Source organism: Allorhodopirellula heiligendammensis, assembly GCF_007860105.1.
Taxonomy (GTDB): Bacteria; Planctomycetota; Planctomycetia; order Pirellulales; family Pirellulaceae; genus Rhodopirellula; species Rhodopirellula heiligendammensis.
The window spans coordinates 1,436,326-1,551,668 of record NZ_SJPU01000002.1 but is presented as its reverse complement, the minus strand read 5'-3'; the positions used below and the strand labels follow the sequence as shown (position 1 = coordinate 1,551,668).

Below are 115,343 nucleotides of genomic sequence, written 5' to 3'. Positions count from 1 at the left end.
AACCATAGAAGAGGTCGAAGCCGTTGGTATTCGGATCACCCGAGGTGCCGAAATGGCCGAGTCCCCACTTGCCGAAGGCACCCGTTGCGTAGCCGCGCTGCTGGAGCAGTTCCGCCAAGGTGATTTCGTCGGCTGGAATGGGGATTTGACCGGGGAATTCGAAGCCCATCTGTTTGGCAAACTCCGGATCGTGCTTCGGATTCGCGTTCCCACGAACGAAGGCGTGGCCAGGATGCTTGCCTGTCATCAGACAACAGCGGCTGGGGGCACAGACCGCATTGCCGCTATAAAAATTCGTGAATCGAATTCCCTGGCTCGCCATCTCATCAATTCGTGGGGTACGAATGATTTTCTGGCCATAGCATCCCAGTTCGGCATAGCCCAGATCATCGGCCACAAAGAGCACGATGTTCGGCGGTGCATCCTGAGGCCGCTCGGCGAGCGCGTCGGACTGCGAAAACCACGTCAGCGAGACGAGTAAAAAGAGAGTGATATGCCGCATGAGTTAGCTCAATCCGTTCATGGTGCCGGTGCTGCTAGCGAATTGGTCAATTTCCAATCCGAACTTCTGCAGCACGGAGACGTAAAAGTTGGCGAGTGGGTAATTGTTCTTCTGGCTGAATGCCAAGTGCCCGGCATGGCTGAAAGGTCCGCCGCCGATCATCACGGGCATGTTCTGGTTGCTGTGGTTAGAGGCGTTGCCGAGGTTACTCGTCAACATCGAGGTGGTGTCGTCGAGCAGACTGCCATGAGCATCATCGACTTGGGCGAGAGATCGCATGAAGTCGCCCCACTGACTGACGATGGCCTCCTCAACAATCGCCAGCTGCGAAAGCTTCGTTTCGTCGAGCCCATGGTGACTCAGCGAGTGATATGCCTGGTCGACGCCGTCAATAGGAACCACGCCACCGGTGCCAGGCAGGTGTAGCGTGATGAAGCGTGAGGAATCCGTCTGCAGCGCCAACTTCACAACATCGCACATCGTTTTGAATCGTCCGATCAAGTCGTTCGGATTCCGGACATCGATGGGCTGGTCCGCATCCACTTCAGGCTTCGGACGCCGCGCCCATGCTTCGGATTGCTGCATCCGTTGCTCGAGCCCACGGACGCTGGTGAAATAAGCGTCCAGTCGATCGCGATCCCCTCGGCCGAGCGTGCGCTGTAGCGAGCGGGCGTCTTCGGCAACCACATCCATGATACTGCGGCCCTGGCGCACGCGGGCTGCCTGCTTCGTACGCTCCTGTTGCGAATCATCAATAAACAAGTCCGCAAACAATGTCGCCGCGGAAGTCGTCGGTGTGATCGTCGCTCCACTCTCGGTATAGCAAGGGCTATTACTTCCCCCGGTAGCAAGCACGAGCGAGGGAAACCGCGTGGCGTTACCTAAATGCTTCGCGAGCAACTGGTCGATCGAGATGGTATTGACCGCCCGCCCCGCCGAGCCCATCGGTGTGCCTGTCAAAATGCTTGCCTCCGCCCGGTGGCCGCCCGTAACGTCAGGGTGCGACACACCGGAGGCCACGGTCAGACGATCACGCAAATCCGACAGCGAGCGTAAGTAGCGAGAGGGAGTGAACTGCTTGCCTTCATCCTGGGGCATCCAGTTTTCACTAACCAATCCAAGTCCCACCGTCACGGACATGAACCGTAGTGGCTGCTGGCGAGGGCGGTCGTCGCCATCGCTCTCACGAGCAAAAGCCGATCGCATCGCCGATAGCCAGGGCAAGCCCATCGCCACGCCGCTGCCGCGTAGAACTGCCCGACGATGCAGCTGCTGCTGGAAATTAAACTGAGTCGTTTGCGATTTCATCGTGAAAGCCTATTTATTGAGAAACGTGTCCGATGCCACGACCGCATGCAAGATAGAACGAAACCCGTAGTCCGTTTCGCTCGCCTGTTCGACGATCCGATCGAGAACGGGCCGGTCTGAAAATTGAATCTTGGCCCCGGTTGCGAAAACCAGCAGCTGAGCCGCCAGATTCGCGGCGAGTCGCTCGTCGTTTGCGGCGACCAGCCGGCGGAATTCTGTGAATGTCTGAAAGGATTGGCCGTCAACCATCGTATGACTCGGATCGACACGCGGGCCGGGCTTGTACTTACCACCTTGGATCTGGAGATAACGCTCACGCCACTGGCCACCGGCGTCAAAAACCTCCAGCGCAAATCCGGGCGGATCAAAGCTCTTATGGCATGCGGCGCACGACGCATTGGATTCGTGCTTGGCGAGCAGCTCCCGAATCGTCGTCGCCCCCCGTATGTCTGGCTCGACCGCGGGCACATTGCTAGGGGGAGGCGGAATCTCTTCCCCGAACAGTCGCTCGCACACCCAGATGCCACGGAGGATAGGCGACGTGTCGTTGCCGTTGGCGGTAACCTTCAGAATCGAACCGTGACTGAGCAAACCACCTCGATGCGAACTCCGGTCAAGCGAAACGTAGCGCATTTCACCGTCGAGACTCGCATCACTGGCGATTTGATCGAATTCGAGATCGTAATAGCGGGCCAGTCGTTCGTTCAGAAAAGTTGCATCGGCATCGATCAGGCGGGCCATCGGCAGATCTTCATCCAGCAGCTTTTGTAGAAACAGATGCGTCTCGGCGAGCATTGCGTTCTGCACGACCAAGTCGAAATCGCGAAACAAACGCCGATCCGGTTCAGTGAAATCGATATCAACTAAATCGAGCCACTGATCGGCGAAATTTGCAATGAACCGTTGCCCCCGGCGACTCGCCAGCAGCCGGTTGGTGTGCTCCTGTAACTGTGCGGGGGCGTGAAGTTCGCCTGCCGAAGCTGCATCGAACAGTTCATCATCGGGCATCGAACCGCACAGGAAATAACTCAATCGCGACGCCACCGCCCAATCATCGAGTTGTCCATCTGGGTCGGTGTATTCACAGAGATACAGAAATCGTGGCGAACATAGAATCGCTCGATAGCCGGCACGCACTGCTTGCACGTAAGCGCTCGCGATATCGTCGCCGCCGGATCGGGCCTGCCTCCACGTCGACGTGGTGAAGTCAATGAATGGCGACAACTCCTCACGCTCGGTAGGACGACGAAACGCTCGCTGGGAAAACTGTTCGACCTGCTCAGCGAGTCGCTGCTCAATTTCGCCATCGCTGAGGGCAGAGACATCCGGCAGGCTGCGTTTGGCTGCTTTGTCCCAGCGGAGCGTATCTGACCCAAACAGTCTGCGACGAACTGTTTTGACATCACCACCCGGATGGATCTGCTCGACGGTGAGATGGTGGAGAGCCACACCGGGAATGTCCTGATCTTCACCTTCACCGAATCCAACCTGACCGCCTGCGAAGCGTCCGCGCGGCAATGTGACGTCGGCGGGGCGGATTTCCAGCATATGGCCCTCCGGAATCCACGCATCCCATGTCATCGTCTGGGGCTGCTCGGTCGCCCGGAAAGAGCCGATCCAGTCCAATAACGGAGCGCTGGAAACACACTCACCACTGCGAACACTGCACCACACCCCTGGCTCGGCTGCCAACGAAGTCTCTTTCGCCGATTGACCGACGGTCGGCCGAACGGCGGATGCCGTCGCGGTAATTCGATACCACCCTGAATGCGGAACCGTCGTTGAGTTAATACGGCCGTAGAAGATCAAACCGCTCGACCAAGTCACAGCGAGATCGTCGCGGAGCTCGGGTTCGCGATTGCGGCGACCAGGTTTCTTATTCGCGATTTTCGGCGGCCCGTAGTCGAGCGACAAATCACGGGGAGGCACCATCGCCCGATCCATCGCCGCATCAAGGGCCGCGTCGACCACCCGCAAATGAGTCTGCAACTGAAAATGAGACATTGTTTGTGCATCCGCCAAATGGACGAAGCCACTGGTACGGGTTTCCGGGGGCATCAACCTCGCCAAGGGTGCATCGATCCCAAGTAGATCCTGCAATGTGCTCTGCAGCTGCATATTAGTCAGCCGGCGACCTTGAACCCGCCCGTCGCGCAGACGATACCTTCGCGCAGCGTCGTTGAGGGCATCCCCGGTGGCAGGCAGAAACGACTTCAGCTCCCGGCGGCTTAACCCGCCATCCTCTGGCGGGGGCATCTCCCCCTTTTCAATCCGGTCGTAGATGCGCACCCAGGAGTCATAATCCTGCGGGTCATCGAGATTGCTCACCAATGCGCTGACATCAAGCCCCCCTTCACCATCAGGTCCGTCGTGGCAATCCATGCAGTGATCGTGCACAAACTCCACGGACGTTTGCGGTATTTCACCGACACTGGGCGATTCTTCAACAATGGGCGAATCCGCAGCAACGGGCGAATCCGCAGCAACGGGCGAATCCGCAGCAACGGGCGAATCCGCGGCAACAACGTCAACCCCGAGGGCGACGAAGCCGACGACGATCCATGCAATGGCGACCGGCAGGCTAGCAAACGTGCGCATGTTCGAGTGGACAGAGATGGGAAGGTGGGCGGGTGACTGCGCGTGCGAGGTGGGCAAGGAGAGCGTGGCAGTCGGAAGGAATGACTCACATTCTAACGTATCAACAGCCCGCTTGGAATCGAATTCTTTCGGTTCGGTCATCGATGGGCCGACACTGATGGGCCGACCAGGCACCCCAAGCGTGCTGGAGGCCCGACTCCGCGAACCCAATTCGACTGGCAGCGGTTAGCCTGGCTACCGAGCTGAAGACGACGATTTGCGGACTGTTGACCAAAACAGGTTCGGCAGCCGGCCGACGTCGGAGGAGATCGGCAAGATCGACTCGTCCACCACGCGTTGGACTCCCGCCGCCCAGCCCACATCGTGCATGACCACTGTCGCCTGATCACGAAGGTGGGGCAACCAGCTATCCCAATCCAACTTCACGCCCGCGTACTCGTGATCGCCGTCGATGAAGAGCAGGTCGATGCTGCCCTCAAAATCCCGTGCGGCTGTGTCGCTCCGCTGACGCAGCGGCCGAATGAGCGACTGGTACGACTCGGTATGGCGGGAAAACTCAGCGAATGTATCTCGTTGCCCTTCGGGCATGGCGTCATTTTGCCATGTATCGACACAGTACAGCCGGCAGCCCGGCGAGGATTTCTGCGCCGCTCGAGCCATGAACGAACTGGAGGCACCAAGATACGATCCGATTTCGACGATGACCTGGGGCTTGGTCTCGCAAACGAGTCGGTAAAGTGCAATTTTCTCCGGTCCTGTCATGTCGGTTGCGATCTTGTCGGCGCGGCGCAATCCATGACTCCAGATAAAGGCGTCGTATTTCAAGGCGTGCCAAACGCCGATCAAGCTATTCTTCAGCAAACTCAGTCTCCCTCTGAAAATGAAAGTCTTGACGACATTTGCAACGACAGGGAGTATACTTCGCTTCGCATTCGCTCACAGCCGCACGATTTGTCCGCCCGCTTTATGTCCATCGCCATTCGTCTGGAAAGCCTTGGAAAACGCTATCGACTGGGCAACATCGGCACGGGGACACTATCGAGTGATTTAAATCGCACTTGGGCGCGACTGCGTGGCAAGCCGGATCCCTTTTCGAAGATCGACGAGTCTCCAGAGAAAACAGAGCAAGATCGCCAAGCGGTGTGGGCGTTACGAGATTTCTCGCTCGACGTCACCCAGGGCACGATTCTGGGGATCGTTGGCCGCAACGGAGCAGGCAAGTCCACCCTGCTGAAGATGCTCTCGCGGATTACCGCCCCGACGACAGGTCAGATTTGCGTGCGGGGTCGAATTGCGAGCCTATTGGAAGTCGGCACCGGGTTTCATCCTGAGTTAACCGGCCTTGAGAATATCTACCTCAATGGTGCGATTCTCGGCATGTCGCGACAAGAAATCACGTCACGACTCGACGAAATCATTGAGTTTTCAGGATGTGAGAAATTCATCCAGACTCCGGTGAAACGCTACAGCAGTGGCATGACCGTCCGATTGGGGTTTGCCGTGGCCGCGTATCTTGAGTGTGAGATCCTCGTTGTCGACGAAGTCCTGGCAGTTGGCGATATGGAATTTCAACGCAAGTGCATCGGCCGCATGCGCGACGTCGCACAGTCTGGGCGGACCGTTCTGTTTGTTAGCCACAACATGGGATCAATCGAGACCCTGTGCAGTGACGCTATCCGGATCGATCACGGGCGTCTGACGGATCAGGGATCGCCCACCGAAGTCGTCCATCGATACTTGGACGCGGAAGCCGATGACACTCAGAAAAAACTATCGTCGCAAACTTCACGACATATCAAATCGGTGCGGCTCCTCAACGCACACGGTGAGAGCAGAGATCGCTTCCTCGTTGATGACACAATTGTCTTTGAAGCCGAGTTAGCATCGGATCTACCGCTAGACGACCCACGATTTGGCTTTGTCATTTCGAAACGGGGTGTCGGGCGAATCGCGACACTGCACACCGATGTGCAGTACAACGCACGCTGGTCTTTATCTGGGACCACGCGTGCGAGTGCGACGTGGCACGACGTCCCGCTCAACGTGGGACAATATACCGTCGATGCATCACTTTGGAGACACGATCACGAGCTCGAAACCCTCCTGGGCTGCGGCCAATTCGAGATCGAAATGCGTGACGTTTACGGAACGGGCTCGCTGCCCGATGCCCAGTACCAAGGCCACCTGGTTCCCGACGCTTCATGGACAATCGAAAACAGGGAATCCACCTGATGAGCACACCAACCTCCACCACTCAACTGGACTTCAGTTCCATTGACTGGTCCCCGCATTCATTCGAAGACCCGGGTGGACGCTTGTTTTGGAAAGACGGGCGTGTCTTTCGCGCCCTGCGGGGCGACTCGGCGGCGGCGTTTTGCCGGTTAGAAGATGCCGGTCTCCTCGAAGAAATGCCGAAGTGGAATATCGTGAAAACGTGGCGTTCGGACGCCCAGATCGAGGGTTATGATCTCGTCGTCGAGCATGAAGCGTTACCGCCCAGCCCTCTGGTCAGTGAGTGGTCGCCCCGAATGCTGCGGGACGCAGCACTGCTGTTCCTGGAGATTAGCACCAAGCTCGCCGCCCACGGACTCCAGCTTCAAGACAGCCATGGATGGAACATGATGTTCGCTGGAGCGCAGGTGCGCTACATCGATTTTTCATCGATCATTCCGCTCTCCGCTGGCGAGAATTGGAAGCCGCTCAATGAGTTCCTCAATTGCTTCCTGCACCCGCTGCAATTGATCCACAGGCAGGCTGCGGATTACGCCTTCTTTTTACTAGGCCGAGACAACTGGGTCCCTGTGGAGGCGACGATTCCGCTACTGAACTCACTGCAATTCGAGTGGATGCGGAAGCGCAGACAGCGAGAATATGCCAAGCTAATGGCGATCAACGAGCAGGGCGGCCCACCAGCTGCCATTCGGCTTGCCGAGATGCTTCGCAATCAGATCCAGAAGTGCCCTATCCCGCGACCGCAAACACGATGGTCCCATTACGCGGGCTCGTTTCCCGAGCCAGGCACTCAGCCACAGCCTGATTGGAATGAAAAACAACAGAGTGTCGCCAAGATCCTGAAATCTCTCGATGGGGGCACGCTGCTAGATGTTGGCTGCAACACTGGCTGGTACAGCGTCCTGGCGGCGCAATTGGACCTGAGCGTCGTTAGCATGGATACCGACCGGACCTGCATTGACGACCTCTATCGTCACGCCAAACAGCACGACCTCGCCATCACCCCGGTGGTTGGTTCATTCTTCAGCCCCGCAATTGCTCACGGACCCCGGTTCTATGATCCGCTGGAAAAACGTTTCCAAGCAGACCACACCCTGATGCTGGCGCTGGCCCATCATCTGTTTTTCAAGCAGGGCTATGAAGTCTCGTCCATCGTCGAGATCGCTGCGGCGGTGACGCGCAAGACCCTTGTGCTGGAGTACGTGCCGGGCAACGACTACTGGATCGAGCAGTGGAATGTGCCCCATCGCCAGTCAGACTATGCTATGGATGTGTGGAAGCGGGAATTGAACCGGTTTTTCCCAAACATCGAAAGCTATCCGAGCGAGCGTTCGCATGAATCCTCTGACGTGCAGCGAACCATCTTGGTCGCCACGCGATAGCACTTGGGCAGCAGGATCTTACGCCGAACCAAAAAAATTTGTGATTCACACTGGACTACGCTAGCCTATTGCTTGAAAATGGTGCCATTCGCGCGCGTTCTTCTCGTCTTTTCATCACGCCGTCCCTATTTTGCCGGCCCTGAGTCCATGTTTGCCTTCAGACCACGCATGCTCCGCCATGCTCTGTCGTTATCGCTGCTTATCGCGACACTTCTGACCTCGATCGTTCCTGCGTCGAAAGCGAATGCGTACTCCGTCGATGACCCTGTCGTCGTCAATATGGTCGAGGGGGGGATGGCGGGAATGCTGGCCAACGTCAAGGCAGCACCGTTCTACAAACTAGACCTCACCTATTCCGGGGGACACGGAGAGCTTTGTTTAGCCGGCTACGCCGTCATGAAGGTTCACCATGATAAAAACAATCCCGTGGTGCGTCGGGGAGTCGAGGCGGCCCTGTCCTTCCTGAATATGCTCAACAACGCCCAACAGCGAAACTTCCCCGGCGGTGAAAACAAAACCCTCTACACTGTCTCCACGGCGGTGTTAGTGCTGGCCGAAGTGGACCGCAAGAAGTATCGCCCCCAACTCAAATTGTACGAGAAATTCCTGCGTCAAGACCGAGAATCCCATGGCGGCTATTCGTATCCTGGCGACCGCAAGGGCGACGTCTCGCAGACTCAGTACGCGGTACTGGCCCTCTGGACGTTGGATCGGGCGGGGATCGCGGTGGACTACAAGGGCGTGCAAGCCACGATCGGTTGGTTGCTGCGCGTCCAAGACCCCAGTGGCGGGTGGCCCTATCTGGCCGAAGATCCCGGCAGCATGACACGCATCAAACAGGGCGGACTGACCCCTTCCATGGCCGTTGCCGGCGGCAGTGCATTGATGATCGCAGCGGACATCCTGGAGGTTTGGGGCGAAGCGATGGCCGAAGGGAAAACCGGCATCGTCGGACTACCCAAGTCCGTTAAATTGTTCCAAGAGGATTTGGTCGAGGACGAAACCTCATCGGACAAACCAGGATACGATCCCGCGCCCATTCGCCAAGCTATCGATGATTGCCAGCGATACCTCAGCATCAGCGCGAATTCGCCCGATCCCGCCAAGGTTCAATCGGCATGGCCCTATTACCAACTGTACACGCTCGAACGGTACGAGAGCTTCCGCGAAGTCATCATGGGTGATGACTACCGAGAAATGGCGGGCTGGTACGACATTGGTGTCAACTACCTGAAGGGAAAAGAGCAAAAAGGACGAGGGTGGCCCGGACAGTCCTACACGACCAGTTCTGTGTCGAGCTCGTTTGCGATGCTGTTCCTGATCCGGGGAACAAAGAAGGCAATCGAGCAGGAAGCGGAAGGTGCATTGAGGGGGGGGCGCGAGCTGCCAGGAGACACGACAAAAATTCGTGTCGACGGTGGTCAGATCAAAGGCGAACCGGTGGCCGAAGCGGTCACTGATCTACTCGACATGCTCGAAGGCGACGACCCCAGCGCACTCGAAGGCAAGTCACTGCCCGAGGACATGAAACTCTCTGACGACCCTAAAACCCGCAAAGCGCAGATTGGCCGTCTCGAGCGTCTCGTGAGAGGGTCGTCGTCCTACCAGGCTCGTCGGGTCGCCGCCCGAGTGCTCGGCCAGAGCGATGAGATTCGAGTCGTGCCTTCGCTCATTTTCGCCCTCGATGATCCTGATACCCGGGTGCGAACATATGCTCGCGACGGCCTGCGCTTCATCAGCCGGAAATTCGAAGGGTTTGATATGAAGATCGAACCCGGGAAAAGGCAGGACTACGGTGAACTACGCCGGGCTCAGCGAGAGTGGCGGAATTGGTACTTAACCATGGACCCTGGCTATATCTTCCTCACACAGTAACCACTCCAACCCATTTGCCAGCCGCTACGTGTGCCCCGGGGCATTGGTGTTCCGGTTGCTCAAGGCTGACCCCGCGTCTGGTGCCCCAGCAGTTGGTGACCCAGCCGCTGAAAAGGCCCCCCCCGCTTTCAATGAGAGCTTTATCGCCCAACTCCGCAAGTCCCGTTGCGGGGTGATCGTTGGCAATCATGGGACTGGAAAATCAACGTTGTTACGAGAGCTCGCCGGGCAATTGGAACTGGACATGCCCGGTGGCGCGTGGGTGCAGCTCACTCAGAGCAATCACCTCAGCGAGATTTTGAGCAATGTCCGCACGTTAACGCAGTGCCTGCGGACAGCGGCGTCCGGCGGGGTGATTGTGATCGATGGTGCCGAGCAGATCCCCGCCCTCGTCCGGCGGTGGATCGCCTGGCGGTGCCGGCGTCACCAGCAGTTCGTCCTCGCGACCAGCCACCACGACATCACTGGCTACGAAACGCTTTATCGCACCGGACTCACACCAGGCCTCATCGCTGAGCTGGTCGATGATTTACTGCCAGACAGCACCGACGAGACCTCCCCGACATTGCGTTCACACGTGCAAGATCACCTACGAACGTTGAATCTCGACGAGATCAAAAACCTACGTGATCTGTGGGACGATCTCTATGAAGTCGCCGAGTCCTTTCAGGGCGGGCAACGCCAAAGAGTATGATGCAGAGCGAACCTCTCAGACCGGGTGAGTATGCGTGACCGGCGGGCGGACGAACCACGCGGCGATCGCCAGCGGGGTCAACAGCAGCAAGAACATTAAAAGGGCAGTGTCGTAACTAGCCGTCGCATCCTTGACGGCCCCCATGACCAGCGGACCGAGGCCGCTGCCGGCGACGGTCGCGCACCACACACTCCCACGAATGCTGCCGAGATGCTTGCGTCCGTAGTAGCGAACCCACACTACGCCCGTGACGGCCATCAACAGCCCCTGGCCGCCGCCAAAACAGATCGCGAACCCATGCATGAGCAAGGACGTCTGTGCGAACCAAATCAGGGCCAAGCCCACGCAGAGCAAAACGGCGCCGAGACCCAGCAATCGATCCAGTCGCAAGTAATCCGTCGCCACGCTACCGACGAACTGCATTGCCAGCATACTCAGACCGAACGTCTTAAAAAGCGCCGTCGCCGTCGAGCTTTGCAAGCCACGATCCTCGCATAGGGTGAACAGATAGAACACAATTCCCGTCCCGATCATTGCCCAAACGGCGCTGATTGCCGCCAGAATGTAAAACGTAGCCGTCCGGCCCGCATCGGCGAGCGTCATTGCCGGATCATCGCTGGTGGCCGTGGGTGCAAGGTGCGAGGCATGTCGTTCTTTGGTAGTCATGCCATCGAGCATCTGCCCGATCTCTTCTGGCTTGTTGCGGTACAGCAACGCGATCAGAGGTAATAGTATTACTGCTACCAGCACCGCCATGACCTGATAAGTGGATCGCCACCCATGGTCCTGGATCGCTTCGCTGAGCATCTGTGGGACCCAGGCAAAAGCCGCTGCGGTACCGATACTGAGGATCGCCGACACGCGACCGATCCGAGAACGAAACCACATCGCTGTCGTGTTTTGGTTCAAGAGAGTCAGTGAACCTTGCCCTAAAAACCGCAGCAAGAAAAAGGCCAGTAATAGGGTTGCGAAGCCAGTCACAGTCGACGCGAAATAGCATGCTCCCGAGAGCAGTGCGACCACAATTAACGACGTCAGCCGCAGCCCAAATCGATCCGAGAAGGGCCCCACCATGGATAGTGGCGCGGCCGCCAAGAAAGTCCCAAGCATATAGGCGAGGGCCAAGCGACTCTCCGATAGCTCGAGCGATGCCAGCAACGCGGGCGTGAATGCGCTCACGGCGAAGGTTTGTCCTGGACTGGTGCCGATCTGCATCAGCATCGCGATGGGCAACATCACGTACCCGTAGAAAAACGGCAGGCGACGGGACAGGCCATTGGAAAGGTAATTCATGCCGCCACCATCGTCGATGCACCTGCCAGCAGGTAGATCCCGGCCGCAGATCTGGGAACTGGCGGAAGACGCCCAGCCCGTGTCGCTGGTTAACGGGGACGCTGCGGAGTTTTCAACAATCCCGTGCGATCCCGATCCACGATAGCCGGAGCGATTGCCGTGTTGCTCAGCGGCAACCACCAAGGTGGTGTGCAGACGCTCCGTTTTGATGGTTCAGTTCGGTTTGTGACAGATTCAGTGGATGCAGGAAACGCGAATTTGCCACAGGTCAAAGTCGGCAAGAGCCCGTATGGCATCTGGGGAGCAATGGGATCACCCCAAGGAAGCGAAACAGTCACGCTCGATTGATGCACTTGCATGATCACATGGCCCTGCTCAACCCAAGCAGTACGCGCTAGCGACTGCTCGTTTTGGCAGGGCCTCGCGCAACTCGACTCTCCCGTATTTCAATTCATATCTCAACGTCTCCACAGTTCAAAAAAAATGAAGTTTCGTAAAACCAGCGGCGCCGTACTGACCTGCCTGTGCTTAACAATATCCGGTTGCGGTGGCGAAGATCTACCGGACGGACTGCCCGATCTGCAACCAGTCATCGTCAAAGTCATTCAGGGCGGAGCCCCGTTGGAAGGTGCGAGTGTGCAGCTCATTCCTCAGGATTCCTCCAATACGTGGGCCAGTGGTGGATCGACCGATGCAACAGGCGTCGCCAAAATCATGACTCATGGCAAATATGAGGGCGCCCCTGCTGGGACCTACAAGGTAACTGTCGACAAGTTTACGACCGATGGGCCAGCGGTTGCTGCCGATGACCCTGACGGCGCTCCCGCAGCAACCTCGTATCGGCACGTCGACCCTCTATTCAGCTCGGCGGAGTCAACAACTGCGGAACTAACCGTAGCAGAGGGCTCACCAACTGAGGAAACCATTGACGTGGGGGCCACGGTCAAGAAAGCACTGCCGAAACTTTAGGTTCGGATACGCACTGCGGCACGCTACCACCTACCTGGCGACAAGTTTTCAGTTCCTTCGAAGACACAGGGCCGGCATATTGGCGTCAGAAAACATCTTTCGCCAAAAGGTCGATTTTTCCTAAAGTCCGAGAGCATCGCATCCCCAGCGTCCTCTCTCGACGGTATCCGCTACGTGTTTCTCACTTCCGCCTGCCGCATCTGCCTCGCTGGCGTCGCCTTGCTGGTGCTCGCGACTGGCGTGACGGTGAGCCCACTGCGAGCGGACGAGGTGGCCTCTGGCTCAGCCTACATGGCGATGCGTGCGGGCACGCCCGCACCGATTCGAGTCGGTGCAGGTGATCGGATCGGCGGGATCCCCATCGACGGGGCGGATATCGACGCGATTATTGATCCGGTGACCAGTCAAGCGTCAGTGGAGCGAGAAAACGCTCTGCCAGAAGCCTCTCCGGCAAGTGCTCAACCACTCGAGTTTCTCAACGGTGGTCCCGAGAATTGGACCAGCCCCGAAGGATTATCGGGCAGCCTGCAATCGATGCTGCTCCTCACAGTGTTGTCGCTCGCACCTGCCGTGCTGTTGATGACGACGTGCTACGTACGCATCATCATCGTGCTCGGATTACTCAAACAAGCCATCGGGCTGCAGTCACTGCCACCGAGCCAAGTGATGACGAGCGTCGCACTGTTCATGACGCTCTTTGTGATGACGCCCGTGTGGACTCGGGTCTATGACGATGCGATCGCGCCGTATACCGATCCGGAGATCGAGATGACGCTGATCGAAGCCTATGACGCTGGCTCGATCCCAGTCCGCGAGTTCATGTCTCGACAAATCGATACGGCGGGTAACCACGACGACGTGCACCTGTTCTATAGCTACATGGATGCAGATGCGCCGCTGCCGAGTACGTTTTCGGATGTCCCCATTCGAGTGCTGCTGCCCGCTTTCATCTTGAGTGAACTCAAGACCGCCTTTCTGATGGGCTTCCAAATCTACTTGCCGTTCCTAATCGTCGACCTGGTCGTTGCCAGCGTCACAATCTCGATGGGCATGCTGATGTTGCCTCCGGCGGTAATCTCGCTCCCATTCAAGCTGCTGCTCTTCGTCCTCGTCGATGGATGGCGTTTGGTTGTTGAAATGTTAATGAACAGCTTCGGCACTTTTTAACTTCGAGCCTTTTGCTTCTGACCACTGACTACCCCCATGCTTGAACCCTCTTCTGCAGTTGACTTGATACGTGAAACGCTGCTGATGGCTGTCGTCCTGGCAGCCCCCTTGTTACTCGTGGGGATGGCTGCGGGCCTAGCCATTGGGCTCGTACAAGCCCTGACGCAGATTCAAGATCAGACAGTTTCTTTCGTCCCCAAGCTGCTAGCGATGGCCGCGGTCCTGGTGGCCTGCATGCCCTGGTTGATGACCCGCATGATCGAGTTCACGCGGAGCGTCTTTGAAACTGCGGGCGGACTCTAACGATGACGCCGCTGGTCCAATGGCTGATCGAGCACATGGTTGTTGGAGTGCTCGTATTGACTCGATTGAGCATGATGTTGGCGGCGATGCCTGCGATTGGTGCTGGCGTGCCAAGACGCGTCAAGGCGATATCGACGCTGACAATGACAGCCTTGTTGCTGCCCACCATTGCCGATCGCCCGGGCATGCAAGACCTGCCGGATTTCGATCACCTGGCAGATCTCACCATCGCGATCGCGCGTGAAGGAATGATTGGCCTGCTGATCGGAACCACGGTTCAGATTGTGATTACGGGCATTCAGCTTGCCGGCGAAGCGATCACAAGCACCGGCGGGATGCAGCTAGGTGAATCGATGGACGAGGCGACCCGGAGTAGCATGCCCGCACTTGCCCGGATGGTTGGCATGCTCGTTACGGCCGTGATGCTACTTAGCGGAGGCCACCGCATCATGCTGAGTCTTCTCGTAGAGAGCTTCGATTCCATGCCGCCCGGCCGAGTGGTGTTTCATGCATCGATGATGCAGGCGATCACGGATTGCATGAGCGGCTCGCTCGCGTCGGGCGTACGTGTTTCGGCGCCCGTTGTCGCCGCGCTGCTGCTGAGTAATTTAGTTACAGGTTTGATCAGCCGCACCATGCCGCAGATCAACGTGCTCGCCGTGGGATTGAGCGTCAATGCGCTCGCATTACTCGTCGTCACCTCGCTCACAATCGGCTCGGTCGCCTGGATCTTTCAAGACGACTTGGCCGCCAATGTTGAGCGGCTATCGCTGATCTGGTCAAAGGGCAGCTAGCTCATGTCTGACGGCGAAAAAAAACATTTTGCAACCGACCGCAAACGCAAGCAGGCACGGGAACAGGGGCGGGTTGCCAAGAGCCAAGACCTGACTTCGGCATCGTTGCTCTTGGCAGCAATTGGAGCAATGCATTACTTCGGTCACACAACCTCGTCAATCTTAGCCAATGGAATCGAGGCGGGCCTCTCCAACGCCACCATGCGCGCCTACTCTCCTCAGGACGCAACGCACGATTTAATGCGATTGTGTGGACAGGTAGCGTTTGCGATCGCCCCCTTGCTGCTGTTGATGTTTGTCGGCGCGGTCGCTGTCAACGTCACGCAGGTTGGACTGATCCTATCGCCCGAAAAACTAACGCCCAAACTCAGCAACATCAGTCCGCTCTCTGGTGCACAGCGAATCCTGTCAATCCGCGGCATCATGCGTTTACTATTCGGCATCATTAAAGTCGGCGTGATTGTGGCGGTGGCGTACTATGCCCTGCGAGCCCATCAGCATCGGGTGATCGGGATGGCAACAATGTCCGTGCCTCAAATTGCATCGGCCATGTTCGATACGCTGATGGGGGTTTGCTTATGGATTGGCGTCGCCCTGTTCATTCTGGCGTTGCTTGAATGGGTATTCCAGAAATGGCAGTTCGAACAGGACCTGATGATGACCGACCAGGAACTGCGCGACGAAATGAAAGAACTCGAGGGCGACCCCCGAGTAACAGATCGTCGCCGCGAGGTTTCACGGCAGCTCGCGGTTGATCATGTCACCCAAGAAGTGCAGACCGCGCACGTTGTGATTATCGATCCGAACGACCTCGTGATCGCTGTCCGGTACGACCCCGCCACCATGGCGACACCGACTGTCGTGGCCAAGGGCGACCGAATGCTCGGCAAAAAGATCCATCGCTTGGCCCTCCAGAGCGGCATCTTTATTGCCGAAAGAAAGTCTCTTGCCCGGTTTCTCTACAACAGCACCGATATCGGTCAGCCCATCCCCACCGCCCAATACCGGGCCGTGGCTGAGCTATTGCGCGATGCGAATGCGCCCACCGAACGATCGATGAGCTAGGAAAAGCGAATGCTACCCGGCGCGTGAAAGACCGTTGGTTCGGTTTTGCTGAGCAGGAAAGCAATCGCGTTCGATCGCCATCTGCCCGGTGGAGTGGATCGGGAGCACAGCGAATGCCGCAACGATCCCGCTTCCCGACGTTGGAGCACCAACGTTTGCACCTGAGTCTGCAGCTCCGGTCAACGAGCGATTCCTACACTCAGCAAGCTGGACCAACAGCCCAGCCAAGCAAACCTCTGTTAAGGGCGGGAGCCAAGAGAGGTTGCAGATAAATGATAAATCCCAGCGGGAAAATCCGTGACATCGGCACTCAACGGGACTGCAACGGGGTGACGTTCCGCTCGGTATGGCCGGTGTAGACTTGACGGGGGCGATTGATGCGGAACCCAGGGCTAGCATGCATTTCACGCCAGTGAGCGATCCAGCCTGGTAGACGTCCAATTGCGAACAGGACTGTGAACATCTGGACTGGGATACCCAGGGCGCGATAGATCACGCCCGAGTAGAAGTCGACATTGGGATACAATTTACGCTCGATGAAATACTCGTCTTTGAGCGCGACGTCTTGGAGCTGCTGGGCGACCTCGAACAAGGGATCGTCTAGGTTCAGCTTGTCGAGCAGTTTATCGCAGCACGCACGGATAATCGTCGCCCGCGGATCAAAGTTTTTGTAGACGCGGTGGCCGAAGCCCATCAGGCGGAACTGACTGTTTTTGTCTTTCGCCATGTCGACATATTTCTTGACATTGCCACCGTCGCGAGCGATTTGCTCGAGCATATTCACGCAGGCCTCATTGGCACCACCGTGCAGCGGCCCCCAGAGGGCACTGATGCCCGCTGAAATGGATGCGAACAGGTTTGCATTGCTGCTGCCGACCATCCGAACGGTCGAGGTGCTACAGTTCTGTTCGTGATCGGCGTGAACAATCAACAGCAGATTCAACGCTTCGGCAAAGTCGGGATCGAGCTGGTACTCCTCCGTCGGGGTCGCGAACATCATGTGCAAGAAGTTCTCGGTATAGTTCAGACTGTTCTTGGGATACATGAACGGCTGACCGATGGACTTCTTGTAGCTGTACGCCGCGATCGTGGGCAGTTTCGCGAGCAGCCGGTAGATTGAAATCTCCACCTGACGCTCATCATTGAGATCGAGCGAATCTTGATAGAACGTCGAGAGTGCCCCCACAACGCTAGCGAGAATGGCCATCGGGTGAGCGTCGCGTGGGAAACCGTTGTAGAACGATTTCATGTCTTGGTGGAGCATCGTATGCTCCCGAATGCCGGCACGAAACGTCTCGAGTTCTTTCGCGTTAGGCAGTTCGCCATAAATCAACAAGAACGCTGTCTCGATGAAGTCGCAACTCGCGGCAAGTTTTTCGATGGGATAACCACGATACCGCAGCACACCTTTTTCGCCATCGAGGAACGTGATGGCACTGCGCGTGCTGCCCGTATTGACGAACCCCTCGTCGAGAGTGATCACTCCCGTTTCGGCTCGCAACCGACTGATATCGAGGGCGCGCTCACCTTCGGATCCTTCGATCAAGGGAAGCTCACAGCTCTGATCGCCCATGTGGACCTTAACCGTGTCAATTTCTTCTATCTCAAAACCGTTTGAAGACTTCATAATGGCTGCGATTCGGGTAGAGTCTGGGTGAGCAATCAGGGTGCCGGCAAGTAGGAACGAGAGCCCTCGCCCGCCGGCGAGTCAGTAGTGTAGCCCTGTGTTACGCGCACGACAATCAGCGACAGTTTTTTCGGTGACTCAGAGCAGCGATCATCTCACGGTCATGATGACATTTACCTGATTCGATTCGCTCGCCAACATGCTATGATCCGCTGCCACCCGCTCGCTGGCTGTCGATCGAGGTCGGTGCCCCACACTTCATTAGCAGAGGAAACAACGGTTGCGCGCACACATCATGGTCGTCGAGGACGAGCAACATCTCGGCATCGGCATCAAATACAATCTCGAGGCGGAGGGGTACCGCGTTACGCTGGTCGAAGATGGCCCCTCGGCGCTCAAGTTGATTGATATGGGCCCGCATAGCATTGATTTGGTCGTCCTCGATCTGATGCTCCCAGGGATGAGTGGGTACACCGTGTGCCAAAAAATTCGCGACGCGGGATTGGGTTTGCCGGTCCTGATGCTGTCGGCCCGGACGCTGCCCGAAGATCGTACGCGCGGGTTCGACGTGGGCGCAAACCAGTACATGAGCAAACCGTTCGAGCTCGACGAGTTGCTGAGCCGAGTTAAAAACTTATTGCAAATTTCACGGCATGCAGCCCCCGCCTCGACAACGGGGCCTCGGATTGGCGAGGGCAAACCGGCGAACACTGCCAAGAGCGTGGAGGCGATCGAGTTTGGGCAGGTCGCGGTCGACTTCCGCACTCATCAGGTCCGTGTCGCCGGCAAGTCCGTTCGGATGACGCCGAAAGAACTCCGCTTACTGCGTTACTTCGTTGAGAACCCCGAGCGAGTCATCAGCCGATCAGAACTGCTGATTCACGTCTGGGAGGTTTCAGGAAATGTCCAAACCAGAGCGGTCGATCAGTTCATCGCGCGACTGCGGAAGGTGATCGAGCCCGCGCCGGCGGAACCGGTGCACCTCCTGACGCTCCGCGACGCGGGGTATCGGTTCGTATTGCATCCCGAGGACAAAGGTTAACCTTCTCAGTGAGTTGACGGTTCATTGGAGTGCCGATCAACCACACCGGGACTTTCTCGTTTGCCCTATTCGTCACGGGACTGCGGCAGTTAGTTCTGCGACAATACGACACGCCCGAAGGTACGATCCCTCCTGTTTCGGGAACCACGAACCCTTTATGCTTAGACTCGCTGAGCTGATCTTGCGCAAAACTTCTCCCTCGCACCCATCCGACATCCGTGGCTGAACTCACTCGCTCTCAATCGTTCTTCATCCGTCACGAATTTGGGATTCGGAGACTGCACTCGCTCCTAGGCGTCGTGCCGCTGGGTCTGTACATGTGCGTCCACCTGGTCACCAACGCCAGTTTGCTCGGCGGGACGGCCCCGTTTCAGCGAGCGGTGTACATGATCCATTCGCTGGGTCCGGCGCTACCGATCGTGGAATGGGGCGGGATCTTTTTGCCGCTGCTCTTTCACGCGATCATCGGCGTGTGGATTATCCGGACTGGAAAATCCAACACAAGCCGATACCCATACACGGCCAACAAACGCTACACCTGGCAGCGATGGACCGGCCTAATCGCATTTGTCTTTCTGATGTTTCACATCCTGCATCTGCAGGGTTGGTTTCACTTCAGCCCATGGCTGGCAGTCATGAGACCACTGGGATTTGCCCAATTCTACCCCTACAACGCCGCTTCCTCTCTCGCCTCGGCGATGGACGAGTGGGTATGGGGATTCTGGCCTGCATTTTACCTGATCGGCGTCATGGCGACCGTATATCACCTCGCCAATGGATTATGGACAGCGGGAATCACCTGGGGACTGTGGACTTCACCGGCAGCGATGCAGCGTGCTACCAAAGTCTGCACGGTGTTCGGCGTACTGCTAGCAATGGTCGCGTTGGCGGCATGGTGGGCGGCGGTTTCTCCTGGACCAGCAGACATTGCCAACGCACGAGAAAAAGAGCAAGAGATGTACGACGCAGCCGTAGCAACAGGCTTGGCCTACGACGACCCCCACAAACGTGCCGGTGATGATCACGCAGTGCCACCTAGCGAAGATGGTATCGAGGCAATCATTGTCGAAGAAACGATCATTGTTGCCCCCGATTCGCAGTAACCCCGCCCCCTCTCTCTCCATTCACTCGTCCTACTGATTCCGTTCGGACACGAAGGTTTTTCAACATGGCAGCGTCCAATCAACCCGCCCGCGTGGTCGTCATCGGTGGCGGACTCGCCGGACTCGCATCGACGATGAAGCTCTGCGAACTCGGCGCGACGGTCGATCTGATCAGCCTGACACCCGTCAAGCGTTCGCACAGCGTGTGCGCACAAGGCGGCATCAACAGTTGCAACGACCAGACCCGCCAACTCGGTGATGCGGAATGGAACCACCTCGATGACACGGTCTATGGCGGTGACTTCCTCAATCACCAGCCGCCCGTCAAAGAGATGGCGATGTGGGCGCCGAAGGTTATCGAATTGATGGACCGCCTCGGCGTGCCATTCAACCGTACCGAAGAGGGTTTCATTGATCGTCGCCGCTTCGGCGGAACCCTGTTCAAACGAACCGCATTTGCCGGTGCCACGACAGGCCAGCAATTGCTCTATGCACTCGACGAACAAGTTCGCCGCCGCGAAGCTGAAGGTTCCGTTCGCAAGTTTGAATTCTGGGACTTCCTTGGCCCTATTCAGGATGAGACGGGACGCTGTCGCGGTGCGGTGGCGCAAAACATGACAACGATGGAGATTCGAGCTTTTCCCGCCGACGCGGTTGTCGTCGCTACCGGCGGCTGCGGACTGATTTACGGCCGCAGCACCATGAGCGTGTTCTGCACCGGTAGCGCCGCCAGTCGCTGCTTTCAAGCGGGCGCGAAATACGGCAATGCTGAATTCATTCAGGTGCACCCCACCGCCATTCCCGGGGCGGACAAACTGCGATTGATGAGTGAATCCGCCCGAGGAGAAGGTGGACGGGTATGGGTACCGCGAAAAGCCCAGGACCCTCGCGAACCCAAACAGATTCCGGCTGCCGATCGCTACTACTTCCTCGAGGAACGCTACCCCGAATACGGCAACCTGGTGCCGCGGGATATCGCCACCCGCGAGATTTTCGATATCTGCGTCAATGAAGGACTCAGTGTCGAATCCGACCGCATGTGCGTCTATCTCGACCTGACACACATCCCTCGCGCCGAACTTGATCGCAAGCTCGGCGGAATTCTGGAAATCTACGAGAAATTCCAGGGCGTGGACCCGCGAGACGAGCCGATGAAAATCTTCCCTGCGGTGCACTACAGCATGGGCGGGTTGTGGGCCGATTACGTCAAGAGCGCTGACGGGGGACTCGAAGCCGGCGCGCCGCGAAACCACATGACGAGCATTGAGGGTTTGTACGCGATGGGCGAGTGCGACTACCACTACCACGGCGCCAATCGGCTCGGCGCCAACTCGCTGCTTTCGTGTATTTTCACTGGTTTGTTTACCGGCTCGTCCATCATCAATTACGCGGCCGCGCAAACCTCCGGAGCTGACGATGTGCCCGAGGCACTGCTCGCCAGCGCCGTCAAAGCCCAGCAGGATCGCCATGATCACTTGCTGCATGGCAACAAGGACAGCGATGAAAACCCGTATCTGATCCACCAGGAGCTCGGCGAACTGATGACCCGCGTCGCGACCGTGGTGCGCAAAAATGATCAGTTGTCCGAAGCGATCGAGAAAGTGAATGAACTTCACGAGCGGGTAATGAAAGTCAACCTCGCCGACACAGGCGCGTGGACGAACCAAAATGTCGTATTCGCCAAAGCGCTGCAGGACATGTTCCCCATTGCCAAGGCGTTACTCAAAGGTGCACTGCAGCGAGATGAATGCCGGGGCGCTCACTTTAAACCTGACTTCATCAAACCACCACTCACATCGGAAGACCCGGTCGAGCGACGCCGCCAAGCCGAAGCATGGTGCGATGCATTCCAAGCGAACAACGAAAAGTACCTCAAGAGCACGATCGCGACGTGGAATGCCACAACCAATCAACCTGAATTGACGTATGAAGATGTCGACACTTCGCTGATCCCGCCGCGTCCGCGACTTTACGGTCTCGTTGGCGCCGAGGCGATCGAAGAGGTCTGGAACGAGCGAGCCGCTGCTTTGGCCGCCAACAATCCGTCCAGCCATCTCGCCAGCTCGCACTGATCGAACACCTCACCGCACCTACCATTTCACCATTTGCCGCTTAACGAGTCTTGTCAACGATGACCGCGCCGCAACCTTCGAGTAAGAATCGTCCCCAATCCATCAACGTCCGTGTCCTTCGCCAGCACGAACCGGGTGGAAAATCATATTGGGAACTACACAAGGTCAAGTACGAGCGCGAGATGAATGTCATCAGCGTGCTGCAGCGAATCGCCGCGCAGTCCACCACAGTCGACGGCCAAAAGGTGACACCGGTTGCTTGGGATTGCGGATGCCTTGAAGAGGTATGTGGCGCCTGCACGATGGTGATCAACGGTCGCGTGCGACAGAGCTGCAGTGCACTGGTCGATCGCTTGCTCGTAGAAAATCCCGATGAGATCGTGCTCGAACCGATGAGTAAATTCCCGGTCGTCCGCGACTTGGTCGTTGACCGAGCGAGGCTCTTCCGCGGGCTCAAGCGAATCAAGGGCTGGGTCCCCGTCGACAGCTATTACAATCTGGGCCCAGGCGAACGGATTCCGCAGCAGGAACAGGAACGCAACTATCCGCTCAGCCAGTGCATGAGTTGCGGCTGCTGCCTGGAAGCGTGCCCACAGTACCAAAAAATCGAACTGACGCAGGCCGAGGGCGAGAGCGACGAAGCGTTCGAGCAGCGCCGAAACGAAGAATTCGACAAGGCCTTCATCGGCGCTGCGGGAATTTCACAGGCGATGCTGTTCAACAACCATCCAACGGGCAAAACGCTCGCCGCCGACCGGCTTGAGGCCCTGTCAGGCCCCGGAGGCATTTCCACCTGCGGGAACGCCCAGAACTGCGTGGCAGTATGCCCGAAGGAAATCCCACTGACCACCTCGATCGCTCGTACTGGGCGAGCGACCACGCTGCACGCGATCAAAAAGTGGTTCGAGCGATAACACGCTGACCACGACGCACGCGCGATCGAGGCTGAATGCCACTCCCCCCCGCTGGCAGCGGCGTGGGGCGGGCGTCGGGGGCTACTGTACTTGCACACCCTCGATGCGAAAGACCGCGAAATGGCTGGCTCCGTTGGGACCAACTCCCGGCGGATATTTGTATTTCTTAGGATCGAAGACGAATTTGCCCTTCACGGTGACGGGGCGGGTCACGAAGTCAGTGGATTTGCCTGGGACCATCTCCACCATCACGGCGTCAAATAGTGCCGCGCCAGGGCCGAAACAGCATTCCTGATTATCGCGAACCAGCACAAATTCATTGATATCGGTTTCCTTAAACAGTGTGCTGGGCAGAATGTAGCCGCTCAGTTTCACCGTCCGGCCGTTCAGAAACCGCAACGTGTCGGTCAGCTTTTTCGGGTCGAAAGCCTCGTCTTTCTCAATATCGAACTTGAGATCATCGAAGGAGATATCTCCTTTCTCTAAGTCCGCCTGACTGCTTTTGCGTTCCTCGACCTTGGTACGACCCGCCGCGTCACCCCGCATGATCGCCCGGCGCTGCTCGATAATCGAGAGCGGTTTGCCGGCGGGCTCATCAGCCCAACTGGTCGACGTAAGCGCCGCAGCCAAGACGACCGCAGCGAGTGAGAACGCGACCTGCGCGATCTGGGGAACGGAAGCGGCGTGGCGTTGCGTGGGCATCATGCGATCCAATTGGGTGGGTGGGCCTACGTGAGCAGGGGCAGAGCCCTGCCTGGCGGTATCGTCATTTAAACTGGTCTACCTGCATCTTATAGAAAATGGCATGATCGAAATCGGCCTTCTTCTGAGCGATACGATTGACATGGAACTGACCCGCCAGCTTTCGCTTGAGCAGGTTCGCACGGACGGTCTGGCCGGGCGGCAGTTTGACTTCGATCATATCGCTGCTCCGGGGCTGACCTCCGAAGCAGCACGTCCCCAAATCAGGCACCAGGATGAACTGACGTAGCATCCCACTGCCGCTACTAGGATGAATATATCCTTTCAGAAAGACCGGTTTTCCGTCAATCGCGATCGCCGTCTCAGTCGGCTGATCCTGCTCCTTGGCATCTGCTTGCAATTCATAGAACTGCACCCTCTCGTAGCCATCGGGGACTTCCGTCAGATAGATGTAGACGTTCTGACCGACTCCTCCAAAGAACAGCAATGAGCAGGCAACGAGCCCGAACATCGCCAACCCATAGCCGCTGTACTCATCGGGATACCGGGCAATCGACCGCAGCCCAACGGCGGCAAAGATAATTCCAGGGATCGCTAAAACCAGCAGGGGAGCAAACGTCGGCACCAACCCAATCAACGCGAACACGAAAAACACGATCGACCAGATTGCTCCGCGACTGATGGCCCGATACGGAAAATCGACGGTCTCCGGAGCGGAAAACGGCTGAACTTCAGTGGACATTGGCTGTAGAGAACAAAAAAAGGAAACAGAGAAACCCGGGGTACTGACTACGCGAGCAGTGCGTGGGCGGTTCGGCGGTCGGCCAGCCCGGGGCGATGCGCGACACTCTACCGCGCCCGACAGGTTTCATGCATGCGTACAGCAGCGGCTTCGATGCTGTGATTTTGCTTCAAACGGTGCTGGGCGACGCTTTGAAACTCCGTTAACCGCTCGGCACTGCGACTGAGGGCGACAATGCGTGCAGCCAGCTCGCCGGGATCGTGAGGTGGATAGCACTCGCCACCACCCGTCGCTTCAACCAGTTCGACAAATGCTCCGTGGGCAGGCTGCAACACCGGCACGCCAGCGGCCATGGCTTCGAGCAGGAACAGCCCCTTGGGATCCTCATATGGGGCAGGAACACTCAACAAGTCGAAGCTTCGCATCAGCGATACTTTCTCGTCCAGTGACGGACTGCCGTGGTAGATGAAACGCTCGGCCAAATTTGCCGCTTTCAGTTTGCCTTGCAGTTCGTCCAAATAGGGACGATGGTGATCGCCCAGCCACCCTGCCGCGTGCAGCGTGATATGGGCGTTGTTTGGATCACCGGCCAAGCGTTCAAACGCCTGCACCAGCAGATGCAAACCCTTCTCAGGAGCAATCCGAGCGAAATAGCCGACGCGGAACTCGCCCGCAACTTTCGTGTGCGGCGTGGGCAACCCATCGGCCACCGAGGCCGCGGCGACCAAGTCCACCTCCCCAAACGGCTTCAGATCGATCGACAGCGGATGGATCTCGAACTTCTCCGCTGGGATGCTCAACAGCCCGCACATTTTGTCTCGGTAAAAACGACTGTAGGTCACGAACGTGTCGACGCTCTCGGCTAGCTCTTGGCATAACAAGATCGCTTTGCGACGAACGTTGTCGGGCAGTTGATCTAGAAAGATATCATCACCCTGCAAGACGACAATGATTTTGGTGTCGGGCAAACGCTCGGCGATGGAGGGAATCACACCGCCAATCAATAGGTTACTTAGAATAATCGCATCGGGCCGATGCTCAGTTTCAAGCCAGCGGACGAGCCGCTCGACCTCACTGGCCTGGCGTCCGTGCTCACCCCGCAACATCGATAGCGTCAAGTCGCCGAGCTTGGCTGGATCGGTGCCGACGGCGTTCCGGGTTGCCGCGCCGATGATCCCAGGTCGATCAAGCCACGACCGCAGGCCGCGGGGAACCCAACGCAGCAACGGAATCTGCTGCAGCAAGTACACTTGAATCCCGCCGAGGAAGATTTGGTCCGACGCGATACCGGGCTCGTCGGTGCGGATGGGTGTGTAGACAGGCTGCAACAAGACGTCGTCACCGATCGCCCGCATCGCTTTGGCGAGCGAGTTGTCGTGCATGCAGCTGCCGCAATACATGCCAGCGGCTCCGGCGGTTAGAAAGACGATTTTCAAATCAGATCACTGTACAAAGATGAGTCAACGTCGATACTAGTGAGACATGCTCGCAGCCTGTCCAATCGGAGGCGACAGGCGGCAAGCCCGCTCCAAGTTTTGCCAGTCATTATCACCACCATTTTCCACGACACCATCATGCACCCTTGGATTGCCGACCGCACGAAAACATTCGACAGCAGCGGGATTCGACGGGTGTTTGATCTCGCTGCAAAACTCAAAGACCCGATCAATCTTTCGATCGGGCAGCCCGATTTCGATGTACCCGATGAGATCAAGGAGGCGGCGATCGACGCGATCCGCGATGGCCGCAACGCTTACTCGCCGACACAGGGCATCGCCCCACTGCGGGAAGCCATCCTAGCAGAAGTTCGCGACAAGTACCCTGGTCAAGACCGCGACGTGTTTATCAGCAGCGGCACCAGTGGCGGATTGGTCCTATCGATGCTGTCCATGATCAATCCGGGCGACGAAGTGATCTTTCTCGATCCGTACTTCGTCATGTACCCCGCCTTGGTACGGCTCGCTGGCGGAGTGCCTGTCGCGGTGGATTCCTATCCTGATTTCCGGCTTGATCCCGACAAGATAGCGGCCGCAATCACCCCCAAAACTAAAATGATTTTGGTAAATAGCCCCGCCAACCCCACCGGCGTGACGGCTAGCGAAGCGGACCTCCGCGCAGTCGCCGAGATTGCCGCTCAACATCACATTGCGCTGCTGTCCGATGAAATCTACAGCCGGTTCTTCTACGATGGCGAGTTTTACTCCCCTGCAGAAGCTAACCCGGATACCATCGTCATCGATGGTTTTAGTAAATCACACGCGATGACAGGGTGGCGCGTTGGCTATATCCATGGCCCACCCGAAGTGATCGCGACCATGCTCAAAATCCAACAGTTTTCGTTTGTCTGTGCCCCGCAACCCGCCCAATGGGGAGCACTTCGCGCCGCCGAGATCTCCATGCAGACGAACGTGGACGACTACCGCAGAAAACGCGATTTCCTTGTCGATGAACTGTCCCCACACTATGAACTGACATCCCCCGGCGGTGCGTTCTACCTGTTCCCCAAAGCACCGGGAGCGGCGGGCGGGGCGGCGTTTGTCGAACACGCCATTTCGCAGGGCTTGCTGATCATCCCCGGGAATATCTTCAGTGCGCGGGACACGCATTTCCGCATCAGCTTCGCCGCTAGTGACGAAACGCTCCGTCGCGGCGCCGAGATGCTGATCAAGCTGGCCGGGGCGGCGACCTAGGATGGCGCTGGCAAGGCGACTTTGACGGGATGCTGGGGTTGCCCGTCACGGGGGCGCGAAACTTGACATGCGGGGTGGGGTTGAACGACTGACTGGCTACCGGTCTGGACCGACGGCCCCCATCACACTCCCAACCTTGGAGCACAACTTCTTGCGATACCTCATTTCGATCATCCTGTGCGGATTCGTGCTCGGTACATGCACTCGGGCTGTCGTGGCCGCCGATGCGACGACGGCTCCCATGAGCGACGGTTGGCCTCAGTGGCGCGGGCCGGGAGCGTCGGGCACTGCCGAGGATGCTCATCCACCAACAACGTGGAGTGAAACTCAAAACATTCGTTGGAAGATCGAGGTACCCGGCATTGGGAGCAGCACCCCCATCATTTTGGGCAATCGCGTTTATGTGAGCTCAGCAGTGAAGACCGATCGAGTGGCCGAGAACGCACAGTCCGCCACCGGTCAACCCGCCGAAGACCAACCAACTGTTCAGCGCGGCGATCGCCGTGGTTTCGGCGGCCCAGCGGGCCGAGCCTCTGGCGACCGAGGCCCTGGCGAAAGGGGTCCTGGCGAAAGGGGTCCTGGAGGTCGCGGCCGGGGTGGGGCGGGCGGTGGCGCTGCGCTTACCAACTACTACGATTTCATGGTGCTTGCTTACGATCGGGCTACCGGCGATGAGATCTGGCGTACCACCCTAGCGCAGCAGGTGCCGCATGAAGCCGGTCACTCCACCAATACCTTTGCCTCCTCATCCCCAGTGACTGATGGCGAGCGACTTTATATGTCGTTCGGTTCCCGCGGCGTGTTCTGTCTGGATTTCGACGGCAATCCAATCTGGGAGGTGGACCTGGGCCAAATGCAAACCCGTGCGCAGTTTGGCGAAGGTAGCTCCCCAGCGGTCTACGATGACACTTTGGTGGTGCCCTGGGACCACGAGGGCGAGTCGTTCATTGTCGCCCTGGACACCAAGACGGGTGCTGAGAAATGGCGTGTCAGCCGTGATGAGCCGACGACTTGGGCGACGCCTCTGATCACACCTTACGAAGGACGGGTTCAAGTCATCACCAATGGCTCCAATCGCGTGCGCAGCTATGACTTGGCTACCGGCGAACTGATCTGGCAGTGCGGTGGCCAAGCCAGCAATCCGATTCCCTCACCCGTTCGCTTTGAAGACAACGTGATTGTCATGACCGGCTTCCGTGGCTATGCGATTTACTCAATCCCACTGAGCTCCACCGGCGACATCACCGATTCCGCAGCGATCACTTGGTATGAAGAAGACGCGGCACCCTACGTGCCTTCGCCGCTGCTCTACCAAGGCCAGCTGTACTTTGTGAAAGCCAACAACGGCGTACTCTTATCTCGCGATGCCAAGACGGGAGCGATGGTCATTGACGCCACCCGATTACCCCACATCTCGACGGTATACGCCTCCCCTGTCGCTGCCGCCGACCACATCTACCTGACCGGTCGCGACGGCACTACGGTCGTGTTGGAGCACGGGGACGCCTTTCAAGTCGTCGCTGAAAATCAACTCGACGATGAGATCGACGCGTCCGCAGCCATCTCGGGTAACGAGATCTATCTTCGTGGCAAAACGCATTTGTATTGCATCGCGAAGTAAGCGAGCGATCGCGGCACTGATGTTGCACACTTCGCTGGCGTCGCTTCCCGGCCAGCGATCAGAGGTGCAACCAAACCAAGGTAGCTCCCATCTGGTACAACAACGTGATCATGACTCCATTCAATGCCCACGCTGCTGATCCTGAAACGTTCCTAGCCAGCGTTGATCTGCCGGTCTCCATCGAAAAGGCTTTTGCGTATCACGATCGACCGGGATGCCTCACCCGATTGATTCCACCCTGGGAGTCGATAGAAGTCGAGCATTCCGACGGCAGTCTCGCGGTCGGCAGCCGTGTCGTCGTCAAAATGAGTCTAGCAGGCGTCCCGCTGCGCTGGCACGCCAGGCATACACGCTACGAGCCGCCCGAGCTGTTTACTGACGAACAGGAATCGGGGCCGTTTACTTCCTGGCGTCATCGACATCGTTTCACCTCGACGGGGCCGAATACATCTCGTTTGACCGACGAGATTGCCTATCAAGTACCGCTGGGAAAGCTCGGCACTCTGTTCGGTGGATCCCATGTGCGATCAAAACTCGATGCCATGTTTGCCTATCGACACCGGATCACGTGCGATGACCTGACACTCACGGCCCGCTATCATCTCGCCCCCCTGACGATCGCCGTTTCCGGGGCGACGGGCTTGGTCGGCAGCGCGCTCTGCAATCTGCTAGGCCTACTGGGACACCGTGTCTTGCAGATCACGCGTGATCAACACGGCAGCGACAACGAAATCGCGGCCTGGTCGACGGCTCAGGAGTTTGAACGCTTCAACTCTGTCGACGTGGTCGTGCATTTGGCTGGCAAACCGATCGCGGGGCCGCGATGGACCGAGGCGACCAAGCAGCAGATCCGCGATAGCCGAGTCGAGAAGACCCGCAGCCTGTGTGAACGGCTGGCGCAATTGTCGAGCCCGCCGCAGACGCTCATCTGCGCATCGGCGACCGGTTTTTACGGAGATCGCGGCGATGAGATGCTCGACGAATCATCTGCACCGGGCGACGACTTCTTGGCGGCAATCTGTCAACAGTGGGAAGCAGCTTGCCGACCGGCGGCGGACGCCGGTATCCGGGTCCTCAACGCACGTTTTGGGATGGTGCTCTCCCCACGCGGCGGGGCGCTGCAGAAGATGCTGGGCCCGGCGAAAATGTGCGGTGGGGCGTTGGGCAACGGACGGCAATACTGGAGTTGGATCGCTCTGGACGATGTCCTCGGTGGAATCGTCCATGCCATCGCGACACCGCAGCTCACCGGCCCCGTCAATTTCGTCTCACCGACGCCAATGAGCAATCGCGAATTCGCCAAAACGCTCGGCGAGACCCTGGGCCGGCCGGCATTGTTTCCCGCTCCTGCGACCGCCCTGCGGTTGGCCGTGGGCGAAATGGCGGACGCATTGCTACTCGCCAGCACCCGCGTGATCCCCAATCAACTCGCCTCCACCGGCTACGAATTTCGCTTTCCTTCGTTGCGAGACGCCCTGCGTTACTCCCTGGGCAAAGCAGGGATCGAACACAGTAGCCAGCCGGCTCCGTCCCGCTGAGTTGATTCGCGCCGAGTTGTCCGCCCCACACGCCGTCGGTCGACAATGCAGCGGATAGCCATCCCAGCACGAATTCATTAGGATTCGGGGGCCGAAACCATGGCCTCGATCGCGCTCTTTCCCCCCCACCCCAACGTATGAAACTTACCCGTAACTTTTGCATTATTGCCCACATCGACCATGGCAAATCGACCTTGGCCGATCGGTTGATCCAAGCTTGCGGTGGCATCACACAGCGTGAATTCCACGATCAAATGCTCGATTCGATGGATATCGAGCGGGAGCGAGGAATCACGATCAAGAGCAACACGGTCACGCTCAGCTATGCTGCGAAGGACGGCCAGACCTACCAGCTCAATCTGATCGATACACCCGGTCACGTTGACTTTTCACACGAAGTCCGCCGCTCGCTGATGGCGGCCGAAGGCGCGTTGATGGTCGTCGACGCCTCTCAGGGGGTCGAAGCACAAACGGTCGCGAACCTCTATCTGGCACTGGAGTACGATCTCGAATTGCTGCCAGTGATCAACAAAATCGACTTGCCTGCCGCAGACGTGGAACGGGTGCGTGAGGAAATCGATGCGGATTTGGGGCTGGATCCTTTCATTGCGATCCCCGTCTCCGCGAAAACGGGCCAAGGTATTGAGGACGTGCTTGAAGGTATTGTCTCTCATTTACCTCCCCCGCAGGGCGATCCAGACGCACCGCTGAAGGCTTTGATTTTTGACGCGTTTTTCGACAAGTATCGCGGCGTGATTCTGCAGTGCCGCATCGTCGACGGGACGCTCAAGCCCAAAGACACGATCCACTTCATGCACGCAGATCGTGATTTCGGCGTTGATGAGCTCGGCTACAATCAGTTCAAACTGGTCCCCAAGAAACAGCTCACCGCAGGTGAGGTCGGCTACATCGTCGCAGGTGTCAAAAGTGTTCAGGACATCGAGATCGGCGACACGATCACGCTGGCCGATCGCCCCACCGCCACCCCCATCCCCGGGTACCAACCGGCGCGGCAAGTCGTGTTCTCATCCGTCTATCCGATGAGCACTGATGAATACCAAGACCTTACCAAGGCACTCGAAAAACTTGCGATCAACGACGCCGCTCTGACGTACGAGAAAGACAGCTCCGCAGCACTCGGTTTCGGATTTCGCTGCGGTTTTCTGGGACTCCTGCATCTCGACGTGATCCAGGAGCGTCTGCAACGTGAATTTGACATCGGATTGGTGATCTCGGCTCCGTCGGTCAAGTACAAACTGCAGCTGAAAGATGGCTCAACGATCGATATCGACAACCCCAGCAATTGGCCTGATCCCTCGACAATCGATGCGGCGAGTGAGCCGTACATTCGGGCGCAGATTCTGACGCCCGAGGAGTATGTCGGCCCAGTGATGGAACTTTGCCGTGATCATCGCAGCGAGAGCCAAACGATGAATTATCTGTCGGCCGGGCGAGTTGAAGTGGTCAGCGAAATGCCTTTGGGTGAGGTGCTGTTCGATTTCTATGGCAAACTCAAAATGATCACTCGCGGCTACGGATCGTTTGACTACGTGCCGATCGAATACCGCAAAACAGATATCGTCAAGGTCGACATTCTCGTCAATCGGGAACCCGTCGACGCACTTGCCTATCTCGTGCACCGCGAAAAATCACGGGCGCGGGCACTACACTACTGCGAACAACTCGCCGAGGAGATCCCTCGTCACCAATTCAAAATTCCGATCCAAGGTGCCATTGGTGGCACCGTGATCGCTCGCTCGACAATCCAAGCGGTCCGCAAAGATGTGACCGCCAAATGCTACGGCGGCGACATCTCTCGCAAGAAAAAGTTGCTGGAGAAGCAAAAGAAGGGCAAAGCCAAGATGAAGCAATTCGGTAGTGTCACCATCCCACAGAAAGCGTTCATCTCGGTGTTGCGAGCGGAGAAGAAGTAGTCACCGTGATTGCGTGCCGACGGACGCCACCGCTTCGCTACTTCCATTCTCTGTGACTTTCCTGGCGTGCTCTGCGGCGCGGCGGCCGAGGTTGCCGTAGCGGTGATAGTCGTGGCTGATGGATTGCTCATTGAGATATCGCAGCGATTCAATGCGTGCATCGTGCAGCACCGGCTCATCAACAATCGTCACGAAGCGTTCTGCGCAGACCTTACGAATCGGACCGACCGGTAGCGGGCGCACGCATCGCAGACGGCTAACAAGTCCATGATTGATGCGGTCGACGAGCTGCTCGTCGCTTTCTTCCAGTGGCGAGATCAAACCGGGCAGCCAGTCAGCAAGCGACTCGAGCAACTCACGCTCTGGCTCAGGACTCTGAGGATCAATCGACAGTGTGAACTGGACCGAGACAGCCGTCGCAGACGTCACCGCGATCAATGCATCATCGCAGATGGGATGATTGGACTGAGGATCGTTCTGACCTACCCGAATCGTCAGCTCTGGCGCGGGGCGATAGCGGCGGATGTTATCTTGGCCGACGAGATGAAAAGTATCATGTTCCTTGCCGAAATCACTGTGCATGGCCCTGCGACCGCTGGCAGCGGTAGCCCGGACTTGTGATTTCTGAGCGTCGCTGAGACTCTTCGCGTGCGGGCTGTTTTCCAGCCAGTCCAACAAACGATCTAGGTGTGGATGCTCCTCCACCTGGGCGTCCTTAGCCCCGGATGACTTCGGCGCTGCGAGTGGTTGCCCATTGCTAATCCGGGAAAGGGCAAGCACGTAGTGCGGACCACCTGCTTTGAGCCCCGGTCCGTAGGCACTCAGCCCCACGCCTCCGAAGGGTTGTCGAAGCACGATCGCGCCAGTCGTGGGACGATTGATATACAAGTTGCCCGCGGGGATGGATTCTCGCCACATTTCGATTTCACGATCATCGAGTGACTCCAATCCGCTAGTCAATCCGTAACCGGTGGAACGTACGATTTCGATCGCTTCTTCGAGTCTGCCAAATCGCATCACGCTCAGCACGGGACCAAACAGTTCGGTGGTGTGCGAGAAACTGCCTGGTTTGACGTTCCATTTCACCCCTGGTCGATACAGTGTCGGATTGCCGTCAACGTGCTCGGGCATGACCAACCAATACTCGTCATCGTCGACCTCTCGCATCCCACGAGTCAGCTCGTCGTTGGGTGGCGAGACCAGTGGCGTGACAGCGGTGTGGAGATCCCATGCCGATCCCGCATGCAAGCTGCGCACCGCGTCGGCAAGAATCTTCTGAAACGTTTCGTCGTCAAAGAGTTCATTCTCTAACAGTAACAGCGAGGTGGCGCTGCACTTTTGCCCACTGTGGCCGAAGGCAGATTGGAGCGCATGTTTGATTGCCAGATCGCGGTCCGCCAAGGCCGTCACGATCGTTGCGTTCTTGCCTCCTGTTTCTGCTAGAAGATGCAAGTCTGGCCGGACCGTGAGCATGCGTTTGGCCGTTGCGGTCCCACCGGTGAGGATCACGGTATCGATATCCGGATTGACTACCAAGGCCTGCTCAGCGACTTCGTCGGCACAGGGAGCAAACTGCAACGCTTCGACAGGCACGCCAGCGTCCCAAAACGCTTGACAGACCAGCCATGCGGGCAACATGGTTTCGTTACACGGTTTGAGCACGACGCAGTTACCTGCCGCCAGTGCCGCAGCGACGCCGCCACACGCGATCGCCATAGGGAAATTCCACGGTGTAATCACCGCCACCACGCCGCGCTCCTGCACTTCGATTTCGGGTCGATTGGCCCAATCACGCATCGTGAGAGGATAAAACTCGCAAAAATCAATTGCTTCGCTCACCTCGGGGTCAGCCTGAGCGACCGTTTTGCCGGCATCGGCAACCATCGATCCAATCAGATCACCGCGCCGCTCTCTGAGCTTTTGCGCCACGCCACGGAGGATCTCGTGCCGCTGCTCCAGCGGTGTGTCCGCCCAGCCACGCCAGTCGACGACGTGCTTGATTGATTTCATGAGCGGCTCAAGCGCGGTCGGCTGGATTCGGCAAACCACTTTTTCCGGCCGAGACACATCGTAGGATTTCATGATCGGCAGCGTCTCGTCATTGCCGGATGTCGTCTCACCTGCGAGCACCGGCTGAATTTCAACGGCTCGCTTATTGCATCGTTTTTTCCAATCCTTGAGCAACTCGGCAATCCACCGCGAATTGACCGGGCTCGACCAATCGGTGTCGGGTTCGTTGACGAACTGCGTCCAGTGCGCGGCCGCCGGTGGTTGCTCGGGAGCTTGAGTGCGATCTTGCGGATTTCGTGGCACTGTCGAGACGCTATCGATGATCTCCAACGACTTGGTAAATCCAGCAGCAAGCCGCTGGAATGTCTCTGAACCGGGTTGCAGCGCGTAAGAGTGTCGCAAGAAGTTTTCCGGTCCCGTGTTCTCGTCCAATCGACGAATCAGATAGCAAATAGCATTCAGAAACTCAGTGCGCCGACAGGCCGGCGCGTAGAGCAACATCGGAACGTCGCGGGCCGTGATGGCACGACGCTGATGGTTGGCCATACCCTCAAGCATTTCGAATTGAACGTGCGATCCACAGCCCAGCGCGTCGGTCCAATTCATCGCCAGAGCGACGTCAAATAAATTATGCGACGCCACGCCCACGCGTGCATGGCCTGCGGCAGCCGCGTTCAAGAGGGCCCGCAGCATCTTTTTAAAGTTGGCGTCGGTATCGACCTTGGTTTCGTACGGCGCCATCGGCCATCCCGACGTGCTCGCGTGGACGCGTTCCATTTCCCAGTTCGCCCCTTTGACGAGCCGGATCGTCAAGGCGTTCCCCCCATTCTCGACGCGCTGTTTCGACCATGCGATCAAATCTTCCATCACCCCAAACGAGTCCGGAACATAGGCCTGCAGGGCGATGCCTGCAGCGGTCTGCTCGAGACCTCGGCGGTCGAGCGTCCGCTTAAGCACATCTGCGGTGAGATAGAGATCCTTGTACTCCTCCATATCCAGGTAAACGAACTTGGGTGGGGAGTGATGATTGGCATTGCGGTACAGCGAGTCGAGCCGATCAGCAACGACATCAATCGTGTGCTCGTAAGCGAGTGCTGAAACTTGACTGCACAGCGTCGTTAGTTTGACGCTTAGGCAATGCACATCGGGCAATCGCAGCAGCTGCACGTAGTTTTGCAAGCGTGCCCGAGCGTCGTCCTCGCCCAACAAGGCTTCACCTAGCAGGTTGACATTCATCGACACGCCAGTCTGCTGACGCTTCTGTAAGTGCTTCACCAGCAACTCAGGTTCAGCGGGCAGGATCACGTTGGCCGTTTCCTGCCGCATCTTTTCCTTGACCAGCGGCACCGCGACCCCGGGCAGATATTCGCCAAAGGACTGGAATCCTCGCAGCATCGCCTGCTCAACCGGATTGAAAAACCGCGGGATCCCTTGAATATCAAGCAAGAAGGTCAGCTGGTCGGCGACACGCGCAGGTGCATTGGTCCGAAAGGCTTGATCCGTCATCTCCACCAAAGTTGCCTTATCAGCGTCGTGACCGATCATCCGAGTCAATTCGGCCTGCTGGCGACGTTCCTGGGGCGTCTGCAATCCCTGGGCATCAGTGATTAATTGTTCAGCAAGTTTAATTGCGGCATCAGCGTCACCGGGGAGCTGGAATTCGTTAGAAGCGATTGTGTCACCGTAGGGCGAGAGTAGAGGCGGCTAAGTAATCGTGACGGCAATTACCGTTTTCGGCACAAACTTTGCTACAATTGTCGTGCCAAATGAGTGGAGCGGGACTTGCATCCCATTTTTTTCCTCGCAGGAGATTCTCAGATGAGTATACCGGCTATCGCGGCATCGGATTCAGGAGCACTATTAGGGTCGCTAGCAGCATCGGATGCTGCCAACGCAATTGACAAGGTGATTAACAAAGCTTCCGAACTCGTGCGGTCGGCGCAAGGTGCGATGTCAGAGACGGTGGAGGAGGAAACCGCTCACATGCGGCGCCGACTTTTTCGCACCCTCGATCATCCCGATCGCTGTATCATTGCCATCGACTGCGAAACGGTCGATGTTGACCGGATTCACGAGACGAGCGATCTTTTTTTGAATGACCCTGTCTTCCGGGAACATCACAATTTGGTTCTCGCCGTCCCCGAGCACCAATCTTTTGCTGACTCGCCGTCGTTCGATTGCGTCCAAACCATCAAACAGCGCGCGTTTGAATCCGGCGTGGATGGCAAGGTGAGCTGGTTACTCATCCAACAACGTGAGCCCGAATTGACCGCCTTGAAGAACCTGGTCGAACAGCAAGGTGGGAAGTGGTACACCGGCTGAGGCAACAATTTCCTCACGCTGAATCCGCTCGACAGCGATATCGTAAATTGATAGCGATATCGTAAATTGACAGCGGTATCGTAAATTGCACCGAGATATCGTAAAACGCATCGAGTCGCCGATAGCCACCGTCCTGCGACGGTGGCAGCGTTATGCTGCGAACCGAGTGTCTTGGTCCAATTACCCGCCGTCGTCAACATCGCCCGCCTCGACGTGAAACAACAAACAATCACTCTACGAGTTCGATACGACGAATGTGACCCCGGTGGGTTTGTTCATCATTCGAATTACCTGACCTATTTCGAAATCGGTCGTACGGAATTCTTCCGCTCCTCTGGCGGCCGGTATCGCGACATCGAAGCGGCGGGATGGTATGTGGTGGTCGCACGCGTGGACTGCCGCTACAAGCTACCGGCACGATACGACGACGAGATTCAGTTGACCACTCGAATCGTGGACGTGACGGCTGCCAAAATCGTTCACGAGTACGAAATCCATCGCGACAACACGCTGCTGGTCCAAGCCACCGTCACGCTCGCCGTGATTGACCGCGACGGTCGTTTGCAACGCGTCCCCGATGCATTGATTCAATAGCCATGTCGGTGGGTGCATGTTGGAGACGCGTTGCTACAATGACGTGCTCTGGATCGCAATTCATATTTCACACCTAGGTTTTAACGATGCATGCTCCGTCAGACTTCACGAATTCCCGCCGCGGTTTCTTAGCGTTTGCGTCGATGGCGGCCGGTGCATGTCTGAGCGGCCCTCGCGCTGAGGCAGACGAAAGCTCCAATACGAGTAGCTCGACTCCCTGGCTGAAGAAGACGCTCAAAGCCGGGATGATCGGCGTCAAAGGATCCTGGGAAGAGCGGTTCCAGGCCGCTCTGGATGCTGGGTTTGTGGGCGTCGAACCCAATACGGGCAATCTGGATGTGGCTGCACTTCGCGCCGCCGCTGAAAAGACAGGCTTGATCATTGACGGCACAGTGGGCGGCTACCACTGGTCGGTAACCCATACGAACCCCGATCCCCAAACACGTGAGAAAGCACAAGAACTGCTGCATCAGTCCTTAGAACAAACCGCTGCACTGGGGGCGAAAACGATGCTGCTGGTTCCCGGTCATGGGAAGGATGGAACCGCTGAAGAGGTTCGTTCACGTGCGTTTGACGCCATCTCCAAGGCCATCCCGCTGGCAGATAAACTCGGCGTTCATATCGTCATCGAGAACGTCTGGAATCACTTTCTTTACGACCATGGTGGCGACGAGAACCAGTCCGCTCAGCCGCTGGCCGATTTCATCGCCTCCTTCGGCACCGACACAGTTGGTGTTCAATTCGATTTAGGCAATCACTGGAAGTATGGCGATGTTGCCGAGTGGGTCGAGACACTTGGTAGCCATATTCAAAAACTGGATATCAAGGGTTTTTCACGTGCCACAGGCAGCTTTACCGACATCACCGAGGGAGACATTGACTGGGATTCAGTCCGTCAGGCACTCGTGAAAATCGGATTCCAAGGTTGGCTCGCTGCGGAAGTGGGCGGGGGTGACGAGCAAAAACTCGCCAAAATCGCCGGCCAAATGGAAACGGCTCTCCACTGCAGCAAAACATTCGCAGAAGTCTCCGCCGAGGTAAAGCAACCCGCGTGAGCGATCCTACCGAGCACGTCTCCGTCATGCCGGACGAAATCGTACACTGGATTGGCGAGACCCATCCACGCACGATCGTCGACGGCACTTATGGTGGCGGTGGCCACACCCATCTGCTTCTCGATGTGTTGCCGAAAGCAGAATGCTCCTCGCAGCAAGAGCATGGAGGTGTCTCCGGTCTGTCACCGCTGATTATCGGTATGGACCGCGACCCTGCGGTCATTGCTCGCGACGATGTTGCCGGCGGCCCAGGCAGCGATCCGCGGATTGAACTGTTTCTGGGCAGCTACGAAAAATCGCCTGCAGCGCTCGAGCATTGCGGGCGTTCCCACGCTGACGGTTTTGTGCTGGACCTCGGTTTATCGAGCGACCAACTCGCCGACCGTGCTCGAGGGTTCAGCTTCACGTTGGAAGAAGCGGAACTCGACCTGCGATTTGATCCCGAGTCCGATATACCAGCCTACGAGTGGCTGGCCTATCACAGCGAGCGACAGATCGCCGACGCGATCTATCAATTTGGCGAAGAGCGATACAGTCGTCGAATTGCGAAAATGATTATTTTGCGTGCCAAAGATCGGTCTCCCGTTCGCACCGTCGGAGACCTTGTCGAGATTTGCCGCCGGTGCGTGCCACGTGGCAAGAACCACGACATCCATCCGGCGACCCGGACGTTTCAGGCGCTGCGAATCGCTGTCAATGATGAACTCGGCATTCTGCAGCGGACACTCATGTCGGCCGCAGACTGGATCGCTCCGGGCGGCCGCGTGGCCGCGATCAGCTTTCACTCACTCGAGGACCGGATCGTCAAGAATGCGTTCCGCGATGACGAACGTTGGACCATTCTGACCAAAAAGCCGCTGCGGCCAACTGAGCAAGAGACTCGAGACAATCCCCGCAGCCGCAGTGCCAAATTACGCGTTGCTGAGCGAAAACCTGACTCGATAGTGAACGCTGCCCCATGATAGAACTCCGACCGCCCTGCGCATCCGCCCTGCACGCCCACGATCCTGAGGCCGGTCGGGATACCCATGGCTGACCGAACTGCTACCGCTGGCCGAGGACGCTCCGCATGGAATCCTCGTCGCTCAAATGTGTCACTCGCCAACCGCCGGGTGGATCGGGTAGATCAAACGATTTGACGTAGTCGCGTTGTTGTAGTTCCAACCACACGAGCGTCTCTTCGGCCAGGTTGCGGTGCACCGGCAGAAGGATGGAAAGCTGGATCGCGCGAGTGACCCTCTGCTTGGCCTGTTCAAAATCCTGACGGGCAGCCGCGGCAACCGCCGAGTTAATCCAGGCCGCGGTTTGAAAGGGATATCGTTCAAGGGTGGCTACCCAGATTTCTTCGGCGGCAGGCCAGTTGCCGAGTTTCGCTAGGGCGATGCCGCGACGCACATCGGCACTCCCTAGCGAGATGTACGAACATGCCAGGTCGACGTTCTGACGAACGACCGATTCACGCACCAAACCCAGGGTGTGCCGCGCCATCGCCTGATGCAACCGCTCAGTTGGATCGGGCACTGCCATCAGATCCGGATAACGCTGCTCGATCGTCGACTGGTCGATGGAAACTGGCGTCGCCCCCGTACCAGTATGGGAGTCGAGGCCGACCAGTCGCCACACGACACTCAAGCGTTCGTCGGAGTAGGGCTTGCCGGTAGCATGCATAATTTCCCCGCGAAGCAAATATCGCACGCCCGATCGTCGGGCGACTGCCGCAACCGCCAGATCGCTCGGTGCACGCTCCACATTCGAAACTAGCTCAATATTCGAAGGCGGCTGTAACTGATCGGGCAACAGTAGCGTGATCGGCGCACCTGCCAACGTTGAGCGGCTAGGCACATCTGCGCTCGTCTGTGCCACGAGTGCATCGCGGATCCCCTCTGCGGTGTCCACGGGGCCAGCAATCTCCATCAAGACGAGTTTTTCGCCGCCTACAGAACCGAGCTGAGGCGACTGCCACAGATGAACGGGGGCTACAGACCGGCATCCCAACAAGGGGGAGAGCAGTGCTAAAAAGATTGCTGCAGCGACTAGTCTCCCCATAACCTCACTCTGTTTTTCTCGACAGCCAAGTCGGAATTGAGAGGAGGAAAACATAGCGAGAACACACAAAAACGCTGGCAAGAGCTCAAATTCGGCAAATCAAGAAAAGTCCGACGGTAGTCAAACATTGGGCTTGCTGACAAGCTATCTTGTGTGCCTATCCGAAAAGAGTCTGCCACTTTTCGCTCATACCTGCCCAGATTCGCTAAACTCCCCAGGAACCACTCCGTCATGGCCTCGCTGTTCGTTATTCGAGGGCGCGACCAGGGTAAGCACTTCCCGCTCGCGGCACCGGTCCAACGGTTGGGTCGCGATTCGACCAACGATATCCAACTGCTTGACAACGAGGCATCTCGGGGCCATGCCGAGGTCCGCTGTGATTTTGCCACCGGCCGCTACGAGTTGATCGATCTGGGCAGCAGTAATGGCACACACGTCAACGGTGACAGGATCTCGCGGCAGGACCTCGTCAGCGGCGACCGGATTGAGATTGGGGGCACGCTATTAATTTTCACCGGCACCGGTAACGCTGCGGCGATGGGCGCCGCCCACGGTGTGGACATCGTCCGGCAGGTCCAAGGCGGCGATGCCAGTCGCATTGTATCGTCGTTCTCGCGTGACCGCTTCTCCCGCACCCCGGGAGCTTCCGGATCGACGTCCAGCGAATTAGCTGAGCGACACCCCAGTCGCCCCGAGTCCCCGCAGCAGGAGCCCGTCGCCACAGCGCCAGGACATTTCCTCGACACTGACCAGTCGCTCGAGGTGATGTACCTGACCGCCTTGGCCGTCGGCCGGACCGACGACCTCAATGAAGTTCTCGATCGCGTGCTGAAGCTAATCTTTGACTGGGTGGAAGCCGATCGCGGCTGTGTGATGCTGCGTGATCCCGAGACTAAACGCATGACCCCTGCTGCCCGTTGCGACCGCGATCACAGCGGGTCTGCGCCAACGAATCTGCAAACCCGGTCCAAGCCACCCGGCCGCATCACGATCAGTCACACGATTCTCGACTATGTCATGCAGCACAAAGAAGGGGTGCGGACGAGCGATGCGGTCGACGACGAACGATTTGAAAGTGCTGCGTCCATCGTGCAGGGCGGCGTTCGCGAAGCTCTGTGCGTGCCGCTCCAAGGACGCTATGACGTCGTCGGCGCGCTTTACGTCGATACTTACACGCCGCCAGGTGAATGGATCAAAAAGAAAGGGGCCACGCGCTTTCACGATGAGCACCTCAAGTTGATCACAGCGATCGGGCATCAAGCGGCATTGGCAATCGAGGACACCTTTTACTACTCAGCGCTCCTGCAGGGTGAACGCCTTGCCGCAATGGGCCAAACGATTGCGACGCTCTCCCATCACATCAAAAATATCCTGCAAGGCGTGCGAGGGGGCAGCTATCTAATCGAATCGGGATTAGCGAAAAACGAGACCGAGACCATCCGCCGGGGTTGGGCCATCGTTGACCGTAATCAAGAACGGATCAGCAACCTCGTACTCGATATGCTCACGTTCTCAAAAGAGCGAGAACCACAGCGAGTCGAAGCAGACCTGAATGACACCATTCGCGACGTGCTGGATTTGATGCAGGGTCGCGCTAACGATGCGGCGACCGAGTTACGTTTCCAATTGGACGAACACCTCCCGATGGCGAGTTTCGATCCCGACGCCATTCATCGAGCACTCTTGAACCTGATCACCAATGCGATTGACGCTGCTGCGTCAATCGTTCGCGTCGCCAGCCGCTTCGACCCCGCGATCGGCTGGATCATCGACGTCGAAGACGATGGCGATGGGGTCCCCGAAGATGAACGCGAGCAGATTTTTTCGCTCTTTGAATCGAAGAAAGGTGCTCGCGGTACCGGACTCGGGCTGCCCGTCACCGCCAAGATCATGCAGGAGCACGGAGGTAGCGTGGAAGTTTCCAACACCCCGCAAGGGGGAGCGTGCTTCCGGATGGTCCTGCCGAACGTTACCACCGATGTTAACGAGCAGAGCATCCACGACACGCAAACGTAGGATAGAACCTTTTCCCCGCCTGAGACCGATCCGTTTCCTGGGGTCTCGGTCATCAACTCAGCGGTTGGTGGGCTGCGTGCATTTTACAAGGAAAGGCGCCGACCGGCGTCCTCTGGCCGGCGCAAGGTTCGCACCGGCAAATCCGGTATCGCGATGCACCGCAAACGGTAGAATGGATGGCCCACCTCCAATCTCCCCACCGCCTGCCTCCCATCTCCCGCCTGAAATGCCCGCCCCATCTCTCCGCATATTGTCGCGTTTGTCTATCGTCGCAGCTGCCACCCTCGTCGCTGCGGCGGCGGCTCCTGGTCAGAGCACCGCACCACCGGCGTTATTCGGCCGCGATGCCTTAGGCCGGGCAATGCCGAGCCCGGCCGACGTGCGGCCGTTTCAAAGCGATAGATATGTTGGCATCTTCTATTTTGCCTGGATGCAAAATATCGCAGCCTATGACAACTCGCTGATCCTCCAGAACCACCCGGACGCAATGACGACCAATGCCTCACCACCATGGGGCAAGAAGAACGCCTTTCACTTTTGGGGCGAACCGCTGTTCGGCTACTACCGCAGCGACGATCCATGGATTCTTCGCCGGCACGCTGACCTGCTGTCCGATGCAGGCGTTGACTTTTTAGTGATCGACGCGACCAACGGACTGTTTTATGAAAATGTGATCACCGAGATGCTGCGGATCCTGGCAGATAAGCATGCTGCAGGTGAGCACACTCCGCAGCTAACGTTTATGGTCAACTCGCACGCTGAGCGGACGGCTCAGCGGATCTACGAAGCCTTTTACGAATCCGGAGAACACGCTGACTTTTTCTTCGCATGGAAGGGCAAGCCGTTGCTGATCTGTGATCCTGCGAAGGCGTCACAGGAGGTGGCTGAATTCTTCACGCTGCGAAAAGCCCACTGGCCATTCGAGCTCGTCAACACACATAACGCGTGGCATTGGGAAGCGATCTATCCCCAGGTGCACTCGTACGACCAAGACCCTACCCGTCCGGAGCAGGTCAGCGTATCGGTCGGCCAGAATCTCGATCAGAAAACGGGTCGGGTAGAGATGATGAGCACAGGTCGGGCGCGTGGCCGGAGCTTTCACCGGGGCTCCGTTGACCCGCGTCCCAATGCGTTTCAGTACGGACTGAATTTTGAGGAACAATGGCAGGGAGCACTCGAGCTCGATCCCGAGGTCACCTTCGTGACCGGCTGGAACGAATGGATTGCCATGCAGCTCAACACGGGAGCGTCCGGACCACCCGTCTTCTGCGACCAATTTGATCTCGAGGCCAGTCGAGATGTCGAGATGATGAAAGGCGGCTACGGCGATAATTACTACATGCAGCTTACTGCGAACATTCGTCGTTTCAAGGGCATGACACCCGAACGTGAAACCGGGCCCAGCGCGAATCGGCAAGGAAAAACAATCGAGATCGAGGGGCCGATGAGCCAGTGGGACGACGTTGAATCCGTCTACGTTGATCATCTCTGCGATACACTGCCTCGCGATTTTCCTGGCTGCGGCCAGCATCACTATCGCGTGACTTCCGGACGCAACGATTTTCATATCGCCAAGGTCACTGAGGACGCGGAAAACCTCTACTTTTACATGCGAACCCGCGAGCCAATCACAGATTCCCATGACCCCAATTGGATGTGGTTACTGCTCGACGTGGCTACACCGCGTGTTGAATCCAAAGCCACAGCCTCGCACTGGGAAGGATTCGAATTACTGATTCGCGGCGATACTGTGACATCATCGACTGGCGATTGGAATTGGCAGCCGGCTGGCAGCGCCCGCTTTCGTGTGGACGGCCACCATATGCACGTCGCGATTTCCAAGAGTGTTTTGAACCCTTATTTCGAGCACACCGAATCCGGTGCATCGATTGGCTTCAAATGGATCGACAACTCGCAATCGCCCGGCGACATCATGGACACGTACACCAACGGCGACGCGGCTCCGGGCGGCCGATTTCAGTACCGATATCAGTTGCGGTAGGCCGGGTTCAGTGCGAGGGATTATCGCCCGGCGACGATCCTTCGCCCGGCGACGATCCCCCGCCCGGCGACGACCCCTTGCGCGGCGATACGTGAGGGAACAGGGTCCCCAGCTGCGACCTTCTTACGCTTTCGCTTTTTTCTTCGGCTTGTAGATCTCGGTTGCCGTGCCGAAGTAAATTTCGCCTGCATTCATCAGTGTTTCGCCGAGCGTGGGGTGCGCGTGGACCGTCTCCGCGATATCTGAGACCTCGCACCCCATCTCAATTGCCAATACAGCCTCAGCAATCAATTCGCCCGCGCCGCTACCGACGATGCCGCATCCGAGCACTCGGTTGGTTTCGGGATCAATCAGCCACTTAGTCAAGCCATCAGTAATATTGAGGGCCTGGGCACGCCCGCTAGCGACCCATGGATATACAGCCACGCTGACCTCACGACCGTCGCGTTTGGCTTCCTCTTCGGTTAGCCCTGCCCAAGCAATTTCCGGATCGGTGAACACAACTGCGGGAATCGCTCTCTTATCGAATTCAGCTGCTTTACCGGCGATTACTTCGGCAGCGACACGCCCTTCGTGGGTGGCTTTGTGGGCGAGCATGGGATCGCCAGCGACGTCGCCAATGGCGAAGATCTTGGGATCGGCAGTGCGTTGTTGCGAGTTGCACACCACGAAGCCGCGTTCATTGACGACGACCTGGGTGTTTTCCAATCCCAGACCGCGGGTGACCGGACGACGCCCCACGCTGACCAGCACGCGATCAAAACGCTCATGACCGAACTTGTTCGGCCCTTCGAAAGTCACTTCGACCTGGTTATCGACTTCGCTGATCGAACCGACCTTGGTGTTGAGATAAACTCGGCCTTCACACATGGCATCCACGCGTTTTGCGAGCGGTTTCACCAGGTCGCGGTCCGCTCCCGGCAGCAACCCTTCGGCCAACTCAACAACCGTCACCTTTGAGCCGAGACTCGCGTAGACCGTCCCCATCTCCAGCCCGATGTAACCGCCACCGATTACGAGCAATGATTCAGGGATGTCCTGAAGAGCCAACGCGCCGGTACTGTCCATGACCCGGTCGCTGCCAATGTCAAAACTGGGGGGCATGGCAGGCACGCTGCCAGTGGCCAAAATGCAGTGATCGAACGTGATCGAACCGCCTTCGGGAATCGATTCATGGTCACCTTCGAGCTTGAGCTCGCCCGAACTGACGAATGAGCCCCGCGCCTGAATGACAGTCACATTCCGTCGCTTGGCGATCTGAGCCAACCCACCGGTGAGGTTCGAGATCACCTTTTCCTTGCGGCCACGCACGGCATCGACGTTGATCGATGGTTCGCCCGCATACTCCACACCCCAATCCGCTTTCAACTCTTCGACTTCATGAATCACCTTGGCCAGGTGCAACAGAGCCTTGCTGGGAATACAGCCACGCAGCAGACACGTGCCACCCAAGCGGGATTCAGCTTCGACAATGGTGACATCGAGACCTTCGTCAGCTGCAAGAAAAGCGGCCGCATAACCACCGGGACCACCACCGAGAACAACAACGGGACTGTGCATGATGTGAAAACAGGTTGCGAGAAAGAGAAGTGAAGGAACGTAGGCTTCTCAGCCCAGAGGGCGGCAGATGAATTGCATGAAGCGATCGTATTCCGTCGCACCTTGGTTTTCGAGATGGCGAGCTACCGTAGGGCCGGCTCCCACCGGCCATCGACCTGGTTCGAGCGGCCGGCGGGAACCGGCCAATCAGAAAAATGGGTTACGGCGAAATACGAGCCCCGCAGGCCACGCCCGGTTGAGCGTGGCGACTTGAATCCGAAGCGTCGTCGCTACTTTAGCGAGACAAGAATTCGACGACGCTATTAGCATCGACGGGCAAACTGATGTCGACCGCACTCGGCAAGCTCAACACGGTCGCTCGCAGGCCTTCGCTGTCAAAGGACACCCAATCCAGACCGTCTGGCGGGGAGTTGGCGATCACGCCGCGATACAGGTTTTTGAGGTTTTCACGACCGCGGACTTCGATGATGTCACCGGATCGCAGCAGGTAACCGGGCTTGGTGACCTTGATACCGTTGACGCAGAAGTGACCGTGAACGATGCCCTGGCGGGCTTGCGGGCGAGTCTTGGTGAAGCCGACACGGCGGACGACGTTGTCCAAGCGGCTCTCGCACATCAGCAGCAACAACTCACCGGTGTTGCCAGATTTGCGGCCTACGTTATCGAAGTAACGGCGTAGCTGACGTTCGCCCAACCCATAATAGTGCTTGATCTTTTGCTTTTCCATCAACGCCAAGCCGTAGACGCTCGGTCGGCGGCCGCGGACGTGCATCCCGGGAGGCGTATTTCGCCGATCGAGGGCGCGGGCGGCACCGGATGTTTCGTAGAGCATCGTGCCCAAACGACGGTTAATGCGGGCTTTCGGACCTGTGTAATGACCCATCTATTTCGTTCTCGATTCGGGGGTGGGACGGCGAGATCGGCGTGGTGGGGATCGACAATCAGCCCCAGACGGTCTCGCCTGAATTCAGGAAAAACGAACTTTTGTGAAAATTCGAGCGGGGATTGTGAATGGCCGGCGCAGAATTATCAAGGGGAAAGGGCGGACTTTCGCAATCGCAAAACAACAAAGACATGGAATTCCACTTGCCCATCCCCGCCCGAGCGTCGACTTCACGCTCCGGCGAAATCAAACGAGCTCATCCAGCCATTCGCTGGCAGCTACACCTTTCGCCCCTGTGGGTAGCTACCCAGTACGGCGAGGTGCTGGGTTTGCTGCCGCAGTGTCGCGATCACGCCGGCGACTGCTCGTTCGGCTTGGTGGCCGGGAAATTCGACGATGAAAAAATATTCATTCGGTCGTCCCGGCTGCGGAAATGACTCAATCCATGTCAAATTCAATCCATGGTCGCGAACGATTCCCATCACATCGGCTAGGGCCCCTGGGCGGTGCTGCACCTCAAACAACAGTGTCGTTTTGTCGTCCCCCGTCGGTTCGGGCGCCCCCGACCCAAGCACGGCAAAGCGGGTGACATTGTGACGATTGTCCTCGATGGAGGCTTGAACCACCCCGAGTCCATACCGAGTTGCCGCCGCCAAACTTGCTACCGCCGCAATGCCGGGTGTGGCCGCGGCCGCCTCGGCAGCCGCAGCCGTCGACGCGGTTTCCACCAGTTCCACACCGGGCAAATGGTCAGCCAACCAGCCCCGGCACTGCGACAAAGCTTGCGGCTTGCTGTGGACCTGCCTGATCTCCTCACGCGGACTGAGAGAAAGCAGATTGTGGTGAATCGCGAGCAGCAGTTCACCGGTAATGTTGACGTGTCCCTGCGCCAGACGACCGAGCGTGTCAACGATTCGGCCATCAGTGCTGTTCTCGATCGGCACAATTCCATGCCCACAATCGCCCCGGCTGACGGCATCGAACACAGCACCGATCGACGAAACAGGCGACAAATCGGTCCCGCCACCAAAGTACTCCAGCGCGGCCAAGTGGCTGTAACTATCAACAGGACCGAGAAACGCGACCAATTCCGGCTTGGATGCTTGGTAACAAGCCGAAACGATGTGGCGTAAAATCGACCGCCGCGCATTCACGGAGACCCCAGTTTGGGCAGTTAAACTGATCTTTTCGGCCACCTTTTCCGCATCCGCCAGCGCCGCTGGCAGCCCTCCGGACCGATCTTCCCCACCCAACTGCGTCGCTACCAACTGTTGGCGACGATCGATCAGTGCGAGGATTTCTTGGTCGATCTGGGGTAGAGAAGTGGAGTCAGACATAGCGAATTAAACGGAGACGAGCGGGCGGATCCCCTGCCTATCGATGCGAGCAGCAACAGGTTCCCAGAGAATTGACAGTGAGTTGTTCAAGCTAGCATACCGGTGGGATTCGCTGCGTTCGACCACCGGCTACTCTCTAATAATCCCGCTCGCGATAAAACGTGCACAATCAATCATCCCCCGGTGTGGATCTCCTGGAAGAAAACTGCCAATGACTCGACTGTTACTAGGAATCTGTGTTCACCTGCTGGTCTGCGTAATTCCTGCCTTCGCGCAATCGAACCAGAGTGAGCCCCCAATCCTGGTCATCGGTACTCAGCACGCCCCTCCGTTTGCAATGAAACTGGCCGACGGATCCTGGGATGGGGTCAGCGTGGAATTGTGGCGTGAGATTGCCAGCGACAACAACTGGGATTTTGAGTTCCTAGAGATGGAACCGGGCGATCTCATCGCCGCAACACAACGTGGCGACGTCGATGCTGCGGTAGCGGCGACCGCCGTGACATCGGAACGGGAGCGGGTACTCGATTTTTCGCATCCGTTCTACTCGTCTGGACTGGGTATCGCGGTCCGCAAAGCGTATCGCCAGGATTGGGGAGTGGATCTCATCCAATTGCTAGCGAGGCAGTTTCTGTCGCTACTTGCATTTTTCATCACCGTCACAGTTTGCATCGGTGGTTTCATGTGGTTGGCGGAACGGCAACACAACCCCGATCACTTCGGCGGCGTTCTCGACGGACTGGGCCACGGCATCTGGTGGGCAGTGGTGACCATGACCACGGTGGGCTACGGCGACAAAACGCCCCGCACCCTCGCCGGACGCGTGCTGGCCGTTTTCTGGATGCTGATCGGTGTGGTCAGCTTGACCATTGTCACCGGTTCGATCGCGGCCCAGATGACTGTGCTGCAACTCGATTCGCCCATCCACTCACCCGCGGACCTCTCGAGGGTACGGACAGGCACCGTACTGCACTCTGAGGGCGAATCTTATTTGCGAATGCATGGATACGGATTCCAAGTATTCCCGACCGCACAGGCAGCACTCCATGCACTCATCCATCATGACATCGATGCCGTGGTCTACGATTATCCTACCATGCGATATGAGATCCATGACCGTTTTTCGGGTCTCGCGGAAGTATTGCCCGTGCTGTTTCAAGAGGAGTCGCATGCCATCGCAATGCCACCAGGAAGCGAACTACGCAAACCGATCAATATTTCGTTGTTGCGAATCATTTCCGCACCCCAGTGGAAAAACACCGAGCATCGCCACATGGGCCGTTAACAACAAGCAGAAGTCACTCGAAACGCAAATCGTTCTGAACCATGGAGGACGACCAGCGTCTACACCCAGGACGTGAGTCTCCCACAGAAGTCCATCGGAAAACTCGGAATCGGAAGTCGATTGGGAAGACAAGGGCTTCTGCTTTGCCGCGGTTCCTAAGTCCCCTCGGCTTGCTGCTTCCCCACTGTGCCTGAGGCTACGTTACAATTTCGGGAGCGCCGTGCTCGACTCCCGGTCACGCGCTAATCATCCATTTTCTTGTCATGGATTTCGCATCCAGTTTCCACATCAGAGCCCGCTTTAGGTTACCACCGGAGAGAATATTCCATGGATATCACCGACATATTGGGCAGCTTGCTAGGCGGCCGGGCGCCGCGGGGAGGAACTCCGAGCGATGCGCCGAGCGATACCGCACCGCGCCGCTCGAATCCAGGCCGATCCAATGGCCCGACCTCGATGAGTCACACCGACATCGAACGGCAAGCCAAGGAACTGGAGGATCTCTTGAATGTGTCCAAGAACCGTCACTCCGGATCCACGCCGCCTGCGGAGGCATCCCCCCAGCGGACGCCTGTACCCAACTCCGAGCAACCCGGGGTCGATCAAGAGCAGGGCACGCTGCTGGTCCGCGCGATGATCAATGCGGCCAAAGCCGATGGACAGATTGATCCAAGTGAACAGCAAAACATCATGCGACGATTGCACAACCCATCACGCGAGACGCTGCAATTCTTGCAAGACGAATTTGATCGCCCCCAGGACCTGCGCGGTTTTGCCATGTCGGTGCCGGTCGGAATGGAGCAGCAGGTCTACACGTTGTCGCTGATGACGATCAACTTAGACTCCGGAAGTGAAGCGAAGTACTTGAAGGAACTCGGTGACACGCTGCGACTCTCGCAAGAAGTCCGCGAACAGATTCACCAGCGTGTAGGCGCGCCGAGCGTGTACTGAACGATAGTGAATGCATCCGCCCTGCAGTAGCAGCGCTCGTCCGAACGCGAACTCCTCCCCTTCTCTCTTCGATGCCCAAAAGTCCAAAACCATGACATTTCCACTGCATCCGCGTCTGCCATTCATGTTGATAGCTGCCCTGGCACTGCCATGGGGGCCCACGTTGATGCAGGTCCCTACGCTGGCCCAAGACATTCCCAATGTGCAGTCAACAGCGTTGATCGTTGACGGCAGAGTCGAAAACGTGTTTGAGTCCACCCATGGAAACCTCATCCAAATTCTCGTCCGGCGGTCGGAAGTACCCCGCTTGGACGCACTCGTTGAGACCTCGTATCCTGCGCCGGGACAATATGTGTACGCGCACGTCAGCGATCCACGCACGGGTATCAGCCAGCGAGGTCGTGAGCTCGCGATGCCAAAACCCAACTCAACCATCCGCGCGTATTTAGCCGTGGGCCAGTCCGGGCGATGGCAAGCCAGCGGAGACGATTGGTTTGAGGAAAACCCCCGGGACGAAAGCGTCGGTGGCAACTCGTCCCAACCTAACACGCCCGAGATTGGCATTACCGCACAACGTGTCAGCGTCAGTGAACAAAGCGCCTTGAAAGTCATCCGAGTGACGCCGAACAGCCCCGCAGCCAACTCGGGAATTGAACCGGGTGATATCCTGGTCGAAGCCAATCGCGTTGCACTGGAGAGTGAGGATCAATTAGCTACCGCTTATCGCGATAGCCGTGGAGAGTTTTCGCTGACCGTTCGTGATGTCCGAACCGGGCGTGATGTATTGGTCCAGGTCGCTACGAGATCCCCCAGCGTTCGATCTGGCTTGACGCCTCGAGCAACAACTCGTACGGATGGAATGCAAGCCCTGGGTGTAACGACCGAACTGGCATTTCTCAATGGCGAGGCGGTGGTGAAGGTGACCGAGGTCCAACCCAACAGTCCGGCGTCCCGCAGCGGATTGCAAGCTGGATTGCTGATCCTTAAGGCCAATGGGGAGTCAATCGAGAGCCCTGCGGATCTCAGCGCTGCGGAGCAGTCATCGCGCGGCCGCTTGGAATTAATCGTCGTTGACCCCAAGGACAATGGCAAGACGCCACGCACAGTCCGTGTAACGCTTTAAGTTTGGGACGGCTCTCTCGTCTTTGCCCTCGACTCGCTTAGGCTAGGCCGCACGCCGGACTTCGGCCTGAGTTTGCGGCTGGGCGACTGGCGCGATCATCGGTAAGGTGCTCGGTCGTTCTGAGTCGACGTCCTCGATCGGATCGGGTTTTTTGAATCTTTCGATTTGCTCAGCCATTTCGGCGGCACCCCAGCTGGCGATGCATGCTCCATCGGGCGAGTGAATCTTGAGCTGATCTTCTTCGGCGAACCAGATCGCCGTGAGTTGGTCACAGCGGAATCGCCGCCCGCGGTAGAATTCTTCGCTGATAAAAACCGAATCGCGTAGTTCGATGGTCTCGTTGGGAAAATGATCCTGGCAGTAGGCATGGACACAGTTGCGGGCGCGGGTGAGCTTTTGCGACGGAGTCATGCGGCTGGTCGACCTTGATAAAATGCGGCAAAATGCTGTCGCCGATTGGCGCTGGCTATCAGGATGTATCGGCCAGCGCGGCCCCTGCGGATCGGCCACACCGTTTTCAACGACAACCTCGACCCAAAACCTCTCGAGCTTGTAACTTGCCTATTTTGAGCCATGCCCCGTGCGTACGCTAATCACTGAGACGCAGCTTTCCGCTGGCGTTTCCCAGCTCGCTCATGAAATCGACACGCACTACCAGGGTCGCCCGATTACCGTGGTAGCGGTGTTGACCGGATCAGTCGTGCTGTTTGCCGATTTGATCCGGAGGTTGTCCATGCCCCAGCGGGTTGGCGTGATTCAAGCATCGAGCTATCGCGGCGGTACCCAGGCCGGTGAATTGGTGATTGACGCAAAAATGCTAATCGATGTCAAAAACCGTGATGTGCTGCTGGTGGACGATATCTTCGACACGGGTGCAACGATTGCCAAATTGCGGAAAGAACTACTGTCGATGGATGCCGCCAGTGTTGCCACGGCTGTCCTGTTGCGAAAATCTCGAGCAGATCAGCACAGTCGACGCCCCGACTTCATCGCCTTTGAGATTCCGGATGAATTTGTCGTTGGCTATGGGCTGGATTACCTGGACATGTACCGTAATCTGCCGTATATCGCCGTGCTTGAGCCCGATGAGATCGCGGCGACTGCGGCCGAGTTCGGATGAGTTTCCCGATCCTGCAACCCCAGCCACAGTTGTCGGCCTCGGGGAGAGTTCGCGTCCTGTGGGTGACCAGGCGATACTGGCCTCAATCAGCCGGTCAACACCCCCAGGCAGCCACTGCGGTAGCGCTGACCCAAGCGTTGGCAGCGATGGGTATGCATGTTGAAGTGGTGACCCCTCGATACGGCGCGCATTGGTCGCATGAGTTCCGACTGGGGCACATCCGGGTGCACCGGATCCTCGCCGCTCCCAAAGGCGACTGGTCCACGCAACGCTACGTACGATTTCTCGGAAACTGGCTGGCGGAGCAAACCTCTCGTTTTGACTGGATCGTCTGCGACGGAATCGATGATGACGTACGTAGCGTGGCCACCGCGATCGAACACTCTCGCAACGACCCCACTCGCGGCCCTCGCTCGGCCACACGTGGCATCGTACTATGCGACGGTTGGGGCAGCGACGGGGACGACATGACCTGCCGGCAATCGCGCGGCGGCAAACGCTGCTTGCAAGCGATTGCGGATCTCGACCAAGTCATCACCCGGCACTCCGCACTCGATCGTTTTCTAGTTGCTAGTGGCGTTGCACCGGATCGAATTCGGCGGCTAACGCCCGGATTCGCTCGCCCCACGCGTATCACATTGCAGGATCGGCTGGCCGCGCGTCGGGCATTGGCGGGCATCAACCGCGATCTCAAGACCAGCCAAGACGACCATGTATTGCTGTGGTGCGGAAGCATGACGGGGCGTTCGAACTACGACGGTGGCGCAGGTATCGTCGTCGGCAATGCTAGATTAATGTGTGCCCGCTACCCGCATCTCAAAATTTGGATGCTCGGTGACGGTCCGCTCCACGATTGGGTCCATCGAGAACTCAAAGCGGAAGGAGTCCGCGCGGAGGTCGCGATCCCAGGCACCTTTGCAGACATGACCGACGTCTGGAATGCCGTCCAAAGCGTCGTCGTGACGGATGTGGATCAACTCCGCTACACTCTCCCCAGAGCGATTGCCCACGCACTGCCCACGGTGGTCGCCGACCATGCCCCGATCCGTGCGTGGATGACCGACAAATTCAGTCCGGAGATTGTCGACTCCACCACCTGGTACGACCCCCAGAAGCCTTCGTCACTTCGTAAATCATTTCGCAATTTGTGGGATCGCCTGCCCGCTGCAAATGATCTCGCTTGGGAAGTTGCGTTGGACGCGGCTCGCCGCTTCAGCGCCAGCGAGGAACTCAATCAGTGGGCGTCGATACTGTCGTCGACAGCTGCCAACAAACCGACTTAAAATCGTCGCTCAGCTCTCCGAGCCAAGAGTAAACCCCTGATAGCATCGCCTCGGTCAGCCGAGTGACATTTTCTCCGATCGTTCCGCCGCTCGAAACAATTCATTGCCTGTCTCCGATACATCCATCGCTGCCGCTCGTCCGCTGAAGATTGCATTGGTTATCCCGACGATGGACCGGGGCGGGGCGGAAAAACAAGTCGTTCTGCTCGCGATCGGATTGGCGCAAGCGGGGCACGATGTCCGCGTCGTACTACTGACCCGCGATGGGCCTCGCAGTGAATCACTGCGTCAGGCGGGCATTGATGTGGTGCTGATTGGCAAAAAATTCAAGGTCGACCCGACCGCACTGATCCGGCTCACAAAATGGTTCGGTAGGTGGCAGCCAGACGTGGTGCATACATGGTTGTTCGCCGCCAACAGTTTCGGTCGAGTTGCCGCCAAACGTGCCGGTGTGCCAGTTATCATCGCAAGCGAGCGCTGCGTCGATCCCTGGAAACAAGGCTGGCACTTGGCCATCGATCGCGGCCTACAGAAATGGACCGACGCCATCACTACTAACAGCGAAGGCGTCCGTGATTTTTACGTCGATCACGGCTTTTCGCCTGATAAATTCGTCGTCATTCCCAACGGGATCGAACCTGCGGCCGCGAGCGAGCTCGCGACAGGGATTGATCGCGGCACGGCGTTTGCGCGGTTGGGGGTCGCCGAAGATCGAAAATTGATTCTTGCCGTCGGGCGATTGTGGCCACAAAAGCGAATTCGCGATTTGATCTGGGCGGCCGAACTGCTGGGGACACTTCGCGCGGACACCACGCTGGTCATCATTGGCGACGGGCCGCAACGCGACGAGATGCTGCGACATCGCGATGCGATTTCACAGGTGGACCATGTTCGATTCGCGGGCAATCGGGATGACGTTGCCGCGATTCTCCCGCATGCCAATGCGTTTTGGATCGCGAGCGAGTACGAGGGGCAGAGCAACGCGGTCATCGAAGCGATGCAGGCAGGTGTGCCCGTCGTGGCGTCAAATATCGCCGGCAACCGCGACTTGGTGATCGATGGGGAAACGGGCTGTTTGTTTGAACTCGGCGACACAGGCAAACTTGCTGAATACACCCATGAGTTCTTTAACAATCCTCAGTGGGCTGCACAACTCGCCACCGCGGCCCACACACGCATTGCGAACGAATTCACGGTCGAGGCGATGGTGGGCGCTCACCTGGCCTTGTATCAACGACTTGCTGCTTCCTGAGTCAGGTCATCGCGAGATCGTAGATTCTCTGCTTTCTGGCATTTTTCGTGCAAGGTTCTCGCCCCTGGTAAGATTTAACTTCTAACCACGGGAGGCTGATACTTTGTTGACCATCAATCCGGAAACACGAGCGAGCCTGATTTTGCGATTGGGCGATCCGGCTGACGATTTGGCTTGGTCGGAATTCCTGCAAATCTACGAACCGCTGCTGATTCGACTGGCCACTCGGTGGGGATTGCAGCAAGCCGACGCGTTGGAGGTCGTCCAAGAAACGCTGCTGGCGGTCGCCAAAGCAATTCCAACTTTCGACCGTGACCAGCACACTGGCGCGTTTCGTGGTTGGCTAGCGGCGATCACACGGAATAAACTGGCTGATCATCTCGGCCGCGCTCGCCGCCAAGAAACCGCATCGGGCGATTCCAGCGTCCAGGATTGGCTCGATCAAGTCGCGAGCCCCGCCTCCGATGCCAGCATTTGGGACTGGAACCAAAAACAACAGATCTTCCGATGGGCGGCGGCGAAAGTCCAGCAGCAAGTTCATCGCTCGACATGGCAAGCGTTTCATCGCACCAGTGTGCTGGGGGAACCTGTTGCCGACGTCGCCAGCGATCTGCACTTGCGCGAAGGCATGGTATACGTGGCTCGCAGCCGCGTGATGGCTCGACTGCGAACACTCGTCGACCAGTGGCAGGCCTCCCCGGACACCGACATGGAGGCGGCGGGGGACCTATGAACTGCAATCCAGAAATCCTTGCCACGCTCGTCCGGCAAAGCCGCGAACCGGGTGAGGAAATTAACTCGGTCGCTGAGCACTTGGAACAGTGCGACAGCTGCCGACGTGAGCTAGCGAGACTCGGTGGAGAGGCTGCGATGTGGATCGAGGCACAAACGTGCCTCTCCCACTCCGATCCGGAAACGGATGACCGAGAGGATTCGCTATGGCCGCAATCAACCATTGACCTGAGTTTCCTCGAGCCCGCTACACACCCCGAGATGCTAGGGCGTATCGGTCGGTATGAGGTCGAAAGCTTGCTGGGACACGGTGGCATGGGCGTCGTCTTCCGCGCCTACGACAGTGACCTGCAGCGAGCCGTGGCGGTGAAGGTTCTGGCACCCCACTGGGCGATGTCCCCGACGGCTCGCCAGCGATTTGCTCGTGAAGCTGAGGCGGCCGCCAGTGTCGCACATGAAAACGTCATCCCGATTTACAACGTCGATGCCAACGCCAAGCTGCCGTATCTGGTGATGCGGTACGTGCCCGGGATGACACTCCAGCGCTGGGTACGAACGCATGGGCCGCTCAGCGTCGGCACGATTTTGCGTGTCGCTGGTCAGTTGGCTGAGGGGCTAGCCGCAGCCCATCGCCGCGGGCTCGTGCACCGGGATATCAAACCAGGTAACGTGCTCGTCGGCGAGAATATTGAGCGCATCTGGATCACAGACTTTGGACTGGCGCGGGCTGCTGATTCAGTCACCCTCACCCAAACAGGCGTGATCGCGGGAACCCCGCACTACATGAGCCCCGAGCAGGCACGCGGCCAGCCGATCGATCATCGCAGCGATCTATTTAGTCTCGGCTGTGTGCTGTACTTCCTGTGTGCGGGCCGCCCCCCCTTTGACGCCGACAATACACTCGCGGTCCTGCACAAGATTGTGACTGAAGATCCGCTGTCACTCGCACAATTGCGAGACGATCTACCACCCCATTTCGTTCGCTTGGTGCATTCACTTTTACAGCGATCTATCGATCACCGTCCCCAGGATTGCCCAGCCGTGATTCACGAAATAGCGAACTCGCAAACCGAACAACAACGCGGCCCACGACACTCGTGGACTCGCTCCCGCTGGCAAGACGCCACGGCTCGGCAGCGCCGACTCGTGGTGGGCGCGCTCACTGCCCTGTTGGTGGTTTCGACCTGGGGCGTGAGCCAACTGGCCATTCGCTACTTGAACTACGATACCCAGCCTCGCTACCCATCCAGCGTCGGCTCCCGAGCGCCCGCAGCAGCGTCTCTCGTGAACCCAGCGCAGTACGACCCCGGTCGAAAATTCACACGTGCAGCCGACCGAATCGCGTCATCGCTTGACGACCCAAGACTTGATCGAAGATACCGAGACTTGGAGCAGCGGATCGCGAAGGCGGCTCAACCAGTCGCATTGACAGGAGCCAACGCACTGCTCCGAGACCCATTCACAACGGAGAAAAACTGGGATCGTGATGTCTCGGCAACGGACAAAGAGATTGAGCGGCTCATGAAATCCGGACCGTATTCGCTTGTTCGAAACCCCTCTAACTCCAGGTAGTTCTCAGATGAAGATTTCAATACTCGCCACCTCCGCATGCCTCTTGCTCGTGCCGCACGCGATCGCCCAGGATGAGCCCCGACTATCGAAGGATGCTGCGGGCGCACCAGCGTCTGCTCCCGCAACGAATGTCGCCAATCCTTTTGAGCTGAACGTTCCATCGGGAGGTGGGATGGGCAGCATGATGGGGATGGACGGTAGCATGATGGGTGACGGTTATGGGGACATGGGAATGGGTTCGATGGGTTATGGTGACATGAGTGGTGGCAGCGAGCCGGCATTCTCCAACGAACAGTTGTTTCGCTATCGATTACGCACCGCCATCTCGCAAATCAGCGACGCCGAGAATGCCGACGAGAAAGCCGCTTTGCTCAAATACACCCAGGCAGCATTGCAAGAGCAGTATGATGCAATGATCGCCCGCCGTACCAAAGACCTCAATCGACTGCAGGAGAAACTCACCCGGCTTGAGGAGGATTTGCGAAAACGTGCTGCCGCTAAGGACCGCGTCGTCAAATTGCAGATGCAATCGGTAATCCTGGCGGCCGAAGGGTTGCTGGATCTCAATAGCCTCCAATCTTCGGGCAACAATGGCTACGGTGGTGAAATGGACATGGGAATGGGAATGATGGGCAACTGATCCATGCTAAGCCGTGAAGCGGTGGTTGGAAGCGGCCATTACTCGTTTCCAGGCTCTGCCTCGCAACGCACTGCCCGGCAGTCTCCGCCCGCGAGTGCGAAAACCGAGAGGCGGAGCCTGGAAACAAGATCTAATCGCAAAACATTGCATCTTGCCAGGCAAGCTGGCAGGGGAGCGAAAGTCCGGACGGGCACGACAGCCGACCCGCGTGGCGGCCCTACCGAAACTGTCCCCGATTGATTAGAGTCGATCGCTGCTGCGGATGACCCGCACGGTCTTGCGATGGGGGAATAGTCCCGTTGGGGATCGATTCGCTCGCTCGGGACAATGGTCCCAAGCTACGTACAGGCTGACTTAGTCATTATGAACGAACTCACACTACCCTCTCGCCTGAATGCCGCTTGGATGCTGGCGCGGCGTGAATGGACTCGATTCTTTCGGCAGCGTAATCGCGTGACTGCCGCCGTGCTGCAGCCATTGCTCTTCTGGCTGCTCTTTGGCACGGGACTGAGCGGATCGTTTGCTTCTGCGGGCGGCGAAAACTTCCTGCAGTTCTTCCTGCCTGGTACGGTGGCCCTGATCGTGCTGTTTACAGCGATCTTTGCCACGATCTCGGTCATTGAGGATCGTCGCGAAGGATTCATGCAGTCCGTGCTGGTGTCGCCGGTGGGGCGTTTTCCTGTGCTGATCGGCAAAGTCCTTGGTGGCGGTGCGATCGCGTGGGTCCAAGCCCTCCTGTTCCTCACATTGGTGTACATCGTCTCAGGGGTGACTCATTCGTCCTCACTCCCGACGGTCACGGCCTCGCTGCCGCTGGTGATGCTGTTGCTGGCGATCATCGCCATTGCCATGTGCGCTCTCGGCATGATTGTCGCCTGGCCGATGGAGAGCACGCAGGGATTTCACGCGATCATGATGCTCGGCTTGATGCCCATGTGGCTGTTGGCTGGCACGTTCTTCCCAATCCCAGCGTGGAGCGTCCACGGGCCGACTGGTGAGGCGGGCTGGGGCGGCTGGGCGCTGGCGGGGATCATGCAAGCCAATCCGCTGAGCTATGCGATGCTCGAGTTGCGGCGGCTGATCAACCCTACTCTTGATCTTTCGAACGCCGGTTTTGCGCCCAGTTCACTGACCTGTTGGACCGTTACGCTCGTAGCAACAGCAATCACCGTCGCCATTGCTTGGATGTTGATGCGAGGCAGTCGCCGCGCCGACACAATGGTCTGAATCCCGCTTCCAATGCTACCGATATCCACCTGCACAACATCATGAAAACCACCATCAACGTCGCCCTGATCCTGGCCGCCGGTTTTGCCCTGGGGATCATTGTTCGTGAAATGCGAACCCCGCGTCACACTGGCCCGCTTCCCGGCGAGGTCGTCTATACCAACGAGCACGCCGCCGCGGACAATTTGTCGCTGACGGCCGCCGATATCGAGAATGACACGCCGACCAAGCCGCCCGAAGACGAGGAATGGCTCAGCCGATTCGAACTGATTGAACGCAGCGGGGAAAAGGTTTCGAGCGAGGACCTCAAAGGCGCCCCCTACGTCGTCAGCTTCTTCTTCAGCACCTGTCCGAGCATCTGCGTCCAACAGAACCAGAAGATTCAAGAACTGCAACAGGAATTCAAGGATCGTAACGTCAAGTTTGTCGCGATCTCGGTCGATCCCGAGACAGACACGCCGGAAGTCTTGCAGGAGTACTCCTCTCGGTTCGGTGCCGACCCGGATCAATGGCTCTTTCTAACTGGCGACCTAAATTACATTCGCCGCATCGGGGGCGAAATTTTCCACCAAGCCGTCAACAAACAGTTCCACACTGAACGGTTTGTACTCGTCGACGCTGACGGCAAGATCGAGGGCTTTTATAACTGGCCCGAGAAGAAACAGCTCAACAAGCTGAAAGAACGCATCGACGAGTTGATCACTCAGTCGTAGAAGGATGCGATTGTCTCGCCCGTGCTCAATCTCCTGCCCTGAGAAAACGGACCACGCTAGGTTCCACGGCCTTGGCACAAAACGTGCACTGCCATTTGCTCGTCTTTTTCATTTACTCACGGCCGAGCACAGAACCATGCAAACCACTCCCGAAATTGAAGCGACCTTGAGCAGATTGACCGATCTGTGCTGCGATGCGCTGCAGGACGATGGGGAATTCAACGATGAACAAGCGGAAAGCCTGGCGAAGAATTTGGCAACAAATGGCTGGAAGCAACATTCCAAAAACGGGCCCCCGCTATCGACAGTCCTCAAGAATCGCGTCCGCACGCATTGCCCTGAACCGGCGATTCACCGGGGCGCAGCCATCGATGGTGTCGTCGCCAAGGTCCAGCGGCTCTACGACCAAGTCTCACGCTTTGACGACAGCGTCCCCCGTGAAGACTCCGGTGAAGCGCTGCCGCCTCGCACGCTCGGGTGATTCTCGGGAAACAGCGTTGTCCCGCCCGCAACCCGCCCTCACATCACCAAGAAAAGTAAATAGACTTGCATAAAAAGTCGTAGACAATTTCGGCATTGTCTACTATGGTGGGTCGGTTTTCCGCAAATCACCAATTTCCGCAAATCACCAAGGCGTCCGGCGATGGGCGATTCAAAATGGTCAAAAAAATTCGTCTCCTGACTATGCCGCTCTCGCTCTCCCTGATGGGGCTGGCGATTACCGGATGTGGCGAGGGTGGCAATCAAGTCAATTCGAGTACGAGCGAGATCGAATCGTTTATCAACGAGAACCCAGACCAGCTGGCAAGCCCCGAGGATTCACCGAGCAGTGATGCCGACGAATTTGCTGCTGGAAACGGTTAAGGATTCGGCGGGCGATCTTTATCCACGTAGGTATTGGAATTTGCACAAATGCCATTGCCTCAAGGATGCTGACGAAACCCACTAGGCGATTTCATGGCCATTCGGTACCCGCTCAGCGTCTGAGTGCTCAGCGTCTGAGTTTCGTTCGCGGAGCCTCCCTCGCAGAAGTCCTTACTCCTCCGTCCCCCAAGATGTCACTGGATAACCTCATCAGTGGATGCGGCGAGTTATCGATAAGCCGAGTTGGTGAACGTTGAAATGGAGGAGAGAGTGAAACTCGTCAGGAGTTTCAGATCGTTCGGAAAACACAACGAAAGTCTTCGCGGGCTGTTGAGTTTATCGACTTGGGTGTCGCCAAGGTCAGCTGAGAGCCGTCAAGTAGCATCACAGCCCCGCCGCTGACGCGTGTCGGTTCACTCCATAAACCGTCCGCTAACTTCTGCCGCTACTTCCCCGTCTTTTTCGCTGGGAGATGCCGCTAACCATGACTCGTCAGATGATTCCCAGTAGCGGGCGGTTGAAACGATGGCCGCCGCACGTCGGCTGCCTTGCCGTTGGCACAGCAACACAACACACACCATAGCAGGTGATTATTTTCCCTTTTTAGAGAGTTACAGAAGCAATGAGATTCCAGAAACCCAAACACGCATTCACGCTGGTGGAATTGCTGGTAGTGATTGCCATTATTGGCGTATTGGTGGGACTACTGCTCCCCGCCGTCCAAGCCGCGCGCGAAGCGGCGCGACGAATGAGCTGCAGCAACAACTTCAAGCAAATCGGGCTTGGCATGCATAATTATCATGCCTCGTTCGACAAGCTCCCGACCAGTCGAGGAGGCACCTCGCGGGTCTACGGCACCATCGCCCAAGCGATCCAGACAGCAGGTTCCCCGGGCGGCCCGTACGGCGGAAACAATCGAAACAATTTGAGCGCCCTGGTGCCGCTGTTACCATTCATCGAACAACAAGCTCTGTGGCAGCAAATCAGCAATCCCTTTCAGGTGCTCGACCCTGCGACGCCCGTGCAGTTTTACAGTTCCATGGGACCGAACCCAGAAATGGGTTTGAGCGCCCATCAAACCGCGCGCTACGATCCCTGGATGACGACGGTTGCCAGTTATCGCTGCCCGAGCGACCCAGGCACCGGCCTGCCAGCCCAAGGCCGGACGAATTATGGCGTCTGCATTGGCGATGCGTTGGGCCAACAAAACACCGGTGGTGTTAACGAAACCGGTCAAGCGAACCCAACCGAATATCCACGAGCGGTCAAGGCAAACCGTGGCATGTTCCGCTCGCGCGTGGCGATGGGATTTCGTGACGTACTCGACGGATTAGCCAATACGATCGCCGCAGGCGAGTTCAATACGGATCTCGGTGACCGCAGCGTCACCACGCAAGCGATCGATGATGCTTCGTTTTCCGCGACGATCATCAACAACCCTTCCCTGTGCACCACGGCGGCGGATATCGACCCCACTCGTCCCAGTTTCTGGAAAGGCAATTCAAGCAACTTCGCGGGTGCGGCCGAAATCCAACGCGGCATGAAATGGGCCTGCGGGTTCCCCGTCTTCACCACGATCACCACAATCACACCCCCGAACTCGCCGATTTGCAGTACCGGTGGCAGCACGTGGCAACCTGGTAGCTACAGCCCCAGCAGCCGCCATCAAGGCGGGGCTCATATCCTCATGGGTGATGGAGCCGTGAGGTTCATTACCGATTCGATCGAGTCGGGGAACCAACAAGCCGGCAACATTTGGTACAATGGCACAGGTGATCGAGCACCGGGATCACCCAGTCCCTACGGGTTATGGGGCGCGTTGGGCACCCGGGCGAGCCGGGAAACGGTGAGCGAGTTCTAGTCCCCACCACTCAGAACCAAGTAAGGCCGGTTCTCACCGGCCACCTGCGGCGAATGCTCTCTGCGGTTAATCATGAATCGAGTGGACTGATATTGCCGGGTTTTGCGTTGCATCTCGATGATTTTCGCGAGGAACGGGGCCTACTAAAACGGCTCAGCAGTGCCGGCAGGAGCACCACATCGGCGAACAGAGCCGTCGTGAGCGTTAGGCAGCCCATGATTCCGAATAGCCGCGCGTCGCGAGCATCCGCCACTACCGCCGTCAGCATCCCGGCCACCAACACGATCGTGGTCATCAAAAGTGCTGACCCCACCCCAGTAAAGGCACGCCGGATCACGTCCTCATGATCGCCACCGAGTTGCTGTTCCTCTTGGTAGCGAGTCAAAAAGTGAATTGTGTCGTCGACCGCGATCCCAATGCAAATCGTGAACACGCACACCGTCACCAATTCCAAATGCTGTCCGCTGAGCACCAGCAGTGTGCCGGTTGCCGCCAACGGAAAGAGGTTTGGAACGATCGAGATCAATCCGATTCGAATCGAACGATACACTACCGTCAGCACCAGCCAAATGACGATGGACGCCGTTCCCAAACTGGTCGCTAAATCAGTCACGATTCGATAAACATTTCGCCACCGCCACGGCGCGTCGCCTTCGAGCGCGAGCGAGTAGCCAGGATATTCGCCCATGACCTCGTTCAAACGCGACTCGATGCGAGGAAACACCTCTCCATACGCTGCAATCCCTAGGTCTTGAACTCGAAACTGCACCCACGCAGATCGACCTTCCGGTTGATAAAATGCTCGCTTGAGTGACTGCGGTAGCAACTCCAAGAGCGTCATCCGCTCCGCTGCATCCCCATCGCCGGGCAACGCCGCCAGCAATTGGTGCAGCCCCAGTGGATGACCAATCAACGACTCCTGGCGCAACGCATCATCGACCTCCTGCAACACCACCAGCAGATCGCCCTCATCTGCCTGTTCACTCCAGTTCACGGAAACGAATCCGAACTCAAGACCGCCCAAGGACTGATCGAGATGTCGAAGAGCCTGGGCCGCCTCAGCGGATTCACTCAGCCCGCTATACCTCTTCTCGTCGGGCTGTAAGTTCAGCGAAATCAGTGCCAAAACCGCTGTCGCGACGATGGCTGCCCCAGCCACGACGCGGTCATGCCGCAGCACCCAGCCCACCAGCGGGTCGATTCGTTTTAACTGCCCGTCGATCATGCTTTTTCCCAGGCCAACGTGCAACCGACGGCCCAGAGGCGAGCGACATCCTAGGGGAATCACCGTGAGCACACTGACAAGCGTCATTGCCACGCCCAACACGCAGCACCAGCCGAAGTCCTGGACGATCTCATGATGGGCGAAGGTGAGCGAGATAAAACCGATCGCCGTAGTCAGACTCGTCAGCACACAGGCTAGCCCGACGCGAGCAATTCCTTGCCGTGTCGCATCTCGAACACTTCGTCCGGCAGCCCGTTGGCTGCGGATCTCAACCATCAAATGCACTGCATCGGTCAGGCCCACCAAGCTGATCAGAATGGGGACGATGATGTCGTTGAAGGGGTTGTCTTGCAAATCAAAGAAATGCAGCATTCCCATTGTCCAGAACACCCCCATCGCGGGGGCCACCGCCACGAGCAAGACAGCAGCGAGCCCGCGAAACAGGAACAGCGCCGACAGCAACATGATGGCATAGCCATACAACTGATACTGGCGTGAATTGGCGACGTGGTTTTCCACTGTCATTAAATGCAACGGCACGGGACCGGTCAGTTGAAAATCAATATCAACCCCACCTACCTGTTGCACCGCTCGCTCGGCTTGCTCGCGGATCTCAATGGTTGCCGCATCATCGTTGGTGACGAAGAACCAATCGAGCTCCAGGTGCAGCAGGAGCGTTTTTCCGTCCGGAGAAATCAACTGGCCTACCGCCAGCGGATTTCTCAACACTTGTTCGCGGGTCGCTTCCAATTGCCGCGCCGAAGCATGCGAACTCGGCAGCAATGTGCCCGAGAGGCCGAATACATTGAAGTCCGGAATATCGTCCAGCCACAGGACGCTGCGAACCTGTGGCAGGGCAGACAATTCGCTCGCGACGCTGCGCATCGCCGTGAGTCCAGCGGCGGTAAAGAAATCGTCGCTGCGTGCGACCAAGACACATTCCCCACCGGCGACCTGAAACGGCTCAACCTTTGCTGCGGCTCCCTTCAGGCCGGTCGGCCCTGGCAGCCCCCGCCGATGCTTTGTTTGTGGCGACGGATCCTCCACCGCTGAATCGGCCGACGCGACCCAGTCCAAGATCAGCGATGGTTGGAGGTATCCAATCATTGCGATCGTCGACATGGACACCAGCACGAACGCTTGCGCGAGAGGCCGGTCCGCCCACCAATAAAACATCCGCGTGACCAATCCAACCGGCTTGGAAATGCTGTCCGTGTTTGGCTCGGCCATTACCGCTCCGCTGCCGCAGCAGCGACTTCATCGTGATCCAAAACACCGTCGCGATTACGGTCCATTTGCTTAAAGCCGAACCTTTGAAAGGTCAACGGGGTCTCCTCCCGCTGCACTTGACCATCGCCATTTTGGTCCATCTGATTCAAAAATGTCTGTGTGCGACGATCGATCGCACGCTGAGCAACCAACCGTTGCTCCGAACTCTCGACTGACTCAGTATTGCTTCTCTCGGCCTGGGAGCTCGACGAGGCCTGCCTATCGACGGCGGGCTGGCTCCCTTTGAGCGGGCGGGCGACATCGAAGAACGCGATGGCCATCTCTTCCCACGTTTGATCGCCCCACGTAACGTAGTCGTCCGGTGCTGGATTGGCGGGGTTGGCCGTCGAGTTGTCGAACGTCACGATCATGTCCAAAGACTCAATCGCATCGAGCTTCAGCGGCTCAGCGAACTGATAGTAGTGCTGCCAATTGAAATCGTAATGAGGTACATGCAGCAGATCTTCCTGGGTGCCGTTGGCAAGACGTGCCCTCAATTGGAACGACTTTCCACGCAGGTGCATGTGTGGGGTCGCGCCGAGTAGTCGACTCTCAGGACCGAACCCATCGAGGGAGATGCCGACCTCGTAGTCTTCCACTCGCGGCGGAATCTCAAAGTCGTGATCGATCGCAACCCGCGTGAAGACCTCGTGGGTCACTTCATCTGGATCCGCAAACCATACACCGACCCGAGAAATATCCTCGGTCTGGCGGCCGTTGGGTGTGTAGTGCATCTGGAAAACCAATTTCGACCCAGCAGGGATGCGGCGGGCGTGGCCAGGCGGCAACATCGCCGTTCGCTGACCAGGAACGTAGGCACCGAGCCATCCAATGCCACGCGAATCGCTGCCATCGGGTGACCGCACAAACACGATCGCGTGATGAACGACACTGGCGTCACCCGGAACAACCTGAGCTGCTCGAATCCACCGATCCTCCTTCCAGCCAGGATCGACGACGTAATATTGGTAATCGACAACATCATCGGACGGGACTCGAAAAGGTCGGTCTCGCATTGCAATCTCCATATCGGGATCGCTCGCAAGGTGCCAACCGCCGTGCCATTTTGGCGTCGGCGGCAGGTCGCCCGGATCGCCTTCCACCATGCCCTGAGCGATCCAAGCTGCGATCGTGTCACGGGCATCCGCGGGCATCCGCCGCTCCCCGACGAAATGGCCGATGCGGGGATCGGCGTGCCAGGGCGGCATACGTTTCTGATCGATGACCTCCAGCATCATTTGGCCCCAACCCACCACCTCGTCATAATCGGTCAACGCGAATGGAGCGATCTCACTATCACGGTGGCATTCAACGCAGTGCTGGTTCAGGATCGGTGCCACGTCGGCAGTGAACGTTACGGTCGCCTGCTCGGCATGCGCCGGACGCTGCTGCGGGATCCGAGTGATCAGACAGCCGACGCCCGGTGTCTCCGCTTGGGCGACCGGATTGCCAGCGAGCAGCGCCTCGATTGCGTCCCGTAAGTCATGCTGAGTCGGTTCCGCTCGCGCCAATCCGGGTTTGTATTGATCATCAATGCGACCCTGATAGAGGACCCGGCCAGCGGCGTCGATGATGAACACTTCTGGAGTCCGCTCAGCGTCCAATTCGACCAGCACCGATTGATCGGCGTCCTTCGCAATCGGAAACGTAATCCCCAGCTCACGGGCGTAAGCCGTGATTTCAGCCGGAGAGTCTTGCGCATTACTATCGACTCCTAAGAACGTCACACCTTTGTCGCCGAACGCGTCGGCCAATCGTTGCAGTCGCGGACCATACAGACGTGCTAACGGACACTCGGTACCAAGAAAGCAAACCACGGTATAGTCGCTCGGTGGCAGTATGATTGACTGCCCCTCGCCATCGCGGAGCATCCATTGCAACAGCGAAATCGGCTTCGCCGCCTGCACTGCTGATACGCTAAACAAGCACAGCAACACGAGAACGCCAGCATAATAAGAGAGGCGTGAGTGGATATTCATAGCGCGGTCGGCAGTCCATTTACGTGAGCAGAATCGAGCAGCAGATGGTCGACATTCTCCCGGCTTTGTGGCCGAGGGTCAATCGCTGCGGTCCGGTTCTGCTCCCTGCAACCCAGTGGTCTCGTCCGGGCGCGCTCGCGTACCTATTCACATTCACACTAACTTTGCTAGCGAACTCGCAGGACCGGACACGACTGTCCTCCGTTTCGATAGTGCTTTCGAACGGCGATCGCGTTCCAAACAACGAATGCGTGAATAGCGCGTCATGCCATTTTCTCGCCTGCACATGCGTGGACAATGCACTACACTCCAAGCAAAAACTTTCATCCGTATCAAGTAGAATGCATCGGGCATTGAACGGCGAACCTGACCCACCACAACTCGCTAACCCAGAATCTGCCAATGTCAGCCCGGTCGCTAGGAAACACGATGGGCCGACAGTCGTTGGGATTGGCGTCTCGGCAGGTGGACCTGCTGATCACGGTCACCAACTTCTTTCGTGACGCGATGGTATTCGAGCGGCTCGAGAGGCAGATCCTCCCCGAACTGCTCAAGCGAAAAGCGGCGGGGGACAACATCCGTGCATGGAGCGTGGGTTGCGCCACCGGTGAAGAGGCCTATTCGCTGGCAATGCTATTGATCGAAGCCACTTCAGCGATGGACTCGCCGCAAAATTTGCAAGTATTTGCCTCGGACCTGCACGAGCAATCACTTGCCAAGGCGCGAGAGGGATTCTATCCAGGCGATATCGAATCGGATGTTAACCCGGAGCGATTAAAGCGATTCTTTGAGCGCGAAAGCGGCGGTTACCGAATTCGCAAAGAGGTCCGCGAATTGGTCGTTTTCGCACCACACAATTTGTTGGGAGATCCACCATTCTCGAAACTTGATTTGATCGTTTGTCGAAATGTGATGATCTATTTACAACGTGATGTGCAGCGGGATGTGATCGATCTGTTTCACTACTCGCTGCTTCCTGATGGCGTCCTGGTGCTAGGCACTTCAGAGACGATCGACTCTGGCGATTTGTTTCACGTCGATGAAAAGAAACTTTCGATCTATCGCCGTCGGAACGTCCCCGCACCCGAGCCACGGTTGCCGGTGTTTCCGCTCAGCCGCTCGCGGCGGACTCGAGGACAGGACGTTCCCATTGTCGCGTCACTGCCGGAATACCGCACGCTGCACCAAGCGATCATCGAACGCTGCGGTCCACCGAGTGTGCTAGTCAGTCCCGATGACAAGTTAGTGCACCTGACGGAGTTGGCGGGCCGGTTCCTCAGCGTGCCTGGTGGGGAAATCACGCAAAATATATTCAAGTTGATCCGCGAGGAACTGCGGATGGAGCTGCGTGCGGTCATTCATGACGCTCGCAAACGGTCGGCGGTGCAACACAGTCGCGCGATTTCGATAACCTGCGACACTCGAAGCATGAGCCGTTGGTTAAGAAAGCCAGGTGAGGACGGTTCGCGATCTTTCAGCTTGTAGACTGGTCACATTTCAAAAGCGGATGAGGTCCTAAAACGAAAAGGGCCTGACGAAGATTTCATCCGCCAGGCCCTCTCGACTGTTGTCGTATTCACCTCCGCTTCACTCTCGTCAACAGAGGTTAAAACAACGCTGTCATTCTATTTTGCAGCTTGATCGAACAGCCGAGTCGGTTCTTCGCCGGTCACTTCTTTCTTCAATGATTTGCTGGTCAACATTGCGGAGAAACGCACATCGCCATCACCGGTGCATTTCGCAGTGACTTTGTAGTCGGCACGAGCACCAGGTTTCATTGTCTTCATCGGTTTGAACGTGATCGTTGAACCATCAACACTGTTTTCGCTCGGGCCCTCGGCACTGACGAATTCAAGTCCTTCGGGCAGTTCGGCCTTCACAGCAACGTCACTGTCTGCCGCGTCGCCCTCGTTCCACACGCGAATTGTGTAGACGACGTTCGAGTTCTTGGCAACGGGATCTTGGTCGTCGAGCACCACCAATTGCAGGGCAGGTAGACGTACAATTTCCACTCGCGTCATCGCGGTGGCAACCGCTTCACTTTTGGCGTTCGCCTCGCCTTCTGCAGCATCGACGCTGCAGACATAACGCGCAACCACCTTGGTCGGCAGGGTCTTGACATCGTTGGTTCGAATGGCGTATTCAAAGACCGCGGTTTGACCAGCGTCTAAGCGCCCAATCGACAGGGTCCTGTCGCTCATGGCGATATCCGATTTGTCGCTTTCCTTGGCAGACGCCTTGCTACTGGCACTGCCATCTTTCTTGGCCATTGTCGGCTCACCTTGCTTCTGCTCGTTGCCGTTACTTGACGATTGTTCGGACGCCTGCATGCTTGGTTTACTGAAATCAACCATATCGCACGCTTCGGGCCAGTAAACGTTGACGCTAACATCATTGGCGGCCGTATTGCCGGTGTTGGTTACATGCGCGGTGAACTTGGCAAGCTTCTCACCATATAACCGATTCGGACCTTGTACCTTTACGTTCAAGTCTGCGGCGATGACATCAGTTGTCGTTTCTTTGCTACGCGACTTCAGCTCGCTGTCCTTCACATTTGCAACCGCTCGGCTGCTGAACGAACCCGGCTTGCTGGCGTAGACTCGAGCGACAAACTTGCGCGAGTCGCCCGCGGCGAGGCCATCGACATCGAACTTCAAGGTATCGTCGCCTTCGATTGTGGCCAATCCCTTACCGAGCGTATCGGTAACGACAAACGCACCGACGTCACCGCTGCCGCCATTCTTGACCGTGTATTCAAGCTTGATCAGCTCACATCGATCGGCTTGCTTGGGTGCAGTCTTGGTCAGCGTGAGTTCGGGTTTGATGACTCGACTAGTCAAACAAATTGCTGGCGTGTAGTTGACGATTGCGAGACAGCTTCGTAGCTCGCCCTCTTCGTCAGCAGACGCCTTGACGATGATTGTCTTGCTCTCACCTGGCTTCAGGGCGGCGATCGACATTCTACCCTTGCTGTTGCTCTTGCCGTTATTCTTGCTCTTGCTGTCGTCTTTGCTTTTGCTGTCGCTGTTTGACTCAGACTGCTTGGATGCAATCGACGTTGAGTCAACGGTGAAGCCTTTCGCGTTCAACTGCTTTAACTTGATGTTGTGCAGGGTCACGTTGTCGGAGGTATTGGAAACCTTCACGCTGTACGTGAACTCCTCACCTGCGCGAACTTCTTCCGGCATGTCCGCGGTAAGCGATAGCAACCCATCACCCGTGCGGATCGTTTCCTCGGCGTGTCCGTTGCCCGCCAGGCAGGATGCAGCCGCTATTGCAAGAACCGCTGATGCGGACCGCCATGTGTTTGTCTTAGTCATTGTATTTCCGTAGTTGGAGGTACCGGTTCGGAGATGAGTGTCCTATCGAACCAAAAAGTGAAAGTCGAGGATGACTACACGCTGTACGTGGGGGGCCGCAAACGACGTTCCGTCATCGGAGCGGTATCAGGTTTGCGTCGGCTTCACAGCTGCGGTCACCCCAACCGCGCGACCAACAATCCGTCGTTGAATCAACCACACCTGCTTTTAAGAAGGCACTACTTATGACTACCGAATCCAACGAAACTACTTTTGCGGCGCTCAAGCCTGGCGATTTGAAAGAACTGGCTTCCGTATCCGCCGCCCCCTGTGTCTCCATCATGATGGGTACACACCGCAGCGGTCGCGAGACTCAACAAGGCCCGATTCGTCTGAAGAACTTGTTAAAGGAGGCGAGTGAGAAACTCAGAACGGCTGGTCATGATGAGAGCATCCTGGACGGTCTCGCGTCAAAAACCAGCGAGAGCAATTTTTGGCAGCATCAAGGGGAAGGCCTAGCAATCTACTTAACGACGGACGATTGCCGCATGTTTCGACTCAATCGCCGCGTCGATGAGCACGTTTGCGTTGGCAAAACTTTCTTCGTTCAGCCGCTGATTCGCGAATCCAATGCAGGTGGCGAATACTTCGTTCTTTCGCTCTCGTGGGATGAGGCCAGCCTGTATCGAGCTACCGGCGATTCTCTTACTCCCGTTGAAACCGCTGCATTACCAGCCAAGTTCGAGGAACTGGTCTTGCCGCGTGATCCGGAGGAGAGCCTGCAAAACACGAGTCATCGCAGCGTCGGCAACACTCCGGGTACATCGACGGCGATGTTCCATGGCCAAGGGGAGGGTGAGAGCAAAATCGAAGCTGACCGCAATCAATACCTGTCTCTCATCGGCGATGAAGTGGCCGCGGCAGTCTACAATACCGGCCTGCCGTTGCTGGTGGTTGCCACCAGTGAAGTGACAGGGCATTTCGAGGCAACGACCAAGGTTCACGTCGACGCCAAGGTCGATGGCAGCCCTTCAGAATGGAGTGGTGACGAACTGCGAGAGCAGGCTCACAAGGCCATCGCACCTCAATTGAAAGCCGATCATGACGAGTTCGGTGAACGATTTGGTACTGCCCTGGCCAACTCCCAAGGATCCGACAATTTGGACGACGTGTTGCAGGCGGCGAAGAATGGACGTGTCGATTCTTTAATGGTCTGCACCCGTGGTGAGTATTGCGATCAAACCAATCAAGCCGTGGTTGAAACGCTTCGAAATGGCGGTGATGTGCTGCAATGCCGTCACGAAGCGATGCCGGGAAACGACACAGTGGCCTGCGCCATTTTCCGTTTCTGACAACTTGACCAGACGATTCGCGAGTCGGTTTCGCAAATTTTCTCAGCAGTCACCTCGGATCATCGAAGCGATGAAGTTCGTTGGTTAAGAACCGTTCAAGTTAACTGCCGACGCGAACGGTAACCGTACAAGCTCACATCGCGACGACGCCACGCGGTCAATCAAAAAAGCGAAATAGCGGGTACGACCGTTTTTTGTCCGAGAATACTCCGCAATGCGCTCAACATATCACCACCCGATGGTGGATTGATAATCCTGAGCGACTGACTGCCCCTCAGGATACGCACGTACTAAGGGGGTTCTCTTGCGGACCGTATTCGATCAGGGCAGCGGGGCCTTGCGACTGAGATCGTCGCATCGCGATGGACGCCAATCGCTTTTCCTAAACAAAAAAATGGAAATACTTGCCCACGCAACTCACCACTGGATCGCAGAGAGTAGCCGGTGCGTGGAACGAACTGATCGCCCTTTCTTCCGCGACGTCGGGCTTCGATGCCTTATGGGTCACCGATCGCGTTGTCCAAAAGTATCCGATCGACAGGCTACTGGAGTTCCTTCACCTGCTCGATAAAGCTCTTGAGTTTGGGCAGCAGCGACGTGAGCAGACGGTTGGCTTCCTCTTGGTCATGTTCTCGAGCAGCGTCGATCAGGAGCTGAATACCCTCGATCGGCTGCCCCGTTTCGAAGGCGCTGAGCAGGCCTTTGAGGGCGTGGCCGGAACTGGCAGCCGTCTCAAGATCGCCGGCCTGAACCTCATCGGCGAGTTTGGAGAGCAATGGAGGCGCATCCTCGGCAGCCATCGCAGCCAGGATGACGAGCATCTGTTCGTCATCGCCAACACGCTCGAGCGCAGCGGCGAAGCGTTGTTTCTGCTGGTCGGTCAAAGTCGACATATTTGCTTCCGATTTCATCATGCGCCAGCCTCCACTTCGACATCATTTTTTAGAACGATTCGAAACGACGTAATGCGGTCTCGCAGTTTGCCGCGAGTGATTCCCAAAATCTCTGCCGCTTGACTTTGGTTGCCATTGGTTTCACGCAGAACTTCTGCGATCACGTAGCGTTCCATGTACTGAGTCGCCTCGGCATAGAGGTTGGTTGATCCTTTATCTAACAATTCTCGTACCAAAACTGGTAAACCGGCACCGGCAACCGCGGCCTGGGTCGCCGTCGTCGCGCGATTGCGGGCGGTCACCCCCGTGACCTCACGGGGTAAACCATCGGGAGTGATCACCGGCATCACCGTGTCCAAGACACAGCGACGAATGACGGCTCGAAGTTGCCGGACGTTGCCCGGCCAGTCGTAGGCAGTTAGCAGATCAACGGCATCGGGCGACAGCCCTTCCAAGTCAGGTTTACTGAACTCGCGTTTTGCACGACTGAGGAAAAACTGGATCAACGACGGCACATCACTGAGCCGATCACGGAGTGGAGGAAGCTCGATCGTCACTCCGTTGAGTCGATACAAAAGGTCCTCGCGATAGTCACCATCTTCGACCATTCGCTCGAGCGGGCGATTGGTGGCGGCGATAATTCGCACGTCGGTCTTCAGCTCTTTGTTACCCCCGACTCGCTCGAACCGTTGGTCCTGCAACACCCGCAGCACTTTCGCCTGCACCGATGGAGCCATGTCACCGATTTCGTCTAAGAAGAGAGTGCCGCCGTTGCATTGCTCAAACTTGCCGATTCGCCGTGACTCGGCACCGGTGAACGCCCCCTTCTCATGGCCGAACAGCTCGCTTTCGAGCAGGTTGTCCGGCAGTGCGGCACAGTTGACGGCGAGAAAAATCTCGTCGCTCCGGCGACTGTACTGATAGAGCGCCCGCGCGACCAGTTCCTTGCCGGTCCCGCTTTCGCCACGAACCAAAATTGGTACATCCTGTTTAGCGACCTTCCCAATCGCTTTGAAGACGTCAAGCATGGCCGGTGAGCGACCGATGAACAGCTCAGCACTCGTGTCGGAGTTTTCATCGTCAGCGGAAATTGCTACCGGAACGCTGCTAATTTGACGCTGTTCGATGGCCTTTTCGACCAAATCTCGTAGCGGATCGACCGCGAGTGGCTTCGCAATGTAGTCGAACGCGCCGAGCTGCATGGCCTCAATGGCCGTGTTGCTGGCTGCTTCGATCGTCATGAAAATGACAGGGATCCGCCGGTCGTGCTCGCGGATCTCACAGTAGACTGCTAAACCATTTTGGTCCGGCAATTGAATATCCAACAGCACCGCATCGAAATCCCCGGCTCGTAACTTTTCCAGCCCTTCGGCAGCGGTCGCCGCAGTTTCCACATCGGCAATCGACCCCAGTGATTTGCGGGTGAGGGCGCATACCAAACGATCGTCATCAATGACTAATAAACTCGGCATCGTCTTGTACTCGGAGGACTGTGGCTGGGGCCGGAGTCGTGTCGCCGACTTATTTCTTTCCTGGGGTGGATTGACGACTCCGGCAGACATAAGAAAGGACCCCTCAAGAGTGTATGCGACACCTGCAATCGCTGTCGATTGGGCAGCGTGAGGGTTCGCGTATCATGATTCGAGACTATGGTTTGAGTTTCCAGCCAACGACAACGCCCAGCGCGAATGCCCAGCAGGCGGCGACATCGGGTTTATCGCGGGCATACTGCTTGGCCAAGCTGAATAGATCCGCGGCGGGCTCACGCACAAAATGACGGGCTGCATCGTGCGCAACGTCACCGGCACCAGCAGCAGCACGACTCGCCGTTTCGCGGGCATGGTCAGACATGGTTTTGTCACCGGGAGCAGAAACAGGGGGGACGTCAGACATCTTGAATTACCTTCGATAAAGAGGACGGGAGGCGGGATCGTCGTTGTCGACGGTATCGCTATAGGACACCGAGGTACGATCATAAAAGGATTCGCGGCGGAATTGGTTACGGGCGGAGGTTTGCGGAGAGATCAACGTCGCTTTCAGCCAACGAAGGTTTTCACCAAACTCCGATTTCGTCTCGCTCATCGCAGCGGACGCAGCGAGGATCGCTCGCAAGGCAACCCATCCGAGCAAGGCAACGATGGCAAAGAACACCAAGCTGACGATCAACATGGCAGCACCGGTGGTCAACTGCGTCGATTCGCCGAGCAGAACTCCAGCCCCCACCATCGCGACAGTCAGCGCCGAGCCCGCCAAAGCGAGCGCAATCGAACCACAAACGGCCGCTTGAACGAGCTTTCGTTTAGCCGCCTGGCTATCGACCGAGATCAATTCCATCTGCAGCTCGAATAGATCGAGCACGTCGCGAATCACTCGCTGAAAACTCGATAGCGACGGCTCTGTGTTAGCGGAAGACGACATCAGTGAGTCCACTTCTTTCGTTTCACGAGCCAACCAATCCCGAGCCCCACCACGACACCGGCAGCAATGACGACGGCAGGCTGTTTCTCGATGAGCCGAGAAAGCCGCTGAGCGGGCTGCCGCTCTTCGCGTCGAATTTCAGCAGCATGCTGGCGGGGGGACGAATCGACGACGGGTTCCATCATAGGCGCAATCATGACCGGGCCTCGTATTCGGAGTGGGTAGAAGGAAAGCTTTGGCGGGCGGAGATAGCACCGACGACCTGATTCGTCGCAACCCTGACAGCTTGACGGACCAGGAGAGTCGCAATGGTGCCAGCGATACCAGCGAACATGCCCTTTTCAGCAGGTGTGTCGACCGCCCCGGCGCGGTCCTGCTGGACCACGACAGTGGAGGTGGACGAGCGACGAGATGGCACGAGCAGGTAACCCACGACCGCAGCGGCCGCAGCAATGGCAATGGGCCGCCGCGACACGTGATACTTCCAATCAGATAACTGCTTCACGCGCGCTCGCGCATCGTCGACATCGTAGGGCAGCTCGCTGCGAATTTCGCGCATCCGATTGCGGATCGCCACGGACTGCTGGCGGGTGGCGGTCGTCACAGCCATGACTACCGTTTCCGCCCGAGGAAGAAGAACGCACCTGCGGCAATGCCGAGACCGAAGGCGATCGCTAACGATTCTGCCGGGCGATTTCGCACCGTTGTGGCAAGCTGCGCCGAATAGTCACTCGACTGAGCTGCGAGTCGGCGGGCCTGCTCGCGAGCGTACTGAGTCGCGTCGTCAGCAAAACCCTGCGCTGCATCGGCGTAGTGGTGCAGCTTCTCCGCAGCTTGATCACCCATCGAGCCCTGGAAAACTCCATTGATGAATTTCTCGACCTCGCCCCGAGCTGCGCCCGTCTTACGCTGGACCATGCCAACAAGTTGGTCGGCATTGCCTTCGCACTGGCGAAGATCATCCTCGGTCAGTTGCCCCCAATGCTCTTTGAGGCGCCCCTTTACTTCGTTCCATTGGCCTTGTAGCTGATCGCGATTTGGCATGATGAGATCCTGTGAATTTGTATGGTGGAGGCTCACGTTGCCGAACATAAGAGTTGGGCAAGAGCGTTCAGGAAAACTCTACTACGCATTCGCTGTGCCAAACTTAGAATGAAAGAATTTGAGGTCAAAATTTTCGGACCGGGTGGTACAAAAGCGACCAGGATGGAGAACGATTGACCACGCTCGGACAATTCTTCGCCGACATCCGTGCGGCTGGCCGCGAAAATCAACCTGTACCTGTCGGTCCAGCGCAAGTAGCATTGCACAGCTGCCGGGACGATCTTCCATTGCTAGCAAATCCGCGTAGACCTGTAAGTCGCCCGTTCGGCGGCGAGCCAACACTCATCCGTTCAGTACTCCTGCCGCAGTGACCATCCACGTGCCCTTACTATCCGTGCCCATTGATGGCAGTGTAAAGCATCTTCCCTACGCCGATCGCGCCGAAGATCTCATTGACACCGCAAATGAAGCCGTCGAGGCATTCATGCTGGCCGACCTCGATGTGATTGAAAACTTCGTCACCTGCGATTTTCACTTGCTCGACCAAACGTTGAGCTGGATTCACAGCAACCACCTGCTGACTGGAAACCGATTTTGCGAATGGGGCGCAGGCTTCGGCGTCGCCACCATGCTGGCAGCTCTCAGAGGAATGCAGGCGGTCGGAATCGAGATCGAATCACGCCTGGTCCACCAAGCTGAGCAAGTCGCGGCGACGATCGGCAGCTCGGCTCAATTCTACCACGGTAGCTTCGTGCCCCGCGGAGTTTCCGGGCTCGCTGAGATCTCCGGCGAATTCAAGAATGTCGACACCGAAGAGGGTGACGTCTATGCAGAAATCGGCTTGGAACTGGACGATTTCGATCTCATCTTCGTGTTCCCGTGGCCGGGGGAAGAAGAGTTTTTTGAGCATATTTTCGCCGCCTGTGCTGCTGACGGCGCCCTGCTGTTGAGCTATCACGGCCGCGAAGGCATGCGACTACTACGGCAGTCGCTCTAAGTCGCGTTCGTGGGGCCGCCCCTCCACCGGACCGCGCGCCCGCAGTCGGCCCCCACTGTGGAGCCCCCCCCAAAGCGGATTCCCAGATGGCGAGGCGATCAACCGCTCACCAGCCCAGCACATGGGCGAACATCAGCGGAGCACAAATCGACGCATCGCTCTGGATCATGAATTTCGGCGATTCTGGATCGAGCTTGTACCAGGTGATTTTCTCATTCGGGACCGCCCCGCTGTAGCCACCATAGCTGGTGACCGCATCACTGATCTGACAGAAGTAGCCCCACAGCCGAACATCTTTCTCGAGGTCCTGCTTCAACAATGGAACGACACAGATTGGGAAATCTCCAGCGATGCCGCCTCCGATCTGGAAGATCCCAATGGGCGCGTCGGCACTGTGAGCCTCATACCATTCGATCAGGCGCTGCATCTGCTCGGTGCCCGGCGCAAACGCGGTGTGATTGGGAACTGTGCCATCATGGACGCGAGCGGCATAGATGTTGCCCAGAGTGGAGTCTTCAATACCGGGCGTGTAAACGGGAATCCCCGCATCCTTGGCTGCGGCCATCCAGCTGTTCTCACGGGGCACCTGAAAATGTTCCGCGAAAGTAGGATCGTCGAGTAGCGCAAACATGAAGTCGCAAGGCATCCAAGTCTCGTCGCTGGCCGCCTGCTCGATCCACAGTTTGGTCAGGCGGTGCTCGAGGTGCCGCATCACCGTCTCGGGGATACAGGTATCCGTGACACGGTTGTACCCGGCGTCGCGCAGCTCCACTTCGTCTTGCACCGAGAGGGCGCGCCAATTGGCGATCGTGCGATACTCATCGTGGGCGACGAGATTAAAGAGATCCTCTTCCAGGTTCGCTGCGGTGCAAGTGATCGCATGGACTTTGCCCTGACGGATCATCTCAGCCAGCGACAAACCGAGCTCGCCTGTGCTCATCGCGCCGGCGAGGGTAACCATCATCTTGCCGCCCGCCGTGACGAACTCGCCGTAGGAACGGGCAGCGTCCCGCAGTTCACGAGCATTGAAGTGGCGGAAGTGCGTTTCCAGGAAATCGGTAACTTTCATCAAAATCTCAGGGCGGCAAGGACAGGTGAGTTCGTGACACCTGTTTGTAGCGAGATTTCGTCGAAATACAATCTCTCTGGCAACTTCCCCAGCGAGTGTGACACCCGCCCGTGAGCCCCCTAGCCCCTCAGCTTCCAACCGACCAGCACGCCCGCGCCGAAGAGCCACACGGCGGCGACATCGGGACGGTCTTTGGCATAATCGCGGAGCAGACTGAAGACGTCCTTCGCCGGCTCTGCGACGTAGTGACTGCCGTAGGCTTGAAGATTTTCAGCCGTCGTATGAGTGGCACCGTCGAGACGACTGCGCATCTCACTGACGGTCGAGCGGGACTGGGGTGACTGTGTTGATGGGGCCATGATCAATTTCCTGACTAACAAAGGAGTGACTTCGATTTAACTATTCTTGCGGTCGCCGTGGCGTTTAACGGCCGTTCCAGCGTTCACGCCAAGTTGGCTCGCGATACCGATCCGCAGCTAACGAGTAGCCAATCGCCACACCGACCAGCAGGCCGATCCCCAACGCAGCCACAACCGATTCCGCTGGATGGTTTGCGACCGCTCTGGTCGATTCGTTGTACCCTCGCTGCAGCTTCTGGCCAGTCCAGGCGAAGCTCGCACCGGCGTCTTCGTAAATCTTGCTCAGGAAATCCTCGACTTCGGATCTCGCGGCGCCGACCTTCTGCTGGATCAAGCCAATGAGTTGCTCCTGATCACCTTCCACTTGGCTCAGTTCATCATCAGTGATCTGACCATATTTCTCTTTCACCGACCCGCGGATCGAATTCCACTGGCCTTTCATCTGTTGCTGAGTAGACATTGCTTTTCCTTTCTTGAAATACCGCTGTCGCCCGAGCATTCCAAGATCCTGAAATGGATCTGGACGAGCGATCAACTCACCAAGAGTGAAGCAAAGCGTGTACCAACTTTCCGCTGCGTCAATTGTTTGCTGTAATCGCGAACTGTAGCATTGAAGCGATCGAAACCCATACAAAGTAAGGAACTTGGGCGATCGCAATCCAACGCTGGTGCGGCCAAATCGAAACCATGGCCCACAGGAGACTCAGCCACACAATCGTGATATCAACCGCCGCCAGCTGCAGATTTTGCAATCCAAACAGAATGGGAGTGAATGCCAGGTTGGCAACCAGGTTGATCGCAAAGGGGATGCCCACCCTCCACGGCAACTGTTTACGGGCGATCTTGTAAAAAACGTAGAGGAAGGTCACCACGATAATCGGATAGAGTATCGTCCAGATCAGACTGATCGTGGATGGCTCAGGTGTCCAAGCCGGTTTGCCCAGCGCGTCGTACCAGGCTCGCCAATCCGTTTGCAGATTCATATTAAGTTTCCAACGTGAAGTGATTCATTGTAGACCAGGTGAGACACAGCTGGCACGTTAAACACGGGCCCTTTCACGACCGTGACCAAGCCAACACCGAGCCAATCCAATGCCGGGGCGAATAGGATGTCGGGTGGTCTTTGACACGAAGGCGAGTCTCGGAGAAACTCGACTACCCACCTCAAACCAATGCGCCCAACGATGCCGAAACCATCGCCCCGCCTTCCGCGTGACACGTTCTGGATCTTTGACATGACAGTATGCCGCTGGGGACTGTTGGCCGCCCTACTGCTCGGCTGGGGCCTGCCAAAGACGAGTGCTGATCGGCCAATCCGAATGGGATGGATCGATCGCTTTGCAAGCGGAGCCTTCTCAGAAGATCAAATCGCAGCGTTCGCCCCGCACCTAGTCGGCTACGATCCGTTGAGCTGCCCAGAACAATCCATCGTGCTTCAACCGGTGCCCGCCACGGACATCACTGTCAATCGAGGAACACTTGCCGGCGTTTGCGGAGCAGAGGTGCAGATCCCCGAGTCGTTTAAAGTGTCTCCGCACAGCTCGCTCTACCGCGGCCTGATCTGCGATGCTCGCCGACCAGGCCGTGAATCTCGCCAACGGTGGATTCACCAAACACGGCAATGGAATGAGCAGGATCATTCTCCCCTCGTCGCGATGCCGGTCCTGGGCCCCGACATGGTGCCGAGCGATGTCTTGGTTTGCATTGATCGCAACGATGATTGGCAAATCGGTTGCGACTGGAACGCGGACCTGCATTTTGAGCCCACCGAGTGTTTCAGCCTGTCAGCATCACAACACGATTTGCCGGTGATGGCCTCGTCGGGAGACACAACCGTCGTGATCCGCAGAGCCTCCGTGGCACCTGATCAGTCCCCGCAGCTGCAGATGTTGTGCATCGCCGCGGCGCAATCGGGTTGGCGATCAGTCGACCCTGGCCAAGCCGTGATCGCTGACTTCGCTGCCAAATTGTCCCGACAGGACGGCCAACAGCAAGTCCAATGGGTGCTATTGCCAACGGGTCGCGGCGCCGCTGACTTGGCCGCCGCGATGGCCGCGGCCGAGCAGGCGAACTGCGATGCGGTTCTGGTCAACTTGGACCAACTCCTCCATTGGCCAACCGATGCGACGCGGCTGCTGGCGGAGCTCTCTTGTCAAACCCAGATCCCCGTCGTGGTGACGCGACAGACTCCCATTTCGCCAAAATTTCATGTCGAGCCCGCTCGCCTGTCAATTCCTGATATCGCCGAGATCCATTTCTCACCGTCGAAATCGGACAGCGCTGCGTTCTCACATGCCGTTGACGAGCTGATCACAGACCTGGCGAAATTTCGCGTTGCCACCCAGGCGACGAGGCTCGTTGGAACACCAACCCAAGCCAACTCCTACATCGAACCAATCGCAGGCGATCTTCCACACGACCGCTTCATGGCAACCCTCGACGACGATCGATGCGTGGTCCGGGTGCCGGGCAACGCGATCGATGGCCGTGTCGTCATCTCGGATCGACAAGCAAAGTTCGATGATATCGACGCGACACTGTACGACAAACGCGGAATGCGGGTGACCGGTATCGAACACACCAACGGCATTCGGTTTGATTCCATGCCACCAGCGCAGGCGTTTCGTGCACGCGGTGGTTACCTTGTGGCAAAGCAACGTTTGTTCTATCGCGGCCGAACCGTGGCCACCCTTAGCGACGACGTCCGCCTGCAATGGACTCGGCCCAGCGACGGTGCGACGACCGATACAGACGGTTCCTCCACCTCCATTAAACCGAGCTACGAGATCGATCGCCTGCAAAGAGTCGGGACGCATGACGTGCCTCCCTACGTCCGGCAGATCGCCTCCGGATTGACTGAGCGTGGCCCCTCGGTCGCCTCATGGTGGTATCGCGAGCCACCTCGCCACGGCTCGATCGCATACCACCATGTGTTCCAAGATCCATTCAGCACGCTTCACTGGGCGCACGATCGGCTGCAGTTCTGGGTGGTGTACGAAGACGGTCGGCTGCTACCGGGCTATCGTACGATCGGTGACCTGGGCGGATCGAACCCTCGTGACGCTTGGATCCTCGTCCAGGGGGCGATCACCAATGACATCACCACAGCGAATCCGCCTGAACTAATACAGACAGCGGCAGTCTCTAACCAAGTGCCAGCCGACATGGATTGGCATCCGTTCCACCCGGCGATGATGCACTCCAACGATACATCCCGAAATACGTCATCGCTCGATTCCAAGCGGATCGTGTTGCCGCGTGATGATCACTTCTTGTTTGCCGAAGTGCGTCCTCGGAACGGGGGGGCTCCTGGATACGGCTGGCTGTGGGCCGTCGCACCGCCGCACAGGAGCGAACCGTTGCCATGGCTCAAACTCTACGATCACGATGCCGTGCAAGCGGCGATCAACGAGCAAAAATCCACCGGGGTGACCGCGACAAGAATTGTCACCAATACTCCGCGTCCCGCCGAGAATTCCAAAGACATTGTGGCTTGGCGTGCCTACCTCCTGGCGATCGATCAAGCCGAGGTTCGCAAGCTGCAAATCGATGAGACCGTACATGCGGCCCGCCGGGTATTGGCACTATGCCGCGAGCGTTTGGGCGGACTTCCGTCCCCCGAAACGCCGTCCCATGACGACGATTTAGATTCCAGAGGTCAGCCAATACCCCCGGACCCCAGTGCCTCTGATGCGATTCCTGTTTTCCGTGTGCGATACGATCGACAGTGGCAACAAACGTACGCATGGGCGGTCGATGCAGCTTATCGCTTGACCCGGGCGATTGGATACCGCGAGCTACCCGAAGTGATCGCAGAGCATCCGATCGCGAACCAAACTGCCCAGGACGCAGACTATGAAGCTGCATTTTTTCAGCTTTGCGGATTGGTTGAGATCCGAACTCCGCGATTTGCCCTGACACTCGTGCGATATCATCATCGTCGAAATGAACCTGTCAAAGCATACGAGATTCTCACGCGGTACGCCTACGAAGGGCCTTCGACGCCCTGGTATTTCAAAAAGGAACGCGACCTCTGGGAGCAGAGCGGGGTCGCCTCGCTGTCACGTCTCGGTCATGCGCGCTGGTTTCTCCATGAAGCCGGTCAACCGATCAGGCAGGTCGCACCTTAATACGCCTCGGCCGGCATGTCACTCAGAACCAACATCGCGATCGCCCGCACCGGCCAGAGGAACCCCGCACCGGCCAGAGGAACAACGAGATCACCGAAGCGACATCCAACTTGGATTCGAGACCAGTGCCCGTCATCTCGCGCCGGCGAGGGACGGGTTTGACGGTGAGTGCCATCGCGACGTTTTCGTCGAGAGGCTGCTATCGTCGTCGGGGGTGTAGATGAAACCGCGGCGACGCAACGCCTCGTCAGTGCCGGGCGTTAAGAGGTTGCTACCATCGCTGCAGCTTGGCGGAGACCAGCATCAGGATCGCCCTGAGGCCAGTATTCCAGACCGACGTAGCCGTCATAGTTCGCCGCTGCGATCGCGGCCAAGATCTCCGGATAGTTCAACTCGCCACGAGTGAGTTCATGCCGCCCTGGGTTCCCTGCGGCGTGGAAATGCTTGATCGCGTCGACGCGGCGGGTCAGTCGCTCAATCACATGCCCTTCGCTGATCTGTTGATGATAAATATCGAAGACCACTTTAACATTCTCACTGCCCACTGCATCGACAACTTCAAAGGCCTCGTCGCTGCGTACGAGGTAGTAACCAACATGATCGACGAGTTCATTGAGCGGTTCGATAACCAGTGTGATCCCCGCTTGTTCGAGCAATGGCGCCGCTTCGCTCAGGCCATCAATGAGCGACTGCTGCTGTTGCTCGCGCGGTATCCCCGGACGAAAATCGCCGACTTGCGAAATTAATGTCGAGCACCCCAATTGCCTCGCCGCGGCAATAGATTCTTGGAGCCCTTGTAGATAGTGACTTCGCAACGCCGGGTCGGCAAGCGAAACGAACCGAGTGCAACAAGCAGCGACCGTCATGCCGTGCTTGTCGCGCGCAGCGATGATCTGATCAAGATCCTTCTCCCACCAGCACCAAAACTCAAACGCATCAATGCCAGCGTCCGCGACGCGAGCGATTGCCTCGGGCTCCGGGACCCCTTCAAAAACAGCGTCGATACAAACCGATAACTTGGGGCGGGCAGTCAAGAGCGATCCTTCTGGGGTGCTAAACAAAGACCCCAGATTGGGGCGGTCAAGTCGTTGAGCTGCGTCTCCATTGGGGCCGCAGCTCCGGTGAGCGCGAGGCGATGCCCCGCGCTGTGTGACGGGTTGAGCGTACTGGCTACTGGCGTTCGCCAGGTCACGGCGGCTGGCCGCCGCCGGTACGCTCAATGTCGATGCTCATGCTCAGCCGAAGGGGCTGTATTTGCCTGGCACGGCGATCGGGTATTTGCCATCCTCGCCCTTGACAACCGGGGGGGTGGACTGGAGGGTGAATTCATCGATGCCAGGGGCCAAATCACGGCCTTTCTCGAGCAATTCGTCCCACTTGACCACCTTGCCCGAATAGCAGGCTTCGCGGCCGAGAATGGCGGTGAAGGTCGAATGGGCGCCGTATTCGCCTTCATTGTAGATCTCGCCACGCATGAGCGCTTCGATGAGGTCGTGTTGTTCCTGTTGGTGACCGTTAACGCGTTTTCCTTTGTGTTTCCACGCGTTTTCGCCGAAGATCTCACCGCTCGGATTGGCAGTCCCCTTGGTTCCCTGTGCGAACTCTCCGACGTGACTCCAACCACCGGCGAGGTGCCGCCCCTGCGAGAACATCTTCGTGCCGTCTGCGAAGGTGTATTCACAGAACGTGTGGTCGAAGATCTGGGATTTCGAGCCATCACCATTTTCACGCTGCTGGTGTCCACCCATGCCGTTACAGCTAACGGGATAAGCGTCTTTCACCCAACAGCCGACGTCCAAGTTATGGATGTGCTGTTCACAGATTTGATCGCCGCACACCCAGTTGAAGTGGTACCAGTTATTGGTTTGGAACTCCATTTCATTCTGGTCATCTTGCTTATTGCGATACCAGATTCCGTTGCCGTTCCAGTACACTTGCTGTGAGATGACGTCTCCGATCGCACCGTCGTGGATGCGACCGATCGTTTCGATGTACGAGGGTTCGTGGCGGCGCTGCAGGCCGATAGCGACCATCAAGTTCTTCTTCTTTGATTCTTCGACGCTCTTGAGCACGCGGCGGACGCCAGGAGCATCGGTCGCGACTGGTTTTTCCATGAAGATATGCCGTCCCTTGTTGACGGCATACTCGAATTGCTGAGGCTTGAAGCCTGGCGGTGTGGCGATGACGACCAGGTCGCAATCGACGTCAATGGCTTTCTTGTAACCGTCGAGGTCACTGAAAAAGTGGTCCTCAGGGACATCGACTTTGTCGCCGTGCCGGGCCGAGAGTCGCTTGACCGCATCACGTGCCTTGCCCTCAAACGCATCGTGGACGGCGACAAGTTTGACGTTGCCCTTCGTGTTCATGATCTGGTCAGCAGCTCCGCTGCCACGACCACCGCACCCAATCAAGACAAAACGAATGACGTCATCGCCAGCAGCATGGGCGGCAGGGAGAGCCATCGCACCGAGGCCTGCACCCGCACCGAGGGCAGTTCCGGCCAACAGCGTCGAGTTCTGTAAAAATCCGCGACGAGTTGCCGCCGAATCGACTTGCGATGCAGGAAGAATGATAGGTGAGGCTTTCGCGAGCTGCTTTGAATTTTCCATGGTGCTTTCATACGGTGAAGGTGGGCAGGAAACCGCCGAACGGTCGGAAGTTTCCGGGGGCCCCTAATTATAGACACAAGTGAGACGTCGAAACACCATGATTGGTGCTGGATTTCACCGAATTACGCCCGCAAAGCGACAATCGATCACAAAAAGTGACTGATTCCGCGTAGAACACGGCGGCGGTGGTGAACGTCCTATGACTGTTCGAACTTGCGGATTGCATCGATTATCCTGCTCTTGTGAAGCACACGACCCAACCTAGGAACAACAAATCGACAGAATTGGCTTTGCCGGTCAACTAATTTACGTAGACTGGGTGAAACTCGCCGATTCTGTGTCGGCTGCCCTGTTTCCAGGGGCTCGTCTCCATGGGACATGTGTCCGGCGGAGCACGGGCGCACTTAGCGTTTTCATCAGATGGTTCGCGTCCACCTTGTCTGTACCTCAATCATGGCCACCTATCTGAGGGTGGCCATGCCGTGAATTGCTCTCACTGGTTTCGCAGTGATTTTCTTGTCTTTCAAATTGTTTCTTGTTTCACAGCGACTGGTGCGATACACGCCCCCGGTCGATCGCTGCGTAGCCTCGTCGCAACGGCTTGCCGCGTCTATGTCAAAGCGTGCGGTCGGCCTGCTGGTGACGATGCTGTTGCTGAGCTCCGCAGTAGGATACGGACAAGCACCGGGGACATTGCCACCGCCAGGTTTTTTACAAGACACGACGCCGTGGCCTGAACAACTGGAGGGTATTCGGCCCGACGCGTTCCTGTTTCAGGACGAATCAAACACCCCCGTGGTGATGCCGAGGATGTCGTTTGAAGAGATCGACCGGCTGCGACGGCTCGACCGCGGAGGTCGCTCGGGCGATCAAATCGCGACCCTCGAACGATTGTTTCTCGCGGGGACGATGGGCCCGGCACGGGCGCAGTGGAATGCGGAACTCGCGGTACGGTTGGACGGTGCAGCGGTCCGGGAAACCGTAGGCAGGTCGGTCATTGTCGACATCGGGTTTGCCGGCGCGCATCTCCTACAGGCTGCCGATGTCCGTTTTGTCCCGGCCGCAAACGCTCAGCGCGACGCATCGCTGATGGATCAGGCTATCCAAAATTTGGCCACCCCGGACGCAGGAGCCAATGGCGAGCCGGTGACTGGGGCATATGTGCGGTTGGCCCCCCGGCAGACCCTGGAGCAAACCGCTGCGGGCCTCTACAGCAGCGCCCCAGTCCCATCCAGTAACACTGGTGTCGTCAGCGGCGCACCAACCGACCTATCATCACGACCAACAACCTTTCCCACGGTGCTTCATCAAGCGATGGGCGTCGAGGGTGATGGATTCTCCCGCCGCGACGGGGGATATCAATTGGTATTGCCGATTGACTCGTTGCTCGAGAAGTTTTTGTCACCGCGAACTTCGTTGGTAGTGAAGGTACATCTCCAGCTTTCCGCTCGCGTCTGGATGACTCCCCCCGGCCAGTCCTGGTTGCCACTCAGTCTGCCTGCGGTATCCACATTGATTCAGTTGGAGTTAGACGACGCCAACAATGACGGCGACATCGCGCTGTTGGATGTGGTCGGCTCAGGGCGTGAGGTCACCCGGCGACTCGAAGGCTCAGATCGCTACACGGTTGAGTGCGATGGTGGCGTGATCGCGCTGCGAGTCAGCGGTGCGGCAGAAGGCGAGGGCGATACCGGAGACCTGTTGGAAGTCGAGTCCGAAACTCAGTTGCAATGGGAATCACCTACTGAACCACCTACGATGGACGTTCGCCTGGTGACCAAAAACTTGCGAGGGCCTCTGCGGGGCTGCGAAATTCGTTTACCGGCCTCCGCGGTGCTCGTATCGCCACCCGAAATCGTCTCGGCATCGAGCGAGTCGCGAGACACCTCCGGTGCTGCCAACGGCACCTCCGATTCGGCATGGTGGGAAGTGGTTATCTCTCGAGCGGACGGCGGCGAGCTATCCTCATGGGACCAAAACCCGGGAACCAACGCCGCGGCCTCGAGCGATGAGGAAGATGCCACGCGAATCGTGGTGAGATGGATTGGGACGGAGCAAATGCAAGCTCCCTCGTCGGTCCGCCTCCGATTGCAAATGCGTCAGTTCCCCTCCGACGCCACGGCAACCGATCCCTGGGTATTGCGAATTCCCCAAGTCACCGATGCCATCGGGCATCGAGGACAAGTGACGATTCGCACCGCAGCAGATCATCGCTTGCGTTGGCGTCCACGAATGGGCATCGATGCTGTCGTTGCGGCCCAGACGAATTCCAGCAATGGCGACTTGGTTTACCCATTTCGCTTCACCCAGACACGTTTTGAGCTACCGATCTGGTTGTCGCGTAAACAGCAGCAGATTCGGTTATCGGCGGACGCGGAACTGTCCGTCACGCGACGTGCGGCGCGAGTCCGACTTGACGTGCGAGCCGGTGGTGTGGGGATCGATCCGAAGGGGCTCAGGCTGGAACTGGGACCCTGGCAACTAATCGGTATCCAAACCGACATCGCCAGCACCGAATTGGAAGTCACCTCGAATGACGGTAGCGTCGAATGGCAGGTTGATACTTCCGATGGGAACTGGCCAACGAGTTACCAGATCAGCGCGGAGTTGCTGGCCACGGCCAACGCACCGCCATTGGATTCATTAACCTTGCCACGTTTAGTGTCCACCGATTCGGCCACCGTACTGCGTGACGTACGATTGGCGCTTGCTGATGATCATCGAGAAGCTTGGCTAGTTGACTTGGCAGGCAGTCCCGCCCTGCAGCGAATTCCCGGCCAGAACGAATCCAAATTTCGCTTTTTGATCCCTGAATCCCCGTGGTCACTCCATGGTAGCTTTGCCACGCGACCGTTGGAATTGAAGTGGAGCGGGGCGGTAACCACCGCGCAGTCGGCGGACCGGTGGGTTATCCGCTCTCAGTGGAAGATCACCAGCCAATTGGACTTGGAAGGCCGTCTCAAGTTCGCCGTCCCCGCCTTAGGCAATCTCGCTTCGCCAGAGACGAGCATACCGCCCACGTCAGCGTCAGCGGCCTCACCTTCAGGCGCCGAACCGACGCATCCATCAAGCAGCGACGAGATATCCGCAGATGCCGGTGTAGAAGCGGCAGCGTCGACGTTGCCCCGCCACGGGGAGGCTCCCCTGCGTTGGACGGCAATGGTTGACGGCAGTCCTGCAAGCGTGCGGGGGCCCTTGGCTGAGCCCACCTCGGCATCCGAATTTGCAGATCATCACATCTACGAAATCATCTCTCCTGAGCTGGCCACAGGCACTCAGCAAGTTGAGCTGGTGCTGGAACAACGCATACTCCCTGTCACACCAACGGACGACTCACCTTCGGATGATTCCGTCAGCGTTGATCAAGGGGAGATCCACGGACTGCTGGCGGTACCGATTCCGGTCGCCGATCGAATTGACTTGCCGGCGCCCCTAAAAATCACGATGCCGCTCGGAGTAGTCGACTCCGCCGGGGTGTTCTGGCGCGTCCTTGCTGACATGGATGGATCGTTGGGAGATTTTGCCGAAACAGGTGGCTTCCAACTTTCGCCTACCAATGCGCAGCATCTTGATTCGACGCCCAACTCAACCGACGCGAGCAACTGGACGTTCAAAATCATCCCTGATTTCCCTATTCCGATCGTGTTGCGCAGCCGCTTAGGCGAAGAGAAACTGACCGAGATCCCGCGTGCGTACTTACGGAGCTTGGTGGGGAAACATTTCCGCCACGAGCACTTGATGGCAACGGTGCGGGGCGGACGGCGTGTCCGGCTGGGCCTGCCCGCCAGTTTGCAAACCATTCGAGTAGAGGTCCAGCTCGATGGGGCCCCAGCCGCGAGCACACGCGACGCCACAGGAATACGAATCGACTTACCCGAAACCTCTCAGTCGGCTCATCTACTTGATGTCCGCATTTGGGTGGAGGAACAGAACAATCCGTGGACATCGCATACCAAACCGTTGATTCGATTGCCTGTTGGCTCGGGATTGCAGTACTGGCAATTGGTGGTTCCCACAGACTCCCACTTGTTTTGGGCATCGAATCAATCCGGTCGGGCGATGCGGTGGAAACGTGATGGATTGAATTTATCCCGGGTGCCGACCGTCAGCGATACCGACCTCACGCGTTGGGCCTTGGACCTGGATTGGCAGTTCGGAGATAATACCACCACTGACACCACAAAGAGTGCCGCAGGCGGTTCGCCGGGTGCTGCTGTCGCGAGCGCGTCAGACGGAAAAACCCTTGACAGCGATGTGGACTCCAGCGCATCCGATGGAGTATCCGACGCGATTCTGCAGGTCGCGATGCGAGAATCTCTGTCCAATGCGACATTCGCCGTCCCAGGAAATCGATACCTGTTTTTCGCAGGCAACGTGCTGTCGTTTGCGGCCATCACCGTGTCTCGAACAGTGCTCTGGCTCGCCATTGGAGGATTAGTATTATTGCTCGCCGCAGCGGCGCAGTGGTTCCCAGGACTTCACCAATCACTGATGGCTTTTGTCCTCGCGATCGCATTGGCAGGGCTGCTCATAATCGCCCCCGACGGAATCGTGTTGACGGCCCAACTCGTCATTATTTCGCTCACGCTCGTGGCTGTGTTTTATGCAATTTCCGCAATTGCGGTGCCGCGAGATGGCCAGCGAGCCCTGCCGCCTCGGTCAAGCAGTCGCGATAGCGTCGTCGTTCCTGGTGGCAGTTCTAAACGCGAACGTGTCGTTTCCACGCAGGCCGCTGCTCCTCCGAAATCAGCAGATCAAGCGTCCCCTGATGCCACCGACGATCAGCAAGAGACTCAAACATATGACGCCGGCACCTCCCCGGAGCACATGGAAGATATCTCGCTGATGCCGAGTACCAACCCCGCTGCCCAAGCCAGGTCGGGTTCCGACTCAGACGGTTCGAGCGAAAAGCAATCTGCTGCGCCCCCGGACGCATTGCACACCACTGATTCCCGCTCGGATTCAGACTCCTCGGAGGCAGTACGGTGATTCGGCGTCTTCCACGCGCATGCCGATACCTGGCGTTGGCTGGCATCCTATCCATATTCAGTTCATCTTGGGGGCTTGCCCAGGACACCACGCCGGCCTCCCAGCCAACCGGCACAAATCCACCAGCAGATGCACCGGAGGAGCCGTTAGACATATCCTCTGAAATCGCCAGCGATGCTGGCGAGGGCGTCTCGTTGGACGACACCGACGCTCCAGAGGAGAAATCTCCGCGTCCACCGAATCCTCTCTCCCAACCGCAGTGGCGAGGGTATGCGCCCCGCTGGATCGGTCTCTATGGCTCGCAGCTAGCAGACCTCGTTCCCGAGAGTTTTCGTCCCATCTCGATTGATGATTTGGGGATTGCATTACGGGACGATCCTCGACAATTGCAACCACCTAGCGACGTACCGGTTTCTCGACTGACGATCGTCGCCCGCATCCAGTCGGATCATGTTTATAGCATTGCCAGCCAATTGACATTGCCTGAGCTCGCTACAGAAAACCAGGCAGCCGATGAGGGGCCTACGCATTCTTCGTGGCATCGATACCGACTCGGCGAGCTGAATTTCAATCTCATCCAACCACCGCGGGCTCAGACAGGCGATGGGGAGCCGAGCGCTGGTTCTGAAGCGAGAATTGTCAGTGATGCAGCAGGAGACTGTTTTGCGTGGGGGACACCGGGAGGCAACATCAACTTTGATTGGTCAGCTCGCTGTCAACACATCCCAGAGGGACGTCAATGGACCCTCCAACTCCCCCAAGCAACCATCACACAATTCTTTTTGAGTGTCGCCAAGGGCACGGAACTCGAAGTCGACGGAGGCTCGCTCATCGAGCTTTCACACATGCCAATTTGGGGTGAGTTGGATCTCGATGCGACCACCCTGGACCAGATCAACTCCCATTCGTCGGACAACGTTCCTCCCGTGGCATGGTACGCAATTGAAAGTAACCCTGGGCAACCTGTGGTACTGCGTCAACGGCCCGCGGACGGCACTGAGAGGGGCTCGCTTTCCACGAACGTCGTGCGAGGATGTCACTTGCAAGCTCGATGGGTAGGCGATCAACTGCGTTGGACCTGCCGGATGACACTCGACGCGAGCAGATCCCATGACTTCACCGAACTGGCATGGGCTGATGGCGAGGTGACTGAGGTGCGTCGCGACAACGTACCCATCCCGTTTGTGTGGACCGGAAGCTCAGCCCGCTGGGCCAACGATCACAGCACCACCGGCCCCGGCGACGCTGCCGGCCCCGGCGAGATCAACATGACCTCGACGAGCTGGGTGATGGAGGGTGTATCGTATCGGCGAGGCAATCACATACCTCTTCCGCGTCCGTTGCTACCGGCCGCTCAATTTGTATTGCCCCCTCAAACGTGGCATGTGCAACTGGAGGTTCCGAACTGGAGCGTGCTCAGCGACGCACGATTGCCACCGGAATGGACATTGCGGCGTCTGCCCTTTGAAGATGCGAAACCGGCTGACTCACCCGGCGAGTTGTCAAACGACGACGAACAAGGACACAGCGATTTTTCGGCGACGTGGATGGCATCGGGTCCTGCACCGACCGCGGACACCCCCTGGTCGGTCTCCATTTCTTCCAATGACGCGCTGGTGTTTGCAGACCATCAGATGCGGTTCGAGATGGACGAGAGTTCTATTCAGGCACGAGGTAAAATCACGGTCGAAATGCCGCCCGGGTCCCTGGGCCCCGTTACCTTTGAACTCCAAGATGGCTTTCAATTTGAGCTCATTGGCGTGGGCGAAGGACGGCGCAGCGTGCCCACCGGTACCGCCACCGGACAGCGACGACATATTACGATTTGGCCTGGCGGCGACGAAGTCATTAATAATCGAATGATTGTCTACGTCAGCGGGCGAGCCCGCAGGACCAACGTTGCTGACCGAGCGAACCCCGAGGCAGCACTCACGTCCCGCCCCACCGCGTCAGAGGAAGTGTCTCCGCCGGCGACCACGACAACCGATGTGACCGAGAACGCCTCGCCAGAACAGCGAAACACACAGAATCCTGCGGAGAAGAGCACGCCGCCAGATGACCGCGAGCGCACGGTTGACGACGAATCGAATCAACGCACGGAAGCTCTATGGTTGATGCGCGCCGATGATTGCCCGGGTCAGTTACTGGCTACCATCGTGCCCCCGGCAGGTCTCAGCTGGTCGGCAAAAGCGGCTATTGAACCCTCTCGAGTCTCGTTCCCCGAGCTTTCAGCGGCCCAGCGGCGTTTCTTCGCACCGCTGCCTGGAGACGCGATCGTCTTCGGAGGTGCCATCGAAGCGACGCCCGAGGTGACACTCGAAAAACCAGACGTCAATTTGTCAGTATCCCTGCGGACACTGCTCCGCGCTGCCCCGCCGGGCAGCGAACCCCCGGTCGCCCTCCCACACTCCCATGCAACGAGCGTTCGGCCAACGTCCGACGACGCTCATTCATTATGGCAAACACTGGAATTGAAAACCGAAGGAACTGCGGGTGAAATCCGCGCCGTTAGGCTGCGATTTGCCGCACTTCCCTTGGCGGATGAGGACGGTCCATCGATCGGCTCAAACGGTCCCGACACCGCCGAAAAAACGGATGACCATGGGCCCGTGCCCTCGCCAGCGGATATGGCGCAGCCGACCTGGGAACCGATGCAGTGGTTCGTCCAGCTACAACCGGGAACTGCCGAATCCCCCGTGGCACAGCATACCGTCACACGCCAATACATTGAAAATGCGAACGCCTGGGAAGTGCAAATTGCGTTGCCGCCGCAGTTCACCAATCAGTCGCTGTTGATCGGCCGTCGTCGCCTGAAGACGTCAACTACCGATTCCGCGATTGCCATTGGATTGCCGAATGTACCTGATGCGGCTTCTCAATCCGCAGAGATTTGGATTGATTCATCACTGCAACTCAAAGACCATCCCGAACCACTTAAAGGGGTTCCACTGGTTGATTCCCATCAAAATGGTCGTAGCGAGCGGGAGCGGCCCCCGTACGAAATTGACACGCCCAGCTCCCGGCTCACCGCGACGACATCGCGTTATCGCTACGCCCCTAACGATCAACCATGGATCGAGGTTATGCCCCGTACACACCGGTCACCAACCGGATTGGTGGTCAGCCAGCGATTGATTGCAGAGGCCTCGGTATCCGGCACCGATACCCTGCGTATGACATGCTTGGTGCGTTCGGACTCCGAGATTTTGCTCGCGTTCCCACCCTCACTACAGTTGGTCGATCTGCGGTGTGACGATTCCTTGGTCACACCACGCGTTGTGCCGGGTCGTGGTGTTGTGATCCCTGCGCCTTTAATGCTCAAGCCATCGGTTTCAGCCGACAAGACGTCCGTCTCTCGCGACTCAGCGGCCGCCAACTCTTCATCGAGCGCCACCGAGTCGGGAGAGACTACATCACGGTTTCCCAGCGACGCGGCGCACTGGAGGCGAATCGAAGCAAACTGGATTTCGCAAGCACCGCTGAGCAGTTGGTACCGCTGGTATCAATTTCCCGAGATTGAAGTGGATCAGTTGGTCGTCGATACGCGGCATGACCTCCTTGCCGCCACCGGCACCCGTATTTTCCAGCTTCCTGATTTTGCCCGGCCGTGGTATCCAACGGCAACGCCTTTGCTCTTGTCGATGGGGTTCATGTCTGGGATCGGCTGGATCGCAGCGCTGATGCTGCTCGGTCTGGCATGCATGGCTGGCCGTCACGGTCTGGGGGTACTCGGAGCGGGTGTGGTCTTGACGGCGATCGCTGTTGTTCTTTGGCCTGCAGCCACGCTCCCCCTGGTTACTTTCGTGGCACTGCCGTTGACATTGGCAGCGATGCAAACCACGACGGTGCTCTGGAGACGCGGCAGCCATGCGAACAAGGACGCGGTCCAGTCGGGCGATCCGCCCTCTCGCCAGGATGCATCCAATTCCAGATCCTTAGGCTCGGCTCGCCTCGGGATGTGGATTGCTTTCGCGTTTACTGGTGCAAGCTCGTGTTTTAGCACCCAGTGCCTCTACGGACAGGACACGACGCTCCCGGTGACGGGCCCGCGGACCACGTCCGCAACCCAGCACGCCGAATCAAAAGAAGACAACGCGGTGCCGACCCTCGACGTGTTGGTCCCCCTTCAAAGCGATGGAAAACTTCTCGGAAACAAAATCTATATCCCCGAAAAGTTCTACAACGATCTCTATTTCAGTAGCGATCGCTCGTCATGGCAGAACCCAATGATCGATCGGGTTTCGTATAGTTTGAAAATAAGGTCGCCACTCGAGAGCGGAAAATCGATAGTGGATACCGACGACTTTCTTCGACGAAATGCCTCGGAGAACCAATCGTTGAACCCGGGTCAATCGAGCAAGGCAACTGCTGATAACTCGACGATAACCAATGAGATGCTCTCTCAGAGTGGAACAGCCGTTCTCCAGGCGAAACTGGAATTGATGCTACCACCGAGTGTCCGCAGGATTCGACTTCCTTACCAGTTCGAACAAGTCAATAGTGTCCTGCAGGCTGGCTCGAGTGATGACCCCATGACGGTCCGCTGGGGTGGCGAGACGAATGGCCGGGCGTGGGTCGAGATCCCTACACTCGGACGCGATACCCAACACATGACACTCTTGATCTCGTTGCGTTGCCAACTCAGCTGGCAATCACCCTGGGTGCTGGTCTCCTGCGACCTGCCACCGCTCCCCGCTGCTAATCTCGTCGTCACAACGAACGATGCAGTTGAAAACGTGATGTTGCTCACACCTACCACGAGCTGGTTTGTCGATTTCAAACCAGACACCATCCTGGATCATGCCACCTCAGCGGACACACCGGCATCACCGGTCGTTGTGAGTGATCCCGACGAACGAACATCCGACGTAATCTCGCTCGGCTCACAGCCTCGACTCGATCTACGTTTTCAACTCCGTGGCTCTGGCATCAATGGCGTTGGTCGCCCACCATCCCCGCCGACAGCGGCACGCGATGAAACCGCCCGACAGCCCTCGGCAATCAATGAGTCGGCGTTGCCATGGTACGACCAATCGGCGTGGCATCACCGATTCTGGGTGCACTCCGAACGCGGAAAAACCGTGATTGAATGTGAACTGGAGTCTCTTCAACCGCTACCTCCCGAGGTCACTCTCTCGCTGGCGACAAGTCTCCCCACGTCCGTATCGGTCGCTCGCGAAGACGCTGCCGAGGACTCGCCAAGGAATCCGTCGCCATCGACCTTTCAAGAATCCCAGCCATGCGTTTTGCTTGGCACCGATTGGACGTGCCTCTCTCGCCACAGCGATGAATCAGCGAACATGCAAACCATGCGTTTGATGTCGTTGGGATCACCGACTCGTCCGATTCGATTGGCATGGACCCTGGCAACCCCACGCGATGATTCGTGGCGGATCGTCATGCCTCGCATCATGCTACATCCGGTGATGGATCGCGACACCTTGCCAGCGCAGCCAACCGGTGATGGTACCGCCACGACATCTCGTTCACCGGCAAACGTCGCTGCGACAACGCTGCTGGATACAACCGACACCAGTGCCAGCGCGGAAGTTGCCAGCGATGTCAGTGGGCCGCCGACCTCATCGCCTTGGGTTGCCTGGACTTTTGCTGATGATGTGCAACCGGATTGGTCGACCCTTAGTGAGATCGAACCGCTGTCCACTGACCAGTTTTACGCCAAATGGACCGGGTACCTGAGCACGATTGACGGCGCGGCCATGGGGAACGTCCGTGAGCTGACCCTCAACCAGGTCGATAGGCCTCGCGAGAAGGTAGCGACGCGGCATGAGATATCAATTCAACCGAACCATCAGCGTGTACGGTTCTTGGTACATGTCACCGCCCCGGACGAGGAACCGCGGCGGCGCACGCCCGCAGCAGATCCGATTTCGTCGACGTTTACTCCCTCGGTTGGCGCAGTCCGCTACATGGTAAAGCTGCCCCAGCGGGCACGGCTGCTCGACTGGCAGTTTGAGGCCGATGGTAGCCCCGCCAGCTCGCCGCACCAACCATCATCAAAATCCTCCTCCACGTCGCCGGTTACCGATTTCGGTGCCAGTGACTCCGAGACGAGCATCGCGGAGGGCGAGCCGACGAGCCTCCCGCCAGCGACCGTCGCTCCCCCACCCTGGACAGTAACGCGGTGCGACGGTGCGACGACGCTGTATCTAACCACCGAACGTCGCTCTTTTAATATCGTCGTCGATGCCATGGTGCCGCATGCCAATGGCGAAATGCCCAACAGGCTGGGCTTGATGAGCATCAGCAAACTTGCTGCAGTGCCGTCGCTTGAAAACCTTCAGCACGACAACGCTGCAGAAGTGACCGATCAGAATCAGACCAGCAATCTCCAGCAGAGTCATGAACTGCAGATCACGCGAAATGTCGACACCATTGTGAGCTGGATAAAGAGAGCCTCGGGAGATCGACTCGAGGCCGGTGGAGGCGTGGACGCGGCCTCCCTGCTGGCGGAAGGTGAAATTCTCGTCGGTCGTTTCCAATCCGATGGTGCCACTCTCAACACGTTGTCGTCCGCACGATTTCGCACCCGCAAGAACGATCAACCGTTCGATATTGATTCCCGCGTCACCCTCCGCTGGGAGGAGGGACGCTGGACGGCTCAAACCGATTGCCAGATCACCAGTGCGTACTGCCCGGACTATCTGGACATTGCACTGCCCACACGCTGGTGCGAATCTCTTCGCATTGACCCACTCTGCGTGTCGTCGCGGCAACCGACCTTGGACCCCGCAGTGCAAGTCCTGCGTCTGCAACTCCGACGTGACAACTCGGAAGCTGGCTTCCAGGCAATCCCAAGGCAGACAAACAACTCCGACTCCTCGAAAGACGCATCCAACGCGTCCCTCACGGAGTCCCAACCCGCCTATATTCGCACGTTTCGCCTGATCAGCCGATTAGCCGTCAGCGAAATTACTCGGGTGAGTGTTCCCGAATTGCGGATCATGGACGCCCGGCGACATCGTATTGATGTGGTCGTGCCGACACGACTGACCAATGAACACGTTCGCTGGCGCAGCAACTTTGCTGGTCCCATTGAGAAACCACGCTGGCGATTGCGTGCCCTGGAACCGTCGTCATCGACCACAACTCCTGCAGCTCCGTCCGCATCTGAGCCCGACGCGGAACTGTCCGTCTATGCGGTCACTAGCCCTCGTTGGTCCATCGACTTGGAGACGCTCCCGCGGACGGATCGCATCGCGAGACTGCTACATACCGATCACTGTGTGCTAGCTCGCCCGGCACATGAAAATCTATTGATGGTCAGCCGTTTTGACGTTCTTCCTGGAGACCAGCCTTCACTACGATTGCAGATTGACTCTGGAGTGGAACTCCGAGGAGTGTGGGCGGCAACTCAGCAAGCTGATCTACGACAAGTAACGTTCTCTCCGTCAGTGCAAAGTCCTCGCGAGAGCGACACAGTGACGTGGGAGATCTCACTACCGCTGAGTCGTCTCAGTCAAACTGTCGAAGTAGTGACTTCGCTTCGCCGTGATATACCGGATGTGCTGTTGCCGTCCCTTATGGACCTAAGTTCGGATGTTCCACGAGCCAGTGTGAATTGGTGTCAGCTACCAACCTCCGATGCATTGACTGCGCGATCGATTGACGAAATGATCGGCCGACAGCGTGATCACTCGCCAAGTGCGACGCCGTTCTTCAATGACGCACGGGCAGAATCGCTCATTGCGACACCGCTCACACCCCATATTCGCGTTGCATGGCTAGCTTCCAATGTCGTCAAAGCCATGCGTGCTTCATCAGACTCTTTGGCCGATCGACGTGACGATGAGGTCGCGGTGTGGTTGAAGCCTTGGATTACCCGTTATCGAATGCTGTGCCACGCGGCTGGTCGGGAGCTGGGTGACGATGCCCCTGTCAATGCGGAGACTTCCACCGAGCCGCAATGGGGGCAGACCGATGGCATCCCCCCTGGAGACCTGCTCAGTTGGCAGGAGATGGATGCATACATCGTCGCGCAGGAAACACGCTATTTTCCTGGCAATACGTTTGCAGACGAGGGTGCATTGATTACTTGGTCGGACTACCTCGCCATCACCAAACCACCAGGGTATGCCGATCGCTGGACATTTGCCTGGAGCGGTCGCCGGCTCCCCATCGAAATCCTTGCTGCCGAGCGTTTACATGTTAGCGAGGAGACTCGACAACTCGTCATGCGAAGCGGACTCTTCTTTATACTGGCGTGTCTGCTGACCATTGCTGCGTTGCTCTCGCATGGGAAACCATCGACAGCGAAGGCCGGTGAGGCGGCGGCAGTCAAACCGTGGGCGGCAGCGGGACTCCACCCATCGCTCTGGCTGTTGGTGTTGAGTATCATCGGCATGGTGTTGATACCGCTGCCGATCGCACTCGGCCTGCTCATGGTCGCATTGATTTTGGGTGCCAGCCATGCGAAACGCTGCTTCGCACCCCAGTAAAAAGCCTCCGTGCGAAAGGGTTCCCTGACTTGACGCGTATCTATCTTGATCATGCCTCGACAAGTTGGCCCAAAGCGCCGGGCGTCATCGAGGCCATGGCCGATTACATGCGTGACTGGGGCGCTAATGCTTCCCGCGGTAACTATACGGCCGCCCGGCATGCCGTCTCCATCCGCGAACGCGTACGTCGTCGACTCGCCGATCGCATGGGTGCGTCGGCTTCCGAGTGCGTGAGCTTCCATAGCGGCTGCACGGCGGCGCTCAACGCTGCGATCCATGGACTGATCCCAGGCATTGTCGGCCGAGATCATCATGTGATCACTACTGCAGCAGAGCATAACTCGGTCCTGCGACCACTCATCCGTGCCACCGCTCATGCTGGCGCTCAGCTAGAAATTGTGGCATGCAACGACGACGGCGACCTCGATGTCGACGCCCTCTCAGACGCCATGCAAGATCGCACACGAATGGTGGCGTTGACCGATGCGTCCAATGTGACCGGCATCCGATATCGCGTCGCGGAAATCGGCCACAGAATCGCTCAGATCAATGCTTCGCGATCACCTGCGGATCGGATCATTTTGCTGTGTGATGCGGCGCAAACATTTGGCTATCTTCCGCTCAACGTTGCCACCATGGGCGTGCACGTCTTGGCGGCGCCAGCCCACAAGGGCAGTGGCGGACCGCTCGGTATCGCAATGTTGTACCTGCATCCGGACTTACACGATCGCATCGAGCCTACCATGCAGGGCGGTAGCGGGCACGATGGACTCGCCGATGAAATGCCCCACGCCATGCCAGGGCGCCTCGAACCGGGCAGCATGAACATTGCCGCGTTGGCAGGTTGGGACGCGGCGCTCGATCGCCCCCCGACCGCGCCCGACCATTGGAAGATCCTCGCCGACAACCTACACGATCGCCTCCTATCAATCCATGGTTGCCGCGTCGTGGGCGCGCGGGGTGAGTTGCCGATCGCCAGCATTGAGTTTGGCGAATTGCTGTCCTGTGCGGAGGCTGCTGCAATCCTTGATGCCGAATTCGCAATCGAAGTTCGCTCCGGCTATCACTGTGCCGCACGCCTGCATGACTGTCTGGGCACACGAGACACCGGAACGCTCCGCATCAGCTGTGGACATGGCACCACGCTCGAGGAACTGGATCGGCTCGCTGAAGCCCTCTCGGAAATTGTGGATTCCTGAGTCCAGCACCGCGACGAATACCCAGAGGTGGCTTGCGCTGCAACGATTTATCGGTACGCTAAGTACCTGCACGCAAGTCGGCAGGTTTTACCCGCGGGGGAACCGATCCGTGTTCTCTTACTCACAGCGGCCCGCCTGACTCCGCGGCGCCTTGCCAGTTTACTTGCACGCACACGACGACCATCATCACCACCCTCCCCCCACCCGCTCTGGCACTGCAGAATTGCTCATGTGGAACGCTCTCGCTCTTTATTTGCCGCATCTCAATGCGGCTCTCAACATTGTCGCTACTGTGCTGTTGGCGATGGGATTATGGAATATCAAACACGGCAGAGCAAAGAAACATAAGAAACTGATGCTCAACGCGTTCTTTGTCAGCATCGCGTTTCTGGGGTTTTACCTGTTCCACAAACTAGCCCTCTTTGAAGCGACCGGCCAGTGGAATCGGCCGTTTCCCAAAGACGCTCCCCAGGCCGCGAGAATCACCTATTTCTCGATTCTCATCCCGCACATTCTCTTGGCGATCTCGGTACCGTTCCTGGCGATTCGCGCGATTTACTTAGCCAAGAATGGGCGCATCGTGGCTCACAAAAAATGGGTGCGATACGCATTTCCGATTTGGATGTATGTCTCGGTCACCGGCGTGCTCGTGTACCTAATGCTCTATCAGCTCTACGCGTGAGCAAATCACGACTCGGCTTAACTGTTCTCAATCTTCTCTCTCAGCTTTTCACAGCCTTCCGAGGGCGAACTGCAGAGCGAACAGCGTGACACGCCGTCTTCATCCGTTCGTGCGTTCAGTCCACCGCACGAGCCGCTGATACTTTGCCGCCCGAACATGACACCAATTGCCATGGCGACCAAAACCGCCGCAAACCCAATGGCCGTTAACAGCAGCACCGGGCCCATCTGGTCGAGAAATCCCGCCCCTTCTTCAGCTTTCGCCTGACCGAGCACGCTACCACGCTGCATCTGGTCGGCAATCGTCGCCAAAGATCCCGTTCCAATGAAATTCATATGATCTTCCTCTGCCTCGTTGGTACCAGCGTCCGCTTCAGCCGGATCACCGCCGCGTGTGATCAACAGCGTATCTAAGTCATTCTCATCGGCCAACGCGACCGCCCGCTCGGGCCCCACGACGTCGAGTGCGGTTGCCCACGCATCGGCAGCCATGCACGTTGGTGCGATCACGGTCACCGACGCCATGTTGTGACGCACTGGACGATGGGTGACTGGATCAATCGTATGCGAGAATCGAGTACCGTCTACCTCGAAATAATTTCGATAGTCGCCCGACGTTGCCATGGCGACATCATCCATCGCATAGGCGACGACAATCTCGTTGTTCATCGCATCGGGCTTCTGTATCCCCACCCTCCATGATTGGCTGCCATCGGAGGTCAGTTTATCCCCCGTCACCCGTACTTCACCACCGATTTCAACGAACACGTTCTCTGCACCAAGTCGATTCAAGACGTCGACCACGCGATCGACGCCATGCCCTTTCGCAATCGCCGACAAATCCACTCTCAGGTTCGGGATGTCTTTTCTCAGCGCGGGCGGATCGAGCCGAGCGGACAGATGTGCCTGGCCAATTCGCTTCGCGATCGAATCGAGTTCCTCGTCGCTCGGGACATCCTGATTGCGTTTGCCAGGCCCGAAACTCCAGCGATCAACCAAGGGCCCCACCGTGACATCAAACGCGCCCTCGGATTTCTTTCCCACATGCAACGCAAATTGCACCACCTCGGCCGTCTCGCGACTGACTTCGAACCAATCCGTCGACGCCGAATCGTTAAATCGCGTCAGCTCACTTGATTTCAAGTACGTTGACATCTGGTCGTTGACGCGGCGGAGCTCCTCGTCGACTGCGAGCGATGCCTTCGATTTCCAATCCACGTCGTCAGGCGGCCGCGACACCTTCACGCTGTACGTCGTCCCCATCGTCTCACCACCGAAGTACAACAGACTGCCGGGGGGAGCCTGCGCCATGGCGAGACCTGGAGCAACAGCAGCGAACAGACTCGTCAGGACAAGCGTCAAAGTGACATTAAAAAACGCGACGGGGCGAAAACCTCGTCGCGTCATGCGATCGGACTGGATCATCGTTATCAGTTTACTGTGAAGTCGCTCGGCCCTCGAAGCCGAATGCATTCGGGTATCCGCTTACGGCTCCGCGAGCCGCGCGACATGCTGGCTAACCGCCAAAATCGTCGTAGGCGATGTTCTCGGGCTCGACGCCGAGATCATCGAGCATTTTGAACACGGCTGCGTTCATCATCGGAGGACCGCAGATGTAATACTCAATATCTTCAGGAGCCGGGTGGTTCTTGAGGTAGTTCTCGAGCAACACCTGGTGGATGAACCCGGTGTACCCGTTCCAGTTGTCCTCCGGTGCGGGCTCAGACAACGCGATATTGAACTTAAAGTTCGGGAACTCCTTCTCGATCTCACGGAAGTGATCGACATAGAACAACTCCCGCATGCTCCGACCGCCGTACCAGTAACTGACCTTGCGATCGGTTTTCTCGCGTTTGAATAGTTCGAAGATATGACTTCGCAGCGGAGCCATGCCGGCACCGCCGCCGATGTAGACCATTTCCGCCTTACTATCTTTGATGAAGAACTCACCATAGGGACCGCTGATCGTCGCCTTGTCGCCAGGTTTGAGCGAGAAGATGTAACTGCTCATCTGGCCCGGCGGGGTGCCTTCAGGGGCGCGTGGTGGTGGCGAGGCCACACGAACGTTGAGCATGATGATGCCCTTTTCGCCCGGATAATTAGCCATTGAATAGGCGCGAACCACAGGCTCTTCGACCTTCGACGTATAACGCCAGATCTTGTATTGATCCCAATCGGGGTGGAATCGCTCTTCGATATCGAAGTCTTTGTAATGGACCGTATGCGGAGGAGCTTCAATCTGAATATATCCGCCGGCCTTGAAATTGACCTCTTCACCCGCAGGCAGTTCAAGCACGAACTCTTTGATGAAGGTAGCAACGTTGTTATTGCTGCGAACCGTGCATTCCCATTTCTTGGTTTCAAATGCTTCGGCGGGCACTTCAACCTTCATGTCCTGCTTGACGGCGACCTGGCAGCTCAAACGCTCCCCTTCAGCGGCTTCCTTCTTGTTAATGTGACCGGTTTCAGTGGGCAACAAATCGCCGCCTCCCTCCCGCACCTTTACTTTGCACTGCGCACATGTCCCACCACCGCCACAGGCACTCGAAACAAAAATGCCAGCGTCGGCGAGAGCACCGAGCAGTTTCCCGCCCGCTGGAACCGAGATTTCTTTTTGGTCGTTGATCATGATCTTGATCTTGCCGGAAGAAACCAGTTGCTTCTTTGCCGCCAAAATCAGCATCACCAATGCGAGCACAATGATGGTGAACATCGCGACGCCGATGGCAACGATAGCTGCCGGCGGGACAGCATCCGATGGGGCGGCGCCCAAGAGAAGAGTTGTGAACATCACAAGGGACTCGTGTACGGTGAAGTGCGTAGGGAATGAAATCAATGAGGGAGGTGACAGGCGACTCTAAAGCTTAATGCCGCCGAACGACATGAACGCCAGAGCCATCAGTCCAGTCGTGATGAACGTGATACCAAGCCCGCGGAGCGGTGGCGGCACGTCGCTGTACTTGAGCTTTTCGCGAATCGCTGCGAGTGCCATGATTGCCAATGCCCAGCCAACCCCACAACCAAAGCCGTAGGTAATGGATTCAGGGAACGTGTAGTTGCGTTCCTGCATGAACAGCGACGCACCGAGAATGGCGCAGTTCACCGTGATCAACGGCAAAAAGATGCCCAGCTCGTTGTAGAGCGCCGGCATGAACTTATCCAAGAACATTTCGAGCACCTGGACGAGAGCCGCGATCACACCGATAAAGCTAATGAACGACAGGAAGCTGAGATCAATCGTTGAAAAATCGACCGTTGACGTGGCGATAAATTTGTTCGCCCACGTCAATGCACCTTTCTTCAAAAGCAAAGAATAGATCGCTTGGTTTGCCGGCACGGTGATCGTTTCAATCGCGATCACGGCCATGCCTAAACCGATCGCAGTCTTCACGCTCTTGCTAACAGCTAGAAACGTGCACATGCCAAGAAAAAAGGCTAGTGCCAAGTTCTCGACGAAGACCGCCTTCAAGAAAATACTTAAGTGGATTTCGAATAGATTCATGATGACCTCAGGACTCTTCGATTTGTGCGGGTTTGTTCAGACGGATCACCCAGATCATGATCCCGATGATAAAAAAGGCGCTCGGCGGCAAGAGCATCAAGCCATTGGGGTTATACCAACCGCCGTTGCGGTCAAGCTCCAGTAGGGTGAAACCAAACAACGAACCGCTGCCGAACAACTCACGGAAAAATGCGACAACCAAGAGCACGAATCCGTACCCCAGACCGTTACCGATCCCGTCGAGAAAACTGATGCCAGGGGTGTTCTTCATCGCAAACCCCTCGGCCCGCCCCATCACAATGCAATTAGTGATAATCAGACCGACGAAGACGGACAGCTGCTTGCTGATATCGAACAGAAACGCCTTCAGGAATTGATCAACCACAATCACCAGCGACGCAATCACGCACATCTGCACAATGATCCGGATGCTGCTGGGGATGTATGAGCGGATCGCGCTGACAGCGAGGTTGCTGCACGCGGTCACGGCGATCACCGCGAGCGCCATCACCACCGACGTTTCCATCTTGGTCGTCACTGCCAGTGCAGAGCAAATCCCCAACACCTGCAGCGTGATTGGATTGTTATCAACCACGGGGTCGATAAGCACGTCAAGACGTTTATTAGCCATTGGTTATGCTCCTGCCTTCGGCGTTGAATTGTCAGCAGAGGAGGACGTCTCCGCACCGGTGGCGGCTTCATTCTCAATCTGCTTCTTGAGCTTCTTTAAATACGGTCCATAGCCTTGATCACTAACCCAGTACTGGACCAACGCGGTCACGCCATTACTCGTGATGGTTGCACCCGAGAGACCGTCGACAGCCGACGGATCATCTTCTGATGCGGGCCCCTTGGCGACATGGACTGCTGGCTCGCCTTTGTCGTTGTAAAGCTGAAGCCCGTCCCACTGCGCTTTCCAAGCGGGATTATCGACTTCACCGCCCAGCCCCGGCGTTTCCTTGTGCTGGTAGAACGTGATGCCCTGAACCGTCGTCAAATCACTCTGGAGAGCCAGGTACCCCCACAGAGTTCCCCACAGACCTTTGCCATAGATCGGCAACACGACCTGCTGGATCGGACCTTCGCCTTCATGTCGAACCAAGAAGACTTTCATTGATTTCGGCCGGCGATCTTCGCCATTGTCATAGGGCTCACCCACAATCGGCTCGCTCGTCGAAACGTTGCTGGCCTGCTCTTCGAGATTGAAGGTGCTCTTGTCGAACTCGGTGTCGTAGTCACCGGTATCGAGGTCGACCATCTCTTCTTCAACCCACTTGTAGAGATTGTCGATCTCTGCGCTGGAGAGTTCCGATGCGGGCTTGCCAAACTCGTCGGTCGGGATCCCCGCCGCGTCAAGAATATTCTTCTTTTGATCGAGTCGGACGTTCTCAACCTGGTATGGCTTCAACGCCACCGCCGCAGCGCTCACCGCGAGCGAACACACGACGCACAGGATCGTCGCTATCAGGATGGTTCCTGGAGTTGAATCTTTAGCTAGCATAGCGAGCAACCCTCCGGCGGACGTTGGCTTGGACGACGAAATAATCAATCAGGGGAGCAAACACGTTGCCGAACAAAATCGCCAACATGATGCCCTCCGGGAAGGCGGGATTAATGACGCGGATCAATACGGTCATGAATCCGATCAAAATGCCATAAAACCATTTACCGGTGTTGGTCATCGAAGCGCTGACCGGGTCGGTCGCCATGAAGACAAGTCCAAATGCCAGACCGCCGATCACAAGGTGCCAGTGGAACGGAATTTCAAACATCGGATTGTTCTTACTACCGATCATATTGAGCAGCAGACTGGTACCGATCACTCCGAGAATCACACTCAACATGATCCGCCACGAGCCAATTCCCGCGGCAATTAAGATCAACGCACCGACAATACACAACAGCGTGCTGGTCTCACCAAAGCAACCTTGAATCGTGCCCAGGAATGAGTCCATCCACGTGATCGAGCCAGTCTCGCCCCACACATACTTGACGTGTTCGAGCGATTCGATGGCACCGCCCTCTGCGACAGCCATTTGACCCAACGCCGTCGCGCCACTGAAACCGTCAACCGCTGTCCACACCTTGTCACCACTGATACTCGCAGCGTACGAGAAATACAGGAACGCTCGCGACGCCAACGCCACATTCAGGAAGTTACGCCCGGTACCGCCGAACACCTCTTTCGCGACAATCACTCCAAAGGAGATCCCCAGAGCTACCTGCCACAAAGGAATATTGGGCGGCAGAGTCAGTGGGAACAATAGCCCGGTTACCAAGAAGCCTTCGTTGATCTCATGCCCCCGCAGCACCGAGAATACCATCTCGATATGACCGCCAACAAACATGGTGACAACGTAAATCGGGATAAAGAAGATCGCCCCGTAAACAAAATTGTCAACGAAGCTACTCGGATCATGCCCCAGCCCTAAGGCTGTATGCACCGTGTGATGCCAATCATATTCGATCGGTACATCCGCTTCGGTCATTTGCACGATAGCCGAGTTGGCTTGATAGCCCGCATTCCACATCCCAAACAAAGTCACCGGAATCAAAGCCATGACGACCGTGATCATCATGCGTTTCAAATCGATGCCATCGCGAACGTGCGTTCGACCCCGGGTGGTTTCACCAGGCGTGAACAAAAACGTATCAATCGATTCGTAGACAGGGTAGGCTTTTTCTAAGATCCCCCCCTTCGCAAAGTAGGGGTGAACGCGATCAAAAGCGTCACGCAGTGGTTTCATGTTTAGCCTTCACGTTCAATCGTGGTCAAGTTCTGTCGCAACAGCGATCCGTATTCGTATTTACCTGGGCACACGAACGTGCACAGGGCCACATCTTCTTCTTCAAGTTCGAGTGCTCCGAGCGACTGGGCCGCATCGGTATCGCGGACGATCAGCGACCGCAGGAGCTGGGTGGGCAGCATGTCCATCGGCATGACTTTTTCATAGGTTCCCAACGGCACCATCGCTCGCTCACTGCCGCCGGTGGACGTCGTGAATGCGAACTTCTGGGATGGATTGAGCGCCGAAGCGAACACCCGCGTTACGGAATACTTGTCAAAGCCGGGCTTTTGCCAGCCCAAGAATTCACGATGGTCACCCTCTTCAATCACCGATACCTGCTGGTGATAACGGCCGAGGTAATTGTGTGGTGCCGCGGCATTGTGACCGCACAAGACGGAACCCGAGATCAGTCGCACCTTGCAATCGCCGACAACCGCATCGGCAACAAGATCGTCAATACAAGCCCCGAGTCGTGTCTCGATCAAACGCGGCTGTTTGACTTTAGGGCCGGCCAATGAAATGACGCGGCGGACATCGAGCTGGCCCGTCTGAAACAAGGCGCCGATGGCAATGACATCCTGGTAGCCGATGTACCAAACTGTTTTAGTCGGACCTACTGGATCGAGATAATGAATATGAGTCCCCGCCAACCCGGCCGGGTGCGGCCCGGCGAACTCGGCCATGGTGACACCCTTGACCTCTTCACCGGCGACCGAGGCTCCCTCGGCCTTACAGACATACACGGCACCCTCGCCGAGCTGGGTCAATGCCTGCAGACCAAGCACAAACTGATTCTTTCGCTCACTCAACACCACCGCTGGATCGCCCGCCAGCGGATTGGTATCGATCGCCGTCACAAAAATCGAGCTGGGCTTGGATCCAATCTCGGGAACCTTGCCGAAGGGGCGTGTTCGTAATGCGGGCCATAGTCCGCTCGCAACCAATACGGACTGCACGCCCTCGCCACCGAGGGACACAGGATCTTTCTCGCGAGCGTCTTCGAACGTCACAGCGTCGTCGCCATCGAGCTGGATCGTGACCGCCTCGAACTTTCGCTTGGCACCCCGAATCACGTCGCCGACGGTACCCGCTCCAGGGGACGTGTAGATGACGCCCGGCGTCTTCTTATCTTCGAAAAGCGGCTGCCCTAGGGCGACCCGGTCGCCCGGAGCAACGAGCATCGTTGGCTTCATACCCACGTAATCGTTACCCAACAGCGCTACGCTGCGGACCAACGGACCGACCTCAACACGTTGCTCGGGACAACCGAGAATAGGCAGATCGAGACCCTGTTTGATGACCGTGCGGCGTGGGGATGCAGGCATGAAGACAGATACTTTGTGAAAAAAGTAACAAAGTGGGGTTGAGAGAAAAGCTCACGTCATGTGAACTTTTACGAAACACTATGGCACGAGCACCGCAGTTTGACAACTGTAGAAGTCAGTCTGCCGACTGCAAATTTCGCTCGGTCTCTAACGCGGGCGACTGGAGCATCCGTAATCCAGGATGAGGGTGGCAATCCTGCTTTTGGTTCAGCCCTTTTGGTTCACCGACGTCATCGGCAGCGGATCAGATCCGCGTCTGCGATTTCGCGTTCCCTCAGCACGGCCCCGACCATCTCGATGAATCGATCAGCATCGACTGGGTATCCAGCGGTCGGCCGAAACCCCGCCGCTCCGATCGCTACGCAGAAGTATTCATTCAATGCGGCCATGGCGACTTCACGCAGATACTTGGCGTGCAGCGAGCTGAGTGCTACCGGCGCAAAACGATCTCCTTTGACCGTAAAATGCAAACGGACTGGCATCCCCCGCCGAACGGTCTCATAGACACTCTGCGCCGGACTCTCACTCACGATTTGCACGCTCTCACCACCAAAGAACTGCTGAATGAGCCCCGCGTAATAGCGGCGGCCTCCATGTCGGTCAAAGAATATCTGCACATGCTCGCGGGACGATGGGCCTGTCACCGAGTCGAGTAGATCAGCGGCAAGCGTGATGCTCGTCTCGCCCAGCAGGTCGCTCTTGTTACCCTGCGGGGCAACCCCCGGTAATGGATGTGAGGATAATGGATGTGAGCCAGCGGGGTCCCCCGTGCAGTACCGATTGAAAGTTGCCGCATCAATCATCCGCGCCTGGCAATCGCGGAGTCTCCACGGCGACCGCGCCCACTGCTGGACCGCTTCACGAGTCTGCTCGACGGATGAAAACGGGAGCGGCCCTGCTGAATCGACACCGATCGTTTTCAGCCAGCGGACCCGTGAGATCGTTTCAAAATCTCGGGGCAGTAGTGTCGGCAGCCTTTCAATCAGCGTCTCATCCGCTCGTCCGCAGGCGTGCAATGCAACCGAAACGATCCGCTGCAACATCGTTAGTGACCCGCCCTTGAAAATCTGCTTGGAGTCATCCACTCGGATCATCCCGTCCGCGACGCGCACTGGAGTCGAAATGGGGATAAACGGATTGGGCTGAATCAGATCGACCGAGGCCTCCCTCTCTGCCTCCACATCGATACTCTGCCAGGCCGTTGCCGCGACCACGAGCGGCCCTAACTTCGGCCCATACCCAGCCTCGTCAACGGCGATCAACCACATGCGTTTGTTCCTTTTGAGTTGCTGTCGCTTGACCAACTGCGGCGGATATTGCGGTGCAGCGCCTGAGATCGGGATCGAATTGGACCAGGATTGACGGTCACGGCGGCCCCACAGCGAAATACCGTGTTCCCATTCCACATCCAGCTCGCGGTTTAAGACCCCATCAGTAAAACGATTCCAATTGGGCGAGCATATGATCGAAGTGCTCGCCACCATTGGCAAGCCCCGCTGACGACACCCCGTCGCTAGGGAAGTCGGCGGTGCTGCCCAACCATCCCCAGCAGGTTGAGCTCAGCGTCTACGAACGTATCCTGACACCGATGGAGCCGATATACAGCCCCGGCGAGCCCCGCGACTGTAATGCTCTGGTGAATCGCGTTGCCCGGCAACGCTACCGAGGCGGTGCGAGAAAAAAAGCAGATTGTTGGTCATGATTTGGTGTGGCTGGTTAAGTAACAGTGAGAGGCACTTTTTTCGATGGGGATGCATGTGGACGAAACAACTCGGCAGGCGACGCGGCAGTGGGCACTCGCTCAACCGGCGGTTTCAGCGTTCATTACATCGGTCGTTCGCGATTTTCGAGATCGCGACGATGTGCTCCAAGATGTTGCTGTGGCCGTGATCGAGTCTTTCAATTCCTACGATCCCGACTATCCCTTTGTCGCCTGGGCAATCGGCGTTGCCCGCAACCAAGTTAGACTTTACTTGCGCGGTCGACGGCGAGATCGGCTGGTGTTCGATGATGAAACCGTGGCTGCTCTCGCGATGGCCGTTACTGAAGTGATGCCCGAGGCCACGCCACAAATGGATTATTTGCACGACTGCATCGATTTAGTGGAAGGGCGGGCAAGCTTGCTGCTTGAACTTCGCTATCGAAATGACCTGAAGCCAGCCGCGATTGCGGATCAAGTCGGCATGACCGCGAACTCCGTCGCCAAAGCGTTGCAGCGAGTGCGGGAGCATTTGAAGAACTGTATTGATCAAAAGCACGCGGAGGCTGGTATTCCATGAGCGCCGCCATCCAAGATCTCATCAGTGGCTATATCGATGACTCGCTATCGCGCGAGCAGCTTCAAGAACTGAGCGAGTGGATTAATTTCGAGCCTTCGAACGCACGGCAATTTGCCTCAGCCTTGCTACTGCACGACCGGCTGCGAAATCATTTCATTGCCCACGAAGAACAGGCATACCAACAAATCGATGCGTCATCTTTGGTTGCACCCGCGAAAGCGAGTGCTCGCCAGTGGCGTGCTCATCGACAGCTCGCATGGGCGACGACAGCATGCCTGGTCTTGGTAGCGACGTTGTTTTTTTGGCAAACCCTGGGAGCTCGCTCTGCGTCCGCCGCGATGCGGGAACTGAACCGCATCATGATTGCCAACGACCGGTCGATCGATCGTACCTTCGAGATCGCTGTCGAGACGACAAGCGCCCCACAAGGAGACCGAGAGCGGACATCGCCCGAGCACGAACGCCCGCCTAAACCTTCCCTCGATCAAGCCATCCTGGATGTGCGTGGGGCAAGACAGTTCGTGCTGACCCGAAAGACTGAGCAGGGAGATTCCTTTATTACGGGAAGCAATGGGGTGACGAGCTGGGCTGTTCGGCCCGATGGACCGGTTCGCTTCAGCAATGACCTGACGCGTTTTAATCGAGACCTGCCTGGCCATGAATGCTCGCTGCCAATCAACAACCTCCACGATGGACTCGATGCGCTGCGGACAGCCTACGACCTGACGCTGCTCCCCGCCCTGACCACCGACTCTGTCGACGATCCGTCTCGGCGGATGGTGGCGGTGAAGAAGCCTGGCTATCGAGGACCCGCGGAAGTTGAAATCACATATGACTCGGCGAACGGCCAGATTCGCAAAATGCGTTTTGTCGCGATGCCCTACGGAGTTGACAACGTCACCCTGACCATGACCCTGGTCGCCGAACGGGAGCTCCCGGCAAACCACTTCGACCACCAAACCCATCATGCCCCCCTGCGCCGTGTGGAATTTGAATAAATGAAAAACAAACGAATAGCAGCCTTGACCCTCTGTCTCTCCGTTCTCACCGGGGCGGCATTATTCACTCAGCATGCCTGGCTCGAACCTGCCTACAGCCAGCATGCCCAGCAACCCGGCATGGGCAAGCCTCGCATGAGTGACACCATCACAGCGAATATCTACGCAGACAATTGGTTCGTTATGTATATCAATGGTGAACTGGTGGCGGTTGACTCCATCAAATTCATGCCACACAACGTCATTTCGGTCGACATTCTGCCTGCTTACCCAATGACCATTGCGGTCATGGCGAAAGACAATGCCGATGCGACGACAGGCATGGAGTACGCCAACACCAGCATCGGGGACGCGGGTTTCATTTTGAAGTTTGGAGACGGCACGGTCACCAACGCCAACTGGAAGGCGAAGGCATACTCTCACGGCCCCATCGACCGCGATACCGTCAATCCGCGAGTCGAAGATGCTCCGATCCCCCAGGATTGGTACACCATCGAGTTCAACGACAGCTCATGGGGCAATGCTAGGGAGTACACCCAACAGCAAGTCAGCCCGAAGGCCCCATTTTTCGAGCATGATTTCCAGGGCGCCGCTTTCATCTGGACCGACGACATCGAGCTCGACAACACGGTCGTTTTTCGCCACGTCGTGAGCGCTCCACCAGATGGAAAATCTCGGCCTGATTTTTCGAACCTCAACAACATCAACCCGAATGCCCCCCACAGGAAACCAAGGTCGTGAGAATTCGATGCTGTGATGAAGAAGGAGCCATGATGATGCACAACCGCCTGCTGCCCGGAACCATGGTGCTGCTGACGCTGTTCAATTCAACATCGCAACTGTCTGCACATGAAGGTGGACACCATGATGACTCGGATGCACCCACTGCGTCTCGAACATGGTCGATCATTGATAGCAGCGAGCACTTGCATGGGTCTTTCATGTCCGCGAAAGGGGGTCAAGTTCACATTCAAACCGATGCTGGAAAGCTCACACGCATCGCGATCAATCGCCTCAGCACTGCCGACCGAACCTGGATCGAAACTCGCCTAAATGCCCTGAGAACTCTCAATCAGCAGCCCGGCGTACGGCTCGCCATGAAGCCCGCATTGATTCAGCCCGACACTCAAATTCACCCTGATAGCCAAGGCACCACGATAGCGAATGCGATGCCAGCGATCGGCCAGCACTTCAAACCTTTCGGGAAACTGCTGCAACTTCGATGGGACAATGATTTTTTATACGTTGGATCCAATGGACTGCCCGAACACCCCATGATGATCGGCATTCGAGCTTGGCAACAACAGGTCCCCCTCCCACAAAAATACCTGAGGGAGAACGCATGGCGCATTCCATTGCACCCGGTGCCTGCGAAGACCCCAATGTCGACCAAGAATGACTTCCTGCGTGGAGCCATTGCGTTAGCAGTCAATGGTGTGCCGATTTTCAATCCGCTCAATAACCGCGGTGACGATGCATACCTGTTCGGCGAACTGGATGAATACGGCGGCCACTGCGGCCGCGCCGACGATTACCACTACCACATCGCTCCCACTCACCTCGAAGCGACCGCAGGAAAAAATGCCCCGATCGCGTACGCGCTCGACGGCTATCCGATCTTCGGGTACCAAGATGAGAAAGCTGCCGAGTTCGCACCGCTCGACAACCTGGGCGGACATCAGGACGAATCAGGGAACTATCACTATCATGCGCAGAAAACCTATCCTTATTTGAATGGCGGGTTTTATGGCGAAGTGACGCGGCGAGACGGACAGGTGGATCCGCAGCCCCGCGCCGATCCGATTCGACCCGACCTACGTCCCCTTCGCGATGCCCGCATTACCGGCTTCACAAGCACTGAAAATCGGTTCGAACTGCAATATAACGTCGCAGGCAACCAAGGCGTAATCAACTATATTGTGCACGACGACGGCGCAGTGGACTTCACATTCCAGGAACCCTCCGGCAAAACACGCACCGCATCCTATCGCAGCGACATGGGCAAGCCCTTCTTGCCACAATCCGCTGAATGGACAAGCAGCCTAAATATCGGCGACGACGCCGCTGACGCGATGCCTCTCTTGAAAGTCACCAGCCCCGCGTTCGGAGCAGGTGATGAACTGCCAGGGGAATTCACTGGCGATGGCTTAGGCCAATCACCACCAATTGCATGGACCAAGGGGCCTCCAGGCACGCAGGCGTATGCAATCAATCTTTGGCACACGCCTGAATCGGGCGACGTCAAATCGTACTGGGTGCTCTACGACATCCCCGCCGACATCACCAGTTTGCCGCAGAACGTTCGCGGAACCGGGACGCCAGGCACGAACGATAAGGGACATCTCGCTTACGATCCGATGCGATCGAAAGGCCCCGGTGTGAAGCAATACCATCTCACGGTCTTCGCCTTATCGGAATCGCTAGGCCCCGCGTCCACGCCGCTCACCCGAAACGAACTGCTGGAACGCATATCGGGAATCACGCTGGCTCAAGGCACACTGAACTTTCAATACACGCGAAACCGAACCAATACGATGCAGCATTTTGTCGGCGCGATTCTCTTGGTAGTTACTGCGTTCGCACTGTGGCGATGTGCGCGTTGGTTCAGCCAGCGAGAACAGACTCATGAGCGTGCCTCGAATTCGGCACAAGCGAATTGATCCTGCGCAGAGCGACCGGAAAATCGGAGCCGGATTCTCAGCCGATAGTGATCGCGTCGGTGACCGGGATCGTAAAGATTTTCCCATCCCCGATTTCACCGGCGGCGCCCGTCTTCGCCGCAGCGCGGATAATTGCGATGACTTCGTCAACGTCGTCGTCATGGACGACCAAGCTCAAAATCACCTTACGCAGCAGGTCGATGCGATATTCATTGCCGCGAAACGTGGCGACTTGCCCTCGTTGACGACCGTAACCGGTCGCATCACCGGTCATCGTTTCACCGAATCCAGCTTGCTCCAGTGCCGCACGGACCGTGGACAACCGGATCGGCTGGATGATTGCTTCAATCAGTATCATGAAATCCTGAAACCCTTACGATGCCGCATGATCGCTCGACATCGATTCACTCACGCCGGACTCACTCGATTGCGAGCCACTCGACGATTCATCAGCGGTCGCTCGTTGGGCTTCAGCGACAACAGCCATCGCCGCCCGCAACTCAAGCTGTGAGAAGTACGGGATGTTGCCGGTATAAGTATTTTCAACACGGTTTTTCTTGGCCAGTTCGGCCCAGCTCAGTCCGTCCATCAGGTTCCATGCCGCCGCTTGGGCGGTGTTTTGAGCTACCTGCCCGTTACCGATTGCCTGACACAGCAGGGCCACGGCGGGATCCTTCGTGACGCGCTCGAGTGGCACGATAGCGTATTTCATCCGCGGGCTCGGGTCGGGCTTGCCGTGTTCGAGACAGACGGTATCGAGGCCCATTTTGTGCACGCGTCCAGGTTTGACGGTGAACATACCGCCGCCCATGCCGCCACCCATACCACCCATACCGCCGCCCATGCCACCCATGCCGCCGCCCATGCCACCACCGCCGCCCATCGACTGACCACCACCGCCCATACCTCCCATGCCGCCGCCCATACCTCCCATACCACCGCCCATGCCGCCCATACCACCACCCATGCCGCCCATACCACCACCCATCATCTGAGCGTTGACGGGGACGCCAGCGAATGCAGCAGGCATTTGGATCCGGAGCGGTTTCTCGGTCAAATTCTTGACCAGCAGGTTAGCTCGAGCTGCACTCAAGGGAATGAATTCGGCTTCGACTTGACCGGCATCCATGGCGGCGAACAGCCCCGCGAGTTCGGCGGCATCGCCACCGCCGGCAATCGCGACTGGCGAGCTGGCGCCGGCAATCAC

General features: G+C 57.5%; 92 protein-coding genes (2 of these 92 only partly in view). 51 read left to right on the top strand and 41 right to left on the bottom strand.

Features of this window, described 5'->3' with window-relative positions; genetic code table 11:
* The 4 genes from Poly21_RS16155 to Poly21_RS16140 all read right to left on the bottom strand — a co-directional run.
* Window positions 1-502: the beginning of an arylsulfatase gene (locus tag Poly21_RS16155; RefSeq protein ID WP_146407955.1), read on the bottom strand. Its footprint begins 965 nt before the window's first position; 502 of the gene's 1,467 nt are visible here — the first part of the coding sequence; the start codon lies at window positions 500-502; its stop codon lies off the left edge, out of view.
* Window positions 503-505: 3 nt separating this feature from the next.
* The gene (locus tag Poly21_RS16150) at window positions 506-1,810 is read right to left on the bottom strand and encodes a DUF1552 domain-containing protein (RefSeq protein ID WP_146407954.1); all 1,305 of its coding nucleotides are present in this window, start codon (window positions 1,808-1,810) and stop codon (window positions 506-508) included.
* A 9-nt stretch (window positions 1,811-1,819) separates the two neighbouring features.
* Window positions 1,820-4,408 (bottom strand): DUF1592 domain-containing protein, encoded by a 2,589-nt coding sequence (locus Poly21_RS16145; protein ID WP_146407953.1) that lies wholly within the window; start codon window positions 4,406-4,408, stop codon window positions 1,820-1,822.
* Window positions 4,409-4,642: 234 nt separating this feature from the next.
* Window positions 4,643-5,269 carry a class I SAM-dependent methyltransferase gene (locus tag Poly21_RS16140; protein WP_146407952.1) on the bottom strand — a complete coding sequence of 209 codons (627 nt, stop codon included), beginning with the start codon at window positions 5,267-5,269 and terminating at the stop codon, window positions 4,643-4,645.
* A gap of 105 nt (window positions 5,270-5,374) precedes the next feature.
* On the opposite strand from Poly21_RS16140, the gene Poly21_RS16135 reads away from it, so the two are divergent.
* The 4 genes from Poly21_RS16135 (at window position 5,375) to Poly21_RS16120 (ending at window position 10,591) form a co-directional block, all read left to right on the top strand.
* Window positions 5,375-6,640 carry an ABC transporter ATP-binding protein gene (locus Poly21_RS16135; protein WP_146407951.1) on the top strand — a complete coding sequence of 422 codons (1,266 nt, stop codon included), beginning with the start codon at window positions 5,375-5,377 and terminating at the stop codon, window positions 6,638-6,640.
* A complete protein-coding gene (locus Poly21_RS16130) occupies window positions 6,640-8,022 on the top strand; it encodes a class I SAM-dependent methyltransferase (RefSeq protein WP_146407950.1) in 1,383 nt (460 codons plus the stop codon). Before Poly21_RS16135 ends, Poly21_RS16130 begins: the two co-directional genes overlap by 1 nt.
* A 168-nt stretch (window positions 8,023-8,190) precedes the next feature.
* Entirely contained in the window at window positions 8,191-9,897 is a 1,707-nt protein-coding gene (locus Poly21_RS16125; RefSeq protein ID WP_146407949.1) for a hypothetical protein, read from the top strand.
* 46 nt (window positions 9,898-9,943) lie between these two features.
* Complete coding sequence (locus tag Poly21_RS16120) at window positions 9,944-10,591, top strand: ATP-binding protein (protein ID WP_302119186.1); 648 nt, start codon at window positions 9,944-9,946, stop codon at window positions 10,589-10,591.
* A 15-nt stretch (window positions 10,592-10,606) separates the two neighbouring features.
* Here Poly21_RS16120 and Poly21_RS16115 read toward each other — a convergent pair whose 3' ends face one another.
* On the bottom strand, window positions 10,607-11,884 hold the full coding sequence (locus Poly21_RS16115; RefSeq protein WP_146407947.1) for an MFS transporter: 1,278 nt from the start codon (window positions 11,882-11,884) through the stop codon (window positions 10,607-10,609).
* Between Poly21_RS16115 and Poly21_RS27610 the strand changes: the two genes are divergently transcribed.
* The 7 genes from Poly21_RS27610 to Poly21_RS16085 all read left to right on the top strand — a co-directional run bounded on the left by Poly21_RS27610 (window position 11,883) and on the right by Poly21_RS16085 (window position 16,182).
* A complete protein-coding gene (locus Poly21_RS27610; RefSeq protein WP_302119185.1) occupies window positions 11,883-12,029 on the top strand; it encodes a hypothetical protein in 147 nt (48 codons plus the stop codon). The genes Poly21_RS16115 and Poly21_RS27610 overlap by 2 nt on opposite strands.
* Window positions 12,008-12,232, top strand: a complete 225-nt coding sequence (locus tag Poly21_RS16110; RefSeq protein ID WP_146407946.1) for a DUF1559 family PulG-like putative transporter — start codon at window positions 12,008-12,010, stop codon at window positions 12,230-12,232. The genes Poly21_RS27610 and Poly21_RS16110 overlap by 22 nt, the downstream gene beginning before the upstream one ends.
* Before the next feature lie 135 nt (window positions 12,233-12,367).
* Window positions 12,368-12,853 (top strand): carboxypeptidase regulatory-like domain-containing protein, encoded by a 486-nt coding sequence (locus tag Poly21_RS16105; protein WP_146407945.1) that lies wholly within the window; start codon window positions 12,368-12,370, stop codon window positions 12,851-12,853.
* 174 nt (window positions 12,854-13,027) lie between these two features.
* Complete coding sequence (gene fliP, locus Poly21_RS16100; RefSeq protein ID WP_302119182.1) at window positions 13,028-14,020, top strand: flagellar type III secretion system pore protein FliP; 993 nt, start codon at window positions 13,028-13,030, stop codon at window positions 14,018-14,020.
* 36 nt (window positions 14,021-14,056) lie between these two features.
* Window positions 14,057-14,323: a flagellar biosynthetic protein FliQ gene (locus tag Poly21_RS16095; RefSeq protein ID WP_146407943.1), complete on the top strand. Its 267-nt coding sequence runs from the start codon at window positions 14,057-14,059 to the stop codon at window positions 14,321-14,323.
* A 2-nt stretch (window positions 14,324-14,325) separates the two neighbouring features.
* The gene (locus Poly21_RS16090) at window positions 14,326-15,117 is read left to right on the top strand and encodes a flagellar biosynthetic protein FliR (RefSeq protein WP_146407942.1); all 792 of its coding nucleotides are present in this window, start codon (window positions 14,326-14,328) and stop codon (window positions 15,115-15,117) included.
* A gap of 3 nt (window positions 15,118-15,120) precedes the next feature.
* A complete protein-coding gene (locus Poly21_RS16085) occupies window positions 15,121-16,182 on the top strand; it encodes an EscU/YscU/HrcU family type III secretion system export apparatus switch protein (RefSeq protein WP_146407941.1) in 1,062 nt (353 codons plus the stop codon).
* Between the two features lie 310 nt (window positions 16,183-16,492).
* Here Poly21_RS16085 and Poly21_RS16080 read toward each other — a convergent pair whose 3' ends face one another.
* The gene (locus tag Poly21_RS16080; protein ID WP_146407940.1) at window positions 16,493-17,809 is read right to left on the bottom strand and encodes a citrate synthase; all 1,317 of its coding nucleotides are present in this window, start codon (window positions 17,807-17,809) and stop codon (window positions 16,493-16,495) included.
* A 280-nt stretch (window positions 17,810-18,089) separates the two neighbouring features.
* Here Poly21_RS16080 and Poly21_RS16075 point away from each other — a divergent pair, with 280 nt between their 5' ends.
* From Poly21_RS16075 to sdhB, 4 genes are all read left to right on the top strand, one after another.
* The gene (locus Poly21_RS16075) at window positions 18,090-18,851 is read left to right on the top strand and encodes a response regulator transcription factor (protein WP_146407939.1); all 762 of its coding nucleotides are present in this window, start codon (window positions 18,090-18,092) and stop codon (window positions 18,849-18,851) included.
* 218 nt (window positions 18,852-19,069) lie between these two features.
* Window positions 19,070-19,954 (top strand): succinate dehydrogenase cytochrome b558 subunit, encoded by an 885-nt coding sequence (locus Poly21_RS16070; protein ID WP_146407938.1) that lies wholly within the window; start codon window positions 19,070-19,072, stop codon window positions 19,952-19,954.
* A gap of 65 nt (window positions 19,955-20,019) precedes the next feature.
* Window positions 20,020-22,026, top strand: a complete 2,007-nt coding sequence (sdhA, locus tag Poly21_RS16065) for a succinate dehydrogenase flavoprotein subunit (RefSeq protein WP_146407937.1) — start codon at window positions 20,020-20,022, stop codon at window positions 22,024-22,026.
* A gap of 59 nt (window positions 22,027-22,085) precedes the next feature.
* The gene (sdhB, locus tag Poly21_RS16060; protein WP_146407936.1) at window positions 22,086-22,940 is read left to right on the top strand and encodes a succinate dehydrogenase iron-sulfur subunit; all 855 of its coding nucleotides are present in this window, start codon (window positions 22,086-22,088) and stop codon (window positions 22,938-22,940) included.
* Between the two features lie 81 nt (window positions 22,941-23,021).
* Here sdhB and Poly21_RS16055 read toward each other — a convergent pair whose 3' ends face one another.
* The 3 genes from Poly21_RS16055 to Poly21_RS16045 all read right to left on the bottom strand — a co-directional run bounded on the left by Poly21_RS16055 (window position 23,022) and on the right by Poly21_RS16045 (window position 25,820).
* Window positions 23,022-23,645 carry a DUF3299 domain-containing protein gene (locus Poly21_RS16055; protein WP_146407935.1) on the bottom strand — a complete coding sequence of 208 codons (624 nt, stop codon included), beginning with the start codon at window positions 23,643-23,645 and terminating at the stop codon, window positions 23,022-23,024.
* Window positions 23,646-23,706: 61 nt separating this feature from the next.
* Window positions 23,707-24,384, bottom strand: coding sequence for a DUF3299 domain-containing protein (locus tag Poly21_RS16050; protein WP_146407934.1), 678 nt, complete (start codon window positions 24,382-24,384; stop codon window positions 23,707-23,709).
* Between the two features lie 107 nt (window positions 24,385-24,491).
* A complete protein-coding gene (locus Poly21_RS16045; protein ID WP_146407933.1) occupies window positions 24,492-25,820 on the bottom strand; it encodes a glycosyltransferase family 4 protein in 1,329 nt (442 codons plus the stop codon).
* 138 nt (window positions 25,821-25,958) lie between these two features.
* Between Poly21_RS16045 and Poly21_RS16040 the strand changes: the two genes are divergently transcribed.
* From Poly21_RS16040 to lepA, 4 genes are all read left to right on the top strand, one after another.
* Window positions 25,959-27,074 (top strand): pyridoxal phosphate-dependent aminotransferase, encoded by a 1,116-nt coding sequence (locus tag Poly21_RS16040; RefSeq protein ID WP_146407932.1) that lies wholly within the window; start codon window positions 25,959-25,961, stop codon window positions 27,072-27,074.
* Window positions 27,075-27,315: 241 nt separating this feature from the next.
* Window positions 27,316-28,695: a PQQ-binding-like beta-propeller repeat protein gene (locus tag Poly21_RS16035; protein ID WP_146408750.1), complete on the top strand. Its 1,380-nt coding sequence runs from the start codon at window positions 27,316-27,318 to the stop codon at window positions 28,693-28,695.
* A gap of 110 nt (window positions 28,696-28,805) precedes the next feature.
* Window positions 28,806-30,233, top strand: coding sequence for a TIGR01777 family oxidoreductase (locus Poly21_RS16030; protein ID WP_146407931.1), 1,428 nt, complete (start codon window positions 28,806-28,808; stop codon window positions 30,231-30,233).
* A 137-nt stretch (window positions 30,234-30,370) separates the two neighbouring features.
* Window positions 30,371-32,167 carry a translation elongation factor 4 gene (gene lepA / locus Poly21_RS16025; RefSeq protein ID WP_146407930.1) on the top strand — a complete coding sequence of 599 codons (1,797 nt, stop codon included), beginning with the start codon at window positions 30,371-30,373 and terminating at the stop codon, window positions 32,165-32,167.
* On the opposite strand, the gene Poly21_RS16020 is transcribed toward lepA, so the two are convergent.
* Window positions 32,168-35,851, bottom strand: coding sequence for a bifunctional proline dehydrogenase/L-glutamate gamma-semialdehyde dehydrogenase (locus tag Poly21_RS16020; RefSeq protein ID WP_146407929.1), 3,684 nt, complete (start codon window positions 35,849-35,851; stop codon window positions 32,168-32,170).
* Between the two features lie 144 nt (window positions 35,852-35,995).
* Here Poly21_RS16020 and Poly21_RS16015 point away from each other — a divergent pair, with 144 nt between their 5' ends.
* From Poly21_RS16015 to rsmH, 4 genes are all read left to right on the top strand, one after another.
* Complete coding sequence (locus Poly21_RS16015) at window positions 35,996-36,499, top strand: hypothetical protein (protein ID WP_146407928.1); 504 nt, start codon at window positions 35,996-35,998, stop codon at window positions 36,497-36,499.
* A gap of 171 nt (window positions 36,500-36,670) precedes the next feature.
* Entirely contained in the window at window positions 36,671-37,093 is a 423-nt protein-coding gene (locus Poly21_RS16010) for an acyl-CoA thioesterase (RefSeq protein WP_302119174.1), read from the top strand.
* Between the two features lie 86 nt (window positions 37,094-37,179).
* Complete coding sequence (locus tag Poly21_RS16005; protein WP_146407927.1) at window positions 37,180-38,148, top strand: sugar phosphate isomerase/epimerase family protein; 969 nt, start codon at window positions 37,180-37,182, stop codon at window positions 38,146-38,148.
* A complete protein-coding gene (gene rsmH, locus Poly21_RS16000) occupies window positions 38,145-39,110 on the top strand; it encodes a 16S rRNA (cytosine(1402)-N(4))-methyltransferase RsmH (RefSeq protein WP_367302554.1) in 966 nt (321 codons plus the stop codon). The genes Poly21_RS16005 and rsmH overlap by 4 nt, the downstream gene beginning before the upstream one ends.
* Before the next feature lie 82 nt (window positions 39,111-39,192).
* On the opposite strand, the gene Poly21_RS15995 is transcribed toward rsmH, so the two are convergent.
* A complete protein-coding gene (locus Poly21_RS15995) occupies window positions 39,193-40,248 on the bottom strand; it encodes a tetratricopeptide repeat protein (protein ID WP_302119170.1) in 1,056 nt (351 codons plus the stop codon).
* 177 nt (window positions 40,249-40,425) lie between these two features.
* Between Poly21_RS15995 and Poly21_RS15990 the strand changes: the two genes are divergently transcribed.
* Both Poly21_RS15990 and Poly21_RS15985 read left to right on the top strand, forming a co-directional pair.
* On the top strand, window positions 40,426-42,210 hold the full coding sequence (locus Poly21_RS15990; protein ID WP_146407926.1) for an ATP-binding protein: 1,785 nt from the start codon (window positions 40,426-40,428) through the stop codon (window positions 42,208-42,210).
* Window positions 42,211-42,436: 226 nt separating this feature from the next.
* Complete coding sequence (locus tag Poly21_RS15985; RefSeq protein WP_302119168.1) at window positions 42,437-44,212, top strand: glycoside hydrolase family 71/99 protein; 1,776 nt, start codon at window positions 42,437-42,439, stop codon at window positions 44,210-44,212.
* Window positions 44,213-44,335: 123 nt separating this feature from the next.
* On the opposite strand, the gene lpdA is transcribed toward Poly21_RS15985, so the two are convergent.
* The 3 genes from lpdA to pheA form a co-directional block, all read right to left on the bottom strand.
* Window positions 44,336-45,772 (bottom strand): dihydrolipoyl dehydrogenase, encoded by a 1,437-nt coding sequence (gene lpdA / locus Poly21_RS15980; protein ID WP_146407924.1) that lies wholly within the window; start codon window positions 45,770-45,772, stop codon window positions 44,336-44,338.
* Window positions 45,773-46,046: 274 nt separating this feature from the next.
* Window positions 46,047-46,655 (bottom strand): 30S ribosomal protein S4, encoded by a 609-nt coding sequence (gene rpsD, locus Poly21_RS15975; RefSeq protein ID WP_146407923.1) that lies wholly within the window; start codon window positions 46,653-46,655, stop codon window positions 46,047-46,049.
* A 278-nt stretch (window positions 46,656-46,933) separates the two neighbouring features.
* On the bottom strand, window positions 46,934-47,992 hold the full coding sequence (pheA, locus tag Poly21_RS15970) for a prephenate dehydratase (RefSeq protein WP_146407922.1): 1,059 nt from the start codon (window positions 47,990-47,992) through the stop codon (window positions 46,934-46,936).
* Between the two features lie 211 nt (window positions 47,993-48,203).
* Between pheA and Poly21_RS15965 the strand changes: the two genes are divergently transcribed.
* The 3 genes from Poly21_RS15965 to Poly21_RS15955 all read left to right on the top strand — a co-directional run bounded on the left by Poly21_RS15965 (window position 48,204) and on the right by Poly21_RS15955 (window position 51,351).
* Entirely contained in the window at window positions 48,204-49,277 is a 1,074-nt protein-coding gene (locus tag Poly21_RS15965) for a transporter substrate-binding domain-containing protein (RefSeq protein WP_302119166.1), read from the top strand.
* A 327-nt stretch (window positions 49,278-49,604) separates the two neighbouring features.
* Entirely contained in the window at window positions 49,605-50,228 is a 624-nt protein-coding gene (locus tag Poly21_RS15960) for a tellurite resistance TerB family protein (RefSeq protein ID WP_146407920.1), read from the top strand.
* A gap of 91 nt (window positions 50,229-50,319) precedes the next feature.
* Window positions 50,320-51,351, top strand: coding sequence for a PDZ domain-containing protein (locus Poly21_RS15955; RefSeq protein ID WP_302119164.1), 1,032 nt, complete (start codon window positions 50,320-50,322; stop codon window positions 51,349-51,351).
* Between the two features lie 42 nt (window positions 51,352-51,393).
* On the opposite strand, the gene Poly21_RS15950 is transcribed toward Poly21_RS15955, so the two are convergent.
* Window positions 51,394-51,762, bottom strand: coding sequence for a hypothetical protein (locus tag Poly21_RS15950; protein WP_302119162.1), 369 nt, complete (start codon window positions 51,760-51,762; stop codon window positions 51,394-51,396).
* A 169-nt stretch (window positions 51,763-51,931) separates the two neighbouring features.
* Between Poly21_RS15950 and hpt the strand changes: the two genes are divergently transcribed.
* The 11 genes from hpt to Poly21_RS15895 all read left to right on the top strand — a co-directional run bounded on the left by hpt (window position 51,932) and on the right by Poly21_RS15895 (window position 62,615).
* Window positions 51,932-52,471 (top strand): hypoxanthine phosphoribosyltransferase, encoded by a 540-nt coding sequence (gene hpt / locus Poly21_RS15945; protein ID WP_146407918.1) that lies wholly within the window; start codon window positions 51,932-51,934, stop codon window positions 52,469-52,471.
* Window positions 52,468-53,754 carry a glycosyltransferase family protein gene (locus Poly21_RS15940; RefSeq protein WP_302119159.1) on the top strand — a complete coding sequence of 429 codons (1,287 nt, stop codon included), beginning with the start codon at window positions 52,468-52,470 and terminating at the stop codon, window positions 53,752-53,754. Before hpt ends, Poly21_RS15940 begins: the two co-directional genes overlap by 4 nt.
* A 103-nt stretch (window positions 53,755-53,857) precedes the next feature.
* A complete protein-coding gene (locus Poly21_RS15935) occupies window positions 53,858-55,006 on the top strand; it encodes a glycosyltransferase family 4 protein (RefSeq protein WP_302119157.1) in 1,149 nt (382 codons plus the stop codon).
* Window positions 55,007-55,109: 103 nt separating this feature from the next.
* Window positions 55,110-55,739, top strand: coding sequence for an RNA polymerase sigma factor (locus tag Poly21_RS15930; RefSeq protein ID WP_302119155.1), 630 nt, complete (start codon window positions 55,110-55,112; stop codon window positions 55,737-55,739).
* Window positions 55,736-57,310 carry a serine/threonine-protein kinase gene (locus Poly21_RS15925; RefSeq protein ID WP_146407916.1) on the top strand — a complete coding sequence of 525 codons (1,575 nt, stop codon included), beginning with the start codon at window positions 55,736-55,738 and terminating at the stop codon, window positions 57,308-57,310. The genes Poly21_RS15930 and Poly21_RS15925 overlap by 4 nt, the downstream gene beginning before the upstream one ends.
* A 7-nt stretch (window positions 57,311-57,317) precedes the next feature.
* On the top strand, window positions 57,318-57,950 hold the full coding sequence (locus tag Poly21_RS15920; protein ID WP_146407915.1) for a hypothetical protein: 633 nt from the start codon (window positions 57,318-57,320) through the stop codon (window positions 57,948-57,950).
* A gap of 363 nt (window positions 57,951-58,313) precedes the next feature.
* Window positions 58,314-59,177: an ABC transporter permease gene (locus tag Poly21_RS15915; RefSeq protein WP_146407914.1), complete on the top strand. Its 864-nt coding sequence runs from the start codon at window positions 58,314-58,316 to the stop codon at window positions 59,175-59,177.
* 41 nt (window positions 59,178-59,218) lie between these two features.
* Window positions 59,219-59,890 carry an SCO family protein gene (locus tag Poly21_RS15910; protein WP_146407913.1) on the top strand — a complete coding sequence of 224 codons (672 nt, stop codon included), beginning with the start codon at window positions 59,219-59,221 and terminating at the stop codon, window positions 59,888-59,890.
* Between the two features lie 136 nt (window positions 59,891-60,026).
* Window positions 60,027-60,371, top strand: a complete 345-nt coding sequence (locus tag Poly21_RS15905; RefSeq protein WP_146407912.1) for a hypothetical protein — start codon at window positions 60,027-60,029, stop codon at window positions 60,369-60,371.
* Window positions 60,372-60,547: 176 nt separating this feature from the next.
* Window positions 60,548-60,754: a hypothetical protein gene (locus Poly21_RS15900; RefSeq protein WP_146407911.1), complete on the top strand. Its 207-nt coding sequence runs from the start codon at window positions 60,548-60,550 to the stop codon at window positions 60,752-60,754.
* A gap of 622 nt (window positions 60,755-61,376) precedes the next feature.
* Entirely contained in the window at window positions 61,377-62,615 is a 1,239-nt protein-coding gene (locus tag Poly21_RS15895) for a DUF1559 domain-containing protein (RefSeq protein WP_146407910.1), read from the top strand.
* Between the two features lie 70 nt (window positions 62,616-62,685).
* On the opposite strand, the gene Poly21_RS15890 is transcribed toward Poly21_RS15895, so the two are convergent.
* Both Poly21_RS15890 and Poly21_RS15885 read right to left on the bottom strand, forming a co-directional pair.
* Window positions 62,686-65,070, bottom strand: coding sequence for an efflux RND transporter permease subunit (locus Poly21_RS15890; RefSeq protein WP_146407909.1), 2,385 nt, complete (start codon window positions 65,068-65,070; stop codon window positions 62,686-62,688).
* Window positions 65,070-67,088 (bottom strand): redoxin domain-containing protein, encoded by a 2,019-nt coding sequence (locus Poly21_RS15885; protein WP_302119147.1) that lies wholly within the window; start codon window positions 67,086-67,088, stop codon window positions 65,070-65,072. The genes Poly21_RS15890 and Poly21_RS15885 overlap by 1 nt, the downstream gene beginning before the upstream one ends.
* A 402-nt stretch (window positions 67,089-67,490) precedes the next feature.
* Between Poly21_RS15885 and Poly21_RS15880 the strand changes: the two genes are divergently transcribed.
* Window positions 67,491-68,573, top strand: coding sequence for a CheR family methyltransferase (locus Poly21_RS15880; protein WP_146407908.1), 1,083 nt, complete (start codon window positions 67,491-67,493; stop codon window positions 68,571-68,573).
* A 140-nt stretch (window positions 68,574-68,713) separates the two neighbouring features.
* On the opposite strand, the gene Poly21_RS15875 is transcribed toward Poly21_RS15880, so the two are convergent.
* Entirely contained in the window at window positions 68,714-70,408 is a 1,695-nt protein-coding gene (locus tag Poly21_RS15875; RefSeq protein WP_302119145.1) for a DUF11 domain-containing protein, read from the bottom strand.
* Between the two features lie 224 nt (window positions 70,409-70,632).
* On the opposite strand from Poly21_RS15875, the gene Poly21_RS15870 reads away from it, so the two are divergent.
* Window positions 70,633-71,739: a baeRF3 domain-containing protein gene (locus Poly21_RS15870; RefSeq protein ID WP_146407907.1), complete on the top strand. Its 1,107-nt coding sequence runs from the start codon at window positions 70,633-70,635 to the stop codon at window positions 71,737-71,739.
* Between the two features lie 542 nt (window positions 71,740-72,281).
* On the opposite strand, the gene Poly21_RS15865 is transcribed toward Poly21_RS15870, so the two are convergent.
* The 7 genes from Poly21_RS15865 to Poly21_RS15835 all read right to left on the bottom strand — a co-directional run bounded on the left by Poly21_RS15865 (window position 72,282) and on the right by Poly21_RS15835 (window position 76,094).
* Window positions 72,282-72,653 carry a hypothetical protein gene (locus tag Poly21_RS15865; RefSeq protein WP_302119143.1) on the bottom strand — a complete coding sequence of 124 codons (372 nt, stop codon included), beginning with the start codon at window positions 72,651-72,653 and terminating at the stop codon, window positions 72,282-72,284.
* Window positions 72,650-74,104: a sigma-54-dependent transcriptional regulator gene (locus tag Poly21_RS15860; protein WP_146407906.1), complete on the bottom strand. Its 1,455-nt coding sequence runs from the start codon at window positions 74,102-74,104 to the stop codon at window positions 72,650-72,652. Before Poly21_RS15860 ends, Poly21_RS15865 begins: the two co-directional genes overlap by 4 nt.
* A 175-nt stretch (window positions 74,105-74,279) precedes the next feature.
* Window positions 74,280-74,525, bottom strand: coding sequence for a hypothetical protein (locus tag Poly21_RS15855; RefSeq protein ID WP_146407905.1), 246 nt, complete (start codon window positions 74,523-74,525; stop codon window positions 74,280-74,282).
* Between the two features lie 6 nt (window positions 74,526-74,531).
* Window positions 74,532-75,050 carry a phage holin family protein gene (locus tag Poly21_RS15850; RefSeq protein WP_146407904.1) on the bottom strand — a complete coding sequence of 173 codons (519 nt, stop codon included), beginning with the start codon at window positions 75,048-75,050 and terminating at the stop codon, window positions 74,532-74,534.
* On the bottom strand, window positions 75,050-75,247 hold the full coding sequence (locus Poly21_RS15845) for a hypothetical protein (RefSeq protein WP_146407903.1): 198 nt from the start codon (window positions 75,245-75,247) through the stop codon (window positions 75,050-75,052). Before Poly21_RS15845 ends, Poly21_RS15850 begins: the two co-directional genes overlap by 1 nt.
* Entirely contained in the window at window positions 75,244-75,660 is a 417-nt protein-coding gene (locus tag Poly21_RS15840; RefSeq protein ID WP_146407902.1) for a hypothetical protein, read from the bottom strand. Before Poly21_RS15840 ends, Poly21_RS15845 begins: the two co-directional genes overlap by 4 nt.
* Before the next feature lie 2 nt (window positions 75,661-75,662).
* Window positions 75,663-76,094, bottom strand: a complete 432-nt coding sequence (locus Poly21_RS15835) for a CsbD family protein (protein WP_146407901.1) — start codon at window positions 76,092-76,094, stop codon at window positions 75,663-75,665.
* Window positions 76,095-76,461: 367 nt separating this feature from the next.
* On the opposite strand from Poly21_RS15835, the gene Poly21_RS15830 reads away from it, so the two are divergent.
* Window positions 76,462-77,091 carry a class I SAM-dependent methyltransferase gene (locus tag Poly21_RS15830; RefSeq protein WP_302119137.1) on the top strand — a complete coding sequence of 210 codons (630 nt, stop codon included), beginning with the start codon at window positions 76,462-76,464 and terminating at the stop codon, window positions 77,089-77,091.
* Between the two features lie 106 nt (window positions 77,092-77,197).
* On the opposite strand, the gene Poly21_RS15825 is transcribed toward Poly21_RS15830, so the two are convergent.
* The 4 genes from Poly21_RS15825 to Poly21_RS15810 all read right to left on the bottom strand — a co-directional run bounded on the left by Poly21_RS15825 (window position 77,198) and on the right by Poly21_RS15810 (window position 79,502).
* Window positions 77,198-78,160, bottom strand: coding sequence for a deoxyhypusine synthase family protein (locus Poly21_RS15825; RefSeq protein ID WP_146407899.1), 963 nt, complete (start codon window positions 78,158-78,160; stop codon window positions 77,198-77,200).
* A gap of 119 nt (window positions 78,161-78,279) precedes the next feature.
* Window positions 78,280-78,519 (bottom strand): hypothetical protein, encoded by a 240-nt coding sequence (locus Poly21_RS15820; protein WP_146407898.1) that lies wholly within the window; start codon window positions 78,517-78,519, stop codon window positions 78,280-78,282.
* A 64-nt stretch (window positions 78,520-78,583) separates the two neighbouring features.
* Window positions 78,584-78,979, bottom strand: coding sequence for a CsbD family protein (locus tag Poly21_RS15815; protein ID WP_146407897.1), 396 nt, complete (start codon window positions 78,977-78,979; stop codon window positions 78,584-78,586).
* Between the two features lie 118 nt (window positions 78,980-79,097).
* Entirely contained in the window at window positions 79,098-79,502 is a 405-nt protein-coding gene (locus Poly21_RS15810; RefSeq protein ID WP_146407896.1) for a TspO/MBR family protein, read from the bottom strand.
* A 201-nt stretch (window positions 79,503-79,703) separates the two neighbouring features.
* Between Poly21_RS15810 and Poly21_RS15805 the strand changes: the two genes are divergently transcribed.
* Window positions 79,704-82,649 (top strand): hypothetical protein, encoded by a 2,946-nt coding sequence (locus Poly21_RS15805; protein WP_302119132.1) that lies wholly within the window; start codon window positions 79,704-79,706, stop codon window positions 82,647-82,649.
* A gap of 260 nt (window positions 82,650-82,909) precedes the next feature.
* On the opposite strand, the gene Poly21_RS15800 is transcribed toward Poly21_RS15805, so the two are convergent.
* Together Poly21_RS15800 and Poly21_RS15795 are read right to left on the bottom strand one after the other, a co-directional pair.
* The gene (locus Poly21_RS15800; protein ID WP_146408741.1) at window positions 82,910-83,683 is read right to left on the bottom strand and encodes a hydroxypyruvate isomerase family protein; all 774 of its coding nucleotides are present in this window, start codon (window positions 83,681-83,683) and stop codon (window positions 82,910-82,912) included.
* Window positions 83,684-83,884: 201 nt separating this feature from the next.
* Window positions 83,885-85,258 (bottom strand): Gfo/Idh/MocA family protein, encoded by a 1,374-nt coding sequence (locus Poly21_RS15795; RefSeq protein ID WP_146407894.1) that lies wholly within the window; start codon window positions 85,256-85,258, stop codon window positions 83,885-83,887.
* Window positions 85,259-85,765: 507 nt separating this feature from the next.
* On the opposite strand from Poly21_RS15795, the gene Poly21_RS15790 reads away from it, so the two are divergent.
* From Poly21_RS15790 to Poly21_RS15775, 4 genes are all read left to right on the top strand, one after another.
* Window positions 85,766-90,247 (top strand): hypothetical protein, encoded by a 4,482-nt coding sequence (locus tag Poly21_RS15790; protein WP_302119129.1) that lies wholly within the window; start codon window positions 85,766-85,768, stop codon window positions 90,245-90,247.
* Window positions 90,244-98,703 carry an MFS transporter gene (locus Poly21_RS15785; protein ID WP_146407892.1) on the top strand — a complete coding sequence of 2,820 codons (8,460 nt, stop codon included), beginning with the start codon at window positions 90,244-90,246 and terminating at the stop codon, window positions 98,701-98,703. The genes Poly21_RS15790 and Poly21_RS15785 overlap by 4 nt, the downstream gene beginning before the upstream one ends.
* 29 nt (window positions 98,704-98,732) lie before the next feature.
* The gene (locus Poly21_RS15780; protein WP_146407891.1) at window positions 98,733-99,902 is read left to right on the top strand and encodes an aminotransferase class V-fold PLP-dependent enzyme; all 1,170 of its coding nucleotides are present in this window, start codon (window positions 98,733-98,735) and stop codon (window positions 99,900-99,902) included.
* A 229-nt stretch (window positions 99,903-100,131) separates the two neighbouring features.
* Complete coding sequence (locus tag Poly21_RS15775) at window positions 100,132-100,584, top strand: DUF420 domain-containing protein (RefSeq protein WP_146407890.1); 453 nt, start codon at window positions 100,132-100,134, stop codon at window positions 100,582-100,584.
* Between the two features lie 17 nt (window positions 100,585-100,601).
* On the opposite strand, the gene Poly21_RS15770 is transcribed toward Poly21_RS15775, so the two are convergent.
* The 8 genes from Poly21_RS15770 to Poly21_RS15735 all read right to left on the bottom strand — a co-directional run bounded on the left by Poly21_RS15770 (window position 100,602) and on the right by Poly21_RS15735 (window position 109,467).
* On the bottom strand, window positions 100,602-102,008 hold the full coding sequence (locus Poly21_RS15770) for an FAD:protein FMN transferase (protein WP_302119125.1): 1,407 nt from the start codon (window positions 102,006-102,008) through the stop codon (window positions 100,602-100,604).
* A 91-nt stretch (window positions 102,009-102,099) separates the two neighbouring features.
* Window positions 102,100-103,374 (bottom strand): NADH:ubiquinone reductase (Na(+)-transporting) subunit F, encoded by a 1,275-nt coding sequence (nqrF, locus tag Poly21_RS15765; protein ID WP_146407889.1) that lies wholly within the window; start codon window positions 103,372-103,374, stop codon window positions 102,100-102,102.
* Window positions 103,375-103,440: 66 nt separating this feature from the next.
* Window positions 103,441-104,085: an NADH:ubiquinone reductase (Na(+)-transporting) subunit E gene (nqrE, locus tag Poly21_RS15760; protein ID WP_146407888.1), complete on the bottom strand. Its 645-nt coding sequence runs from the start codon at window positions 104,083-104,085 to the stop codon at window positions 103,441-103,443.
* A 7-nt stretch (window positions 104,086-104,092) separates the two neighbouring features.
* Entirely contained in the window at window positions 104,093-104,716 is a 624-nt protein-coding gene (locus Poly21_RS15755) for an NADH:ubiquinone reductase (Na(+)-transporting) subunit D (RefSeq protein ID WP_146407887.1), read from the bottom strand.
* A 3-nt stretch (window positions 104,717-104,719) separates the two neighbouring features.
* Complete coding sequence (locus Poly21_RS15750) at window positions 104,720-105,586, bottom strand: Na(+)-translocating NADH-quinone reductase subunit C (protein ID WP_146407886.1); 867 nt, start codon at window positions 105,584-105,586, stop codon at window positions 104,720-104,722.
* Window positions 105,576-106,832, bottom strand: a complete 1,257-nt coding sequence (locus Poly21_RS15745; RefSeq protein ID WP_146407885.1) for an NADH:ubiquinone reductase (Na(+)-transporting) subunit B — start codon at window positions 106,830-106,832, stop codon at window positions 105,576-105,578. The genes Poly21_RS15750 and Poly21_RS15745 overlap by 11 nt, the downstream gene beginning before the upstream one ends.
* A 2-nt stretch (window positions 106,833-106,834) precedes the next feature.
* Window positions 106,835-108,199 (bottom strand): Na(+)-translocating NADH-quinone reductase subunit A, encoded by a 1,365-nt coding sequence (locus tag Poly21_RS15740; protein ID WP_146407884.1) that lies wholly within the window; start codon window positions 108,197-108,199, stop codon window positions 106,835-106,837.
* A gap of 230 nt (window positions 108,200-108,429) precedes the next feature.
* Window positions 108,430-109,467, bottom strand: coding sequence for a hypothetical protein (locus Poly21_RS15735; RefSeq protein WP_146407883.1), 1,038 nt, complete (start codon window positions 109,465-109,467; stop codon window positions 108,430-108,432).
* A 477-nt stretch (window positions 109,468-109,944) separates the two neighbouring features.
* On the opposite strand from Poly21_RS15735, the gene Poly21_RS15730 reads away from it, so the two are divergent.
* Genes Poly21_RS15730 through Poly21_RS15715 form a run of 4 tightly spaced genes read left to right on the top strand, consistent with a single transcriptional unit; the run spans window position 109,945 to window position 114,136 of the window.
* Entirely contained in the window at window positions 109,945-110,478 is a 534-nt protein-coding gene (locus Poly21_RS15730; protein ID WP_302119122.1) for a sigma-70 family RNA polymerase sigma factor, read from the top strand.
* Complete coding sequence (locus Poly21_RS15725) at window positions 110,475-111,476, top strand: hypothetical protein (protein WP_146407881.1); 1,002 nt, start codon at window positions 110,475-110,477, stop codon at window positions 111,474-111,476. The genes Poly21_RS15730 and Poly21_RS15725 overlap by 4 nt, the downstream gene beginning before the upstream one ends.
* Window positions 111,477-112,217: a hypothetical protein gene (locus Poly21_RS15720; protein ID WP_302119120.1), complete on the top strand. Its 741-nt coding sequence runs from the start codon at window positions 111,477-111,479 to the stop codon at window positions 112,215-112,217.
* Between the two features lie 32 nt (window positions 112,218-112,249).
* The gene (locus tag Poly21_RS15715) at window positions 112,250-114,136 is read left to right on the top strand and encodes a YbhB/YbcL family Raf kinase inhibitor-like protein (RefSeq protein WP_302119787.1); all 1,887 of its coding nucleotides are present in this window, start codon (window positions 112,250-112,252) and stop codon (window positions 114,134-114,136) included.
* A gap of 37 nt (window positions 114,137-114,173) precedes the next feature.
* On the opposite strand, the gene Poly21_RS15710 is transcribed toward Poly21_RS15715, so the two are convergent.
* Both Poly21_RS15710 and Poly21_RS27605 read right to left on the bottom strand, forming a co-directional pair.
* Window positions 114,174-114,494 carry a P-II family nitrogen regulator gene (locus Poly21_RS15710; RefSeq protein ID WP_146407880.1) on the bottom strand — a complete coding sequence of 107 codons (321 nt, stop codon included), beginning with the start codon at window positions 114,492-114,494 and terminating at the stop codon, window positions 114,174-114,176.
* 15 nt (window positions 114,495-114,509) lie between these two features.
* Window positions 114,510-115,343, bottom strand: the 3' portion of a protein-coding gene (locus tag Poly21_RS27605) for a hypothetical protein (RefSeq protein WP_302119119.1). It continues 81 nt past the right edge of the window; 834 of the gene's 915 nt are visible here — the last part of the coding sequence; its start codon lies off the right edge, out of view; its stop codon occupies window positions 114,510-114,512.

Coding starts and splice junctions, on each gene's coding strand:
- Poly21_RS15855 (WP_146407905.1), bottom strand. CDS start 74,525: ATGTCTGACGTCCCCCCTGTTTCTGCTCCCGGTGACAAAACCATGTCT.
- Poly21_RS15890 (WP_146407909.1), bottom strand. CDS start 65,070: ATGGCCGAGCCAAACACGGACAGCATTTCCAAGCCGGTTGGATTGGTC.
- Poly21_RS15825 (WP_146407899.1), bottom strand. CDS start 78,160: ATGAAAGTTACCGATTTCCTGGAAACGCACTTCCGCCACTTCAATGCT.
- Poly21_RS16150 (WP_146407954.1), bottom strand. CDS start 1,810: ATGAAATCGCAAACGACTCAGTTTAATTTCCAGCAGCAGCTGCATCGT.
- nqrE (WP_146407888.1), bottom strand. CDS start 104,085: ATGAATCTATTCGAAATCCACTTAAGTATTTTCTTGAAGGCGGTCTTC.
- Poly21_RS16085 (WP_146407941.1), top strand. CDS start 15,121: ATGTCTGACGGCGAAAAAAAACATTTTGCAACCGACCGCAAACGCAAG.
- Poly21_RS15720 (WP_302119120.1), top strand. CDS start 111,477: ATGAAAAACAAACGAATAGCAGCCTTGACCCTCTGTCTCTCCGTTCTC.
- Poly21_RS15985 (WP_302119168.1), top strand. CDS start 42,437: ATGCCCGCCCCATCTCTCCGCATATTGTCGCGTTTGTCTATCGTCGCA.
- Poly21_RS16055 (WP_146407935.1), bottom strand. CDS start 23,645: ATGATGCCCACGCAACGCCACGCCGCTTCCGTTCCCCAGATCGCGCAG.
- Poly21_RS15755 (WP_146407887.1), bottom strand. CDS start 104,716: ATGGCTAATAAACGTCTTGACGTGCTTATCGACCCCGTGGTTGATAAC.
- Poly21_RS15750 (WP_146407886.1), bottom strand. CDS start 105,586: ATGCTAGCTAAAGATTCAACTCCAGGAACCATCCTGATAGCGACGATC.
- Poly21_RS15905 (WP_146407912.1), top strand. CDS start 60,027: ATGCAAACCACTCCCGAAATTGAAGCGACCTTGAGCAGATTGACCGAT.
- Poly21_RS15795 (WP_146407894.1), bottom strand. CDS start 85,258: ATGGAAAATTCAAAGCAGCTCGCGAAAGCCTCACCTATCATTCTTCCT.
- Poly21_RS15850 (WP_146407904.1), bottom strand. CDS start 75,050: ATGTCGTCTTCCGCTAACACAGAGCCGTCGCTATCGAGTTTTCAGCGA.
- Poly21_RS15925 (WP_146407916.1), top strand. CDS start 55,736: ATGAACTGCAATCCAGAAATCCTTGCCACGCTCGTCCGGCAAAGCCGC.
- Poly21_RS15900 (WP_146407911.1), top strand. CDS start 60,548: ATGGTCAAAAAAATTCGTCTCCTGACTATGCCGCTCTCGCTCTCCCTG.
- Poly21_RS16080 (WP_146407940.1), bottom strand. CDS start 17,809: ATGAAGTCTTCAAACGGTTTTGAGATAGAAGAAATTGACACGGTTAAG.
- Poly21_RS15880 (WP_146407908.1), top strand. CDS start 67,491: ATGTCAGCCCGGTCGCTAGGAAACACGATGGGCCGACAGTCGTTGGGA.
- Poly21_RS15965 (WP_302119166.1), top strand. CDS start 48,204: ATGACTCGACTGTTACTAGGAATCTGTGTTCACCTGCTGGTCTGCGTA.
- Poly21_RS15960 (WP_146407920.1), top strand. CDS start 49,605: ATGGATATCACCGACATATTGGGCAGCTTGCTAGGCGGCCGGGCGCCG.
- Poly21_RS27610 (WP_302119185.1), top strand. CDS start 11,883: ATGCCGCCACCATCGTCGATGCACCTGCCAGCAGGTAGATCCCGGCCG.
- Poly21_RS15735 (WP_146407883.1), bottom strand. CDS start 109,467: ATGTGGTTGATCGCCGTTGACGAGGCTGGGTATGGGCCGAAGTTAGGG.
- Poly21_RS16135 (WP_146407951.1), top strand. CDS start 5,375: ATGTCCATCGCCATTCGTCTGGAAAGCCTTGGAAAACGCTATCGACTG.
- lpdA (WP_146407924.1), bottom strand. CDS start 45,772: ATGCACAGTCCCGTTGTTGTTCTCGGTGGTGGTCCCGGTGGTTATGCG.
- Poly21_RS15730 (WP_302119122.1), top strand. CDS start 109,945: ATGGGGATGCATGTGGACGAAACAACTCGGCAGGCGACGCGGCAGTGG.
- Poly21_RS16145 (WP_146407953.1), bottom strand. CDS start 4,408: ATGCGCACGTTTGCTAGCCTGCCGGTCGCCATTGCATGGATCGTCGTC.
- Poly21_RS15725 (WP_146407881.1), top strand. CDS start 110,475: ATGAGCGCCGCCATCCAAGATCTCATCAGTGGCTATATCGATGACTCG.
- Poly21_RS15910 (WP_146407913.1), top strand. CDS start 59,219: ATGAAAACCACCATCAACGTCGCCCTGATCCTGGCCGCCGGTTTTGCC.
- Poly21_RS16050 (WP_146407934.1), bottom strand. CDS start 24,384: ATGTCCACTGAAGTTCAGCCGTTTTCCGCTCCGGAGACCGTCGATTTT.
- Poly21_RS16095 (WP_146407943.1), top strand. CDS start 14,057: ATGCTTGAACCCTCTTCTGCAGTTGACTTGATACGTGAAACGCTGCTG.
- Poly21_RS15885 (WP_302119147.1), bottom strand. CDS start 67,088: ATGAATATCCACTCACGCCTCTCTTATTATGCTGGCGTTCTCGTGTTG.
- Poly21_RS16035 (WP_146408750.1), top strand. CDS start 27,316: ATGAGCGACGGTTGGCCTCAGTGGCGCGGGCCGGGAGCGTCGGGCACT.
- Poly21_RS16105 (WP_146407945.1), top strand. CDS start 12,368: ATGAAGTTTCGTAAAACCAGCGGCGCCGTACTGACCTGCCTGTGCTTA.
- Poly21_RS15845 (WP_146407903.1), bottom strand. CDS start 75,247: ATGATTGCGCCTATGATGGAACCCGTCGTCGATTCGTCCCCCCGCCAG.
- Poly21_RS16090 (WP_146407942.1), top strand. CDS start 14,326: ATGACGCCGCTGGTCCAATGGCTGATCGAGCACATGGTTGTTGGAGTG.
- Poly21_RS15710 (WP_146407880.1), bottom strand. CDS start 114,494: ATGATACTGATTGAAGCAATCATCCAGCCGATCCGGTTGTCCACGGTC.
- Poly21_RS15940 (WP_302119159.1), top strand. CDS start 52,468: ATGAGTTTCCCGATCCTGCAACCCCAGCCACAGTTGTCGGCCTCGGGG.
- Poly21_RS15915 (WP_146407914.1), top strand. CDS start 58,314: ATGAACGAACTCACACTACCCTCTCGCCTGAATGCCGCTTGGATGCTG.
- Poly21_RS15865 (WP_302119143.1), bottom strand. CDS start 72,653: ATGATGAAATCGGAAGCAAATATGTCGACTTTGACCGACCAGCAGAAA.
- Poly21_RS15895 (WP_146407910.1), top strand. CDS start 61,377: ATGAGATTCCAGAAACCCAAACACGCATTCACGCTGGTGGAATTGCTG.
- Poly21_RS15920 (WP_146407915.1), top strand. CDS start 57,318: ATGAAGATTTCAATACTCGCCACCTCCGCATGCCTCTTGCTCGTGCCG.
- Poly21_RS16005 (WP_146407927.1), top strand. CDS start 37,180: ATGCATGCTCCGTCAGACTTCACGAATTCCCGCCGCGGTTTCTTAGCG.
- Poly21_RS15770 (WP_302119125.1), bottom strand. CDS start 102,008: ATGATCCAGTCCGATCGCATGACGCGACGAGGTTTTCGCCCCGTCGCG.
- Poly21_RS16130 (WP_146407950.1), top strand. CDS start 6,640: ATGAGCACACCAACCTCCACCACTCAACTGGACTTCAGTTCCATTGAC.
- Poly21_RS16040 (WP_146407932.1), top strand. CDS start 25,959: ATGCACCCTTGGATTGCCGACCGCACGAAAACATTCGACAGCAGCGGG.
- Poly21_RS15840 (WP_146407902.1), bottom strand. CDS start 75,660: ATGGCTGTGACGACCGCCACCCGCCAGCAGTCCGTGGCGATCCGCAAT.
- Poly21_RS16030 (WP_146407931.1), top strand. CDS start 28,806: ATGACTCCATTCAATGCCCACGCTGCTGATCCTGAAACGTTCCTAGCC.
- lepA (WP_146407930.1), top strand. CDS start 30,371: ATGAAACTTACCCGTAACTTTTGCATTATTGCCCACATCGACCATGGC.
- Poly21_RS15990 (WP_146407926.1), top strand. CDS start 40,426: ATGGCCTCGCTGTTCGTTATTCGAGGGCGCGACCAGGGTAAGCACTTC.
- Poly21_RS15820 (WP_146407898.1), bottom strand. CDS start 78,519: ATGGCCCCATCAACACAGTCACCCCAGTCCCGCTCGACCGTCAGTGAG.
- Poly21_RS16125 (WP_146407949.1), top strand. CDS start 8,191: ATGCTCCGCCATGCTCTGTCGTTATCGCTGCTTATCGCGACACTTCTG.
- nqrF (WP_146407889.1), bottom strand. CDS start 103,374: ATGTTCACAACTCTTCTCTTGGGCGCCGCCCCATCGGATGCTGTCCCG.
- sdhB (WP_146407936.1), top strand. CDS start 22,086: ATGACCGCGCCGCAACCTTCGAGTAAGAATCGTCCCCAATCCATCAAC.
- Poly21_RS15775 (WP_146407890.1), top strand. CDS start 100,132: ATGTGGAACGCTCTCGCTCTTTATTTGCCGCATCTCAATGCGGCTCTC.
- Poly21_RS15870 (WP_146407907.1), top strand. CDS start 70,633: ATGACTACCGAATCCAACGAAACTACTTTTGCGGCGCTCAAGCCTGGC.
- Poly21_RS16015 (WP_146407928.1), top strand. CDS start 35,996: ATGAGTATACCGGCTATCGCGGCATCGGATTCAGGAGCACTATTAGGG.
- Poly21_RS15805 (WP_302119132.1), top strand. CDS start 79,704: ATGCCGAAACCATCGCCCCGCCTTCCGCGTGACACGTTCTGGATCTTT.
- sdhA (WP_146407937.1), top strand. CDS start 20,020: ATGGCAGCGTCCAATCAACCCGCCCGCGTGGTCGTCATCGGTGGCGGA.
- Poly21_RS15875 (WP_302119145.1), bottom strand. CDS start 70,408: ATGACTAAGACAAACACATGGCGGTCCGCATCAGCGGTTCTTGCAATA.
- Poly21_RS16115 (WP_146407947.1), bottom strand. CDS start 11,884: ATGAATTACCTTTCCAATGGCCTGTCCCGTCGCCTGCCGTTTTTCTAC.
- pheA (WP_146407922.1), bottom strand. CDS start 47,992: ATGTCTGACTCCACTTCTCTACCCCAGATCGACCAAGAAATCCTCGCA.
- Poly21_RS15810 (WP_146407896.1), bottom strand. CDS start 79,502: ATGAATCTGCAAACGGATTGGCGAGCCTGGTACGACGCGCTGGGCAAA.
- Poly21_RS15745 (WP_146407885.1), bottom strand. CDS start 106,832: ATGAAACCACTGCGTGACGCTTTTGATCGCGTTCACCCCTACTTTGCG.
- Poly21_RS15860 (WP_146407906.1), bottom strand. CDS start 74,104: ATGCCGAGTTTATTAGTCATTGATGACGATCGTTTGGTATGCGCCCTC.
- Poly21_RS15995 (WP_302119170.1), bottom strand. CDS start 40,248: ATGTTTTCCTCCTCTCAATTCCGACTTGGCTGTCGAGAAAAACAGAGT.
- Poly21_RS15835 (WP_146407901.1), bottom strand. CDS start 76,094: ATGCCAAATCGCGATCAGCTACAAGGCCAATGGAACGAAGTAAAGGGG.
- rpsD (WP_146407923.1), bottom strand. CDS start 46,655: ATGGGTCATTACACAGGTCCGAAAGCCCGCATTAACCGTCGTTTGGGC.
- Poly21_RS15740 (WP_146407884.1), bottom strand. CDS start 108,199: ATGCCTGCATCCCCACGCCGCACGGTCATCAAACAGGGTCTCGATCTG.
- Poly21_RS15715 (WP_302119787.1), top strand. CDS start 112,250: ATGATGCACAACCGCCTGCTGCCCGGAACCATGGTGCTGCTGACGCTG.
- Poly21_RS15955 (WP_302119164.1), top strand. CDS start 50,320: ATGACATTTCCACTGCATCCGCGTCTGCCATTCATGTTGATAGCTGCC.
- Poly21_RS15815 (WP_146407897.1), bottom strand. CDS start 78,979: ATGTCTACTCAGCAACAGATGAAAGGCCAGTGGAATTCGATCCGCGGG.
- Poly21_RS15950 (WP_302119162.1), bottom strand. CDS start 51,762: ATGACTCCGTCGCAAAAGCTCACCCGCGCCCGCAACTGTGTCCATGCC.